This is a genomic window from Kitasatospora sp. NPDC053057, from assembly GCF_044546945.1.
In the GTDB taxonomy this organism is placed as follows: domain Bacteria; phylum Actinomycetota; class Actinomycetes; order Streptomycetales; family Streptomycetaceae; genus Kitasatospora.
Genome location: NZ_JBITZP010000015.1, coordinates 56,703 through 149,995 on the forward strand (window position 1 = coordinate 56,703; position 93,293 = coordinate 149,995).

The window sequence follows — 93,293 nt, forward strand, 5'->3', positions numbered from 1 at the left end:
GGAGAGCAGGTCGCCCAGCGCGCGCAGGCGGTCGTTGGTCTCGGTGACCTGGGTGGCGGTGATGGCGCGCGGCAGGCGCATCAGGTGGATCTGCAGCTTCTTCAGCGGGATCTCGCCCTCGCCGTTGCCCACCACGATGTCGTGCACCGGCACGTCGCCGACCACACGGGCCATCTTCTTCTTCTCGGAGGCCAGCAGCTGGCGCACCCGGTTCGGGTTGCCCTCGCCGATCAGCGCGATGCCGGCCCGACCCACCGCGCGGTAGACCGCGTCCTGGTTACGGGTGACCGCGACCGGGGTGGAGCTGGAGCTCCAGCCGCGCCGGATGTTGTTCAGCACCGCGGCCACGGCACCCGGCTGCCCCTCCATCTGCCCGAACGCGGCGCGCTCGGCCCGGCGCCCGAAGACGATCGCCATGGCCAGGACGGCCACGATGAAGCCCAGGATGCCCAGGTAGATGGGGTGGTCGATCGCGAAGCCGATGGCGAGGAACACGCCGAAGGTCAGCAGGCCGACGCCGGCGATGATCAGGCCGATCTTGGTGTCGACCTTCTTGGTCATGGTGTACGCCAGGCGGATCTGCTTCAGTCGCCCGGGGTTCTCGGATGTTTCCCTCGCCATAACGCTCATGGTACGTGGCACGGGTACGGGATATCCAAGCCCGGGTACCCGTTCGCCCGAACCGTGACCCGCGCGGCCGTTCGCCGTCGCACACAGCGACGTCAGGGCCTCACTGTCGTACGGACCGTGCTCCCGCGGCTCCCGCCGCCTTCGACGCCCCCAGTGCGTCGTGCCGCCGGTCGGCCGCGTACTCGCGGTTCTCGCACACCGCCGCCCAGGCGTTGCGGCGCGCGTGCCGCTGGCCGGGCGCCAGCAGGACGCTCTCGGCGAACCGCAGCGCCGCCCCCACGGAGCGGATCCGCACCTGCATCTGCATCTGCATCCCGAACAGCTCCTCTTGCGACCGTCGTGGCTGAGCCGTGGCTGGGCCGTGGCTGAGAAGAATCGAACGCCTACCAAGCGTCCATCGTCCCCACCCCGTGTTACCAGCCCGTGACCAAGCAGTCAAAGCGTGGTGAAACCTGGAAGGGCGGAGCCGCAGCTCCGCCCTTCCAATGGCCGACATGGCGCAAAACCGACCCAGGGGGTCAGACCGCGGCCTGCTCGCGCCGCTCCAGCGCCTGCCGGTACAGCCGGCCGGCCCGGTACGACGAACGCACCAGCGGCCCCGACATGACACCCGCGAAGCCCAGCTCCTCGGCCTCCTCCTGGAGCTCGACGAACTCCTGCGGCTTCACCCAGCGCTCGACCGGGTGGTGGCGCAGCGAGGGCCGCAGGTACTGGGTGATGGTGATCAGCTCACAACCGGCCCCGACCAGGTCGGCCAGCGCCTGGCTGACCTCCTCGCGGGTCTCGCCCATGCCCAGGATCAGGTTGGACTTGGTGACCAGTCCGGCCGCGCGGGCCTGGGTGATGACGTCCAGCGAGCGCTCGTAGCGGAAGGCCGGGCGGATCCGCTTGAAGATGCGCGGGACCGTCTCGACGTTGTGCGCGAGCACCTCGGGGCGGGAGGAGAAGACCTCGGCCAGCTGCTCGGGCACCGCATTGAAGTCGGGGATGAGCAGCTCGACGCCGGTGCGGCCGGCGGCGCGCTCGGCGGTCATCGCGTGCACCTGGCGCACGGTCTCGGCGTACAACCAGGCGCCGCCGTCCTCCAGGTCGTCGCGGGCGACGCCGGTGATGGTGGCGTAGTTGAGGTCCATGGTGACGATGGACTCGGCGACCCGGCGCGGCTCGTCGCGGTCGAACTCGGCGGGCTTGCCGGTGTCGATCTGGCAGAAGTCGCAGCGGCGGGTGCACTGGTCACCGCCGATGAGGAAGGTCGCCTCGCGGTCCTCCCAGCACTCGAAGATGTTGGGACAGCCGGCCTCCTGGCAGACCGTGTGCAGTCCCTCCTTCTTCACCAGCGACTGGAGGGCGTTGTACTCCGGGCCCATCTTCGCGCGGGTCTTGATCCACTCGGGCTTCCGCTCGATGGGGGTCTCGCTGTTGCGGACCTCCAGGCGGAGCAGCTTCCTGCCGTCGGGCGCGACAGCGGACACGTGCGACTCCTAGAACTAGACGGGGTACCCCCAGGGTACGCCTGTGGTTGTACGGCCTTCGCCGGGCCCGTTGCCCTGCAATCGCAGGGCAACGCGGCTACCGGCCAGTAGATTCCCAGTGATTCCCGCGACCGGCGGAAGAGTTGCGCGGGATTCAGCGGCTGAGCGCCGGCTCCGGCAGCTCGGCGAACACGTCCTTCAGGTGCCGCTCGACCGACGGCAGCGCCTCGCTCACCGCGAAGTCGCGCCCCAGCTCACCGGCCAGCGAGGCGACGCCCGCGTCCCGGATGCCGCACGGCACGATCTTGTCGAAGTACGTCATGTCCGGGTCGCAGTTGAGCGCGAAGCCGTGCATGGTCACCCCGCGGGCGACCCGTACGCCGATCGCCGCGAGCTTGCGGTCGCCGCCGCGCTGCCCGGCGTTGGACGGCGCGTACTCGGGCCCGGCCAGGCGCGGGTCGATGCCCAGCGGCAGGCCCATCCGCAGGGTGAGCTTGCCGATGTCCACCACCTCGGACGGGTCCACCACGGCGTCCGGGATGTTCTCGCCGAGCACCCAGACCCCGCTGCGGCCCTCGACCCGGGTGGTCCCGATGCCGAAGTCGGCGGCGGCGCGGATCAGCGCCTCCTCCAGCCGGCGGACGTAGGCGATCACGTCGATCGGGTCGGGCAGCTTGATGATCGGGTAGCCGACCAGCTGGCCGGGGCCGTGCCAGGTGATCTCGCCGCCCCGGTTGACCTCGACCACCGGGGTGCCGTCCAGCGGCAGGTCGGCGGGGTTGGTGCGCCGGCCCATGGTGTAGACGGGCGGGTGCTCCAGCAGCAGCACGGTGTCGGGGATCTCGTCCGCGACCCGCAGCGCGTGCAGGCGCTGCTGCTCCTCCCACGCCTCCTCGTACGGGACGACGTGCTCGCCTATCCCCATCCGAACGAAACGCACGTTCTCGCTCATGCGCCCACCTCGCTTCGCTCGGCGGTCGCTTCGCGAGACGCGCCCCGGCCGATTGTTCGCTCGCTCCGCTCGCTCACCGATGCCGCTCCTTGCCAGGCGTTCGAGACCAACCTGGCCACTGTACGCCCACGGCCGCGGCACCCGTTCGGCCGTACCGTTCAGCCGTCCCCCGCACCCGTTCGGCCGTATCGTTCAGCCGTCCCCGCACCCGCTCAGCCGTCCCCGCCCCCGGCGAGCAGCTGCAGGCGCAGCGCCAACTGCAGCTCCAGCGACCGCTCTGGCTGGTTCCAGTCCCGCCCGAGCAGTGCCTCGACCCGGTCCAGCCGCTGCACCACCGTGTTCACGTGGACGTGCAGCTCGTCCTTGGCCCGGGTGAGGCTGCCGCCGCAGTCGAAGTAGGCGCGCAGGGTGCGCACCAGCTCGGTGCCGCGGCAGGCGTCGTAGGCCAGCAGCGGGCCGAGCGCGGCGCCGACGAAGCCGTCCACGTCGTGGCCGTCACCGAGCAGCACCCCGAGGAAGCCGAGCGCGCGGGCCGAGGCCCCTTCCCCGGCGCGGCCGAGCACCCGCAGGGCGCGCACGCAGCGCAGGCCCTCGCCGTACGAGGCGGCCAGCGCGGTCGGGCCGGCGGCGGGGCGGCCGGCGCCGACGGTGACCGGGAAGCCCGCCAGCCGGGCCAGTCGCTCGGCGGCCCGCCGGGCGGTCGACTCGGCGCTCTGCTCCGGGTCGTCGGCATCGCCCGGCGCCACGGGCACCAGCAGCACCACGGCCTCGCCGTGCTCGGCGCTGACGCCGCGGGAGCCGAACAGGTACCGCCGGGCCGCGCCCGCCAGCCGTCCGCGGTCGTCGCCGTCGTGGTCGGCGGGCTCCGCGACCAGCACCAGGTGGGGCCGGGCGAGGTCGACGCCGAGCCGGCGGCCGCGCGCGGTGAGCCCGGCCGGGTCGCGCTCGGGGGCGGTGAGCAGGTCGGTGAGCAGCTCGCCGCGGACCCGGTTCTCGGTCTCCGCGACCGAGCGGCGCAGCAGCAGGAGCAGCGCGGTCACCACGCCGGCCCGCTCGAACAGCCGCCGGTCCGCGTCGTCGAGGCCGGGCCGGCCGCGCAGCACCAGGGTGCCGAGCGTGTCGTGCCCGGCCAGCACCGCGCACACCCACAACTCGCCGTGCCGTACGGAGCGGCCCTCGGCCCGGGAGGCGGCCACCGCCCCGGCCAGTTCGGCGGCGGGCGCGGGGCGCCCGGCCAGCGGCTCGCCCTCGGCGTCCAGGACGGCTATCTCCCCGTCCAGCAGGTGGGCGACGGCCGCGGCCACGTCCGGCACCTCGGCGCCGCGCAGCACCAGGTCGGTGAGCCGGTCGTGCGCCTGCTCGGCGCGCTGGACGGCGGCGGAGTGGGCCCGCACCAGCTCGTTGGCGGCGTTCAGCTCGGCGAGCGCGGCCCGGGTGTCGGCCAGCGACTTGGCGGTGTCCAGGGCGATCGCGGCGTGCGCGGCCAGGGTGCAGAGCAGCGCGACCTCGTCGGGGGAGAAGGCGCGCGGGGAGCGGTCGGCGGCGAACAGGACGCCGATGACCTGCCCGCCGAGCAGCAGCGGCACCCCGATGATCGCCACCAGGCCCTCGTCCAGCACCCCCGCGTCGATCGTGCCGGTGTGGTGGAAGCGCTCGTCGGTGCGGTAGTCGGGGGTCGCGTACGGGCGGGCGGTCTGGGCGACCAGTCCGCCCAGGCCGTCGCCGAGGCTGAGCCGCAGGGTCTGGAACAGGATGGAGACCGAGCCGTCGGTGACCCGCATGTAGGTGTCGCCGGCGGCCTCGTCCGGCAGGGTCAGGTACGCGGTGTCGGTCCCGAGCAGCATCCGGGCCCGGCGGACGATCGCCTGCAGCACGGTGTCCAGGTCCCGGGAGGCGGCGAGGTCCCCGGCGGTGTCGAACAGCGCCGTCAACTCGGCCTCGCGGCGCCGGTGTTGGCGCAGGGTGCGGTGTACGCGCAGGGCCTGCCAGGTGGCGTCGTCGATCTCGGCGAGGACGCCGGCCGACGCCCCACGGCGGCGGGCGTCGGCCAGCACCTCGGCGAAGTCCTCGGTGGCGGCGCCGGAGGCGAGCAGGTCGAGCAGCCGTCGCAGTGCGGGCGCGGCGCTCTCGTCGGGGTGGTTCATGGCGCGTGGTTCATGGTGCGGGCCGCCTATCGGCGTCGGGTCCGTCGGTGCCGAGAAGTCGCTCCCGGGAGGCCGCCGTCGGATCGGAGAAGTCGCTCCCGGGAAATCGCGATGCTATCGGCTCAATCCTCAGGTGACAGCAGGCTTTCCGACCGCGCCGCCGTCCACCGGCTGACCCTCCGCCGAGCGCTCCTCGACCTCCGCGAGGTCCTGCCCCCTGGTCTCCCGCCCGCACAGCACCGCCAGCACGGTGAGCGCCGCCGCGATGGCCACGTACACCGAGATCGGCGTGGCACTGCCGTAGTCCTTGAGCAGTGCGGTCGCGATCAGCGGCGCGGGCGCGCCGGCCGCCACCGAGGCGAACTGGGCGCCGATCGAGGCCCCCGAGTACCGCATCCGGGTCGCGAACAGCTCGGAGAAGAAGGCCGCCTGCGGTGCGTACATCGCACTGTGGAACACCAACCCGACGCTCACCGCCAGCACCAGCGCCCCGAAGGACCCGGTGTCCACCATCCCGAAGAACACGAACGCCCACACCCCGACCCCGGCCGCGCCGACCAGGTACACCGGCTTGCGCCCGACCCGGTCCGAGAGCGCTCCGAACAGCGGGATCAGCGCGAACTGGATGGCGGAGGCGATGAGTACGGCGTTCAGCGCGCTCTGCTTGTCGAAGTGCGCGTGGGTGACGGCGTAGGTCAGCACGAACGTCGTCATCACGTAGTACGAGATGTTCTCCGCCATCCGCGCGCCCATGGCCACCAGCACCTCCCGCCAGTGGTGCCGCAACACCCCCACCAGCGGCGGCTTTTCCTCGGTCCTGCCCTGCCGGGCCGCCAACGCCCGCCGGAACAGCGGCGATTCGTCCACCGCCAGCCGGATCCACATTCCGACCCCGACCAGCACCGCCGACAGCAGGAACGGCACCCGCCACCCCCACGCCAGGAACGCGCTCTCCGACTGCACCGCCGTCATCAGCGACAACACCCCTGCCGCCAGCAGGTTCCCGGCCGGCGCCCCGCCCTGCGGCCACGAGGCCCAGAACCCCCGCCGCCGCTGGTCCCCGTGCTCCGACACCAGCAGCACCGCCCCGCCCCACTCACCCCCGAGCGCGAATCCCTGCACCAGCCGCAGCGCCGTCAGCAGCACCGGCGCCGCCACCCCGACCGAGTCGTACGTCGGCAGCAACCCGATCGCCGTGGTCGACCCGCCCATCAGCAGCAGGCTCACCACCAGCAGCTTCTTCCGCCCGACCCGGTCCCCGAAGTGCCCGAACACCAGCGCCCCGACCGGCCGCGCCGCGAACCCGATCGCATAGGTCAGGAACGACAGCAGCGTCCCGGTCAGCGGATCGGTGTTGGGGAAGAACAGCTTCCCGAACACCAGCGCCGCAGCCGTTCCGTACAAGAAGTAGTCGTACCACTCGATGGTCGTACCGATCAGGCTCGCAGCCACCACTCGTGGGAGTGAGCTGCTCACCGCCGAACCACGTGCAGAGCCCTTCATGGCCACCACTTCTCCCAGAACCGGACGGGGACGATGTCGCCACAAGGTAGGAACCCCACGCCCTCGGGACTATGTGGTTGGCCCACGTAGCCCACGAGGTGGATGTAGTCGCTCACCCCATAACCACCCCCATGCCCGGCCCGGATCGGTCTGGTCGTGGGCCTCATGACGGTGGCCCGCACCCCAGTGCGACTGGGGCGCGGGCCGGGGGTGCTCTTGTTCGCAGGAAGTCGGCAGAGCCGACTTCCTGCGAACAAGAAGGGGTAGCGCCCTTCACCGTGAGATGGGAGGAGAAGCCGCAGGGGGCGCGACGGGTTTCTTGCCGCCCGTTCGATTGCTGCGCGTCGCCCTTCGGCCCGGGCGCCAATTCGACGCCGCCGCCCGACTTTCCTCGGTGCCACCTCGAACGGTTCGCACATCCATCGCCCCGACGACGACCGGCGGATGCTCGTGAGAGGGCGGGTCAGTGCGCCGTCCAGCCGCCGTCGATGGGGAGGCTGGTGCCGGTGATGTAGGCGGCGGGCGGGGAGCAGAGCCAGAGGGCGAGTTGGGCGACCTCCTCGGGTTCGATGAGGCGCTTGACGGCGGTGCGGTCGAGCATGATCCGTTCGACGACCTCGTCCTCGGGGATGCCGTGGGCCAGTGCCTGGGCGGCGATCTGCTTCTCCACCAGGGGGGTTCGGACGTACCCCGGGTTGAGGCAGTTGCTGGTGACGCCGTAGGGGGCGCCCTCCAGGGCGACGGTCTTGCTGAGGCCTTCCAGGGCGTGCTTGGCGGTGACGTACGCGGACTTGAAGGCGCTGGCGCGCAGGCCGTGGACGGAGGAGATGTTGACGATCCGGCCCCACTCCCGTTCGTACATGCGGGGGAGGGTGCGGCGCAGGATGCGGAACGGGGCCTCGACCATGACGCGTTGGATGAGGAGGAAGCGGTCGACGGGGAACTCGTGCACGGGCGCGACGTGTTGGAGGCCGGCGTTGTTGACCACGATGTCGGCGTCGGCCGGCAGGGCGTCCACGGCCTCGGGATCGGCGAGGTCCGCGACGATCGCGTGCCCGCCGATCCGGTCCGCGAGCTCCCGGGCCGGGCCGGCCGCGAGGTCGACGACGTAGACCCGGGCGCCGGCCCCGGCGAAGGCTTCGGCGCAGGCCCGGCCGATGCCCGAGGCGGCCCCGGTGACCAGGGCCGTGCGGCCGTCGAGCGGGCGGGCAGTAGAGGTGTCCATGGCCGAGAACGGTAGGAATCCGGCGGCGCGGCTCCCATGTGGCGGACCGACACAGCATGCCCGTTGGCCATGGTGGCAACCACTATGAGCCTCGATCGACGGTTCGACCCCGGAAGGCCAAACCCATCCTGACCTCGCTTCCCCACAATGGGCGCGGTTGCTTCACCCGTTCGGAGGATTGCTCGGTCAGATCCACCCATAGCGCCCGAATGCTCGCTACATTCACGCCGATTCCCGACAGGGGGCGCCGCCCCAGGCGAGCCGAAGTGCTGGTGGAGCCCGGTGCGACGTCCGAGAGGTGTTGACTGACATGCCCCAACGGCCTGCAACCGACAGCCCGGCGTACGGACCGCTCGACCCGCTCGGCCAGCGCCGAGGCCCGGTCGGCCGGGCCCTTCCGGACGCCCCCGACGCCCTGACCGCCGACACGCTGACCGCCGACACGCTGACCGCCGACACGCTGACCGCCGACGCCCCGACCACCGACGAACCGCGGCTGCCCGCGCAGGCCACACCCGCCCGGCACGAAGCCACCGCCGCCCCCGCGACCACCAGCGGCCACGGCACCCACACCGGCCACTCCGGCCCGGCGCCACAGAACGGCCAGCTCGCCGCCCTGATCGAGGAGGCCGGCTTCTCGCACGCCGGCCTGGCCCGCCGGGTCGACCAGCTCGGCCTGGAACACGGCCTCGACCTGCGCTACGACAAGACCTCGGTCACCCGCTGGCTGCGCGGACAGCAGCCCCGCGGGGCCACCCCGGCGCTGATCGCCGAGGTCTTCACCCGCCGCCTCGGCCGCCGCCTCACCGCCCAGGACCTCGGCCTGGACGCCTGCGCCCCGGTCTACGCGGGCCTGGAGTTCGCCGAGACCCCGCAGGAGGCGGTGGACATCGTGGCGAGCATGTGGCGCAAGGACAACGGCCCGCAGTCCGAGCTGCGCCGGATCGCCTTCACCCCGGCCGGCCTGGTCGTCCCCAGCCGGGACTGGCTGATCGGCCGCACCGACGAGCGGGTCGCCCGGGACGGCTCCACCCTGGCCCGCCCGGACGCCGCCGCCGGTTCACCCGGCGCCACCCCCGTAGCGGCGGCGCCCACCATCCCGGGCGCGCCCGGCGCACCAGTCCTGAGCCCGGCGCGCACCCAGCCCGTCAGCGCCCCCGGAGCCCCAGGAACCCCCGGTGCTGCGGGCACCCCCGGTGCCCGCAGCACCGCCGGAACCACCGGCACCGCCGCCACCATCGGCCGGGTGCCCACCCAGAGCCGCCGCCCGCCCACCGTCGTCGAGCCGCCGTACACCGACCCGACCCGCGAGGCCCGCCCCGCCCTGCGGGTGGGCCGCGGCGACATCGCCGCCATCCGCGCCGTCGGCGACCTCTTCCGCGCGCTCGACCACGCCTACGGCGGCGGCCACGCCCGCCAGGCGCTGGTCCGCTACCTGGAGAGCGAGGCCGAGCCGATGCTGCGCGGCCGCTACGGCGAGCAGATCGGCCGGGCCCTGTTCGGGGCCGTCGCCGACCTGACCAGGCTGGCCGGCTGGACGTCCTTCGACATCGCCGCGCACGGCCTCGCCCAGCGCTACTTCGTCCAGGCGCTGCGCCTCTCCCAGGCCGCCGGGGACCGCGCGCTCGGCGGCTACGTCCTGGTGACGATGAGCCAGCAGGCCGTCCACCTGGGCCACGGCCGGGAGGCCGTCCAGCTCGCCCGGGTCGCCCAGCAGGGCGTCGGCACCGCCGTCCCGCCGGTGGTCCAGTCGTTGATGCACGCCGCCGAGGCGCGCGGGCACGGCCTGCTGGGCGACGTCCGCTCCTGCACCACGGCGCTGGTACGGGCCGAGCGCTCACTCGCGGCCTCCCGCACGGGCGACGAACTTCCCTCCTGGGCACGGTACTTCGACGAGGCCCAGCTCTCCGACGAGTTCGCCCACTGCTACCGCGACCTCCAGCAGTGGCGCACCTCCGCGCAGCACGCCGAGAAGTCGCTGCGGCTGCGCTCGCCCGCCTACGCACGCAGCCGGATCTTCTGCCGGCTGGTGCTGGCCACCGCCCGGCTCGGCATGGGGGACCTCGACGAGGCCTGCACCATGGCCACCGACGCGCTGCGGGCGGCGGGGGAGATGCGCTCGGCCCGGTCACTGGAGTACGTCCGGGACTTCCACCGCCGCCTCACCCCGTACCGGGGCAGCCAGGTGGCCCGCGCCTTCGAGGAGACGGCCCGCCAGGCGGGTGTGATCTGAACCCCACCCCGATGACCCAAAGACCGGGCCGAGAGCTCACCAGCTCTCGGCCCGGAGCCTCGGGCCCCGGCACGCGGTCGGTCTGTCACCCCGGCAGACCGCTCGCGTGCCCGCACCGGCCGGAGCACCGCAGGGAGTACCGCCGGGAACACCACCTGAAGTACCGCCCGGAGAAGCGCCCGGAGAAGCGCCCGGAGAACCCGCCCGATGAACACGGCGCTCAGGCCGCCGCCTCGGCCTCCCGTGAACCGGCCGGCAGCCCCAGGTCGCCCAGTACCGCCCGCGCCGCCCGCCGCCCGGAGACCAGCGCGCCCTGCACGGTGCTGGTGTCCCGGTGGTCCCCGGCGACGTACAGCCCGGCCAGCAGCCGCACCGGCCGGCGGGGGTTGTGCGGCGGCGGCATCGCGGGCAGCGCGTCCGGGACGTGCCGCACGCTGAGGAACTGCCAGTCCGTCGTCGAGGTGCCGTACAGGTCCGCGAGCCGGGCCCGGACGGCCGGTTCCAGCCCGGCCGGGCCGCCCGCGTCGAAGGAGCGGCGGCCGAGCACGGTGGTGGCGACCAGCGCCTGCCCCGCCGGGGCGTAGGACGGGTGCAACTCGCTGAGCACCAGCGAGTGCGAGACCAGCGGCGGGTGCCCGTTCGGCCGGTCGGCGTCGAGCAGCAGCACGGCCTCGTTCAGCGGGGCGCGGTCGGCGGCGTGGAAGAAGGTGGTGACGGGGTGGAAGTCCGGCAGCCGCAGCCCGGGCAGCAGTTCGGCGGCGGAGCGGGCGTCGGTGGCGACCACCACGGCCTGGGCGCCGATCCGCCCGTGAGCGAGGGTCTCCACGCCGTCGGCGCCTGCCGAGGTGACCTGCACCCCGGTCCGCACGGTGCCGGCGGGCAGCGCGGCGGCCAGCTGGGCCGGCACGGCCGCGATCCCGTCGGCGGGCAGACAGAGCCGGCCGCGCGCGTACGAGCGCAGCACCAGGTCGGCGATCCGGCTGCTGGTGCCGAGGGCCGGATCGCTGAGCAGGGCGCTGAGCAGCGGGCGCAGGAAGCCGTCGATGCTGCGCGGGGCGAGTCCGTGGCCGGTCAGCGCGCGGGCGGCGGTGGTCTCCGGCCGGGCCTGTAGCCGGCCGGCCGGGGTGGTGGCGATCCGGCCGAGCCAGCTGCCGAGGCGGGCCTTGTCCAGCGGGCTGCCGAGCGGGGCCCGTAGCGCGGCCTGCCGGGCGGCGGTGAGCTGCGGGTCCCCGGCGCGGTAGCGGCGGCCGGCGCTGTGCACGAGTACGCCGGGCGCGAGCGGGCGCAGGTCCAGGCGGTCGAGGTCGAGCGCCCGGCGCAGCTCGGGGAAGGCGGTGTTGAGCAGGTGGATGCCGTCGTCGAGGCGGAAGCCGTCCACTGCGCGGGTGGCCATTCGGCCGCCGATCCGGTCGGTGCTCTCCAGGACCTGAACGGTGAGGCCGTGGCCGGTGAGTGCGCGGGCGGCGGCCAGGCCCGCGAGTCCGGCGCCGACCACGACGACGTCCGGGTCGGACGGTCGGCGGGCGCGGCGGGTGAAGTCGTACGTGGGCACTGGTGTGCTCCCTCCCTGGTCCCGGGGCTCCGGCCGACGCAGGCAGCGGGGTGCCGGGACACGGTCCGAGGAAGGTGATGCCCAGTCAGTGTGAGCATCAGACAAATGCGATGGACCGGATGCGGGGGTCGGAAGGGGTTGTGCGGCACCGGGCGGGGGCGCGGTCACGGACAGTGCGCCGTGGCGGCCGGGTTACCGGGCAGACGGGCGCGCACGGTCACCGGGGGCGTGCGACGCGCCCGCCGTGTGCTCCCGTGCGCCCCCTCTCGGAGCCCCTCCTGGAGACCCCTCCGACCCCGCCCGGCATATGCCCCTGGCCAGGGCGAATGCCGTAGCGGGACTACGCAGAACGAGGCGTCACGGCACCGGCCGGAAGCCCGTCACAGCGCCGCCCGTACTGCCGAGTCCAGGTCCGGGTGCGCGAACCGGAAGCCCGCGTCCAGCAGCCGCCGCGGCACCACCCGGTGGCTGCCGACCACCTCGATCGCCAGCTCCCCGAGCACCACCTTGAGCACGGCCTCCGGCACCGGGAACGGCGTCGGCCGCCGCAGCGCCCGGCCGATCGCCGCGGTCAGCTCCGCGTTGGTGGCCGGCTCCGGCGCGGTGAGGTTGAAGGCGCCGGAGAGCTCCTCCCGGTCGATCAGGAACCGCAGCGCGGCGACCTCGTCGGCCAGCGAGATGTAGCTCCAGTACTGCCGCCCGCTGCCGAGCCGCCCGCCCAGACCCAGCTTGAACAGCGGGAACAGCCGTCCGCCCGCCCCGCCCGCGGCGGAGAGCACCATCCCGGTGCGCGGGTGGACGACCCGGATCCCGGCCCGTTCGGCCGGCCGCGCGGCGGCCTCCCACTCCAGGCAGACCTCGGCCAGGAAGTCGTCCCCGGCGGGGGAGTCCTCGTCGATCACCCGGTCGCCGGTCTGCCCGTACCAGCCGACCGCGGAGGCGCTGACCAGGACCCGCGGCGGCTCCTTGAGCGCCGCCAGTGCCACCGCCAGCGTCTCGGTGCCGTACACCCGGCTCTCCCGGATCTCCCGCTTGTAGGAGTCCGTCCAGCGGCGGTCGCCGACTCCGGCGCCGGCCAGGTGCGCCACCGCGTCGACCCCGGCGAGCCCGTCCCGGTCGACCTCGCCGAGGAGCGGGTTCCAGCCGATCGCGGTGCTGCCGTCGGGCTGCGGGCCCGTCCTGGAGCGGTGCCGGACCAGCCGGACCACCTCGTGGCCGTCCGCCAGCAGGGAGCGGACGAGCGCCGAACCGATCAATCCCGTGGAGCCTGTGACAGCGATGCGCATGGGCCCATCCTCGCAGTTCTTATCACCTGTCACCTTTCGCACGCGCCCCATTAGCATCACGCAGCATGACCCGCGATGACGATCTGACCATCCGCCTGGCCCGGCCCGAGGACGAGCGCGGACTCGCCGAGCTCAACCGGGCCTCCTGGTCCACCCTGTCCGACGTCTCCCCGCAGCCGGCCGCCGAGGACGGGGTCTTCGACGAGCGGCACACCCCCGACCAGTACCTGCTCGCCGTCCTGGACGGCCGGATCGTCGGCTACATCCGCCAGGTCCCGGCGACCGCGCTGGCCGCCAACCGGCACGTCCGGCAGATCCAGGGCCTGGCCGTCGACGACACGGTGCGCGGCCGGGGCATCGGCCGGCGGCTGGTCGAGGCGGCCTGCGCGGAGGCCCGGGCCGGGGGCGCCCGCAAGCTGAGCCTCCGGGTGCTCGGCTGGAACGCCCCGGCCCGCCGGCTGTACGAGAGCTGCGGCTTCGTCGTCGAGGGCGCGCTGGCCGAGGAGTTCCTGATCGACGGCCGCTACGTGGACGACGTCTGGATGGCCCGCCGACTCACCGACTGAGCCCGCACCCGAACTCGTATCGAAGCAGCACCGAACCCGTATCGAAAGCAGCACCGAAGCAGTAGCGGACCGCACCGAGGCAGCAGCGAACCCGCCCCGAACCCGCCCCGGAAAGGACTGACGCTCCGTCAGGCCAGGTGCTGCCGAGTCGTGACGTACCTGCCCTGTCTGGAGCAGCACGCCGCCGGGTACCGTACGCCCGTGAGCAACTCGACGCCTCCCGGGTGGTACCCGGTCCCCGGTGCGGACGGCGCGCCCGGTCACGAGCGCTGGTGGGACGGCAACGCCTGGACCAGCGAGGTCCGGCCGCTCCAGGGCGGTGCCGGGCAGGTCGCCGACGCGCCGACCCAGACCTGGCAGCCCTCCATCCCGCAGCACCAGCAGCAGCCCGGCTACGGCTACCCGGCGCAGAGCGGCTCACCCGCCCCCGGCTACGGCTACCCCGGCCAGGACGCGACCCAGGGCCCCGGCTACGGCTACCCCGGCCAGGCACCGTACTTGGGCCAGTCGCCGTACCCCGGCCAGGAGGCCTACCCGGGCGCGGCCTACGGCTACCCGCCGCCGACCGGCTCCGGGCGGAGCAGGCCCGGCGTGATCGTCGGCATCACGGTCGCCGTACTGGTGGTGGGCGGGATCATCGCCGGGCTGGTGCTCAGCAACGGCGGGGACCCGAAGGCGGGCCCCACGCCGAACCCCACGGTCACCGTCACCCAGAGCGACAGCCCGACGCCGAGCCCCACCCCGACCCCGACCACCCCGACCCCCAAGCCCGTCCCGTCCCTCAAGAGCACCGTGCCGGATCCGCAGCACGCGATCACCGTCCCGGTGTTCGACGGCTGGGACGCGGCGGCCAACTCCGCGCACTCCACGGTCTACCTCGGCAGCGGCCGCTACACCTGCCCCGACGGCAGCTCCTGCATCCGCGGCCAGTTCTCGATCGAGAAGGACACCGTCAAGGGCGACACCCCCAAGGGGGCCGCCGACGCCGCGATGCCGGCCTACGCCGGGACGATCTTCAGCGGGATCAACTCCCACACCGACTCCGGCTCCGGCTACGTCAGCGTCGCCGGCGTGCTCGGCTACGCCACCCGTTGGCACGTCCGCACCTCCGACGGCACCCAGGGCTACGTGCTGCTGGCCGCCGTCCCGGCCAAGGGCGGCGGCTACGTGGTCTTCGAGGGCGGCGTGGACGACGACCCGGCCGCGCCGGACGCCTCGGTGCTGGACCAGATCCTCAAGGGCATCAAGCAGGACAGCTCCTCCGGCAGCAGCACGTGAACCGCTACTGGTCCCCGTAGCGCTCCCAGAGCTTGGGGAAGCGTTTCGCCATGACGTCCGGGTCCTCGAAGTCCAGCGGGGTCCCGGACGGCCGCCCCGCCTGCCGCCCGCCCACGTCCGGCAGCGGCAGGCCGGTCAGCTGCTCGTACGCCTCGTCGGCGGCGAAGCCGAGATCCTCGGCCTCGCCGTCCTCCTCCTCGTCGAACTCCGGCAGCAGGTCCGCCAGGTCGTCCGGTTCGGCCAGCCCGCCCTCGAAGACCTCCCGGCCCTGGCCGATCAGCCAGCAGCGGAAGTAGTCGAAGGTCTCCTCGGAGGCGCCGTCCAGCAGCAGGTGGGCCGCGCCCCACAGGTCGTGGCGGTAGGCGCGCTGGAACCGGGCCTCGAACAGCCGGGCGAAGTCGATCACGTCGTCCGGGGTCAGCTGGACGAGGCGCTCCACCAGCCGCTCGGCCTGTTCGTCGGGATCGCCGCCGGCGGCCTCCCAGGTGTCGTCGATGATCTGCCAGAAGTCGGTCTCGTCCATCACCGCTCAAGCATCCCTGTTCCGCCGCCTCCACGCATGCCATGACCCGGCGGAAAGCGCACGCCGGGACGGCGGAACCCCGCGCCGTCCGAGGACGACGCGGGGTTCCGTACGGCTGTGGTCAGCCGTTCTGCCCCGTGCCTTACGGGCCGGGATGCCTTACAGGCCGAGCTCGACCTCGAACTCGCCGGCCTCCAGGATCTCCTTGACCGCGACCAGGTAGCGGGCGGCGTCGGCGCCGTCCACCAGGCGGTGGTCGTAGGAGAGCGACAGGTAGGTCATGTCACGGATGCCGATGGCGGTGCCGCCGTCGGCCTCGATGACCACCGGGCGCTTGACGGTGGCACCGATGCCCAGGATGGCGGCCTGGTTCGGCGGCACGATCACGGTGTCGAACAGCGCACCGCGCGAGCCGGTGTTGCTGATGGTGAAGGTGGCGCCGGACAGCTCGTCCGGGGTGATCTTGCTGTCGCGGACCTTGGCGGCCAGCTCGGCGGTCTTCTTCGAGATACCGGCGATGTTGAGGTCGCCCGCACCCTTGATGACCGGGGTCATCAGACCCTTCTCGGAGTCCACCGCGATGCCGATGTTCTCGGAGTCGAAGTAGGTGATGGTGCCCTCGGCCTCGTTGATCCGCGCGTTGACGACCGCGTGGACCTTCAGCGCCTGGGCGGCGGCCTTGACGAAGAACGGCATCGGGGAGAGCTTGACGCCCTCGCGGGCGAGGAAGCCGTCCTTGGCCTTGGCGCGCAGCGACATGATCTTGGTGACGTCCACCTCGACCACGCTGGTCAGCTGCGCCTGCTCGTGCAGGGCCTTCATCATGTTGTCGCCGATGACCTTGCGCATGCGGGTCATCTTGACCGTCTGGCCACGCAGGGCGGACGGCGCGGCGGCGGCCTTCGGCGCGGCGGCCGGAGCCGGAGCGGCCTTGGCGGCCTCCGCGGCGGCGATGACGTCCTGCTTGCGGATGCGACCGCCGACGCCGGTGCCGGCGACGGAGGACAGCTCGACACCGTGCTCGGCGGCGAGCTTGCGCACCAGCGGGGTGACGTAGGCGTCACCGCTGTCGGCCACCTGGGCAGCCGGGGCGGCCGGGGCGGCGACGGGGGCCGGAGCGGCAACCGGAGCGGGGGCGGCAACCGGGGCCGGAGCGGCCGGGGCGGCGGCCGGAGCCGGAGCAGCGGCAACCGGAGCCGGGGCCGGAGCAGCCGGGGCGGCCGGAGCCGGAGCGGCAACCGGAGCCGGGGCAGCGGCCGGGGCGGGAGCAGCAGCCGGAGCCGGAGCGGCAGCGGCGGCACCCGGGGCACCGATCAGCGCGAGCTGGGCGCCGACCTCGGCGGTCTCGTCCTCGCCGACCAGGATCTTGACGACGACGCCGGCGACCGGCGACGGGATCTCGGTGTCGACCTTGTCGGTGGAGACTTCGAGCAGCGGCTCGTCGACCTCGACCGTCTCACCCTCGGCCTTCAGCCAGCGGGTGACGGTGCCCTCGGTGACCGACTCGCCCAGGGCGGGCAGCAGCACCGGGGTGGCGTCGCCGGCCGGAGCGGCCGGGGCGGCAGCCGGGGCGGCCGGGGCGGCAGCCGGAGCAGCCGGGGCCTCGGCGGCCGGAGCCGGAGCGGCGGCCGGGGCGGCGGCCTCGGCAGCCGGGGCAGCGGCAGCGGCCGGGGCACCCGAGCCATCGTCGATGATCGCCAGCTCGGCGCCGACCTCGACGGTCTCGTCCTCGGCGACCTTGATCGAGGAGAGGATGCCGGAAGCCGGGGCCGGGATCTCGGTGTCGACCTTGTCGGTGGAGACCTCGAGCAGCGGCTCGTCGACCTCGACACGCTCACCCTCGGCCTTCAGCCAACGGGTGACGGTGCCCTCGGAAACGCTCTCGCCCAGCGCGGGCAGTGTTACTGAGACCGCCATGGTTTCAGCGACTCCTATCAAGTCTTGCGTACGGGAAGTACTGGAAACGGGGGGTGGTGGGCGCGATCAGTCGTGCGCGTGCAGCGGCTTGCCGGCCAGCGCCAGGTGCGCCTCGCCCAGGGCCTCGGACTGGGTCGGGTGGGCGTGGATGAGCTGCGCGACCTCGGCCGGCAGGGCCTCCCAGTTGTAGATCAGCTGGGCTTCGCCGACCTGCTCGCCCATGCGGGCGCCGACCATGTGGACGCCGACCACGGCGCCGTCCTTGACCTGGACGAGCTTGATCTCGCCGGCGGTCTTCAGGATCTTGCTCTTGCCGTTGCCGGCCAGGTTGTACTTCAGGGTGACGACCTTCTCCTTGCCGTACAGCTCGACGGCCTTGGCCTCGGAGATGCCGACGGAGGCGACCTCCGGGTTGGAGTAGGTCACGCGCGGGACGCCGTCGTAGTCGATCGGCATCGGCTTGAGGCCGGCCAGGCGCTCGGCGACCAGGATGCCCTCGGCGAAGCCGACGTGGGCGAGCTGCAGGGTCGGGGCGAGGTCGCCGACGGCGGAGATGGTGGGCACGTTGGTGCGCATGTACTCGTCGACCAGGACGTAGCCGCGGTCCATCGCGACGCCGTTCTCCTCGTAGCCGAGGCCGGCCGAGACCGGGCCGCGGCCGATGGCGACGAGCAGCAGGTCGGCGTCGATCTGCTTGCCGTTCTCGGTGGAGACGCGGACACCGGTCTCGGTGTACTCGACGCCCGAGAAGCGGGCCTTCAGCTCGAACTTGATGCCGCGCTTGCGGAAGGCGCGCTCCAGCAGCTTGGAGGAGTTCTCGTCCTCCAGCGGGACGAGGTGCGGCAGCGCCTCGACGATGGTGACCTCGACGCCGAAGGACTTCCAGACCGAGGCGAACTCGACGCCGATGACGCCGCCGCCCAGGATGACGGCCGACTTCGGGATCCGGTCGAGCTTCAGGGCGTGGTCCGAGGAGATCACGCGGTTGCCGTCGATCTCCAGGCCCGGGATCGAGCGCGGCACCGAACCGGTGGCCAGAACGATGTGGCGGCCTTCGATGCGCTGGCCGTTCACGTCCACCGAGGTCTGCGAGGAAAGCTTGCCCTCGCCCTGGATGAAGGTGACCTTGCGGGACGCCACCAGGCCCTGCAGGCCCTTGTACAGGCCGGCGATGACGTCGTCCTTGTACTTGTGGACGCCGTTGATGTCGATGCCCTGGAAGGTGGCCAGAACGCCGAACTCGGCGGCCTCCTTCGTCTCGTCCGCGATCTCGGCGGCGTGCAGCAGAGCCTTGGTCGGGATGCAGCCGCGGTGCAGGCAGGTGCCGCCCAGCTCACCCTTCTCGACCAGGGCGACGCTCAGACCCAGCTGAGCGGCGCGGAGCGCCGCGGCGTAACCGCCGCTTCCGCCTCCGAGAATGACTACGTCGAAAACGGTGCTGGCGTCGTTCGCCACGTCACGTCCTCCATGCAATGGGGTGGGTCGCCGGGCCGGTCGCGGTCCGGTGGGTCGGAAGCCTTTGTGAGGCGCCCAGTCGTGCCGGAAATACATCTTCGCACTTGTTCGCGGTGGCTGATGTCCGGGTCCACCCCAGGGGTGTCCCACGGAGTGGTCACCGGGGCGGGAACACCCCCGACGGAAGGGCATCATCGCAGCTCAAGGCCTTGTTGGCAGCCGCCGGACGGGCGTCTTCCGCACGGTTCGCGGCGGCCTCTTCCGCAGTGCGGAACAAAGTTTCGCCCGTGGCGAACAGAGGTGCGGTGGGCGGTCCCCGCCTACTCGCAGGTAACCCACGCGGGAACGCCGACGGGGGCCCGGCGCGTGTGCGCCGGGCCCCCGCGGAGGCTCAGGTCCGCAAGGACCGGGGCCTGGATCAGGCCTTGCCGTTGGCCGCGGTCTGCTCGGCGAAGCGGACCAGGGTGCGCACCGCGCTCGCGGTGCCGCCCTTCGGGGTGTAGCCGAACGGCGCGCTCTCGTGGAACGCCGGGCCGGCGATGTCCAGGTGCGCCCAGTCGATGCCCTCGGCCACGAACTCCTGCAGGAAGAGGCCGGCCACCAGGCCGCCGCCCATCCGCTCGCCCATGTTGGCCAGGTCGGCGATGGTCGAGTCGGTCATGCCCTTCTTGAGCTCGGCCGGCAGCGGCATCGGCCAGGACTGCTCGCCGACCTCGCCCGCGAGGGTGTGCAGGTTCTCGCGCAGCTCGTCGTTGTTGGCCATCACACCGAAGGTGCGGGTGCCCAGGGCCAGCACCATGGCACCGGTCAGGGTCGCCACGTCGACGATGACGTCCGGGTTGTCCTCGCCGGCCTTCACGATCGCGTCGGCCAGCACCAGGCGGCCCTCGGCGTCCGTGTTCAGCACCTCGACGGTCTTGCCGCCGTACATGCGCAGCACGTCACCCGGGCGGGTGGCGGAGCCGGACGGCATGTTCTCGGCCAGCGCCAGCCAGGCGGTCACGTTGACGGCCAGGCCCAGGCGCTTGGCGGCCACCACGGCGGCGAACACGGCGGCGGCGCCGGCCATGTCGCACTTCATGGTCTCGTTGTGGCCGGCCGGCTTCAGCGAGATGCCGCCCGAGTCGTAGGTGATGCCCTTGCCGACGAAGGCCAGCGAGGCCTTCGCCTTCGGGTGGGTGTAGGCGACCTTCACCAGCCGCGGCGGGTTGGCCGAGCCGTTGCCGACGCCCAGCAGGCCGCCGAAGCCGCCCTTGGTCAGCGCCTTCTCGTCCAGCACCTCGACCTTGAGGCCGTGCTCCTTGCCGGCCGCCTGGGCGATCGCGGCGAAGCTCTTCGGGTTCAGGTCGTTCGGGGCGGTGTTGACCAGGTCGCGGGCGCGGTTCATCTCCTCGCCGATCGCGGTGGCCCGCTCCACGGCGGCCTTGGCGTCCTTGCTGCCCTTGCGGACGGTCAGCACGACCAGCTCGCCGACCGGCTCCTTGCCGTTGCCGTTGCCCTTGTAGGCGCCGAAGGCGTACGAGCCGAGCAGCGCGCCCAGCGCGACCGCCTCGACCTCCTCCGCGGACTCGGCCGGCAGGGCCAGCGCGGCCTTCTTGACGCCGGCCAGGGTGCGGGCGGCGACACCGGCGGCGCGGCGCAGCGTCTCCAGCGCGTAACCGTCCTCGGCCGCCTCGCCGAGGCCGACCGCGAGCACGAGCGCGGCCTTCAGGCCGGCGGGGGAGGCCACCTTGACGGTCTCGCCCTCGGCGCCGGTCGCGCCCAGGGTGCCGAGGACCTCGGCCAGCTTGCCCTCGAACGCCTCGTTCACGGCCTCGGCGCCGGGGGCCAGCACAATGCCCTTGGGGCCCTTAGCGACACCGACCACCAGGGCGTCCGCGCGCAGCGATGCGGCGGAGGAGGTGCTCACAGACAATGCAGTCACGTAATGCGTCCTGTTCTTTCGCGGTCCACGGCCGGTCGCGGCGTGACTGCCGCACCGGCGCAGCCCGCCGTCGCAGGCCGTCCGCCGGCGGGCCCTGCGGTTCCGGGCCCCCTGGTGTGCGCGGCCGCCGACAGCGGCCGCGCACACCAGAGGCCCCGGCTCCTCGGTGCGCGCCGGGCGGGCAAGACCTGCCACGGTGCAGGGCTGCGGTGCTTCACGCATGGTAGTCCGCATGGTGGGATCGCGCGCCGCCCGGTGTCAGCCGAGCAACGCCAAGGCGAACAGCGTCCCGGTCGCGGCGGTCTCCGCCATCGCACCGAGCACGTCCCCGGTGATCCCGCCGAACCGGCGGACACACCGCCCGAGCAGCAGCCGAGCACAACCCGTGCCGAACACAACGGCCAGCGGGAGGCGCAGGGCTGACCATCCGTCGAACGATCCGCACCCGGCCAGGGCGAGCGCCGCGAGGGCCGTCCCGGCGGCGGCCCCGGCCGGCGGCACGGTGCCCGCGACCATCGCCCCGAGCCCGCCCGGGCGGGCGGCCGGCACCGACCGCAGACAGCCCCAGGCGAGCGCGCACCGGGCGGCCACCGCCGAGGCGAGCACCGCGAGCGCGCCGCGCGGCACCGAGTGCCCGAATTGCCCGGCCAGCGCGGCGACCTGCGCCAGCAGCACCAGGACCAGGGTCAGGACACCGAACGGTCCGATGTCGGACTGCTTCATGATCCGCAGCGCGTCCTCGGCGGGCTTGCCGCTGCCCAGCCCGTCGGCGACGTCCGCCAGGCCGTCCAGGTGCAGCCCCCTGGTCAGCGCGGCCAGCACCCCGACCACCGCCACCGCTCCGAGCAGCCCGCCCGCCCGCCAGGCCACCAGCGCCCCCGCCCCGGCCGCGATCCCGCCCAGGACGGCCCCGACCACCGGAGCCGCCGTCATCGCCCGGCCCCCCGCCGCCCGGTCCCACCGCTCCACCCGCACCCGCAGCACCGACAGCGTCCCGAACCCGAACCGCAGCCCCTCCGCCCACGTCACCCGCTCGCCGCCGTCGGCCATCACTCCCACTCCTTCACCACGACCGGACACCCCCGGACACCCGAACAAGCAGAATCCCCGCACCCCGAAAGGGGCACGGGGAACCGCGTGGGGCGGAAGGCCACGGGCCCGAAGTCCGACCACCAAAGCTCAGTCGCCGGACCGTCCGGCCTCCCGACCGCTACAGCCTCCGCAGCAGATCAGCCGCCGAGGGCAGCTTCGGCTGCTCCTTCGGCGCCGACGGCACGAACGGCCGCGGCGCCTCGTCGGCGAGCGCGTCGCCCGCCGCCTGGAGCAGCGGCAGCGCGAGCACCGCGCCGACGCCCTCGCCCATGGTGATGCCCTGGTCCTGCAGCGGCGTCAGGGTCAGCCGGTCGTACGCCTTCGCCTGGGCCGGCTCGCCGCTGGACTGCCCGGCCCGCCACCACTCCGGCGCCCGGAAGGCGATCCGCTGCGCGACCAGCGCGCAGGCCGAGGAGACGACGCCGTCCAGCACCACCGGCAGCCGTCGCACGGCGGCCTGCAGCAGGAACCCGGTGATGGCGGCGAAGTCCGCCCCGCCGGTGGCGCCGAGCAGCGCCAGCTGGTCGCCGAGCACCGGCCGGGCCCGCCGCAGCGAGTCCCGGATGGTGGCGCACTTGACCATCCACACCCGGTCGTCGATGCCCGAGCCACGTCCGCAGACCGCGGCCGCGTCCGTCCCGCACAGCGCGCCGACCAGGACGGCGGCCACCGTGGTGGAGCCGACCCCGAGGTCGCCGAGCAGGACCAGGTCGGTGCCGGAGTCGGCCTCCTCGTCGGCCACGGCCATGCCGGCCCGGAAGGCCCGTACGGTCTCCTCCGGGGTGAGCGCGTCCTCGATGTCGATCCGGCCGGAGCCGCGCCGGATCCGGTGGGCGACCACCTCGGCCGGGAAGTCCGCGGGGTCGGTGTCCACCGCGACGTCGACCACCCGCAGGTCCGCGCCGTAACGGGCGGCCAGCCGGGCCACCGGCGCGCTGCCGTCGAGCACCGCCCGCACCCGGGCCGCGGTGCCGCCCTGGGAGGCCGGCCGGGAGACCCCGAGCGCGGCCACGCCGTGGTCGGCGGCGAACAGCAGCACCTTGGGCGCGGAGACCGGCCGCACGGGGGAGCGCCCCTGTACGGACGACAGCCAGCTGCCCAGCTCCTCCAGCTTGCCGAGGCCGCCGCGCGGCCGCCCGGCCTCCTGCCAGCGCTCCTCGGCGGCGCGCCGGGCGCTGTCGTCGGGGCGCTCGACGAGCGAGGAGAACGCGTCGAGATCCACGGTCTTGTCCATATATCCGTTTCTCGCTCACAGCGCAGGATGCGCGAGGTACATTCGAGGTCTGCCCCAGGCAGCGGTCAGGGCTTGGCCGTCATGAGACTGCGCAAGCGGTCGAGTGAGAAGCCGCCTCACTTATCGAGGCGGAGGAGTCACCGTCGGGAAGGCTACACGCCAACCGATTTGATGGTCAGGACTTGTCCGGCCACGACCAGCAGCACCTGGTCCGAGGCGTCCGCCACTGCCATGTTCAGCCGTCCGAGAGTGTCTCGGAACCGGCGGCCGGCGGCGGTCGCCGGGACGACGCCCATGCCGACCTCGTTGCTCACCGCGACGACCGTCCGCGAGGTGGCGGCCCAGGCCGCGGCCAGTGCCTGGCAGCGGCGCTGCACCGCCGCCTCGGCCCCGTCCGCCCAGGCCTCGTCGTCCCAGGCGCCGCACTCGTCCATCACGGCGGTCAGCCACAGCGCCAGACAGTCGATCAGCACCGGCGCCGGGTCGCCGGTGTCGGCGAGGACGGACTCCAGCTCGCAGGTCTCGACGGTGCGCCAGCTCGCCGGCCGCCGGTCCCGGTGCAGCGCGATCCGCTGGGCCCACTCGGCATCGCCGTCCCGGGTGCCGCCGGTGGCCACGTAGAGGACGTCCGGGCGGTCGGCGAGCAGCTGCTCGGCGCGGGTGGACTTGCCGGAGCGCGCGCCGCCGAGCAGCAGCGTGCGGGGGAGCGGGGGGTGGGTCGCCATGGCGACCATCCTGCCGGACAGGCATACGGAAGATCGGGCCGGGCAAGCTATGGTGCGCAGCACACAAGGCAGCGTCAGTGTGGGAGGAGCCGGGCATGGTCTGGACGTGGCGGTACGAGAAGGCGGACGGCAGTGCGGTGACGTCGAGCCTCGGCCAGGAGGAGTTCGCCGGCCAGGGCGACGCCGAGACCTGGATCGGGGAGAGCTGGAAGCAGCTCGCCGAGGAGGGTGTGGACACCGCCGTCCTGCTGGAGGACGGCACCAAGGTCTACGGGATGAGCCTGCACGAGGGCTGAGCCCGCAGGTTCACTTCGCCCCGATCACGTGCAGCAGCGCCGCGACCTGCCGGTACGGGTCAGTGCGGCAGGCCCGGTCCTCGGCCTCCAGCAGCTGGGCCAGCTGCCGCCCGTCCACCGGCGGGGTGGCGTCGTCGGGCGCGTTGTCGGTGAAGACCCGGACGCCGTACCAGTGCCGCAGCGGCACCGACACCTCGGAGAGGGTGACGGACAGGTCGGCGAGCCGGTCGGCGCGGGCGGCCAGCCCGAGCCGGTTGTAGTACCGGTCGCTCTCGAAGGCGTGCAGGGCGGCCCGCCAGTCCCCGGCGGCGGCGGGCCGCAGCGCGAGCGCGTCGCGGTTGCGGACCAGCAGCGACAGCAGCCCGCCGGGTGCCAGCAGCCGGGCCAGCGAGGCGATCATCGGGTCCGGGTCGGGCAGGTACATCAGGACGCCGTGGCAGAGCACCACGTCGAAGCTGCGCGGGCCGAACCAGCGCCCGCACTGGTGGCCGTCGCCGCTGAGCAGCTGCATCCGGCCGCGCACCTCGGGCGGCTCCTCGGCGAGTGCCCCCTGGGCGACGCCGAGCGCGACCGGGTCGGAGTCGATCCCGGTGACGTAGTGGCCGGCCCGGGCCAGCCGCAGGGCCTGGGTGCCCTGCCCGCAGCCGATGTCGAGGACGCGCTGCGCGGTGCGGCCGGCCAGCTGTTCGGCGAGCTGCCGGGAGACGAGCTCCTGCCGGACGAAGTTGCGCAGTCCGCCGAGCCGGTCCAGCCAGGCGCCGGTGCCGCCGGCGAAGGAGCCGCTGCGGGAGGGCAGCCGGCGCTCCTGGCCGAGCCGGTCGTGGCCGCCGTCGCCCTGTCCGGGGAGCATGCCCCCCTGCCCGGGGAGTGCGTAGAGGCCGGGCCCCTCCCAGGACGGCGGGGCCCAGCCGGAGTCCACCGGTTCGGCGGTCAGGGCTTCTCTCCGCGCCGCACCTGCGGCTTGGGCAGGCGCAGCCGGCGCATCTGCAGGGTGCGCATGATGCCGTAGGCGACCACACCGCGGGTGTTCTGCCCGGCGAAGCGCTCGCCCAGCTGCTTGCGCAGGCCGAGGCCGAGGCGCACGAAGTCCAGGATCACCAGGACGAAGAACAGCAGGAACAGCAGCGTGGACAGCAGCTGCAGGGTGGGCACCTTGATGATGCTCAGCACCAGGATGACCACGGCGGACGGCAGGAAGAACTCGGCGAGCGACCAGCGGGAGTCCACGTAGTCGCGCGCGAACTTGCGCACCGGGCCCTTGTCGCGGGCCGGCAGGTGGCGCTCGTCGCCGTCGATCAGCGCCTGGCGCTGCTTCTCGCGCTCGGTCCGCATCCGGTCGCGGGCCTGTCGGGAGGCCTCCTTGCGGTCCTTGGGCACCGTGACCCGGGTACGCCGGCTGGCCTCGGCCTCGCTGCGCTTGGGGGTGGGGCGGCCCTTCTTGGCCTGCGGGTGGCGGGCCTGGGGCGTCTCGTCCTGCTTCTCCAGCACGGTGGCGGAGGCAGCGGCATCATCTGAACGGCGTCGGAACACACCCCCAGCGTACGGGGTGCGCCGCCGCGACCACGGGTCCCCTCGGACCCAAACGCATATCGATCCGTCCGGCCGCGTTCCGAACCGGGGTTCCCGGCCTCTTCCCGTAGGGGATCAGTCGGATGGACTATGGGGAGGATGAGAGGCGGATCCACCCGGGGGATGAGGAACTGCCGCTGGTCGCTGTAGCAGTCTTGTTGCAGGCAGGTGCACTGCGGCGACGGGCTCGCTGCACATACACTCGTCGTGTCTGGTAACGAGATTAAGACCGCAGGCCGGAGAAGGGGGCACCCGAGGCCCATGAGCGACGGAATCATGAAGCGTATGGGGCTGATCTTCCGCTCCAAGGCGAACAAGGCCTTGGATCGGGCGGAGGATCCCCGTGAGACGCTCGACTACTCCTACCAGAAGCAGCTCGAACTGCTGCAGAAGGTACGGCGTGGCGTCGCGGACGTCGCGACCTCGCGCAAGCGCCTGGAACTCCAGCTGACCCAGCTCCAGCAGCAGTCCGCGAAGTACGAGGACCAGGGCCGCAAGGCGCTGTCCCTCGGCCGCGAGGACCTCGCGCGCGAGGCGCTGACCCGCAAGGCCAACATGCAGTCCCAGATCAACGACCTGGAGACGCAGTACCAGGCCCTGCAGGCCGAGGAGGAGAAGCTCACCCTCGCCTCCCAGCGCCTCCAGGCCAAGGTGGACGCCTTCCGCACCAAGAAGGAGACCATCAAGGCCACCTACACCGCGGCGCAGGCCCAGACCCGCATCGCCGAGTCCTTCTCCGGCATCTCGGAGGAGATGGGCGACGTCGGCCTGGCCATCCAGCGTGCCGAGGACAAGACGGCGCAGATGCAGGCCCGGGCCGGCGCGATCGACGAGCTGCTGGCCTCCGGCGCGCTCGACGACGCCAGCGGTCTCGGCCGCAAGGACGACATCGAGGCCGAGCTGGAGCGGGTGGCCGGAGGTTCCGACGTCGAGCTGGAGCTCGCCCGGATGAAGGCCGAGCTGTCCGGTGGCCCCGCCGCCGGTCCGGCCGCGATCGAGCAGGGCAAGCCGGCCCAGCAGCCGCAGGACTCGCAGCCGCAGGACACCCCGCGCATCAACTACAACAAGTGATCCGAACTCGACCCCCACGAGGACCAGGGAGACGCACGGCATGATCATGAGGGTCATGGGTGAGGGGCAGTACGAGGTGGGCGAGGACCACCTGAACCTGCTCAACCAGCTCGACGACGAGCTGCTCACCGCGGTGGAGTCGGGCGACGAGGAGAACTTCCGCCAGGCCTACGGGAAGCTGCTGGACGCCGTGAAGCAGTACGGCACCCTGCTGCCGGACGACTCGCTGGAGCCGTCCGAGCTGATCCTGCCGAGTGCCGAGGCGACCCTCGACGAGGTCCGCGCCCTGCTGCTCTCCGAGGGCGAGGGCGTGATCCCGGGGTTCCCCGAGTACGACTAGCCTCGCGGCCGCTGCCAGACGAAAGGGCGGGTCCCCTCCGGTGGGAGGGGACCCGCCCTTCGTGTGCGCGGTTGTGCGCGGGGCGCGGGCGGCCGGACTACGGCAGGGCCAGCATCCGGTCCAGCGCGGCCTTGGCGTACTTCTCGGTCTCCGGGTCGACGGTGATCACGTTCGGCACCCGGCCCTCGACCAGCGACTCCAGCGCCCAGACCAGGTGCGGCAGGTCGATCCGGTTCATGGTCGAGCAGAAGCAGACCGTGCGGTCGAGGAAGACGATCTCCTTGTCCGGGTGCGCCTTGGCCAGCCGTCGGACCAGGTTCAGCTCGGTGCCGATGGCCCACTTGGAGCCGGGCTCGGCCGCGTCGAGGGCCTTGATGATGTACTCGGTCGAGCCCACCATGTCGGCGGCCGTGACGACCTCGTGCTTGCACTCGGGGTGCACCAGGACGGTCACGCCGGGGATCCGCTCGCGGACGTCGTTCACCGAGTCCAGGCTGAACCGGCCGTGCACCGAGCAGTGGCCGCGCCAGAGGATCATCTTGGCGTCCCGCAGCTGCTCGGCGGTCAGGCCGCCGTTCGGCTTGTGCGGGTTGTAGAGGACGCAGTCGTCCAGTGAGAGGCCCATGTCCCGCACCGCGGTGTTGCGGCCGAGGTGCTGGTCGGGCAGGAAGAGCACCTTCTGGCCCTGCTCGAAGGCCCACTCCAGGGCGCGCTGGGCGTTGGAGGAGGTGCAGATGGTGCCGCCGTGCTTGCCGGTGAAGGCCTTGATGTCGGCGGAGGAGTTCATGTACGAGACCGGGACGGTCACGTCGGCTATGCCGGCGTCGGCCAGCACGTCCCAGCACTCGGCGACCTGCTCGGCGGTGGCCATGTCGGCCATCGAACAGCCGGCCGCGAGGTCGGGCAGCACGACCTGCTGCCGCTCGCCGGTGAGGATGTCCGCGGACTCGGCCATGAAGTGCACACCGCAGAAGACGATGTACTCGGCCTCGGGGCGGGCCGCGGCGTCGCGGGCGAGCTTGAAGGAGTCGCCGGTGACGTCGGCGAACTCGATGACCTCGTCGCGCTGGTAGTGGTGGCCGAGGATGAAGACCCGGTCGCCGAGTGCGGCCTTGGCCGCCCGGGCGCGCTCGACCAGGTCGGGGTCGGAGGCCGGGGGGAGGTCACCCGGGCACTCGACGCCGCGCTCGCTGTTCGGGTCGGCCTCCCGGCCGAGCAGCAGCAGAGCGAGCGGCGTCGGACCGGGGTCGACGCCGTAGGTCTCGGTGATGGTGGTGGTCACGGGCGGGTGCCCTTCTGTGCGGCCGAGCTAGCGGTGGGGCCTTTTCGTCTATCTGACGCTATCTATTCTAACCGCTTAGCGTCACAGTGACGATGGCCATCCTGTCGATGTGACGAGAACCGCTCGCCGGATCGGACCCTCGGCGGAGCCGGATAGCCAATTCGGGGGGGTCGGCCGAGGCCGAATCGATATTTCGAAGCCCCCGGGTATGGCTGAGCCATGAAAGCAATCGCGATCAACCGCTACGGCGGCCCCGAGGCGGTCGAGTACACCGACCTGCCCGACCCCAAGGTCGGGCCCGACTCCGTGCTGGTACAGGTCCGGGCGGCCGGGGTGAACCCGGTGGACTGGAAGATCCGGGACGGCGCCCTGGACGGCCTGCTGGACGTGCACTTCCCCCTGGTCATGGGCTGGGACGTGGCGGGCGTGGTCCGCGCGGTCGGCGGCGGGGTGACGGAGTTCGCCCCCGGCGACGAGGTGTACGGCTACGTCCGCAAGGACGCCGTCGAGCACGGCACCTACGCCGAACTGGTCTCCGCCCCGGTCCGCACCCTGGCCCGCCGGCCCGCCGCGCTGGACTGGGCGCAGTCCGGCGGCCTGCCGCTGGCCGGGCTCACCGCGCTGCAGAGCCTGAACGCCCTGCGGCTGGAGGCGGGGGAGACGGTGCTGGTGCACGCCGCGGCCGGCGGGGTCGGCCACCTGGCCGTCCAGATCGCCCGGGCCCGCGGCGCCCGGGTGATCGGCACGGCGGGCGAGCGAAACCACGACTACCTGCGCGGCCTCGGCGCCGAGCCGGTGACGTACGGCGAGGGCCTGGCCGAGCGGGTGCGGGCGCTCGCCCCGGACGGCGTGGACGCGGCCCTGGACCTGGTCGGCCGCGGCGCCGTGCAGGTCTCCGCGGGCCTGGTGGCCGACCCTGGCCGGATCGCCTCGATCACCGACTTCGGGGTCAAGGCCCTCGGCGGCCACTACGTCTGGGTCCGCCCGGACGCGGCGGGCCTGGCGGAACTCGCCGCCCTCGCCGACGACGGCCGGCTCACCGTCACCGTCGCCTCCACCTTCCCGCTGGCCCAGGCGGCCTCCGCCCAGGCCCTCAGCGCCGAGGGCCGCACGAGGGGGAAGATCGTCCTCCTGGTGGACTGAGCGCCGTCTTCCCGTCATCCGTCGGCGATGAACTCGTTCAGCTCATCCGCCAGAATGGGTGGCGAATCGTTTCGGCAGCGGCAGTGGCACTGGCAGCACCGGCCGCCGCCGGGACGCCCCGCCCCCCGCACGACCCGTGGAGCCCCGCACCGATGACCAGCAGCCGAGCGCACGAGGTGATCGGGGCCGACCTGGACGAGACCGACCGGCAGCTCCTCGCCCGCCTCGGCAGCGACGGCCGCGCCTCCTACGCCGAGATCGGTCTCCAGGTGAACCTCTCCGCCACCGCCGTGCGCCGCCGGATCGACCGGCTCCGGGCGCGCGGCGTGGTGCGGGGCTTCACGGTGGTGCTCGACCCGGCCGTGCTCGGCTGGCAAACCGAGGCCTTCGTGGAGGTCTACTGCCGCGAGCGCACCGCCCCCGAGGAGATCCTCGCCAGCCTGCGCCAGTTCCCCGAGGTGGTCGCCGCCTGGACGGTCACCGGCGACCCGGACGCCCTGGTCCACCTGCGGGCCGCCGACATGCGCCATCTGGAGGCCGTCATCGAGCGCATCCGGCGCGAGCCCGGCGTCCAGCGCAGCCGCTCCTCGGTGGTCCTCTCCCAGCTGATCGGCTGACCCGCGGAGGGGTACGCAGGAATCCTGCGCGGACCCGTCCGAAGACGCTCGAAACCTGCCTGACCAGCCGCGTTCCGACGCGCGACGAAGCACCGCCGCTGCCTACGCTGATCACGTCCGGTCAGTGCGGTGAGGCGTCCCGCGGACCGGATCCCCCCGACACCCACAGCCGAGAGGGACAGCCGTGTCCGCAGCACCCGACCGCATGCACCGGCCCGACAACGAACTGGTCGACCTGGTTTTCGACTACATGCGGGAGCGGCTGCAGTACGACCCCGTTCCGCTCGACCACCCCGGTGACGGCGAGCACCTGCGCGCCCAGCTGGCCGGCCTGCTCAACCAGGACGGCAACAACCCGGCCGACGTGCTCAAGCTGTACGACCACGAGCTGTCCCGCGCGGTCATCTCCGCCGACAGCCCCCGCTACCTGTCCTTCATCCCGTGCGCCCCGACCAAGGCCGCGCTGCTGTTCGACATGGTCGTCTCCTGTGCCTCGCTCCAGGGCATCTCCTGGCTGGAGGCGGCCGGCGCCATCGCCGCCGAGAACCAGGTGCTGCGCCTGATCGCCGACCGGGCCGGGCTGCCCGCCTCGGCCGGCGGCTGCTTCGTCTCCGGCGGCTCGGCGGGCAACCTCTCCGCCCTGGTGGTCGCCCGCGACACCGCCCGCCGCAAGCTCGCCAATGACGGTCGTCACAGTGGGCCGGAGGCGCGGCTGCGGATAGCCGTCGCCGACCAGGTGCACTCCTCGGTCAAGAACACCTTCAACATCATCGGCGTCGAGGCCTTCAAGGTCCCGACCGTGAACCGCCGGTTCACCGGCGAGGCGCTGCGCGCCGCCCTGGCCGCCGACCCCCACCCGGAGACGGTGATCGCCGTCGTCGGCACCGCCGGCACCACCAACGAGGGCATCGTCGACGACCTGGCCGGCCTGGCCGAGGTCGCCCGCGAGCGCGACCTGTGGTTCCACGTGGACGGCGCCTACGGCGGCGCGGGCCTGTTCGCCCCGTCGGTGCGCGAGCGCTACAACGGCATCGAGCACGCCGACTCCTTCGTGGTCGACCCGCACAAGTGGCTGTTCGCCCCCTTCGACTGCGCCGCGCTGATCTACCGCAACCCGCAGCTCGCCCGCGCCGTGCACACCCAGGACGCCTCCTACCTGGACGTCCTGCACACCGAGGGCGACGAGTGGAACCCCACCGACTACGCCTACCACCTGACCCGGCGCGCCCGCGGCCTGCCGCTCTGGTTCTCGCTGGCCGTCCACGGCGTCCAGGCCTACACCGACGCCATCGAGACCGGCCTCCAGCTGGCCCGGGACACCGCCCAGCTGATCCGCGACACCGAGCACCTGGAGCTGCTGTTCGACCCGCAGCTCTCCGCCGTCTGCTTCAAGCGCACGGGCTGGACCAACGACGACTACTACCGCTGGTCGCAGCAGCTGCTCGCGGACCAGATCGGCTTCGTCACCCCGACCGGCTGGGACGGCGAGACGGTCGCCCGCTTCGCCTTCCTGCACCCGGGCACGACCATGGAGATGGTCAGGGAGATCCTGGACACCATGGCCTGATCGAGGCCCCGCCGTCCGTACGGCCCCCACCGGTCTTCCGGTCGGGGGTCGTACGCGTGCCTACAGGAACACCCCGCTCGGCAGGTAGGGAGTCGGCGGCCGCATCCCGCGGACCCCGACGAAGCCGCTGGTCTCCGGTGTCAGGCCGACCTCCAGGCCGACGTCCAGCGCCCACTCCTGCTCGGCGGTCAGGTACTCCACCCGCGCCTCGGCCCCGTCCGGCACCCGCGCCAGCGCCTCGCGCAGCAGCCGGGCCCCGATCCGCTTGCTGGTCGCCGCCAGCAGCCGCACCACGCCGCCGTCCCGGTAGCAGTAGCCGCTGCCGGCCAGGGCGTCGGCGACCAGCAGCTCCTCGAAGTGCCCGAGCATCAGCTCGTGGTCCGGCCCGTGCGCCGAGCCGCGCAGCCGGCGGTCCACCGAGTCCAGCAGGTGCAGGTGGCGGGTGTTGCCGGGGTGCACCGGTATGTCGCCCGGGTCGATCAGCCCCTCCCGGTCCACCCGCCCGGTCAGCCGCATCGCCGGATGCAGGGTGAACCCGGCCAGCCGGTAGCGGCGGGCCGCCGCCGGGGAGCCGGTGGCGCAGACCATCCCGCGCAGGCAGCCCCGGGCGTGGGCCAGCGCCCGCTCGAACAGCAGCCGTCCGACCCCCTGGCCCTGTGCGGACGGCCGGACCGCGAACAGCGAGGGCATCCACAGGCCCTCGCGGCGCATCGACAGCACCACCCCGACCGCCTGCCCGCCGCTCTCCGCCAGCCAGCAGCCGCCGGGATCGGTGCGCGCCAGGTGCCTGGTCCCGGCCAGTTGCAGCGGCGTCGGCGCCGGCGGCCGCGCGGGCTCCTCGGACGGTGCGGCGAACGCGGCGAGGGACAGCTCCGAGACGACCTCCGCGTCCGCTGCGGTGTCCCTGACCTGGCGAAGGATCATGCCGACCATCCTGGCGTCCGGGGCACGGCCGTGGGGCCCGTTCACCCGGATCCATGACGTGCGCGGTGACCCGTCCTCCACGGTTGTGCGAGCATGGGGAGCGTATGGGGACACGGGTGGCACACCCGGCCCACGGAAGATCCGCCGTCGAACAGGCCGCAGAAATCCATCGCCGTCCGGGAAATGAAACCGGGAGGCCGTTGGTTGGCACTGGCGGCAGATCGTCGTCAAAGACCGGGAGAAAGCAGATGACCGTCCAGGACGAGACCACCGTCGAGAGTGGCATCCTCCTCACCGATGCCGCCGCGGCCAAGGTCAAGGCCCTGCTGGAGCAGGAAGGCCGCGAGGACCTCGCGCTGCGCGTCGCCGTCCAGCCCGGTGGCTGCTCCGGCCTGCGTTACCAGCTGTTCTTCGACGAGCGCTCGCTCGACGGCGACGTGGTGAAGGACTTCGGCGGCGTCAAGGTCGTCACCGACCGCATGAGCGCCCCGTACCTGGGCGGCGCCACCGTCGACTTCGTCGACACCATCGAGAAGCAGGGCTTCACGATCGACAACCCGAACGCCACCGGCTCCTGCGCCTGCGGCGACTCCTTCAGCTAAGCCCGAAGGCTCACTGAGCGAGCAGCGGTGAGGCGGCCCCGGGGACTCCCCGGGGCCGCCTTTCGCGTTCCACCGGTGGTACTAGCGCGCCGCGCCGTCCGGGGTCACCGGGTCCAGGCCCGCGTGCGCGTCGCCCTCCAGCGGCACCTCCTGGCCGCTCGACCGGTCCACCACCGTCCGCCCGGTCAGCGGCGAGCGCAGATCGGCGGACACGGACTGCCGCTTGGCCATCGCCGTGCAGACCTGCCCCGGCTGGACGGCCGGCGGGCCCGGCACGACCAGCACGTCCACCTCGCCCGACTTCGACTCGTCCGCCTTCAGCGCGTACTTGGTGCAGACCCCGCCGAAGAAGTAGACGGTCAGCTTGTTGCTGCCGTCCACCCGGTAGCTGATCGACGGGCGCGCCTCCGGGAACGGCTTGCCGGTGCCGGCCGGGTTCGGCTCACCGGGGGCGATCCCGTTGGCCGGGGGAGTGGCCGCCGTGGAGGGCCGCCCGGGGGCGGGCTCGGCCGGGGTCGGCGGCTGACCGGACGGGCTCGCCGTCGCGGCCCCCGCGGACGGGGAACCGGAGGCCGTCGGGGCCTGCGGGGAGGCGCTCGCCGAGGCCGAGGCCGAGGCGCTCGCGGAGCCCGTCGCGGTGCTCGCCGCCGAGTCCCCGGAGTTCTTGCCGTCCCCGTTGCAGCCGGCCAGGGTCATCATCGCCGCCAGCGCGGCGACCGCCAGGGCAACCGCCCGCCGACCGCGGTGGGGCATCGTCTCCAGATCCATCTGCACATCCTCCCGAGGGCTCAGCGGCGCCGCCTCCTCGGCCGCTCCGCGCGGATGTGACGTGCCCCGGTCGGATCCGGTTCCCCCGCCCCTCACATGCCGTACTCGGCCATCCCGGCGACCAGTCGCTGCGCCCCGGACGGCACCCGGACGCCGACGGACGCGGGGGCGGCCGGCTCCGGTCCGGCCGCCACCTGGGGCCAGAACCGGCGCAGCCGTCGGGAGGAGCTGACCAGAGCGTCGAGGGTCTCGCCGTCCGCCTCGGCCCGGCGGGCGGTCAGCGGGGAGTGCTTGGAAATCATCGGGCATCGCTCCGATCCAGAGCCGTGGCCGCACCGCCACGGTCGCCGACGGGCCCGCCTGGTCCGGCGGGACTCCTGAGGCCGACCCTAGGCCCGGCTCCGGGGGCCCACCAGTGCTACCCGGAGGTAGTACACGGTCGAGGGTCCGCGGTGCCACCATGGCCGTGAGGACGGCGGCGGCAGCTTGCTGCGGGACTCTTGCTGGCGGGCCGTCCCGGACGGGTACCGTGGGTGGGTTCATCCGTGCCCGCTGGCCCCGTTGCCATCCTGAGGAGACCCCTGTGCGTATCGCCGTCGCCGGCTCGATCGCCACCGACCACCTGATGACGTTCCCCGGTCGGTTCGCCGACCAGCTCGTCGCCGAGCAGCTGCACACCGTGTCGCTGTCGTTCCTGGTCGACGCCCTGGACATCCGCCGCGGCGGGGTCGCGCCGAACATCTCCTTCGGCATGGGCGTGCTCGGGCTCCGGCCGATCCTGGTCGGTGCCGCCGGCGCGGACTTCGCCGAGTACCGCAGCTGGCTGGAGCGCAACAACGTGGACTGCGAGTCCGTCCACATCTCCGAGACCCGGCACACCGCCCGCTTCATGTGCACCACGGACGAGGACCACAACCAGATCGCCTCGTTCTACACCGGTGCCATGGCCGAGGCCCGCAGCATCGAGCTCAAGCCGATCGCCGACCGCGTCGGCGGCCTCGACCTCGTCCTGGTCGGCGCCGACGACCCGCAGGGCATGGTCCGCCACACCCAGGAGTGCCGCACCCGCGGCTTCGCCTTCGCCGCCGACCCCTCCCAGCAGCTGGCCCGCCTGGACGGCGACGACATCCGCGAGCTGGTGGACGGCGCCGCGTACCTGTTCACCAACGAGTACGAGGCCGCGCTGATCGAGACCAAGACCGGCTGGGACGCCGAGGAGCTGCTCACCCGCGTCGGCACCCGGATCACCACCCTGGGCAGCAAGGGCGTCCGGATCGAGCGCAAGGGCGAGGCCCCGATCCTGGTCGGCTGCCCGGTCGAGGACGCCAAGGTCGACCCGACCGGCGTCGGCGACGCCTTCCGGGCCGGCTTCCTGGCCGGTCTGTCCTGGGAGCTCGACCTGGAGCGCGCCGCCCAGCTCGGCTGCATGCTCGCCACCCTGGTGATCGAGACCGTCGGCACCCAGGAGTACGAGCTGCGCCCGACCGCCTTCCTGAAGCGCTTCGAGGCCGCCTACGGCGCCGAGGCCACCGCGGAGATCCGCGCGCACCTGGTCAAGTAGTCCTCCGCGCCGTCCGCTCCGGTCAGGTGCGGCGCAGCACGAGGTAGGCCGAGCCCCGGTCGCCGCCGTAGTCGGCGGCCGGGGCCTCGCCCGCGTACTCCTGCCCGCGCATTTCGCACCAGGCCGGCACGTCCAGCCGGGCCGCCTCGTCGTCCGACAGCACGGCGACCGTGCCGCCCACCGGCACCTCGCCGATCCGCTTCGCCAGCTCGATCACCGGCAGCGGGCACCGCTTGCCCAGCGCATCGATCACCGTGACCCGCCCGCTCGCCCCCGGGCGCTCGGACCCGGCGCCGACGCTCCCCGCTCCGGCACTGCCTCCTTCGTCGGTCGCTCGACGCTCCTCGCTTCCGGCACTGGCGTGCCCTTCGGCTCGGGGCGGGCTCTCCACGACCGGCGCGGGCGCGGGAAGGTCCAGCCCGAGCGGCGCTCGGACGCCGGCCACCAGCCCCGGGAGCACGGCGAGGAAGCGCTCCACGTCCGCCTCGGCCGTCCCGTACGGCAGCGAGACCCGGACGTTGCCCTCGGTGAGCACCCCCATGGCGGCCAGCACATGGCTGGGCGTCAGGGTGGAGGAGGTGCAGGAGGAGCCGGAGGAGACCGCGAAGCCCGCCCGGTCCAGCTCGGTCAGCAGCACCTCGCCGTCCACGTACAGACAGGAGAAGGTGACGATGTGCGGCAGCCGCCGCACCGGGTCGCCGACCACCTCCACCTCGGGCACCAACTGCGGGACCCGGCTGCGGATCCGCTCCACCAGCGCGTGCAGCCGGGCGTTCTCCCGCTCGGCCTCGGCCCGTACGGCGCGCAGCGAGGCGGCCGCGGCCACGATCGCCGGGACGTTGACGTAGCCGGGCACCCGCCCGCCCTCGCGCTCGTCGGCCGGCAGCGGGGAGGCGTACCGGACGCCCTTGCGCACGGCGAGGACGCCGACCCCGGGCGGCCCGCCCCACTTGTGCGCGCTCGCGGTCAGCAGCGACCAGCCCGCCGGGACGTCCACCCGCCCGACGCTCTGGGCGGCGTCCACCAGCAGCGGCACCCCGGCCTCGGCGCAGAGCGCGGCGACCTCGCCGACCGGCTGGACGGTCCCCACCTCGTGGTTGGCGCTCTGCAGGGCGGCCAGCGCGGTGTCGGTGCGCAGCAGGGCGCCGAAGGCCGCCGGGTCGACCCGTCCGGCGCGGTCGACCGGGGCGACCGAGACTTCGCCGCCACCCGCCTCGTGGCGTTCGGCGACGTGCAGCACGCTGGAGTGCTCCACCGCGGAGTGCACCAGGTGCCCGCCGCGCCGCCGGTTGCCGGTGAGGGCGCCCAGCAGGCCGAGTTGGACGGCCTGCGTCCCGCTGGCGGTGAAGGAGATCTCGTCGGGCCGCGCGCCCAGGACGGCGGCGACCGTCTCGCGGGCGGCGTCCAGCAGCATCCGGGCCTGCCGGCCGGAGCGGTACAGCCGGGCCGGATCGGCCCAGCCCTCGTCCAGGGCGGCGGTCAGGGCCTGCCGCGCGACGGGGTGCAGAGGGGCCGTCGAGGCCACGTCGAAATACACGGTCACATTTAACGGCACAATTTCGATGACACACCCAGGAGCGTGCCGGTCCGGCCGGATTGCTCACCGGCCGTCAGTCGATCACCCCGAATGTCCGCTTCGTCCGGTACCGACGGGCCGTCAGCCACGTTGTTCGAGGTCATCCCCCGATCGGGCGTATGGACCTCGAATGCCTACGATGACCTGCGACGCAGCCCCTGCCGGGCCTGATCGGGCGACCGGGCGGCGCGTTACCGGGGGCTGCCCGTCAGGAGCGCATAAGGCTGGAGTAGGGTTTGGCCCGCATAAGCATTCAAACCGTGCCCGTGGACGGGTCGCCGGAGGGGCTCACACTCCCCTCCCGGTGCGACGCGAAGGCGGGCGAGACTTCGGGAAGGCGCTACGTGAGTCCCAACGGCTCCGACCGCTCGCCGCGGCGCACGATGCGGCGGAAGCTGCCTCAGGCGCTGGCACTGGGCCTCGTCATCGCGACCGCCACCGGCTGCTCGGCCAACGACCTCCCCAGGCTTGGCCTCCCGAGCCCCGTCACCAAGGAAGGGCCCATGGTCCTCCAGATGTGGCAGGGCTCCTGGATCGCGGCGCTGGTGGTCGGCGTACTGATGTGGGGTCTGATCATCTGGAGCGTGATCTTCCACCGGCGCAAGCGCACCGGTGTGGAGATCCCCCCGCAGACCCGGTACAACGTGCCCATCGAGGCGCTCTACACCGCGGTCCCCATCATCATCGTCTCGGTCCTCTTCTACTTCGTCGCCCGCGACGAGGCGAAGCTGACGCATGTCTCCGCGAAGCCGCAGCACTACGTCAACGTGGTCGGCTTCCAGTGGAGCTGGGCGTTCAACTACGAGAACACCGAGACCCCCGACCCGGCCAACAAGGACGCCGCGTACGACGTCGGTACGCCCAAGGACGCTCCGACGCTCTGGCTGCCGGTCAACGAGACGGTGCAGTTCCGGCTCACCTCTCGTGACGTCATCCACGACTTCTGGCCCGTCAACTTCATGATGAAGATGGACGTCGTGCCGGGCGTGGTGAACAAGTTCGAGGTCACCCCGACCGTCAAGGGCGAGTACATGGGCAAGTGCGCCGAGCTCTGCGGCGTCGACCACTCGCGCATGCTGTTCAACGTCAAGGTCGTCGATCGCGCCGACTACGACAAGCACCTGGCCGAGCTTCGCGCCAAGGGCCAGAACGGCGCGGTGCCCTCCGGCGTCATCACCATGGGAAGTGAAGCGAAGTGACCATCCTCAACGAGCCCGCCGCGGCCGGCGGGGGCGCCGAGGCCGTCACGGTCGGGGCGCAGCGGACCCGGAAGCCGGGTTCGACCATCATCAAGTGGCTGACCACCACTGACCACAAGACGATCGGCACCCTGTACCTGGGCACGTCGTTCGCCTTCTTCCTGATCGGTGGCATCCTCGCCCTGGTCATGCGTGCCGAGCTGGCTCGTCCCGGGACCCAGATCCTGTCGAACGAGCAGTTCAACCAGGCGTTCACGATGCACGGCACGATCATGCTGCTGATGTTCGCGACGCCGCTGTTCGCGGGCTTCGCGAACTGGATCATGCCGCTGCAGATCGGCTCCCCGGACGTGGCCTTCCCGCGTCTGAACATGTTCGCGTACTGGCTCTACCTCTTCGGTTCGAGCATCGCGGTCTGCGGCTTCCTGACCCCGAACGGCGCCGCCGACTTCGGCTGGTTCGCCTACTCCCCGCTGTCGGACGCGGTGCACTCGCCCGGCGTCGGCGGCGACATGTGGATCATGGGTCTGGCCTTCTCCGGTTTCGGCACGATCCTCGGTGCGGTCAACTTCATCACCACGATCATCTGCATGCGCGCTCCGGGCATGACGATGTTCCGGATGTCGATCTTCGTCTGGAACGTCCTGCTGACCTCGGTGCTGGTCCTGCTGGCCTTCCCGGTGCTGGCCGCCGCGCTGTTCGCCCTGGAGGCGGACCGCAAGTTCGGGGCACACGTCTTCGATCCCGCCAACGGCGGGGCGATGCTGTGGCAACACCTGTTCTGGTTCTTCGGCCACCCCGAGGTGTACATCATCGCGCTGCCGTTCTTCGGCATCGTGTCGGAGATCATCCCGGTCTTCAGCCGCAAGCCGATGTTCGGTTACTCCGGTCTGATCGCGGCCACCATCGCGATCGCCGGTCTGTCCGTGACGGTGTGGGCGCACCACATGTACGTCACCGGACAGGTGCTGCTGCCGTTCTTCTCCTTCATGACCTTCCTGATCGCGGTCCCGACCGGTGTGAAGTTCTTCAACTGGGTCGGCACCATGTGGAAGGGCTCGCTGAGCTTCGAGACGCCGATGCTCTGGACGGTCGGCTTCCTGGTCACCTTCCTCTTCGGTGGTCTGACCGGTGTCCTGCTGGCCTCCCCGCCGATCGACTTCCACGTCTCGGACTCGTACTTCGTCGTCGCCCACTTCCACTACGTGGTCTTCGGCACCGTCGTGTTCGCGATGTTCGCCGGCTTCCACTTCTGGTGGCCGAAGATGACCGGCAAGATGCTGGACGAGCGCCTCGGCAAGATCACCTTCTGGACGCTGTTCTTCGGCTTCCACACCACCTTCCTGGTGCAGCACTGGCTCGGCGCGGAGGGCATGCCCCGCCGTTACGCCGACTACCTGGCCTCGGACGGCTTCACCACCCTGAACACCGTCTCGACCATCGGCTCCTTCGTGCTCGGCCTGTCGATCCTGCCGTTCCTCTACAACGTCTGGAAGACCGCCAAGTACGGCGAGAAGGTCACCGTGGACGACCCGTGGGGCTTCGGCCGCTCCCTGGAGTGGGCGACCTCCTGCCCGCCGCCGCGGCACAACTTCCTCACCCTGCCCCGGATCCGCTCCGAATCCCCGGCCTTCGACCTCCACCACCCGGAGATCGCCGCGCTGGACTACCTGGAGAACCACGGCGAGCCGGCCAAGCACCTCGCCGGTGTGACCCCGGCGAAGTACGACGCCCCGAAGCTGGGCAAGGGCAAGCAGGAGGGTGACGCCTGATGAAGGAACAGGGAAAGATCTTCCTGGGCCTGTCGGTCTTCGTGCTGGCGATGGCCATCACCTACGGCCTGTGGACCAACAACTCGGGCCCGGGCCTGGAGGCCGCCGGTACCACGGCGCTGTTCCTCGCCTTCGGTCTGTGCGCCTTCATCGGGTACTACCTCGCCTTCACCGCCCGTCGGGTGGACAGCGGCGCGGGTGACAACCCCGAGGCCGAGGTCGCGGACGACTCCGGCGAGCTGGGCTTCTTCGCCCCGCACAGCTGGCAGCCGCTGTCGCTGGCGCTCGGTGGCGCGCTCGCCTTCCTGGGCGTGATCTTCGGCTGGTGGCTGATGTTCTGGGCCGCCCCGATCATCCTGATCGGCATCTTCGGATGGGTCTTCGAGTTCTACCGGGGCGAGAACCAGAACCAGTAGGTTCCGCTTCCGATCACAGGGCCGGTCCTCCCGCACGGGGGGACCGGCCCTGCTGCGTCTCCGGGGTGACGGACTCACTCACCCGGGTGAACGCAGGGTCGCTCGGATGTCGCTCGATCCGGGTGGTTCCTACGATCTGAGCAATCGTGCGAATAGTGCGGACCCCTCGGAGGCGGTCATGGCCGACAGGCGCGGAATCGCAGGCATCGGCAGCATCTCGCTGGCCCTGGCAGTGCTGGCCCCGCTGGCCGCCTGCTCGTCCGGGGACGACGAGTCCTCCGGACCGCACCGGATCGACGCGGCCCCGCTCGTCCGCCTCTCGGCCGAGGGCAAGGTCGACCCCTCGAAGCCGGTCACCGTGACCGCCCTGGAGGGCAGCCGGCTCACCGACGTCACCGTGGTCGGCCCGGACGGCCGGGTGGTGGCCGGGAAGCTCGCCGACGACCAGCGCAGCTGGCAGACCACCGGGCGGCTGAAGGCCGACACCGCGTACGCCGTCCGGATCTCCGCCGACGACGGCAAGAACGGCCGCGGCGACATCACCGAGAAGTTCAGAACCCGGGCCGCCCAGCGCCTGCTCACCGCCAAGCTCGGCCCGGACTCCTCCGGCAGCGGCGTCTACGGGGTGGGCCAGCCGCTCACCGTCCAGCTCTCCGAGGCGGTGAAGGACCCGCAGGCCCGTCAGGAGGTCGAGAGCGCGCTGACCGTGACCTCCCAGCCGGCCGTCATCGGGGCCTGGTACTGGGTGGACGACAAGAACCTGCACTTCCGCCCGCAGGAGTACTGGCCGGCCGGCACGACCGTGGCGCTGGCCTTCGACGACACCGGCAGCCGGATCGCCGACGGCCTCTACGGCGGCGACCGCAGCTCGCTGCGGCTGCGGATCGGCGCCCGGGTCGAGTCGGTGATCGACGCGGCCGCCCACGAACTCACCCTCAAGCGCGACGGTGAGACGATCCGGAGCATCCCGGTCACCACCGGCAAGCCCGGCTTCGACACCCGCAACGGCATCAAGGTGGTGCTCGGCCAGGAGCGCTCCGTCCGGATGAGCGGCGAGACGATCGGTATAGCCGCGGGCAGCTCGGAGGCCTACGACCTGAACGTAGAGTGGGCCACCAGGGTGACCTGGAGCGGCGAGTACGTCCACGCGGCGCCCTGGTCGGTCGGCTCGCAGGGCGTGGACAACGTCAGCCACGGCTGCACCGGCATGAGCACCGACAACGCCAAGTGGTTCTACGACAACACCCGGGTGGGGGACCTGGTGACGGTGGTGAACAGCCACGGCGCCGGCATGGAGCCCTTCGGCAACGGCTTCGGGGACTGGAACGTCTCCTGGACGGACTGGGTCAAGCACAGCGCCCTCGGGAAGCCCCTCAGCACCACCGTCCCGGCCGCCCAGGCCCCCGCGGCCGGGATGATGCGCCCCGAGGTCTGAGGGAGCCGCTGTGACTCCCCGCTCGGCTCCGCTCAGGCCTCGGGGTAGGCCACGCCCAGGGCGGTGAGCACGGCGGCCAGGGCGTCCGGGTGGGACAGGCCCAGCCGGCTCGCGCGCTCGGCGTACTCGGTGGCGGCCTCGGCGGCCAGCCGGTGCGCGGCGTCCCCGGTGGCGGCGATCAGGGTGCCGCGCCGGCCGTGGGTCTCCACCACGCCGTCCGCCTCCAGCTCCTTGTAGGCCCGGGCGACCGTCCCGGCGGCCAGCCCCAGCTCCTCGGCCAGGGCCCGTACGGTGGGCAGCCGCAGCCCGGTCGGCAGCGCGCCGGAGCGGGCCTGCTCGGCGATCTGGGCGCGGATCTGCTCGTACGGGGGAGTGGCGGCGGCGGGGTCGACGGACAGCTGCACGGGTGGCTCCTGGAAGCGGTGCGGGTACGAGAAAGCCCGAGGGCCGCCGACCAGATGAACTCTGGTCAGCGGCCCTCGGGGTGACGCGGGGGGTGCGTACGGGATCAGTGGTGGCCGTGGCCGCTGGTGATCTCGTGGTGCTCTTCGGCGGTGGGCTTGGGGATCTGGCTGCCCTCGCCGTAGAAGCCGCGGGAGAGCTTGGCCCGGGTGCGGGTGAGGGCGCCGGCCTTGCGGGCCACGCCGTTCTCGTCCGTCTGGGCCGGCAGCTCGACCGGCTGGTTCTGCTCGTGCGCCGTGAGCGTGTGCAGGTCCTTCTGCGGCAGCTGGGCGTGCACCTCGACGAACTCACCGTGCGGCAGGCGCTTGATGACGCCGGTCTCGCGGCCGTGCAGCACCTTCTCCTTGTCACGGCGCTGCAGGCCGAGGCACCAGCGCTTGGTCACGATGAAGGTGATGACCGGCACCACGAAGAAGCCGGCGCGCACGAAGTAGGTGATCGAGTTGAGCGACATGTGGAAGTGCGTGGCGAACAGGTCGTTGCCACCACCCACCAGCAGGACCAGGTACAGGCTGATCCAGGCGGCACCCAGGCCGGTGCGGACCGGGGCGTTGCGCGGGCGGTCCAGGATGTGGTGCTCGCGCTTGTCGCCGGTGATCCAGCCCTCGATGAAGGGGTAGACCGCGATGGCGACCAGGACCAGCGGGAAGATCATCAGCGGGACGAAGACACCCAGGTTCAGGGTGTGGCCCCACAGGCTGATCTCCCAGCCCGGCATGACGCGGATCAGGCCCTCGGAGAAGCCCATGTACCAGTCGGGCTGGGCGTCGGTCGACACCTGGTCCGGACGGTACGGGCCGTACGCCCAGATCGGGTTGATCGTGGCGATCGCCGAGATGGCGGCGATGATGCCGAAGACCAGGAAGAAGAAGCCACCGGCCTTGGCCATGTAGACCGGCATCAGCGGCATGCCGACGACGTTCTTCTCGGTCTTGCCCGGGCCCGCCCACTGGGTGTGCTTGTGGTAGAAGACCAGGATCAGGTGCGCCACCAGCAGGCCGAGCATGATGCCCGGGATCAGCAGGACGTGGATGGTGAAGAACCGCGGCACGATGTCGTGGCCGGGGAACTCGCCCCCGAACAGGAACATCTGGACGTAGGTGCCGACCAGCGGGACCGCGAGGATCGCGCCTTCCATGAAGCGGATACCGGTACCCGACAGCAGGTCGTCGGGCAGCGAGTAGCCGAAGAAGCCGTCGAACATGCCCAGGACCAGCAGCAGGAAGCCGAAGACCCAGTTGATCTCACGCGGCTTGCGGAACGCGCCGGTGAAGAACACGCGCATCATGTGCACGAGCATCGCGGCCACGAAGACCAGGGCGGCCCAGTGGTGGATCTGGCGGATCAGCAGACCGCCGCGGATCTCGAAGCTGATGTCCACCGTCGAGGCGTACGCCTCGGACATCCCGATGCCCTTGAGCGGCACGTACGAGCCGTTGTAGACGACCTCGGCCATCGACGGCTTGAAGAACAGCGTCAGGTAGACACCGGTCAGGATGATGATGACGAAGGTGTAGAGGCAGATCTCGCCCAGCATGAAGGACCAATGGTCCGGGAAGATCTTCCGCAGGTTGGCCTTGGCGAGGGAGTAGATCCCCAGCCGGCCGTCCGTCCAGTCAGCCGCGGCCTCCCACTTGTTGGCGGGGTTGGCACGCGTGCTGGACGGCTTGGCGGCACCGGTCGTGGTGCTGCTCGCGCTACTCATCGAGCACGCTCCCAGAAGCTCGGGCCGACAGGCTTCGCGAAGTCGCCGGTGGCGACCAGGTTGCCCTTGTCGTCAGTGGTGATCTTCAGCTGCGGCAGCGGGTGGCCGGCCGGGCCGAAGATGACGCGCGCGCCGTCCGCCAGGTCGAAGGTCGACTGGTGGCAGGGGCAGAGCGCGTGGTGGGTCTGCTGCTCGTACAGGCTGATCGGGCAGCCGACGTGGGTGCAGATCTTCGAGTAGGCGAGGATGCCCTCGAAACCCAGGTCCCTGGACTTGTCGTCCTTGATGTCCTCCGGCGCGATGCGCACCAGCATCAGGGCGTCCTTGGCGATGCGCTGCTGGAAGTCCTCGTCGTGGGTGGTCAGACCCTCCGGCATGGCGAAGGTCAGCGAGCCGACCACGAGGTCCTCGGGCTTCATCGGCTGCATGGTGCTCATGTTGACGAGCGCCAGCGGCTTGGCCGGGGTGGCCTCCCGCCAGCCCGTCTCCTGGAGCTTCTTCTCCGGCAGCGGGCCCAGGTCGCGGAGCAGGACCACGCCGGAGAGCGGGACCAGCGCCATCGACCCGATGAGGGTGTTGCGGATCATCTTGCGGCGACCGAAGCCGGACTCGGCGGCACCGGTCTTGAACTGCTCGATGACGTCGTTGCGGACCTCGTCGGAAGCCTCGATCGGGTGACGCTCGGACGGCATCTCGACGTCCGACATCAGGGTGCGGGCCCAGTGGACCGCGCCCGCGCCGATCAGGAACAGCGCGACGCCCAGGGTCAGGCCGAGCGCGAAGTTCAGCGCGCTGACGTGACCCAGCGGGAAGATGTAGACGATCTTGTCCGGGTCGATGGCCACGTACGAGGCGATGAAGCCGACGGTGGCGAGCATCGAGACCACGAACATCAGCGAGACCTGGCGCTCGGCCCGCTTGGCGGCCCGCTCGTCGATGTCGGTGCGACGGGGCTCGTGGGCCGGCAGGCCCGGGTCGGCGAACGGGTTGCCGTGGTCGGCAACCTCGCCGGCGGAGCCGTGCGGCTCCGGGAGCTTCTCTTCTGACATGTCGTGGCTCATGACTTCTTGGCCTTGGTGGTGTGGGCGGCGACCCAGATCGCGACCGCGATGAGCGTGCCGAGGCCGAAGATCCAGCCGAACAGACCCTCGGTCACCGGACCGAGGCTGCCCAGGGTGAGACCGCCGGGGTTGGGCTCATCGTTGGTGGTGTGGCGGACGAAGGCCACGATCTGCTTCTTCTGCTCCTCGGGCATGGTGCTGTCCGGGAACGACGGCATGTTCTGCGGGCCGGTCTGCATGGCCTCGTAGATGTGCTTGGCGTCCACGCCCTCCAGCGACGGGGCGTACTTGCCCTTGGTCAGGGCACCGCCCTGGCCCGCGAAGTTGTGGCACTGGGCGCAGTTGGTGCGGAACAGCTCGCCACCCTTGGAGATGTCATCGGGGTCGGTCGAGGTGTACTGATCCGGCTTCGGCGCGATCGGGCCGGGGCCGAGCGAACCGATGTACGCGGCGAGCTGGTCGATCTCGCCCTGGGTGTAGATCTTCGGCTTGCGCGGCACCTGGGCGCCGGGCTGCTGGGCCGGCATGCGGCCGGTGCCGACCTGGAAGTCGACGGCGGCGGTGCCGACGCCGACCAGGCTCGGACCCTCGCTGCTGCCCTGGCCGTTGATGCCGTGGCAGGAGGAGCAGCCGACGGCGAAGAGCCTCTTGCCCTCATCGATCGCGAGCGACTGCGCGGCGACGTCGGCCTGCGCCTTGTCGGCGGGCGCGAACGCGGCGTACAGCCCCCCGGTTGCCGCCAGGGCGAGAAGTAGGACGACCAGCGCCGCCAATGGGTGGCGCCGTCGTGCGGAGAGCTTTTTCACGGAATAACCCCGGTGTCAGGATCTGGTCGACTGGTGGGTGCACCCGGCGGCCGGTCTGGCCGGCACGAGGCTGCCTGTCCAAGGCTGCGCGCGCGGTCGGTCGGTGGGAGCGTCGGCACCGGCAGAAGCGGCCCGTCGCCGGTGAGGGCGGGGGCCGCAGCCGGTGGCCAGCGACCTGATCAGCTGGTTACTTGATCAGGTAGATGGTCGCGAACAGGCCGATCCACACGACGTCGACGAAGTGCCAGTAGTAGGACACGACGATCGCGGCGGTGGCCTGCTCGTGCGTGAAGCGCTTGGCTGCGTACGTCCGTCCCAGGACCAGCAGGAAGGCGATCAGACCACCCGTCACGTGCAGACCGTGGAAGCCGGTGGTCAGGTAGAACACCGTGCCGTACGGGTCGGAGGACAGCGAGAGGCCGTCGTTCTTGACCAGCTCGGTGTACTCGTAGACCTGGCCGCCGATGAAGATCGCGCCCATGAAGAACGTGAGGATGAACCACCCGCGGAGCTTCTTCACGTCACCGCGCTCGGCGGCGAACACGCCGAGCTGGCAGGTGAGCGAGGAGAGCACCAGGACGGTGGTGTTGATCGAGGAGAACGTCACGTTGAGGGCGTGCGCCTTCTCGGCCCAGAACTCGGCTCCCTTGACGGAGCGGAGCGTGAAGTACATCGCGAAGAGGGCCGCGAAGAACATCAGCTCGGAACTGAGCCAGACGATCGTTCCGACGCTGACCATGTTCGGTCGATTGACCGATCCGTGCGCGTGCCCGGTTTCTGTTGCTGTTGCTGTCGCCACGACGGACATTATGTCGGTCCCTTATTCCGTCTTCACGTCGGGGGGTGTCCCTCGGAGTGTCCGGTGCGTGCGGTATGCCCGCTTGGAGGGCGACGGGGTGTCCGTGTGCGGGCTGAGCAGCGGCGTGTCCCATTTCTGACGGTTCCTCGGGCGGGCCCGCTACCCCCTTGCCCGGCGCGTCGTTGCACGGACGGCGCAGTGCCGCGATGTAGGGGAGAGGACGCCGCATCCGCCGTCCGGGTGGACCGAGGGGGACCGGGTGACGGGCCGTCCTCCGGGTGGGTGAGCCGCGGGCGGGGCGGCTTGGGGAGGAACGTGCGCGAGGGGGACCGGCGACGGGGGAAACGGGAGTAGCATCCGGATCAGGTGAACGTGGTCCGGATCACACTTGAGGGAGCAGGGTCCATGGCGTACACGACCGACGAGACGCTCACCGTCCTCGTCTACAGCGACGACCGCAACACCCGCGAGCAGGTGCTGACGGCACTCGGCCGCCGGCCCGCCGAGGATCTTCCGGAGCTGTCCTACCTCGAGTGCGCGACCACCCCCGCGGTGATCAAGGCATTGGAGAAGGGCGGCATCGACCTCTGCGTGCTGGACGGCGAGGCGGTCCCGGCCGGCGGGCTCGGCCTGGGGCGCCAGCTCAAGGACGAGATCTACGGCTGCCCGCCGGTGCTGGTGCTGATCGGCCGGCCGCAGGACTCCTGGCTCGCCGCCTGGAGCCGGGCCGATGCCGCGATCTCCCACCCGGTGGACCCGGTGGCGCTGGCCGGGGCGGTCGCCACCCTGCTGCGGGCACGGCTGGCCAAGCGGGCTCCGGCCGCGCGTTGAGCGGTGCCGTCTCAGTACTGGAGAAGACCGGGCCCTAGGCACCCCGCCGCTCGATAGGCTGGCTCCATCCGTACGGACGTCCCCCCGGCGCGGGGGAACCGACAACAGCTGGAGTCAGCCATGGTGAACGTGAACCCTGCGAACGGTGGTACCGACCCCGCGCAGGTGGTCCGCACCTGGCCGGACCTCCTGGCGGCGCTGTTGAAGGGGGAGGACCTCGACCGCTCGTCCACCGCGTGGGCGATGGACCGGATCATGAGCGGTGAGGCGTCCCCCGTCCAGGTGGCCGGGTTCATGGTGGCGCTACGGGCCAAGGGCGAGACGGTCGACGAGATCGCCGGTCTGGTCGATGCGATGTACGAGCACGCCGAGCCGCTGGACATCCCCGGTCCGGCGGTCGACATCGTCGGCACCGGCGGCGACCGGGCGAAGACCGTCAACATCTCCACCATGTCGGCGATCGTCGCGGCGGCCGCCGGGGCCAAGGTGGTCAAGCACGGCAACCGGGCCGCCTCCTCCTCCAGCGGCTCCTCGGATGTGCTGGAGAAGCTCGGGGTGGCGCTGGACCTGTCGGCCCGGCGGGTGGCCGAGGTGGCCGAGGAGGTCGGGCTCACCTTCTGCTTCGCGGCGAAGTTCCACCCGTCGATGCGGCACGCCGCCACCGCGCGGCGCGACCTCGGGGTGCCGACCGCCTTCAACATCCTCGGCCCGCTGACCAACCCGGCGAAGGTCACCTCGCACGCGATCGGCTGCTTCGACACCCGGCTCTCCGGGCTGATCGCCGGCGTGCTGGCCCGGCGCGGGGCGACGGCGCTGGTGTTCCGCGGTGACGACGGGCTGGACGAACTGACCATCACCACCACCTCGCGGGTGTGGCTGGTACGCGACGGGGCGGTCACCGAGACCACCTTCGACCCGCGGGACGTCGGCATCGAGCTGGTCGGCATCGAGGCGCTGCGCGGGGCCGACGCCGCGTACAACGCCGAGGTCGCGCGCCGGCTGCTGGCCGGGGAGCGCGGGCCGGTGCGGGACGCCGTCCTGCTGAACACGGCGGCGGCGCTGGTCGCGATGGACCTCGGCGACGCACCGCTGACGGAGCAGCTCGCGGCGGGCATGGCCCGGGCGGCCGAGGCGATCGACTCGGGCGCGGCGCAGGACCTGCTGCGGCGCTGGTCGGAGGCCACCAGCCGGATCTGAGGCGGCAGTTGAGGGCCCGTGTCGATTCGTCGGCACGGGCCCTTGTGGCACGCGCCCCGAGCGGGCGAAGACGCTGTCCGGATGGTGGATGCCTGTTTGACCGTCCGACGTACCCGACCTAGAGTCTGGGCCAGGTCATGAGTGACAGCGCGAAGCCCCAGCTGGCTGTCCGGCAACCCTCCGTCCGTGGCGGGGTGCCCTGGGTGAGGACCGGGTCGCCGGGCAAGCCGTCCGCGCGACAAGCGCGGACACCGGACGGTCAGCACTCCCGGGGTCCCTTACCCCGTGAAGGAGTGCATCCTCATGTCCCTCTCCGCCCACCCGTCGCCCGCCGCCACCCTTCTTTCGGCGCGCTCCGCGCGGCTTTTCCCGAGCGCCCCGCTCGCCGTCCTCGGCCACGACGTCCAGGTGCCGCTCGCCAGCGGTGAGAAGGTCGGCTACGCGGCGCTCGACTACGCGGCCAGCGCGCCGGCGCTCCAGCGGGTCTGGGATGACGTCGCCGCCTACGCCCCGTACTACGGCAGCGTGCACCGCGGCGCCGGGTACCTGTCGCAGCTGTCGACCGACCTGTTCGAGCAGAGCCGCCGGACCGTCGCCGAGTTCCTCGACCTGCGCGAGGGCGACCAGGTGGTCTTCACCCGCGCCACCACCGACTCGCTCAACCTGCTGGCCGCCGCCGTGCCGGCCGGCACCCGGGTGTTCGCCTTCGAGACCGAGCACCACGCCTCGCTGCTGCCCTGGGCGCACGCCGGGCTGGAGGTCAGCTACCTGCGGGCGCCGCGCTCGCGGGCCGAGGCGGTGGCCGCGCTGGAGGCGGCGCTCGCCGGGGCGCCCGAGGGGCCGAAGCTGCTGTGCGTCACCGGCGCCTCCAACGTGACCGGCGAGCTGTGGCCGGTCGCCGAGCTGACCGCGACCGCGCACCGGCACGGCGCCCGGGTGGTGCTGGACGCCGCCCAGCTGGCCCCGCACCACCGGGTCTCGGTGCGCGAGCTGGACGTCGACTGGATCGCCTTCTCCGGCCACAAGCTGTACGCGCCGTTCGGCGCCGGGGTGCTCGCCGGGCGGGCGGACTGGCTGGACGCGGCCGAGCCGTACCTGGCCGGCGGCGGGGCGACCCGGACGGTGGCCCGGGAGCTGGACGGCTCGGTGGCGGTGCAGTGGCACACCGGCCCGGCCCGGCACGAGGCCGGCTCGCCGAACGTCATCGGCGCCTACGCGATCGCCTCGGCCTGCCGGGCGCTGACCGAGGCCGGCTTCGACGCGCTGGAGGCCCGGGAGCGGCGGCTCGTCGAGCGGCTGACGGCGGGGCTGGCGGAGATCCCGCAGGTCAAGGTGCTGAACCTGTTCGGCGAGGGCTCAGCCCGGGTGGGCGTGCTGTCCTTCGTCGTCCGCGACTGGAACAGCTCGCACTTCTCGGCCGCGCTGTCCGCCGAGTACGGCATCGGGGTGCGCGACGGGCTGTTCTGCGCCCACCCGCTGGTGCGGACCCTGCTCGGGGAGGAGTCCGGCGTGGCGCCCGGTCCGGTCTCCGAGTGCGGGGCGCCGGAGCCCTCGCTCCCGGGGGAGCGCAGCCTGAACGCGATCCGGGTGAGCTTCGGGGCCGGCACGCCGGACGAGCACATCGAGCGCTTCCTGACCGCCGTCCGCGAGTTGGTCACCGACGGCGCGGCGTGGAACTACCGCAACGAGGGCGGCCGTTGCGTCGCCGACAGCCGCCGCTAGGTGCGTGCCCCGGCGTCGGCCCGCAGGCGGGAGTCCGAAGACCGGCCCTGGGCCTGACGGCTACTCGTCCAGGCCGAGGGCGAAGGCCGCTTCCAGGTCGTGCTGGGAGTAGGTGCGGAAGGCGATCTGGGTCTCGGTGTGGGCCACGCCCGGGACCTTGTTCAGCCGGCCCGGGATGACCTCGGCCAGGTCGTCGTGGCGGCGCACCCGGACCATCGCCACCAGGTCGTAGCCGCCGGTCACCGAGTACACCTCGCTGACGCCCTCGATGGCGGCGATGGCCTCGGCGATCTCCGGGATGCGGTCGACACTGGTCTTGATCAGGACGATGGCGGTGATCACTGTTTCGGGCTCCTTCGTGGGGTGCGGCCAGCGTATCGGGCCTCAGCCGGGGCGTCTTGGGGGGTGTCCGACCACGGTGCAGGCGTACAGGAAGCCGGCCGAGAAGCCGATCACGTGCACCAGGTAGGCCACCCCCGGGCCGGCCGAGTGCACCGACCACCACTGCAGCGCGAACCAGAGGCCGAGCACCAGCCAGGCCGGGAAGCGCAGCGGGAGGAAGAGGAGCAGCGGCACCAGGGTGGTCACCCGGGCCCGCGGGTGGAAGCGCAGGTACGCGCCGAGCACGGCGGAGATCGCGCCCGAGGCGCCGATCAGGACTCGGGTGGAGCCGGGCGAGTGCGCCTCGGCGAGCGCGAAGCCGTACGAGGCGAGGCTGCCGGCGGCCAGGTAGAAGAGGAGGTACCTGGCCCGGCCGAGCCGTCGTTCGACGGTGGGGCCGAAGACGTGGAGGAAGAGCAGGTTGCCCAGCAGGTGCAGCCAGCCGGCGTGCAGGAAGAGCCCGGTGAGGGCGGAGACCGCCGGGTGCTTGCCCGGAGTGGGGGCGGCGGGGCAGCCGGGGACGGGGTCGGGGCCCTCGGCCAGCTGTTCGGCGGTGAGCGGGTGGCCGGTCAGCAGCTCGGCGGGGACGGCGCCCCAGCGCTGCTCGTACCGCTGCTCGGCGCAGATCCGGGCCTGGCCGGTGCCGTACAGCGGGTTGAGACCGGCGGCCGGGCCGAGCAGGAAGACCAGGGTGTTGACCGCGATCAGGGCGTAGGTGACCGCCGGGGCGGGCACCGCCGGGCGGTCACCCCGCGCGTCCGTGTGGTCGGGGGCCGCGAGCGCCATGCGGCCAAGCATCCCTCCGCGCGCGGCAGGTGACACGGCGGTTTACGGCAGGTGGACTAGCCATCGTGTTCCGGCAACCGGTGGTCGGGGTGGTTGCCCCAGGCAATAGGCTTGGGGCGGGCAATCCCGTCTCCCGCCGCCGACGCCGGGGCTCCGGGGGGAGCGCCTAGCCCGCCCAGGGACCAGCCGAGAGGATCCCCCCGATGACCGTCCCCGCACTGACCGCCGAGACGCACTGGCGCTGCACGCTGTGCGGCAACCTCACCCGCTTCGACGTGACCCGCACCGCGCGGGTGACCGAGTTCCTGCACTTCGACCTGGCCGGCGAGTCCAAGGTCGAGGAGACCGAAGTGCTCAGCGAGACGATCGAGTCGGTGCGCTGCCGCTGGTGCAACGCGGTGGACCAGGTCGAGCTGGTGGCCCGCCCGGGCGCCGAGGGCGCGGAGGCCCCCGCCGAGCAGGGCTGACCCCGGCGGTGCGGTGGGCGGTGCGCGACGCGGCTGTCCACCGCACGGGACAATACAGACAAGACGCACGGAGCGTGACGACAGGGGCGGCCGCGGGCCGCACCCGCTGGACCAGGATCGGAGCCGAGGACGTGGTGGACGCAGCGAGGGAGCCCGGCGAAGCGCAGGGGCTTCAGCCCGCTGCGCAGGCACCGGAGCCGGCCGCCGGGACGGTCCCGTCCGAGACCGCTGTGCCGGAGGGCACCGCGGCAGGGGCCGCTGCCTCCGGTGCCGATCACTGCGGTGCCGCTGTTTCCGGTGCGGCGGAGCGCGCGGCCGAGAAGCTGGACCGGCCGCTGCCCGAGGGCGTGCGCCGGCGTGTGGTCGGGCTGGCCTCGGACGCGCTGGGCGGGCTGCCGCCCGCGGAGCTGCCGCAGAGCCTGCGCCAGTACGTCAAGTTCACCCCTGCGCGGCGGGCCAAGTACGCGGCCACCGCGCTGGCGGCGGCGCTGGAGTCCGAGCCGGCCTTCCGGGTGCGGATAGCGGAGCGGCTGCGGCTGGGCCAGCCGGACCTGGTGAAGGCGTTGGAGTCGGGCACCGTCCCCGGCGCCGCCGATCCGATGGACGTCGCGGCCGCCGCCTACCTGGTGCGCTCGGCGGGTTGGAGCCGGCTGGTCACCGAAGCCGGCGAGGAGGCCGAGCGGGCCGGCGCCGAGGACGCGGCGGCGGAGGCCACCCGGCTGGTGGAGAAGCTGCAGGCCGAGCTGGCCGAGGTGCGGGCCGCGGCGCGGGCGGACCTGGACCGCCAGCGCGCGGAGTCCGAGGGCATCCGGCGGGAGGCCGAGTCGCTGCGCAAGAAGGTGCGGTCGCTGGAGAGCGACACCCGCCGGGCGCAGGCCGAGACCCGACGGGTGACCGGGGAGCTGGAGGCCGCGAAGGCGCAGGCCGCGGGTGAGCGCAGTGCGGCCGAGAGCGAGGCGCGACGGCTGCGGCACCGGGTGTCCGAGCTGGAGAACGCCGCCGAGCAGGGCCGTCGGTCGGCCCGCGAGGGGCGCAGCGTCGAGGACATGCGGTTGCGGCTGCTGCTGGACACCGTGCTGCAGTCGGCGCAGGGCCTGCAGCGCGAGTTGGCGCTGCCGGTCTCCCAGATCCGCCCGGCGGACCTGGTGGAGGCGGTGGTGCCGGGGGCGGCCTCGCCGCACGACGTGGCCCGGCGCGGCCTGGCCGAGGACGATCCGGCGCTGCTGGACCAGCTGCTGGCGATCCCGCAGGTCCACCTGGTGGTGGACGGCTACAACGTGACCAAGACCGGGTATCCGGCGCTGCCGTTGGAGCAGCAGCGGATCCGGCTGCTGGGCGGGCTGGCGATGCTGGCCCAGCGCACCCAGGCGGAGGTCACCTGTGTGTTCGACGGGCAGGACCTGGACGTGCCGGTCATCATGGCGCCGCCGCGCGGGGTGCGGGTACGGTTCAGTCGGACCGGGGAGACCGCGGACGAGCTGATCCGCCGTCTGGTCCGGGCCGAGCCGCAGGGCCGTCCGGTGGTGGTGGTGTCCACCGACCGGGAGGTCGCGGAGGGCGTGCGGAAGGCGGGTGCGCGCCCGGTGGCCTCGGTGCTGCTGCTGAACCGGCTGGCCCGGCCCTGACCGGGCCGGGGGCCGTGACACCTGGTCAGTGCCCGTTTTCGGGCGCTTTCCGCGGGGGTGTGCGGATCCGGTGAAGTCAGCGTGGGAACCGGAGTTCACGCCTTCGGGGGAGTGGCAAAACGGATAGATCTTCACTAGGGTCTGGCGTCAAACCTATTTTCCGGAATCTCGCCCGAACGGGTGAGTCCGATGAAGAAGGAGCCGGTCCCTTGGCCTCCCACCGCCGTCCCAAGCAGCCGAGCCGCGCGCGGGTGTCGGTGCTCACCGCTGCCGCTGCGACCGCGGTCGCCCTCTCCGCTCAGGTGGCCGCACACGCCGCACCGCAGCCGAACACGTCCGACGTCAAGGCGCAGATCGACCAGCTCCAGCAGGACCAGGAGCAGGCGGCGGAGAAGTACAACGGTGCCAAGGAGCGCGCCGACCAGCTCCGCAAGCAGGCCGACCAGCTGCAGGACCAGGTGGCCCGCAGCCAGGACCAGATGAGCCAGCTGCAGACCGGTCTGGCCCAGGTCGCGGGCGAGCAGTACCGCACCGGCGGCATCGACCCGTCCGTCCAGCTGATGCTCTCCTCCGACCCGTCCGGCTACCTGGAGAAGGCGTCGAGCGTCCAGCAGGCCAGCCAGAGCCAGACCGAGGCGCTCAAGGGCCTGCTCGACCAGCAGCGCCGGCTGGACCAGGAGAAGGCCGAGGCGGCCGCCGTGCTGGCCTCGCTGGACTCCACCACCAAGGACCTCAACCAGGCCAAGGCGGACGTCAACCAGAAGCTGAAGGCCGCGCAGGACCTGCTGAACTCGCTCAGCGCCGCCGACCGGGCCGCGCTGAAGGCCCAGCAGCAGCAGGACGACCGCGCCTCTCGCGGCGCCGCCCGGGTCGACCTCAGCAGCCTGCCGCCGGCCAGCGGCTACGCGGCCGTGGCCGTCGCCAAGGCGATGAGCAAGCAGGGCTCGCCGTACGTGTGGGGCGCCACCGGGCCGAGCACCTTCGACTGCTCGGGCCTGATGGTCTGGTCGTACGGCCAGGCCGGCGTCTCGCTGCCGCGCACCTCGCAGGAGCAGGGCGACGTCGGCACCCGGGTGCCCTCGCTGGACCAGGCCCAGCCGGGCGACCTGGTGATCTACGGCAGCGACCGGCACCACGTCGGGATGTACATCGGCAACGGCATGGTGGTCCACGCGCCGCACACCGGTGATGTGGTGAAGGTGATGAAGGCCGACGCGATGCCGATCAACACGATCCGCCGGGTCTGACGGCCCGACACGCCCGGGGTTCGACTCCGGACCTGTGATCCGCGCCACCTCCCGATCCGGGGGTGGCGCTTCGGGTTCGCCCGTTCCTCGACCGATCGGTGAGCGTCGATCAGCTTTGCGTGCGGTGGCGATCACCATCAGTCATTTTCACAAAAGAACATGGGCAATCTTCCGTCTTTTTTCTGACAAGGATTTGAACGGATCACGGTTCAGTTACTAGGGTCGTGCCCCGAACCACCGCACTGTCGATCACCCAGCCTGGGTGGCGGCGGTGGTTTCCGTCGAGTTCGCGAAACAGCGGGGCAGGTCGAAGCGACTGCCCGACAGGGGAGCCCAGTGGTCGGGGGCGCTGCGGAGCGGAGCCGGGGAACCACGTTCCTCCGGGGTGAATCGGCGCCAGGTCGGCCGTTGGTGAGGCCGTGAGGCGTCGTAGGGCATGCTTCCGGCCCGAACCCGTCAGCTCACCCGGTAGGCGGACGTAGGAAGAAGGAGTCCGCCTTCGTGGCGTCCCATCGTCGTCCCAAGCCCGCCAGCCGCGCTCGTGTCTCGATCCTGACCGGCTTCGCCGCCGCGGCCGTCGCCCTCTCCGCGCAGACCGGCGCGCACGCCGACCCGCAGCCGACCAAGGAACAGGTCAAGGAGCAGGTCGACCAGCTCAACGAGCAGGCCGAGCAGGCGACCGAGAAGTACAACGCGGCGCAGGAGAAGCAGCAGGAGCTGGAGAAGCAGGTCTCCGGCATGCAGGACCAGGTGGCCCGCCAGCAGGCGCAGGTGACCGACCTGCAGGGCGGCCTCGCCGAGATCGCCGGGGAGCAGTACCGCAACGGCGGCATATCCCCGACCGTTCAGCTGATGCTCTCCTCCAGCCCGGACAACTTCCTCAACCAGGCCGGGGCGCTGAACCAGGCCGGTGACACCCAGAAGAACCAGCTGAAGCAGCTCCAGGAGCAGCAGCGCAAGCTGGACCAGGACCGCACCGAGGCGCAGGGCAAGCTCGCCGAGCTGGAGTCCACCACCACGCAGCTGAAGGCCTCCAAGGAGGACGTTCAGAACAAGCTGAAGGCCGCCCAGGACCTGCTCAACACGCTGACCGAGCAGGAGCGCCAGGCGATCAAGGCGGCCGAGGACAAGGCCGCCGCCGACGCCAAGGCCAAGGCGGACGCCGCCGCGAACGCCTCCCAGCCGAGCGCCTCCGATCGCGCCTCGCGGGACAGCGGCCGCTCCGACCTCGGCTCGGGCTCCTCGGCCGCGCCGGTCAAGGTCGCCCCCGGCAGCTCGCACGGTGCCGCCGCGCTGTCCGCCGCCGCCTCCAAGATCGGCAGCCCGTACGTCTGGGGCGCCACCGGCCCGGGCTCCTTCGACTGCTCCGGCCTGATGGTCTGGGCGTTCAACCAGGCCGGCGTGTCGCTGCCGCGCACCTCGCAGGAGCAGGCCGGCGCCGGCACCCGGATCGGCTCGGACCTCTCCCAGGCCCAGCCCGGCGACCTGCTGATCTTCTACAGCGACGCCCACCACGTCGGCATCTACGCGGGCAACGGCCAGGTGCTGCACGCGCCCAAGCCGGGCGCCTCGGTCCGCTACGAGGCCGTCTCCAACATGCCGCTGGCGTCCATCGTGCGGGTCTGATCCGCGTCAGGCGCCAACAGGCCCGGCCCTCCACCACGGAGGGCCGGGCCTGCGGCTTTTCCGGCGACTCGGCCTGGTGTCCGAATAGGGGTCAAATATTCGGGTCGGGAGGGGTTTGGACTCACTTGCCCGGACTCGCTAACGTCTGCCACCGGACTCCCGCTCGACGGCCGCCCACTGGGGCGCGGCCGCGGGGCCGCGCCGCAGGACTGGAGCCGCTGCCGCCATGCCCGTGCACCGCCGTTCCCAACTGCTCGTCCGTGCGCTGGTACTGACCGCGGCCGCCACCACGGCCCTGGGCGTGGCGACCGTCGGCAGCGCCCAGGCCGCCCCCGGGGCGCCGGACACGCCCGACCGCAAGGACGTCAAGGCGCAGGTCGAGCAGCTGTACGACGAGGCCGAGCAGGCGTCGGAGAAGTACAACGCCGCGCAGGAGGCGCAGAAGCGGCTCCTGAACGAGACCACGAACCTGCAGGGCGAGGTCGCCGCCGCCCAGGACCAGCTCAACCAGCTGCGCGGGGACCTGGCCACGGTGGCCGGGGCCGAGTACCGGGGCGGCGGGATGACCCAGACCGCCCAGCTGATGCTCTCCACCGACCCCGCGGCCTACCTCGCCCGCGCCCGCACCCTCGGCCAGGCCGCCGAGCGGCAGCAGGAGACGCTGCACGAGCTGGTCACCCGTCAGCGCCGGCTCGACCAGCGCCGCACCGAGACCGCGGCCAAACTCGCCGAACTGGACCAGGCCCGCCGCTCGCTGGCCGAGAACAAGCAGCAGATCCAGCAGCGGCTGGCCACGGCGCAGAAGCTGCTGAACGGCCTGGGGGTCGCCGAGCGGACCAGGATGGCCGCCCAGGACGCCCGGGAGGCCGAGCAGCGCGCCACCCGCGGCACCGACCGGCTGGACCTCGGCACCGCCCCGCCCGCCTCCGAGCGCGGGGCGGCCGCGCTGGCCGCCGCGGTGCGGATGATCGGCTCGCCCTACGTCTACGGATCCACCGGACCCCGTGCCTTCGACTGTTCCGGTCTGATGTACTACAGCTGGCGGCAGGCCGGAGTGACCCTGCCGCGGACCTCGCAGGCCCAGGCGTACGCCGGGCAGCGGATCAGCCTCTCCGAAGCACGGCCGGGAGACCTGGTGATCTTCTACCGGGACATGCACCACGTCGGGATGTACGCCGGCGGCGGGGTGATGGTGCACGCCCCGTACCCGGGCGCCAAGGTCCGGTACGAGAGCGTCAACTCGATGCCGGTCTCAGGGGTGGTCCGGCTCTGAGCGCGACGCCCTCCGGCCAGGCCGACATACGTGGTCGCATGCTGTCCCGGCGCGGTGCGCTGCTGCTGGCGGCCGGCGGGCTGGCCCAGCTGTCGCTGCCCCCGGCCGCCCCGGCGGCGCCGCCGGACGGGCGGGCGGCCGACCGGCGCGCCGAGGTGGCCGGGCTGCTGGCGGAGCGGGCGCGCTCGCTGCCCGTCCGGTCCGGGCTCACGGGGGCCGAGGCGACGTACCGCAACCTGGTGCTGTCGCCCGAGCAGGGAGCCCCGGCGGCCGACGGGCCCGAGCGGCTGACCGCGTCCGTCGAGCTGGCGGTGCGGATCACCGGGTACGACGAGTACCCGGTGGTGTACCCGCGCCGGATCGAGCTGGTCCGGGACCGGGGCGGCTGGCGGGTCGAGCACGAGGAGGGCACGGGCGGACCCCCGGCGCTGTGGGACCTCGGCCCCGCCCGGACCGCCCCCGGCGCCCGGTGCATGGTGCTCGGCCTGGCCGGGGGGCCCGACCCGGCCGGCCTGGTCGCGGTGGGGGACCGGGCGGTGCCGGCCGTCAGCGAGGTCTGGGGCGGCGGCTGGCCCGGCCGGCTGCTGCTCGAACTGCCCGCCACCGAGCCGCAGTTCGCCCGGCTGCTGGAGGCCGACCCGGCGGGCTGGACGGGCATGGCGGCGGTCACCGTGGCCGCCCCCGGCGCGCCCTGGCACACCCCGGCGGACCGGGTGGTGATCAACCCCGAGGCGTTCGGGCGGCTCAGCGACTTCGGCCGGCAGGTGGTGGTCACCCACGAGGCCACCCACGTCGCGACCCGGGCCGACACCCGGGCCTGGACCCCGCTGTGGCTCTCCGAGGGCGTGGCTGACTGGACCGCCTACCGCCAGTCCGGGCGCCGCCCGCAGCAGATCGCCCCCGAGCTCACCCGGGACGTGGCGGCCGGGAAGCTGCCCACCGCGCTGCCCGCCGACGGGGACTTCGCCGCGGGAGCCACCGGCATCGCCCAGGCCTACGAGCAGGCCTGGCTCGCCTGCGACCTGATCGCCCGCCGGTACGGGACCGAGCGGCTGGTCGCCTTCTACCGGGCGGTCGGCGCGGCCGACGGGCAGAGCGAGGACCGGGAACGCCGTACCGACCGGCTGCTGCGCGGCGAACTGGGCGTCGGCCTGGCCGAGTTCACCGGGCTCTGGCTGGCCGACGTGCAAGCGTTGAGGAAGTAGGGCGTGCCCCGGCGTCGCGCGCCCGGCGGGAATTGTCAGACACGCCCTAGCGGCCGGCCGGGTGGTCGATGCCGTCCAGCAGGTCCTGCTCGTAGGCGATGCCCGGGCGGACCGGGTAGGCGGAGGCGGGCGGCAGCGCGGCGGGCTCGGACAGCACCACGGTGGGCGGCAGGGGCGTCGCGGCGCGGGTGGAGCGCCAGAGCCGGATGCAGGAGAGCACGGTGGCGGTCAGCAGCAGCAGGTTGCGCAGGCCCAGCACGGTGATCGCCAGCGGCTCGCTGTTCAGGACCTGGGTGAACATGGTCGGGAACTCGAGCAGGGTGAGCGGGCAGGCGAGCAGGATCAGCAGCGCCACCGGCCGCTGGCTGGTGCCGCGCACGGTCAGGCAGACCGCCGCCACGCCGATCAGCCAGACCAGGTACTGCGGGCTGATCACCCGGCTGGTCACCACGAAGATCAGCAGCGCGCACAGCGCCGCGTCGTACATGGTGGCCGCGTTGCGGCGACGGGCGGTGAAGCGCCACAGCAGCAGCCAGAGGAAGCCCAGCACGGTGCCGGCCATCATCACCTTGCTGATCACGCTGACCCACGGCCCGAGCATCTCGGGGGAGCCGTAGTTCATGGTGACCCTGCCGTTCCAGCCACCGGCGATCCGGGCGAGGTGCAGCGGCAGGGCGCCGACCGACTCGACCTCGATGCCGCGGTCCTTCTGGAAGGCCAGGAAGCCGAAGGCGCCGTTCATCCCGGCCGCGAGCAGGAAGCCCACCGAGACGGCGGTGGCCGCGGCCAGAGTCCAGGAGCGGCGGGTGCGGCGGCCGGACGGGGTGCCGATCAGGCCGAGCAGCGGCCAGACCTTGACGATGCCGCCAAGGCCCAGCAGCAGCCCGCCGACCGCCGGGCGGCGGATCAGGGCGAGCAGGCCGGCCAGGGTGAGCGCGGTGACCAGGAGGTCGAAGCGGTTGTAGATCATCGGGCCGAGCAGCGGCACGCCGACCACCCACATCCAGGCGCCGGTCAGCGCCCGGCCCCGGCGCAGGCCGGTGCGGATCAGCAGCGCGGCCGCGGCGGCGTCGGCGATGCCGCAGATCACCCAGAACGAGGTCAGGTACGACCAGGGCAGCAGGCCCGGCAGCAGGATCACCAGGGCGGCGCCGGGCGGGTACTGCCAGGTCACGTCGTCGAACGGGAAGGTGCCGGTCTGCAGCACGCCGTACCAGGCGTGGTAGATCATCCAGACGTCGGCCGTGACGTCGCCGCCGGGCGACTTCAGCACTCCGGTCATCAGCAGCACCAGTACGGTGCGGGTGGCCACCCAGGTCGCCCCGAGGGCGGCGAGCGCCCCGAGCGGGCGGCCGAGGCGGCCGCGCGAAGTACCGGACTCGGTGGCCGGGGCCAACTCCACTGCGCTCCCTCGTTCGTCTCGACGTCCTCACCGGAGGCGTCGTACTGACGGACGCCCGGGCCGCCGCATCCGCGGCCTAGGTACTAGGACTGACCCGGGGGTCAAACGGTTGCCGTGTGCGGTTCCGTTCCCGGCGGGTCATGGTGTTGACCTATCGTACGGATCACCCAGCGGTACACCGAGCACCCCCCGACCGAGCGAGCCGTGGCCTGATGCACAGAACCTTGATCGTCACCAATGACTTCCCGCCCCGCCCGGGAGGCATCCAGGCCTTCGTGCACAACATGGCTGTCCGTCAGCCTGCCGGGAGCATCGTGGTGTACGCCTCGACCTGGCGGGACGGCACCGAGGTGCGGCGCTTCGACGCCGAGCAGCCGTTCCCGGTGATCCGGGACCGGACGAAGGTGATGGTTCCCACACCCCGGGTCACCCGGCGGGCCGCCGAGATCCTGCGTGCAGAGAAGTGCGACTCGGTCTGGTTCGGCGCCGCCGCCCCGCTCGGTCTGATGGCGCCCACGCTGCGCCGGGCCGGGGCCGGGCGGCTGCTCGGCATGACCCACGGGCACGAGGCCGCCTGGGCCCAGCTGCCGGGCTCCCGGCAGCTGCTGCGGCGGATCGGGGCGGGCACCGACGTGCTCACGTACCTGGGCGAGTACACCCGCTCGCGGATCGCCGCCGCGGTCGGGCCGCGGGCCGCGGCCCGGATGGTGCAGCTGCCGCCGGGCGTGGACGAGTCGACCTTCCACCCGGCCTCGGGGGGCGCCGAGGTGCGCCGGCGGCTGGGGCTGGCCGACCGGCCGGTGGTGGTCTGCGTCTCCCGGCTGGTGCCGCGCAAGGGCCAGGACACCCTGATCGAGGCGATGCCGCAGATCCTGGCGGACGTGCCGGACGCGGTGCTGCTGATCGTCGGCGGCGGGCCGTACCGGGCGGACCTGGAGAAGCTGGCGGACGCCAAGGGCGTACGGGCCTCGGTGCGGTTCACCGGCTCGGTGCCCTGGGAGGAGCTGCCCGCCCACTACGGGGCCGGGGACGTCTTCGCGATGCCCTGCCGGACCCGGCGCGGCGGCCTGGACGTGGAGGGCCTGGGGATCGTCTACCTGGAGGCCTCGGCGACCGGCCTGCCGGTGGTCGCGGGGGACTCCGGCGGGGCCCCGGACGCGGTGCTGGAGGGCGAGACCGGGTACGTGGTGCCGGGCGGCTCGGCCGCGGCGGCCGCGGAGCGGATCGTCCGGCTGCTGGGGGACGAGGAGCTGCGGCGGCGGATGGGCGAGGCCGGGCGGCGCTGGGTGGAGCGCTCCTGGCGCTGGGACCTGCTGGCCGGGCGGCTGACCTCGCTGCTGGCGGCCTGAGGCGGCCGACGGCCGGGGACATGGACGGGCCCGCCTCCCCGGGAGGGAGGCGGGCCCGTCCGCGTCCGTGACTACTTCCGGTACAGCGCCTCGATCTCGGCGGCATAGTCCTTGAGCACGACGTTGCGCTTGAGCTTGAGCGAGGGCGTCAGGTGGCCGCTCTCCTCGGAGAACTCGGTGTCCAGCAGGCGGAACTTCTTGACCGCCTCGGCGTGCGAGACGGCCGCGTTGCCGTCGTCCACCGCGGTCTGCAGGGCGGCCAGCAGGTCCGGGTCGTCGGCGAGCTCGGCGACGGTGGCGGTGGCGGGCTTGCCGTTGAGCTCCTTCCACTTCGGGAAGAAGTCCGGGTCGACGGTGATCAGGCAGGCGATGAAGGGCTTGCGGTCGCCGACCACCATGACCTCGCCGACCAGGGCGTGGGCGCGGATCCGGTCCTCGATCACGGCCGGGGCGACGTTCTTGCCGCCGGCGGTGACGATGATCTCCTTCTTGCGGCCGGTGATGGTCAGGTAGCCCTCGGAGTCCAGCGAGCCGAGGTCGCCGGTGGCCATCCAGCCGTCCTTGAGGGTGTCGGCGGTGGCCTGCGGGTTGTTCCAGTAGCCGGTGAAGACGTGCGGGCCCTTGAAGTAGACCTCGCCGTCCTCGGCGATCCGGACGGAGGCGCCGGGGACCGGCTGGCCGACCGTACCGATCTTCGGCTTGTCCCACGGGTTGAAGGCGGTGGCCGCGCAGGTCTCGGTCAGGCCGTAGCCCTCCAGGACGGTGAAGCCGATGCCCCGGTAGAAGTGGCCGAGCCGCTCGCCGAGCGGGGCGCCGCCGGAGATCGCGTGGGTGGCGCGGCCGCCGAGGGCGGCGCGCAGCTTGCTGTAGACCAGCTTGTCGAACACCGCGTGCTTGAGCCGCAGGACCAGGCCCGCGCCGCCGCTGTCCAGCGCCCGGCTGTAGGCGATCGCCGTCTCGGCGGCCTTGTCGAAGATCTTGCCCTTGCCGTCGGCCTGGGCCTTGGCGCGGGCGGTGTTGTAGACCTTCTCGAACACTCTGGGCACGCCCAGGATCAGGCTCGGTTTGAAGGCGGCCAGCTCGGCGGTGACGTCCTTGATGTCGGAGACGTGGCCCAGCTTGATCGGGGCCATCGCCGGCGCGATCTCGGCGATCCGGCCGAGCACGTGGGCCAGCGGCAGGAAGAGCAGGACGGAGCTGTCGCCGGTGCGGAACAGCGGGGCCAGGCGCTCGACCACGTTGCCGCACTCGGCGAGGAAGTTGCCGTGGGTCAGCTGACAGCCCTTCGGGCGGCCGGTGGTGCCCGAGGTGTAGACGATGGTGGCGATGTCGTCGGGGCCGGCGATCGAGCGGCGCTCCTGCACCGTCGCGTCCGGGACGTCCCGGCCGGCCTCGGCCAGCGCGGCGAGCGCGCCGCCCTCGATCTGCCAGGTGTGCTTCAGCTCAGGCAGGCGGTCGCGGACCTCGCCGACCACCTTGACGTGCTGGTCGGTCTCGGTCAGGACGGCGACCGCGCCCGAGTTCCCGAGGATCCACTCGACCTGCTCGGCGGAGGAGGTCTCGTACACCGGCACGGTGATCGCGCCGGCCGTCCAGATCGCGAAGTCCAGCAGCGTCCACTCGTACCGGGTGCGGGACATGATGCCCACCCGGTCGCCAGGTTCGATGCCCGCGGCGATCAGGCCCTTCGCCGCGGCGTGCACCTCGGCGAGGAACTGGACCGAGGTCAATTCCTGCCAGTGGCCGTCCACCTTCCGGCTGAGCACCGCGACGTCCGGGTGCTCCTCGGCGTTCCGGTGCACAGGGTCGGAGAGGTTACCGCCGCTCGGTACCTGGTAGAGGGCCGGAAGGCTGAAGTCGAGCAAGACTGCTCCTCGTTCGCGACGCTGCGGGACGGCAGGACGTTACTGCCCGGTAGGCAGCTTCGACCAGGGGGGTCGGCCCCGGTGTTCGAAGTGTCACACCCGGCCGGGTCGGACCAGGCCGTGACCGGGTCGTTCGACTGGCACCCTACGGCAGCCCATCGGTGACCGGTCGGTAGCGTGCCCCGCCGCCCGCCCCGCACCGCCCGCCGCCGGTGCCCGCGCGGCCGAGTCGATCGCCGGTCGCGATAGCCTGCTCCGGGCGGAGCGGGTCGAGCGCGCCCCGACCGGACCGGCAGGCAGAGGGACGACACGGAGGGCCATTCCATGGCGGAGCACACCAGGTCGAGCATCACCATCGACGCGACCCCGGCCGAGGTCATGGCCGTGATCGCCGACTTCGCCGCCTACCCGGCCTGGACCGGTGAGGTCAAGGAAATCGAGGTCCTGGAGACCGCCGAGGACGGCCGCGCCGCCGAGGTCCGGCTGCTGCTGGACGCCGGTGCCATCCGCGACGAGCACACCCTCTCCTACACCTGGGACGGCGACCGCGAGGTCCGCTGGACCCTCGTCCGCAGCCAGATGCTCCGCTCGCTGGACGGCTCCTACACCCTCGCCCCGCTGGCCGGCGGCCGCACCGAGGTCACCTACCAGCTCGCCGTGGACGTCAAGATCCCGATGCTCGGCATGATCAAGCGCAAGGCCGAGAAGGTCATCATCGACCGCGCGCTGGACGGCCTGAAGAAGCGCGTCGAGGGCTGACGGGGAGCGGCACGGCGGAACGGGGGCTGACGGCATGACGGCGACGCGCACCATCCTGGTCAGCGGTGACACGGGCGCGCCCACCGTGGCCGCCGCCACCGCCCTGCACGCCGCCCGGAGCGGCCACCGCACCTGGCTGCTGGCCGCCGACGACCCGCACCGCACCCTGGACGCCGTCCTCGGCACCCGGCTGGAACCCGAACCGCTCCGCTACGCGCCGGGCCTGACGGTCTCCCGGATCGACGAGCAGGCCGCCTTCCGCTACGCCGTCGGCGAGCTCACCGGCCGGCTCAAGCCCGCCCTCGACCTGCTCGGCGCCGAACAGCTCGACCCCGAGGAGCTGACCGCCCTCCCCGGCATCGCCCGGCTCGCCCTGCTGCGCGCCCTGCCCGCCGCCGACCAGGACGTCCTGGTGGTGCTCGCCCCGCCGCCCGCCGAGCTGATCGCCACCCTCGCCCTGCCCGAGCAACTGGCCCGCTACCTGGACCGGCTGGTCCCCGAGCAGCGGCAGGCCGCCCGCGCGCTGCGCCCGCTGCTGGCCGGGCTGGCCGGCGTCCCGATGCCCGCCGAGTGGCTGTACGAGGGGCGCACCAAGGCCGCCGCGGTGCTCGCCGAGTCCCGCGCCGCGATCAGCGACCCGGGCACCAGCGTGCGCCTGGTCGTGCCGGCCGACGGCCACCCGTACGACGAACTGCGGCGGATCCGGGCCGGGCTCGCGCTGTACGGGCACCGGCCGGACGCCGTCGTGGTGCACGGCGCGCTGCCGCCGGCCGCCCTCGCCTCGCCCGACCCCTGGCTGGCCGCGCTGGCCCGCCGCCGCCAGGAGGAGCTGGACCGGCTCACCGCCGAGACCGACGCCCCGGTACTGCTCACCGGCCTGGCCGAGGGCACCCTGGAGGCCGTCGCCGACCGCCTGTACGGGGACGGGCCCGGCCCCGGGCGGCTGGACCCGGAGCCCTGGCCGGTCGAGGACCGGCTCGCCGAGGACGGCCTGCTGGTCTGGCACCTCGACCTGCCCGGCGCCGACCGCGCCGGGCTGGACCTGGTCCGCCGGGGCGACGACCTGGTGGTCGGCCTCGGCGCCCACCGCCGGGTGCTCCCGCTGCCCGCCGCGCTGCGCCGCTGCACGGTCGCCGGGGCGGGGCTGCACGAGGGCGTGCTGTCGGTGCGGTTCGCGCCCGACCCTTCGCTCTGGCCGCAGGGCTGACGGGCTTTTCGACCCCGGCCGATCAGCGGGGCCGACCGGTGTCGCCGGTCGGGTAGCGTCGGGCCTCAGGGCCGCGGGGTGCGGCCACGGCTGAGGAGGCGCCCGCGATGACCAGCACCGACGACCGTACCGAGCCCGGCACGGAGCAGGGGAGCGGGCAGTCCCACCCGTTCGGGCCGGAGCTGGGCCCGCTGGTCGACGAGGTGCGCCGGTTCGCCACCACCGTCGGCGAGAAGGCGCAGGAGACCAGCGCCACCACCCTGATCGCCCTCTCCGGGCTGGCCGACCGCCTGCGCACCCAGCAGCCGGAGGTCTACTCCCACCTCGCCGCGGCCGGCTCCGGGCTGGCCGCCGCGGGTGCCGAGCTGCTGGCCGCGTACCGGGCCGCGGTGGCCGGGCACGAGCAGCGCTGGACCGCCGGGGACGGGGCGCCGGTGGAGAAGATCGACCTCGACGAGCCCGGCCGGGCCGGGGGTGCCGACGGGGCCGGCGGGACTGACGGGACATCCGCCAAGCAGTGAATCCGTAACCTTCGGAGGGTGATCGCGTTGCTCTCGTGCGTCACTAAGAAGGAGATTAGATAAGACTTTTGAAGCTTAGCGGCCCGGTTTTCCCAGAATTGTCTTCGGATAATGTATGCGAGGCTGTGTACGGGGGCTGGGTTGGGCGGTACCGTTCCGTCCAGCGGGAACGAGTGAATAGCTGAGGGACACATGGCTCTGACCATCGGCGTCGATGTCGGCGGGACCAAGATCGCGGCAGGCGTGGTCGACGATGCGGGTGCGATCCTGGCGCGGACCCGGGTCCCCACCCCGGCCGACCCCCAGTGGGCGGTCGACGCCATCGCGCAGGCCGTGCGCGAGCTCAAGGAGCAGCACCCCGACGTCACCGCGGTCGGCGTCGGTGCCCCCGGCTTCGTCGACAGCAACCGCTCCACGGTGATCTTCGCGCCCAACATCGACTGGGAGAACGAGCCGCTGCGCGGCCGGATCGAGGAGCTCACCGGCCTGTCCACGGTGGTCGAGAACGACGCCAACTGCGCCGCCTGGGCCGAGTTCCGCTTCGGCGCGGCCGCCGGCCACCAGGACATGGTGCTGATCACCGTCGGCACCGGCATCGGCGGCGGCATCGTCCTCGACGGGCGGCTGCACCGCGGCCGCTTCGGCGTGGCCGGCGAGATCGGCCACCTCAACATGGTCCCGGACGGCCTGCAGTGCGGCTGCGGCGGCAAGGGCTGCTGGGAGCAGTACGGCTCCGGGCGCGCGCTGCGCCGCTACGGCCGGGAGAAGGCCGCGGCCGACCCGGTGCGCGGCCGGCGGATGCTGGAGCTCAACGACGGCGTCGCCGAGACCATCCGCGGCATCCACATCACCGAGGCGGCCGAGGGCGGCGACCCGCTCGCCCTGGAGTGCTACGCCGAGCTGTCCGACTGGCTGGGCCGCGGCATGGCCGACCTCGCCGCGCTGTTCGACCCGGGCGTGTTCGTCCTCGGCGGCGGCGTCTCCGACTCCGGCCGACTGCTGCTCGACCCGGTCGCCAAGGCCTTCGAGCACTACCTGACCGGGGGGGTGCACCGCCCGCGCGCCGAGGTCGTACTCGCCTCGATGGGCTCCGCGGCCGGCATCGTCGGCGCGGCGGACCTCGCCCGCACCTGACCGTCACTCCCCCTCCTTCGCCAGACCCGCCGGCGGCGGTGCGACCGGGCCCCGACCAATCCCGGACGCACCGCCGCCGTCGTTGGGCGTGTCTGACCGTTCCCGCCGGGCGCGCGCTGATCCGACGCGAACGGTCGGACACGCCCTACCGTCCTTCCCAGTGACACCGCACAGGGGAGGACCGTGACATGACCGCCGCGCCCATCGCTCCGCCGCCGGGCGGCCCGCGCCGGCTGCGCCTGCTCAGCTACAACATCCGCTCGTTGCGCGACGACCGGCGGGCGCTGGTGCGGGTGATCCGGGCCTGCGCGCCCGACCTGGTCTGCGTCCAGGAGTCGCCGCGCTACTGGCGCCCCGAGGGCCAGGCGGCCTGGCTGGCCCGGAGCACCGGGACGGTGGTGCTGGCCGGGGGCGGCCGGACCGCCGCGGGGCCGCTGCTGCTCGGCCGCCCCGGCGCGGTGGAGGTGCTCGGCGTGTACGACCGGCTGCTGCCCAAGACCCGCGGCCTGCACGCGCGCGGCTTCGCCACCGCGCTGCTGCGGGTGCCCGGCGCCGCGCCGTTCACCGTCACCAGCTGCCACCTCAGCCTGGACGCCGAGGAGCGCCACGGGCAGTTCGAGTTGCTGCTCGACCAGCTGGCGATCGCCGAACAGGGCGTCGTGGCAGGGGACTTCAACGAGCACCCGGACGGGCCGGGCTGGCAGCTGCTGGCCTCGCGGATGTGGGACGGCTACCCGACGGCGCCCTGGGGCGGTGAGTTCACGTCCGTCCCCGAGAACCCCTACCAGCGGATCGACGCCGTCTTCGCCACGCCCGGGATCACCGTCCTCGGCTGCGGGGTGCCGCACGGGCTGCCCGGCGTCACCGAGGCCGATCTGCGGGCCGCGACCGACCACCTGCCGGTGCTGGCGGTCATCGAACTGCCCGAGGACTAGGGCGTGTTCAAGGCCTCAGACCACCGCGCCGTTGTCCGGGTCGTCCGGTTCGTCCTCGTCGCGGTCCTTCATCCGGGCGACCAGGGTGACGAAGCCGCCGAGGAAGGCGGTGACCCCGACCCAGGCGGGCCAGCCGGAGATCTCCCGCCACACCACCGCGTCGATCAGCAGCAGGGCCGGGCCGCCGAGCACCGCCAGCCAGGCGAACTTGGCGGTCACGTCGGCGGGCGGCAGCGGCGGGGGCTCCGGCGGGACGTAGTGGCCCTCGTCGGTCTCCTCGGCCAGCTCGAAGTCGCGCGGGCCCGAGCCGGCGGCCGGGAGCACGGGGCGGCCGGAGCGGGAGCGGGGCTGCGGGGCGAGGTCGGAGAGGTCGTCCGGGTCGCCCTGGCCGGCCTTGGGGCCGAGGCCGTCCTTGAAGCCGCCCTTGAGCTCGTTCTGAGCGCGGAGGTTCTCGACCTCCGGCCAGTTGGGGTTGGTGAGGTCGACCGGGTCGTCGAACTGGGCGACCAGCGCGGCGAAGATCGCGTCCTGCTCGGCCTGGCTGCGCTCGGGGGCGCTGCGGCGCGGGCGGGGCTCCACGGGCGCGGGGGCGTCCGTTTCGGGGGCCTCCCCGGTGGGCGCGGCCGCCGCGGCGCCGTCGGCTCCCCGGCCGCTCGCCGCGGTGCCGCCCTGGGCGGTGCCCTGGACACCGCCGCCCTGGACGGTGCCGCCCTGAACGGTGCCGCCCTGAACGGTGCCGTCCCCGTGGACGGTGGCGTTGCCCGGGACGGTCGGGTTCCCCTCGACGGCGGCATCCCCCTGGGCGGTGGCGTCCGTCGGCGCTCCGTCCGTCCGCGCGCCGTCCTCGCGGGGCTTCTCGTCCCCGCTGCCCGCCGTGCTGCTCTCGTGCACTTCCGGCCCTTCAGCCATGGTGATCGTCGGATTCGGCCCTGTCCGCCCCCGCGGCGTGCGCGGGAGCCAGCCGTCGGATGAAGTCCTGGCTCGCCGCGAATATTTCCGCCGCGTCGTGGTCCAGCGTCGCGACGTGGAAGCTGCGTTGGCACAGCCGCTCCGTCACGTCGGTCGAGGATATCCGGGCCAGCACCAGTTCCGAGTTGGCCGGCGAGACGACGTGGTCCTGCGGGCTGTGGAAGAGCAGCACGGGCTGGGTCACCTCGGGCAGCCGCCGCCGGACCTCCTGCCACAGCCGGCCGAGCGACCAGGCGGCGTGCAGCGGCGTCCGGTCGTAACCGAGCTCCTGGGCGCCCGGCTTGTGGATGTCGTTCGCGATCCCCGGGATGCTCGGGACGAGGTGCCGGAGCACCGGGAGCAGCACTCCCGCGGGGTTGTCCGAGCGCACCGACGGGTTGACCAGCACCAGCCCGGACACCGTCGGGCCGTGCAGCGCGGCCAGCCGCAGCGCGAGGGCGCCGCCCATCGACAGCGCGCAGACGAAGACCTGCTCGCACTCCTCGGTGAGGGTCAGCAGCTCGCGCTCGACCTCCGCGTACCAGTCCTCCCACCGGGTGACCTGCATGTCCTGCCAACGGGTGCCGTGCCCCGGCAGCAACGGGAGGGAGACGGTGAACCCGGCCGCCGCCAGCTCCTCGGCCCACGGCCGCAGCGACTGCGGCGACCCGGTGAAGCCGTGGCAGAGCAGCACCCCGACCGGTCCGCCGCGGTGGCGGTACGGTTCGGCACCGGGCAGCAGCGGCATGGCGGACTCCTTCGCGGGCGGGTGGCGCTGGGGGAGGGACGCTGGGAGGGGAGCTGCGGGAATCCGCATCGTCCCACGCTCCGAGCCGGGACGTACACCCCCTACGGCGGGCCCGGGCACAGCCGACGGCCGCGGGGCATTAGGATCGACCGGTCCGCATAACAGGAGGCCCGGGTTGTTCTACCGACTGATGAAGATGATCGTCGCGCCACTGCTTCGGATCTTCTTCCGGCCGTGGATCGAGGGTGAGGAGAACATCCCCACCGAGGGTGCGGCGATCATCGCGAGCAACCACCTGTCCTTCTCGGACTCGTTCTTCTTCCCCGCGCTGATCAAGCGCCGGGTGACCTTCATCGCGAAGGCTGAGTACTTCAACACCCCGGGCCTCAAGGGCCGGCTGACCGCCGCCTTCTTCAAGGGCGTCGGCCAGCTGCCGGTGGACCGCTCGGGCGTGCGCGGCGCCGGTGAGGCCGCGATCCGCAGCGCCATCGCGGTGCTGGACCGCGGCGAGCTGTTCGGCGTCTACCCGGAGGGCACCCGCTCGCCCGACGGCAAGCTGTACCGCGGCAAGGTCGGCGGCCTGGCCCGCGTCGCGCTGGCCACCGGCGCCCCGGTCATCCCGGTCGCCATGATCGACACCGAGAAGGTGCAGCCGCCCGGCCAGGTGGTCCCGAACTTCGGCATCCGCCCGGGCATCCGGATCGGCCGCCCGCTGGACTTCTCCCGCTACCACGGCATGGAGAACGACCGCTTCATCCTCCGTTCGGTGACGGACGAGGTGATGTACGAGATCATGCGGCTCTCCGGCCAGGAGTACGTGGACATCTACGCGACCGCGGCCAAGCGGCAGATCTCCGACGAGAAGAAGAAGGCCGACGCCGAGCGCCGGGCCGCCGCCAAGGCGGAGAAGGCCGAGGCCGCCGAAGCGGAGAAGGCCGCCGAAGCCGAGAAGGCCGAACAGCAGGACCAGCAGGAACAGAAGGGCACCGGGTCGGCCTGACGACCCGGACGGGTCCAGGGGAGGGGCCGGGACATGGCGGAGGGCGCGAGAACGGGCGGCGCGGTCGGCGGAACGCTGGCGGCCGGCGGCATGTCCGTCGAACTCCCGCTGTGGAAGGCCATCTCCTACTTCCGGGTGCTGGCCCTGTGCTACGCGCTGCTGCGGTACTTCAACTCCTACCTGCACTTCCTGCACCCGGTCGCCGGCTGGATCTACTTCGGCGCGCTGATCCTCTGGACGCTGGCCAGCACCCGGGCCTTCTCCAACCCGCAGCGCTGCACCTGGTACGTCCTCGGCTTCGACCTCTCGCTGGCCGTGACCGGCATCGTGCTGAGCGGGATGACCGACGCGCCGGCCCGGATCAGCCACGGCGCGCCCACCCTGCCGACCATCTGGGCCGCCGGTACGGTGCTCGGCTTCGCCGCCAAGGGCGGCTGGCGCCCGGCGGCGGCGTCCGGCGCGGTGATCGGGGTGGCCAACATCCTCGGCCACGGCGGGCCCACCGGCGACAACGTCCACAACATCGTGCTGCTGCTGGTGGCCGGCTGCGCGATCGGCTACGTGATCGAGCTGGCCCGCGCCAGCGAGGCCACCCTCACCCGGGCACTGCAGGTCGAGGCCGCCACCCGGGAGCGCGAGCGGCTCTCCCGGGACATCCACGACGGCGTGCTCCAGGTGCTCGCCCTGGTCCAGCGCCGGGGCGCGGAGCTGGGCGGCAGCGCCAACGGCAGCGGCAGCGGTGGCGCCGACGGTACGGACTTCGCCGAGCTGGGCCGCCTCGCCGGTGAACAGGAGCGCGCGCTGCGGGCCCTGATGACGGGCGGTCCGCTCCCGGCGCAGCGGCTGCCGGAGGCCGGGGCCGCCGAAGCGCCCGACCCCGCCGGGCCGCGCGACCTCACCGCGCTGCTGCGCCCGTACACCGACGAGCGGATCACGCTCTCCGCCCCGGGCACCCCGGTGCTGCTGCCCGGTCCGGCGGCGGGCGAGCTGGCCGCGGCGGTCGGTGCGGCCGTCGACAACGTCCGCCGGCACGCCGGGGAGGGGGCCCGGGCCTGGATCCTGGTCGAGGACGAGCCGGAGGCCGTCACGGTCAGCATCCGCGACGACGGCCCGGGCTTCGCGCCGGGGCGGCTCGGCGAGGCGGAGCGGGCCGGGCGGCTGGGCGTCTCCCAGTCCATCCGCGGCCGGGTGTTGGATCTCGGCGGCACGGCCGAGCTGTACTCGGCGCCCGGGGAGGGCGTCGAGGTCGAACTGCGCGTCCCGAGGAAGGCCTCCCGATGACCAACCAGCCGATGACCGATCAGCCGGCGACCGAGCAGCCGACCACCGACCGGCCGGTGCGGGTGATGGTGGTGGACGACCACCCGATGTGGCGGGACGCCGTCTCCCGCGACCTCGCCGAGGCCGGCCTGGACGTGGTGGCCACGGCGGGCGACGGCGAGGAGGCGGTGCGCCGCGCCCGGGCCTGCTCGCCGCAGGTCGTCGTGCTGGACCTCAATCTGCCCGGGCTGCCCGGCGCCGAGGTGTGCCGCCAGGTGGTCGCGCAGGATCCGGCGGTGCGGGTGCTGGTGCTGTCGGCCAGCGGCGAGCACCAGGACGTGCTGGAGGCGGTGAAGTCCGGCGCGACCGGGTACCTGGTGAAGTCGGCCGGGCGGGAGGAGCTGTTGGACGCGGTGCGCCGTACCGCCGTCGGCGACGCGGTGTTCACCCCGGGCCTGGCCGGCCTGGTGCTCGGCGAGTTCCGCCGGCTGGCCGCCGAGCCGGCCCCGGCCTCGGCGCCGGCAGTCCCGCAGCTGACCGCCCGGGAGACCGAGGTGCTGCGGCTGGTGGCCAAGGGCCTGTCGTACCGGCAGATCGCCGACCGGCTGGTGCTGTCGCACCGGACGGTGCAGAACCACGTGCAGAACACGCTGGGCAAGCTGCAGTTGCACAACCGGGTGGAGCTGGTCCGGTACGCGATCGAGCGGGGGCTGGACGAGGAACTCTGAGCGGGGCCCGGGCGGTTGCCGCCCGGGCCCGCACAACTCCTCATCCCCGTACGGCCGTTGCCTCCCGCAACAGGGCCGCGACGATGTCCACGCCGTCCCGGGTGAGCACCGACTCCGGGTGGAACTGCAGGCCCGCGAAGCCGGGGCCGCGCAGCGCGTGGACGTCGCCGGTGGCGGTGTCCCGGGAGACCTCGACGCCCGCTGCGGCGAGCCGGACCGCGTCGGCGTCCGAGCAGCGCGCGGTGAAGGTGTTGTAGAAGCCGACCGTCCGCTTGGTGCCGAACAGGTCGATGCGCTCCTGCGCGCCCTGGTACGGGACGGCCTTGCGGCCCAGCGCGAGCCCGAGTTCGGCGGAGAGCAGCTGGTGGCTGAGGCAGACCGCGAGCAGCGGGGCCGTGCGGGCGCCGGAGCGGACGGCGGCCAGGGCGTCCGCGACGACCGGTCGCAGCACCGCCATCTTGGGGTCGTCGGCGAGCGCCGGGTCGCCCGGGCCGGGGCCGAGCACCAGCGGGCCGCGGTGCGCCGCGACCAGCTCGCGCAGGCCGGGCCGGTCGAAGCGGACCACGGTGACCCGGTGGCCGAGCGAGGTCAGCAGGTGGTTGAGCATCGAGGTGAAGGTGTCCTCGCCGTCCACGACGAGGGTCGGCTCGGCCTCGGTGACCCGGGACGGCGTCTGCATCCGCAGCCAGAACGGCGCGAGGTCGGCCCGGCGGGCGTCCAGTGCGGCCTGCACCCGGTGGTCGTCGGCGAGCCGGGGCCCGCCGGAGTGGGGCAGCCGGGCGGGCGCGGGCCGGGCACCGATCGCGGTGAGCACCCCGGCGGCCTTGGCGTGGGTCTCGGCGACCTCGGACTCCGGGACGGAGTGGCGCACCAGCGTGGCGCCGACCCGGACGACCAGCCGGCCGGTGGCCGGGTCGATGTCGGCGGTGCGGATGCAGATCGGCGAGTCCAGCAGCTGCCCGCCGCTCGCGGAGCGCCCGATCAGGGCGAGCGCTCCGGAGTAGTAGCCGCGCCCGCCGGGCTCGTAGCGCCGGATCACGCGGGTGGCGTTCTGCACCGGGCTGCCGGTGACGGTGGCGGCGAACATCGTCTCGCGCAGCACCTCGCGGACGTCCAGCGAGGTGCGCCCGCGCAGCTCGTACTCGGTGTGGGCGAGGTGGGACATCTCCTTGAGCCGGGGGCCGAGCACCTGGCCGCCGAGGTCGCCGACGGTGCACATCATCTTCAGCTCCTCGTCGACCACCATGGTCAGCTCCTCCAGCTCCTTGGGGTCGTGGAGGAACCGGAGCAGCGAGTCGAGGTCGGAGCCGCCGGCCGGGTAGCGGTAGGTGCCGGAGATCGGGTTCATCACGACGGTGCCGCCGCTCTGCCGGACGTGCACCTCGGGGGAGGCGCCGACCAGCACCCTGTCGCCGGTGTGCACCAGGAAGGTCCAGTACGCGCCGCGCTCCTGGTCCAGCAGCCGGCGGAACAGCGTGAGTGCGAGCTCGGGACCGCAGTGTCCATCTCCGGCTCCGCCGGGGGCCTCCAGGGTGCCGTGGAAGTCGCGTCGGATCACGAAGTTGGCGCCCTCGCCGTTGCCGATCTCGTCCTCGATCACCCGGCGGACGATCGCCGCGTACGCCTCGTCGTCCACGTCGAACGCGCCGCCGGACAGCGTGACCGGCAGCTGCGGCAGGGCGGCGGTGAATTCGGCCAACGGCAGGGCGTACTGCTCGGCCACCGTGAGGGCCTGCAGCGGGGTGCCGTCGTCGTGCGCCTCGAAACCGCGCTCGCGGATCTGCCGGTACGGGACCAGCGCGAGCAGGTCGTGGACCGGGCCGGCGGCCGGGATGCCGGCCCGGACCGGCAGGTCGGCGAGGTGCTCGTAGCTGTCGACGGTGCCCAGCAGCACCTCGACGGTGTCCGGGGCGTGCCGGGGGGTGCGGCGGTGCAGCAGGGCGAAGGCGGGCGCGCCGGGGGCGGTGAGGCGGGCGAGCAGCTCGGCGGGGGTGGTCACGAGTACGGCTTCCTTCCGGGGTGGATGGCGAGGCGGTGCTGTTCCGCTCCCGGAGGGCCGTCTGCTCGAACGCACGACGGCCGCCCCGAGGGGCGGCCGTCGTGTTCGTCTAGGAACGCGCGATCTGTGGGCCACCCTTGGGGGAGGCCCACCACCAGGAGTGGGTGTGGGGCGCGTGCATGGGGCGAGCCTAGCCGATTGGGCCGGGCGGGTGAGGCCGATGACGGGCAATGTCCGAGACGTGTCTCATCCCTCGGGCAATGGTCACGGATCGCTCTCGCGACCCCGTAGCCTTGCGGTGTGACCGTGACGACTGAGACAACGAGGACTGGCCACTCCTGGCAGTCCCTGCCCGCGGCGCAGCAGCCTGAATGGCCGGACCACGAGGCTCTGCGCAAGACCCTTGCCGAGCTCGCCTCCTATCCGCCGCTCGTCTTCGCCGGCGAGTGCGACCAGCTGCGCGCCCGGCTCGGAGCCGTGGCGCGTGGGGAGGCGTTCCTCCTGCAGGGCGGCGACTGCGCCGAGGCCTTCGACGGTGTCTCGGCGGAGCACATCCGCAACAAGCTGAAGACCCTGCTGCAGATGGCGGCCGTGCTGACGTACGCCGCCTCGGTGCCGGTCGTGAAGGTCGGCCGGATCGCCGGCCAGTACTCCAAGCCGCGCTCGAAGTCGACCGAGACCCGTGACGGCGTGACCCTGCCGGTCTACCGCGGCGACTCGGTGAACGGCTTCGAGTTCACCCCCGAGTCCCGCATCCCGGACCCGGAGCGCCTGAAGCGGATGTACAACGCGTCCGCCGCGACGCTGAACCTGGTGCGCGCCTTCACCACCGGTGGTTACGCCGACCTGCGCCAGGTGCACGCCTGGAACCAGGACTTCGTGCGCAACTCGCCGGCCGGCCAGCGCTACGAGCAGCTCGCCCGGGAGATCGACAACGCCCTGGCGTTCATGAACGCCTGCGGCGTGGCGCCGGAGGAGTTCAAGACCGTCGAGTTCTTCTCCTCGCACGAGGCGCTGATCCTCGACTACGAGACCGCGCTGACCCGCGTGGACTCGCGCACCGGCGACCTGTACGACGTCTCCGGCCACATGGTGTGGATCGGTGAGCGCACCCGGCAGCTGGACCACGCGCACATCGAGTTCGCCTCCAAGATCCGCAACCCGATCGGGGTCAAGCTGGGCCCGACCACCTCGGTGGACGAGGCGCTCACCCTGATCGAGAAGCTGGACCCGGAGCGCGAGCCCGGCCGCCTGACCTTCATCACCCGGATGGGCGCGGGCAAGGTCCGCGACCACCTGCCCACCCTGGTGGAGAAGGTCACCGCCTCCGGCGCCAAGCCGGTGTGGATCTGCGACCCGATGCACGGCAACACCTTCGAGGCCTCCAGCGGTCACAAGACCCGCCGCTTCGACGACGTGCTGGACGAGGTCAAGGGCTTCTTCGAGGTGCACCGCGCGCTCGGCACCCACCCGGGCGGCATCCACGTGGAGCTGACCGGCGACGACGTCACCGAGTGCGTCGGCGGCGGCGACGAGGTGCTGGTCGACGACCTGCACCAGCGCTACGAGACGGCCTGCGACCCGCGGCTCAACCGCAGCCAGTCGCTGGACCTGGCGTTCCTGGTGGCGGAGATGTACCGCGGCCAGTGATCGGTCGGCCGGTGATCCGCCGGCCCTGATGTGACGAAGGCCCCTCCGGATTCGGGGTTCCCGAGCCCGGAGGGGCTTTTTCGCACCCGGATCGCCGGGTAAGGTGAGGCTTAGTGAACTAAGGCAAGCCTTAGTCAAGATCCATTCTGCGCTTCACCTGCGCTTCACCCCCGGGAGAGACCGCGATGTACGTGTGCATGTGCCATGCGGTCACCGAGGACCAGGTGAAGAAGGCGATCGACGGGGGTGCCAACACCCCGCGCCAGATAGCCAAGGGCTGCAAGGCCGGCACGGACTGCGGATCCTGCGTCCGCCGGATCCAGGCGCTGCTCGGCGAGCACGGCGCCCGGCCCTGCCCGACCGCCCGGCTGGCCGCGAAGCTCGGCCTCGCCGACTCGGAGGCCCAGGACGTTCCGGCGCCGGCCGCCCCGAAGCCGGGCCCGACGGCCCCGATCGCCCCCGTGGTGCCGTTGCGGGTGGCCTGAGCCGGGAGCCGGCGCTAGGACTCCGGCTGCTCGATCAGCTGGGCGAGGTAGAGCGCCTCGCCGAGCTTGTCCAGGAGCTCCAGCTGGGTGTCGAGGTAGTCGATGTGGTGCTCCTCGTCGGCCAGGATGTCCTCGAAGATGTTCGCCGAGGTGACGTCGTTCTTGGCCCGCATCACCACGACCCCGCGCTTGAGCCGGTCGATCGCCTCGACCTCGATCTGGCGGTCCGCCTCGAACATCTCCTTGACCGTCTGGCCGATCCGGACGTGGAACAGCCGCTGGTAGTTCGGCAGCCCTTCCAGGAACAGGATCCGGTCGGTGAGCGTCTCGGCGTGCTTCATCTCGTCGAACGACTCGTGCCGGGTGTACTTGGCGAGCTTCGTCCAGCCGAAGTTCTCCTGCATCTTGGCGTGCAGGAAGTACTGGTTGATCGCGGTGAGTTCGGCCGTGAGCTGCTCGTTGAGGAACTCGATGACCTCCGGGTCGCCCTGCATGGTGCTGCCTCCCTGCGCTACGTCCTGCGGTGACTCTTGCGCTGGGCATCCTGGCACCGTATTGGGAGGAAATTCCAGTAAGTTCACACTCACTAGGACATGTGTCGGAATATCCGGTTTGGGCGGTTGTCGGGTGGTGTGCGATCGACCATTGGCCCGTACGGGCAGGGCGTGAAACCAGGGCCAAGGGGCGCGCGCCGGGGCTCGTCCGCCGTCTGTCACCATGGAGCCATGGGTCAGTCCGAACAAGAACCGCTTCCGCCGTCTGACCCGAGGCTCCCCCCGGGCCAGCGCGTGCAGCGCGGCTGGCCCGCCCTGCACTACGGGCCGGTGCCCCGCTTCAAGCCGCTGACCTGGGACCTCCAGGTGTTCGGCGCCACCGCCTCGGCGGAGAAGCACAGCTGGGACTTCGCGGCCTTCAACGCCCTGCCGCGCACCAGCGTGGTCGCGGACCTGCACTGCGTCACCAAGTTCTCCGTGCTCGGCAACGAGTGGACGGGCGTGCCCGCGGCCCTCCTGCTCGATCTGGTGCCCCCGGCGCCCGGCGTCACCCACGTCATGGTCTGGGCCGAGTACGGCTACAGCGCCAACCTGCGGCTGGCCGACTTCGCCGACCGGCACACCCTGCTCGCCACCCACCGCAACGGCGAGGCGCTGACCGCCGAGCACGGCTTCCCGGTGCGGCTGGTGGTGCCGAAGCTGTACGCCTGGAAGGGCCCCAAGTGGGTGCGCGCGGTGGAGTACATGCGGGCCGACCGGCGCGGCTTCTGGGAGGAGCGCGGCTACCACAACCTGGCCGACCCGTGGCGCGAGCAGCGCTACTCCTATCAGGAAGAGCCGGGCGACGGGCCGCTCCGCTGAGCCCCCGACCCCGTCAGAACAGCGAGAAGTTGACCGTCACCACGGTCTTCTGCGGGCGCCGCTCGCCGGCCGCCGGGGACTGGCTGCTCACCTTGCCCATGCCGAGCGTCCAGTCGGTGGCCGCCTTCATGGTGAAGCCCGCCGCCTGCAGCGCCTTCTGCGCGTCGTCCCGGCCCATCCCGCTGACGTTCGGGACCGGCACCATGCCCTTGCTGACCACCAGCGAGACCGCGGCGTTCTCCTGCAGCATCTGCCCGGCGGCCGGCGAGCTGCTGATCACCGAGCCCTCCGGCACCGTGTCGTTGTAGGTCTGGGTCACTGCGCCCCTGGTCAGCTGGGCGGCGGCCAGCGCGGCGGCCGCGTCGTCCGAACTCTTGCCGGTCACGTCCGGCACCGCGATCCGCTTGGGGCCCTTGGAGACGGTGACCGTCACCGAGTCGCTCTTGCGGGTGCGCGCGCCCACCCCGGGGTCGGTGGAGATCACCTGCCCGGCCGGGACGGACTCGCTGAACGCGTCGACGAACTTGCCGTGCAGGCCCGACTGGTCCAGGATCCGCTGCGCCTCGCCCCGGTCCTTGCCGAGCACGCCCGGCACCGAGCCGTACAGCCCCTCGGAGATCCCGTAGGTGACGCCGCCGACCGCCAGCACCAGGGCGGTCAGCGCGGCCACCCAGATCAGCGGCTTGCGCGGGACCCGGCGCAGCCGGCTCGGCCGGCGCACCCGGACCGGGGTCGGCTCGTCGTACGGGCGGGGCTCGGCGAGCAGCTGGTCCATCACCTCCGCCGGCACGTCCAGCACGCTGGTGCGCTCCGGCGCCGGGGCGTCGGCGGGCCGGGGCAGCGGCTGGATCACCGAGGTGGGCTCGCTGGTCGGGTAGCGCGGGCTGGGCAGGGTGGAGGCCGGCGGCTCGGCGTCCAGTTCGGCCGGGGTGAGCGTGCGGCGGACCCGCTGGAGGGCGGCGAGCAGCTCCACCGCGTCGTACGGGCGGGCGTCGGCCGCCCGGGCGCAGGCGCCGGCCACTATGGCGTCCAGCGCCGGGGCGACGGTGGGGGCGGTCAGCGAGGGGGCGGGGACGTCCTCGTGCAGGTGCTTGTACATGACCTGGACGGGGTTGTCGCCGGTGTGCGGGCGGCGGCCGGTGAGCATCTCGTACAGCAGGATGCCGGCCGCGTAGACGTCGACCCGCTGGTCGGTGGGGGCGTCCGGGAGGATCTGCTCGGGGGCCAGGTAGGAGACCGTCCCCATGACGGTGCCGCCGGTGGCGGTGCTGGTCGAGGTGGGTGCGCCGTCGGCGCTGCCGAGCACCCGGACCAGGCCGAAGTCGGCGACCTTGACCAGGCCGCTCTCGGTGATCAGCACGTTCTCCGGCTTGACGTCCCGGTGCACCAGCCCGGCCCGGTGGGCGGCGCCGAGGGCAGCGAGCACCGGCTCCAGCACGTCCAGCGCGGCCCGGACGGACAGCGCGCCGCGGTCGCGCAGCAGGTCGCGCAGGGTGCGGCCGGGAACGTACTCCATGGCGAGGAAAACGTTTCCGCCGTCCGCGCCCTGGTCGAAGACGTTGACCACGTTGGGGTGGGTGAGCTTGGCGACCGACTTGGCCTCGCGGATGAAGCGGGCGGTGAAGCCCTCGTCCCCGGCCAGCTGAGGGTGCATCACCTTGAGGGCGACCACCCGGTCCAGCCGGGTGTCGGTGCCCTTGTAGACGGTGGACATCCCGCCGGTCGCGATGCGCTGCTCGACCCGGTACCGGTTGTCGAGCACGGTACCGATCAGGGGGTCGTGCAATGCCATGTCCACCCGGGGGAGTCTAGTGGGGCGCGCGGACGCCGGTCCCGGAGGACACCGCTCCGGGACCGGCTTGTGACATGCCCTACACGGACTGGAAGGCGGGCCGCTCCCGGGTGTCCAGGTCGGCGAGGCCGGCCATCGCGGAGGAGGCCTCGGCGTGGAAGCGGCGCGGGATGCGGCCGGCCCGGTGGGCGAGCCGGCCCGCCTCGGCGGCGTGCCGCATCGCCTCGGCCATCAGCACCGGGTCCTGAGCCCGGGTCACCGCGGAGGCGAGCATCACCGCGGAGCAGCCCAGCTCCATCGCCAGCGCGACGTCGGAGGCGGTGCCGGCGCCCGCGTCCAGGATCACCGGGACCCCGGCGCCCTCCACGATCAGCTGGAAGTTGTGCGGGTTGCGGATGCCCAGGCCGGAGCCGATCGGCGAGCCCAGCGGCATGATCGCCGCGCAGCCGACGTCCTCCAGCTTGCGGGCCAGCACCGGGTCGTCGTTGGTGTACGGGAGCACCGTGAAGCCGTCGTCGACCAGCGTCTCGGCGGCGTCCAGCAGCTCGATCGGGTCCGGCAGCAGGGTGCGCTCGTCGGCGATCACCTCCAGCTTCACCCAGTCGGTGCCGAGCGCCTCGCGGGCCAGCCGGGCGGTCAGCACGGCCTCGCCGGCGGTGAAGCAGCCGGCCGTGTTGGGCAGGACGCGGATGCCGTTGCGGGTCAGCACGTCCAGGACGGAGCCCTGGGTGGTGGCGTCGACCCGGCGCATGGCCACGGTGGTCAGCTCGGTGCCGGAGGCGAGCAGGGCGCGCTCCAGGACCTCCAGGCTCGGCGCGCCGCCGGTGCCCATGATCAGCCGGGAGGAGAAGGTCGTCCCGGCGATGGTCAGAAGGTCGTCGGCCATGGTTCAGCCTCCCTGTACGGCGGTGAGGATCTCGATCCGGTCGCCGCTGCCCAGCGCCGTCGCGGGCCACGAACTGCGCGGCACCACGGCCTCGTTGAGGGCGGCGGCGACGCCGGTGTTGGCGGCGCTGACGGTGGCTACCAGCTCGGCGAGGGTGGTGGCGGCGGGCACCCGGCGGGGCTCGCCGTTGACGGTCAGGGCGATGTCGGTCGGGCTGGTCTCGGTCATGCGGAGGCCTTCGTGGTGGGGGCGTCGGGGGAGAACCGGGTGGGCGTGAACGGCCGTGCGAGCTCGGGGACTTCACCGGTCGCCAGGTAGTCGGCGAGCAGGTCGGCGGTCACCGGCGTGAGCAGCACGCCGTTGCGGTAGTGGCCGGTGGCGGCGACCAGCCCGGGCAGTGAGGTCGGGCCCAGCAGCGGGGCGTTGTCCGGGGAACCGGGCCGCAGTCCGGCCGCGGTCTCCCGCAGCGGGAGTTCGGTGATGCCCGGGACCAACTCATGGGCGTCACGCAGGAGTTCGTACACCCCTCCGGCGGTGACGGTGGTGTCGTAGCCCTGCTCCTCGGTGGTCGCGCCGATGACCAGCTCGCCGTTCTCCCGGGGCACCAGGTACAGGTGCTGGCCGCGCACCACCGCGCGGACGTTGCGGGAGAGGAACGGCCGGTAGGCGTCGGGGACATGGAGGCGCAGCACCTGCCCCTTCACCGGCCGGACGGCGGGCAGCACGCCCTCGGGCAGGCCCGGCAGCCGGTGGCTGTGCGGCCCGGCGGCCAGCACGATCTGGTCGGCGCCCAGACTCTCCCCGCTGCTCAGCCGGGCGCCGGTCGCGCGCCCGCCGTTGACCAGCAGCTCGACGGCCTCGGCCCGGTGCAGCCGGACGCCCGCCCGCTCGCAGGCGGCGACCAGGGCGGTGAGCAGCCGGCGGGGGTCCACCTGGTGGTCGTCCGCGACGTGCAGGCCGCCGCGCACGCCGGGGGCGAGCATCGGTTCGAGCTTGCGGGCCTCCCGGCCGGTCAGCCAGCTGGAGTCCAGGCCCAGCCGCTGGTGGAAGGCGTGCAGTTCGCGCAGTTCCTCGCGGTCGTCGGAGTCCAGCGCGACGGCGATGGTGCCGCAGCGGCGGTAGCCGGTGTCCAGGCCGCCGGCGGCCTCGGTGAGTTCGGCGGCGAAGGTCTCGTACCGCTGGTTGGAGGCCATCCCGAGGTGCAGCAGCGGCTCCTCGCCGTACTGCAGCTCGGTGACCGGAGCGAGCATCCCGGCCGCGACCCCGGCCGCGCCCCCGCCGTGGTCGGGGTCGACCACGATCACGTCCCGCAGCCCGCGCTGTGCGGCGCGCCAGGCGACGGCGAGGCCGATGACGCCCCCGCCGATCACCAGCACGTCGGCGCGGCTGCCCGATGGCAAGCGTGACAAAGCTGCTCTTCTCCCTTCGCCGGTATGACCCGGATCAGGTTCGGACGGTCGCGGGCCGTGCCAGCCCGCCTCTCAGCCCGGTTCGCCGGGCTCCCGTGTGGTGCCCCCACCTTAACGCCGGGGGTCGGCGCGGCCGAAGGGCCGTACGAGGGGTGGACGGCCGCCGGGGCCCGGCCGGTCGCTGAGTACAGTGACGGGCGTGGCAGAGCTGAGCGGAACGGATCGGGTGGTCGTCGTCGGAGCCGGGCTGGCCGGGGCGCAGTGCGCCCTGAAGCTGCGGCAGGGCGGCTGGCGGGGGCGGATCGTCCTGGTCGGCGAGGAACCGCACGCGCCGTACGACCGGCCGCCGCTCTCCAAGGACGTGCTGCTCGGCAAGGCCGACGCCACCACCCTGGACATCGACTACGAGGGGCTCGGCATCGAGCTGCTCACCGGCCGCCGGGCCACCGGCCTCGCCCCCGGCGTGCTGCACACCGACGGCGGCGACCTCCCGTACGACTCCCTGGTGATCGCCACCGGCGCCACCCCGCGCGCCCTGCCCGGGGCCGAGCGCGCCCACCTGCTGCACACCCTGGACGACGCCCTGGCGCTGCGCGCGCTGCTGCGCCCCGGCCTGCGGCTGGTGCTGGTCGGCGCGGGCTGGATCGGCGCGGAGGTGGCCACCGCCGCGCGCCAGGCCGGCTGCGAGGTCACCGTGGTCGAGGCCGGTCCGGCGCCGGTGCCGGGCGCGCTGCCGACCGAGGTCGGCTCGGCGATGGCCGCCTGGTACGCCGAGGCCGGGGTCGAGCTGCGCTGCGGCGTCGGCGTGGCCGCCGTCGAGCCCGGGGCGGTACTGCTGGCGGACGGCTCCCACCTGCCCGCCGACGAGGTGGTGGTCGGCGTCGGCGCCCGGCCCGCGACCGGCTGGCTGGCCGGCTCGGGCGTCGAGCTGGACGCCTCCGGCGCGGTCGTGGTGGACGGGCGGCTGCGCACCGGCCTGCCCGGGGTGTTCGCGGCCGGGGACTGCGTCAGCTACCCGTCGGCCCGCTCCGGCGCCCGGCTGACCGTCCAGCACTGGGACCACGCGCTGCAGTCGGGCGGGGCCGCGGCCGCCGCCGTGCTCGGGGCGGACGCGCCGTACGACCCGGTGCCGTACTTCTGGTCCGAGCAGTTCGGGCGGATGGTCCAGTACGCGGGCCGGCACGCCGAGGGCGACGAAGTCCTGTGGCGCGGCAGCCCGCAGGACGCCGCCTGGTCGGTGCTGTGGCTGCGCGACGGCGTGCCCAGCGCGCTGCTCGCGGTGGACCGGCCGCGCGACCTCACCCAGGGCCGGAAGCTGATCGAGCGCGGGGCGGCGCTGGACCGGACCCTCGCGGCGGACCCGTCGGTCGCGCTCAAGGGGGCCGCCGCTTAGCGCCGGGCGGTGCCGAGGTGGCAGTCTGGTGGCGTGAGCGAGATCGAAAGCAAGATTGAAGCCCTGGTCCCCGAGTGGATGTACCTCCCCGACATCTCGGAGCAGTGGGGAGTGCGTGTCACCGAGGTGCGCGACCTGGTGCGCAGCGGCGCGCTGATCGCCGTCCGGCGGGGCCCGAACAAGTCGCTGCAGGTCCCTGCGGCGTTCATCGACGGCCCGGGGCTGGTCAAGCACCTGTCCGGCACCCTGACCGTGCTGCGCGACTGCGGGTACAACGATGTGGAGATCCTGGAGTGGCTCTTCACCGAGGACCCGTCGCTGCCCGGCAGCCCGATCCAGGCGCTGCGGGAGAACCGCGGCACCGAGGTCAAGCGCCGCGCCCAGGCGATGCTGATCTGATGGCGGCGGACACGCCGCGTGCCCGGCTGGCCGACGCCCGGCTCTACCTGTGCACCGACGCCCGGCGCGAGCAGAGCGACCTGGCCGAGTTCCTGGACGCGGCGCTGGCCGGCGGGGTGGACATCGTCCAGCTCCGCGACAAGGGCCTGGAGGCCAAGCAGGAGCTGGCGGCCCTGGAGGTCTTCGCCGACGCCTGCCGCCGCCACGGCAAGCTGCTGTCCGTCAACGACCGCGCCGACGTCGCCCACGCGGCCCGGCCGGACGTGCTGCACCTCGGCCAGGACGACCTGCCGGTGCCGGCCGCCCGGGCGATCCTCGGCGAGGACGTGCTGATCGGACGCTCCTGCCACGCCGAGTCCGAGGTGGACGCGGCGGTCGCCGAGCCGGGCGTGGACTACTTCTGCACCGGCCCGGTGTGGCCGACCCCGACCAAGCCGGGCCGCCCGGCGCCGGGCCTCGGCCTGGTCTCGTACGCGGCGCGGCAGGCCACCGACCGGCCGTGGTTCGCCATCGGCGGGATCGACCTCGGCAACGTGGACGAGGTGCTGGCCGCCGGCGCCCGCCGGATCGTCGTGGTCCGGGCCATCACCGCGGCGGAGGACCCGCGGGCCGCCGCCGCCGAGCTCGCCCGCCGGGTGCGCGCGGTCTGAGCCCGGTTCGGGCCGTCGCCGTCAGTACTTGCGGACGGTGGCGGCCTCGGCCAGCGCCAGCAGCACCGTGCGGGCCCGCTCGTCGGCGAGCGGCGCCGCCGCCAGCGCGGCCAGCGACTGGCCCATCAGCTCCTCGATCCGGTGCTCCACCAGCTCGGGCGCACCGCTGCGGGCGACCAGCTCGCGCAGCTCGGCGACCTCCTCGGCGGCCAGGTCCGGCGCGCCGAGCCGGGCGTCCAGGTGCCGGGCGTCGGCCCGCGGCAGGGCGCGCATCGCGTGGGCGACCAGCAGGGTGCGCTTGCCCTCGCGCAGGTCGTCCCCGGCGGGCTTGCCGGTGACGGCCGGGTCCCCGAAGACGCCGAGCAGGTCGTCCCGCAGCTGGAAGGCCTCGCCCAACGGCAGCCCGAACGCGCCGAGGGCCTCGACCAGCTCCGGCCCGGCCCCGGCGAGCAGGGCGCCGACCTGCAGCGGCCGCTCGATCGTGTACTTCGCCGACTTGTAGTGCAGGACGGTCCGGGCCCGCTCCAGCGCGCCCTCGTCGGCCGAGTCGCCGGCCACCGGCTCCAGCACGTCCAGGTACTGGCCGAGCATGACCTCGGTGCGCATCAGGTCGAACACCGGCTTGGCGGCCAGCACGGCGGCCGGGTCCAGGCCCGAGCGCAGGAACAGCTCGTCGCACCAGATCAGCAGCAGGTCGCCGAGCAGCACCGCGGCCGAGGCGCCGTACTGCTCGCGGTCGCCGCGCCAGCCGCTGTCCCGGTGCAGCGCCTCGAAGCGGCGGTGGATCGAGGGCAGGCCGCGGCGGGTGTCGCTGCGGTCCATCAGGTCGTCGTGCACCAGCGCGCTGGCCTGCAGCAGCTCCAGCGCGGCCGCCGCGTTGGCGATCCCCTCGCCCCCGGCCGGGCCGCCGGCGGCGCGCCAGCCCCAGTAGCAGAAGGCCGGGCGCAGCCGCTTGCCGCCGTCCAGCAGGAAGTCGCGCAGGGCGTCCGCGGCGGGCACCAGCTGCGGTGAGATCTTGCCGAGCAGCGCGGACTGGCCGTCCATGAACGCGGCGAGGGCGGCGTTGACGCGCGTGCGGACGTCCTCCACGTCAATGGGGTTGGCCGGCCGGTTGCTGGACGAGGTCACGATGAGGCTCCGCTGGTTCGCTGGGGGTGCAGCAAGCGTAGCGGGGTAGCCGGGAACGGACGTGCGAGCGGGCCGGTGGGAGGCAGGGAGCGGGAGGGAGGGAAGCGGAAGGGTGTCCACTACTTGTCCCGAATCGTGGAATCGAGTTGTCCGGCCCCTTCGGGGGCCCGATAACCTGCCAGCATGGCACTCGGCATCGCTTCCACGAGATCGGACCGCGCAATGACGGTCCGCGAGCTCCTGGCGGCCGGAAAGCGCTCCTTCTCCTTCGAGTTCATGCCGCCACGCACCGAGGCCGGCGAGCAGAAGCTCTGGGACGCCATCCGTCGACTCGAACCGCTGGACCCGAACTTCGTCTGCATGACGTACGGCGCCGGCGGCTCCTCGCGCGAGCGCACCGTCAACATGGTCGGCCGGATCGCGACCGAGACCACGCTCACCCCCGTCGCCCACCTGACCGCGGTGGACCACTCGGTCGCCGAACTGCGCAACATCATCGGCCAGTACGCCGACCAGGGAGTGCGGAACATCCTCGCGGTCCGGGGCGACCCGCCCGGCGACCCGATGGGCGAGTGGGTCCGTCACCCGGACGGCGTCACCTACGCGTACGAGCTGGTGGAGCTGATCAAGGGCATCGGCGACTTCTGCGTCGGCGTCGCGGCCTCCCCGAACATGCACCCGCGCTCGGCCGACTGGGACGAGGACATCCGGCACTTCGTCACCAAGGTCCGCTCCGGCGCCGACTACGCGATCACCCAGATGTTCTTCGAGGTGGACGACTACCTCCGGTTCCGCGACCGGGTCACCGCCGCGGGATGCGAGACGCCGATCATCCCGGAGATCATGCCGGTGACCAACGCCAAGCAGCTGGAGCGCTTCCCCCAGCTCAGCGGCTCGGCCTTCCCGGCCGACCTGGAGGAGCGGCTGCGGGCCGTCGTCGACGACCCGGCGGCGCTGCGGGCGATCGGCATCGAGCACGCCACCGCGATGGCCGAACGGCTGCTCGCCGAGGGTGCGCCCGGCCTGCACTTCATCACGCTCAACCACTCGACGGCGACGCTGGAGATCTACCAGAACCTGGGGCTGCACCAGCGCTCCTAGCGTTGTGTCCACGGGCCCGTCACCGTTCCGCGGTGGCGGGCTCGGTCGTGTGCGGCCGGAGCGGCCTACGCCGGGAACGCGATGCGGTACCCCGGCCGTTGAACCGGTACAGTCGCCGCACACGCGCGGCGCGCGCGGGCACGCGACTGGAGGTAGCGCGCGGATGGGCATCGGATACCTGCTGCTGTACGTCGCGTTGGCGGTGGTCGCGCTCTGGCTGGTGGCCGAGGTGCTGCTGCAGAACCGGGCCCCGCTGCACTGGCGGGCGCTCGCCCTGGCCGGCTTCCTCGGCGTGGCCGTCGGGATGGGCCTCGGCTCGGTCGTGGTGATCGGCGCCGGAGCGGGCCTGTTCGCGGTCGGCCAGGCCTTCGTCACCCTGTCGGTCAAGAAGGGCCACCAGGCCGGCTGGTCCCTGCGGAAGTCCGACGGCAGCCTGCCCGGCCCCCTCGCCAAGGTGCCCCTGCTCGCCGCCCTGACCGGCGGCGCGGCGGTCGCGGCCGCGGCGGCGGCGGAGCAGAAGCGGGTCGGCGAGGTCAGCGCGGTCGAGGAGGCCCCGGCCCCGGTCGAGGCGCCCGTCGAGGCGTCGGCGCCGGTCGCCGAGGAGACCCCGGAGGTCGAGCAGACCGCCGCCTTCGAGATGCAGGAGCTCGCCCAGGACGGCGTCTACGCCCCCGCCTACTACGAGCAGCAGCAGGCCCAGCAGCCGCAGGACCCGTACGCCCCGGCCTACCAGTCCGGTTACGACCAGCAGCAGTGGCAGACCCAGCAGCAGCCGGCCTACGCCTACGACCAGCAGCAGTCCTACGGTGGCTACCCCCAGCAGCAGGACCCGTACGGCGGCTACCAGCAGCAGCCCCAGGACCCGTACCCGGGCTACCCGCAGCAGGCCTGGGACCCGAACGCCCAGCAGCAGCAGCACCAGCAGCAGTGGCAGCCCCAGCCCGACCAGCAGGGCCAGGGCATCCCGCAGCAGCCGGTGTACGACCAGAGCGGCTACGGCTACCAGCAGCAGAACACCTGGCAGCAGGGCTGAGGACGCGGCGGCCCCCGGCCCGGCCTCTAGGCCGGGCCGATGAGGTTGGCGGCGATGCAGGCCGACATGCCGACGCGGGAGAGGCCGCCGCCGGGGTGGGCGTTGGCACCGATCAGGTGGAGGCCGGGGACGGGGGACTCGTTGGCGGCCTTGAGCCAGCGGCCTGAGGCGCCGGCCAGGACGGGCCGGGCGACGGCGCCGGCGAGGGCACCGGTTTCGCGGCGGGTGTCCTCGGGGGTGCGGACGACCCGCCACAGGATCCGTTCGCGAAGGCCCGGGCCGGCCGCGTCGACGTGGGCGAGCAACTGGTCGGCGTAGCGGTCGCCGGCGCCCGGTGCGGTCCAGTCGAACGCGCCCTGGGCCGGGACGGTCGCGGTCAGCACCACGCTCTCGTGGGCGCCGTCGGGCCGCAGCGCCGGGTCGTCCGGGCGGAGCACCTGCACGGTGGGGCGCTCGCAGAGCGGGCCGGAGCCGGTCAGCGCCGCCTCCTCGGCGGCCGGGTCGGCCGCGTGCACGACCGTCCGGTGCGCGGTGCCCTCCGGGCGCGGCCCGCGCAGGGCCAGCAGCAGGCTGAACCGGCCGGGCACCCCGTGCGGCTCCCACTGCTCGGGCCGGAGGCCGGGCCACTCGGCGAGGCCGTGGCGGTGCAGGGCGGCGGCGTCCATCGCGGAGACCACCAGGTCGGCGTCGATCCGGCCGTCCGCCGTCTCCACCCCGCGCGCCCGGCCGTCCTCGACGACCACCCGGGTGACCGGGGTGTCGAAGCGGAACTCGACCTTGCGCAGCTCGCAGCGCCGGTACACGGCCTCCGCCAGGGCCCGCAGGCCGCCCCGGACGTACCAGACGCCGAAGGACTGCTCCATGTACGGCAGCACGGTGGCCCCGGCCGGGGCCTGGCCGGGGACGAAGCCGTACCGGACCGCGGCCTCGGACAGCAGGGCGGTCAGGCCGGGGTGGCCGCCGAGCTCGCGCGCGGCGACGTCCCGGAGGGTCCACGGCCGGGAGCGGCGCAGCCGCGCGAGGCCGGTGGCCGGCGGCACGGGGTACGGGTCGGTGCCCAGGAAGGCCCGGTCGGCCGGGAGCGGCTCCTCCAGCAGCGGGCGGCGGGTGGCCTCCCAGACCGTCCGGCCGTGGTTCATCACCTCGCTCCAGCGGGCGCCGGAGCCCGTGCCGAAGGCGGCGTCCAGGGCCTGGCTGACGCCGCCGCGCGAGGCGTTGGGCAGGGTGACGGCGGTGCCGTCGGGGAACAGGTGCCGGCTCTCCGGGTCCACCGGCGCCAGCTCGACCAGCTGCTCCAGCGGTTCCCGGCCGGTCTTCAGCGCGAGGTCGCGGTAGACGGCGGGCAGCGGGAGCAGGCCGGGGCCGGTGTCGAAGGCGAAGCCGTCGCGCTCGTACCGGCCGACCATGCCGCCGTACGTGCCGCCCGCCTCGCAGACCGTCACCCGGTGACCGAGGGTCGCCAGCCGGGAGGCCGCCGCGAGCCCGCTCATTCCTGCGCCGATGATGACGATCCGTGCCATGGCACCCGATCCTAGGCCCGGCCTGCGAAAGTCCCCTCGGCGGCTGCCCGGGCGGCCCTGCGCTCGCGGCGGCGGGCCCGGAACGCCCGGATCCTGCTGATCGCCAGCCAGACCAGCAGCAGGCCGGCCACCAGCAGCACCGCGGAGATCGAGGCGGCCGCCCAGGGGTGGAAGATCGCCAGGGTGACCAGGCCGGCCACCGAGAGGTCCTCCAGCAGGCTGACCACGATGTTGCTGGCTGGTTCGGGCGAGGTGTTGACGGCCATCCGCAGCGAGGCCTTGACCAGGTGGGTGACCAGCGCGGTGGTGCCGCCCATCGCCCCGGCCGCGACGGAGCTGAGCGAGCCCGGGTCGTTGCTCGCGATCAGCACGCCGACGACGGCGCCGGCGATCGGCCGGATCACGGTGTGCACGGCGTCCCAGACGGTGTCCACGTACGGGATCTTGTCGGCCACCGCCTCCAGCAGGAACAGCACGGCCGCCGCGAGCAGCACATCGGTGCGCTCCAGCGCGTGCGGCACCGACTCCGCCCCGGCGAACCGGCCCAGCAGGCCGAGCAGCAGCACCACCGCGTACGCGTTGATGCCGCTGGCCAGACCGCTGGTGAAGATCAGCGGCAGGACCGTCATCGCGTCCCCCTCCTCGCTCTCCCGGGTCTTCCGACCCCGGCCGGGACCGCCCGGCCCCGCCGTACCGTACCGGGAGCCGGGACGTCGCGGGCCACCGCCGTGGTTCCCCGCCCGGAGGACCGGGGCCGACTGAGTACGGGTACTCAGATCCGCGGTTGAGTACGTCAGCGGATGGCCTCCGACCTGCTGGGACGGGAGAGTGGTGGCACCCGGGAGGACGGCGCGTCGGGCGCCGGCCGCCTGGGTGGCGGATCCGTCCGTTCCCCCGGCCGGGAGGGCCAGGGGGGCGGCGGCCGAGATCCGCGAACGGGCGCCGGTCTCGGGCCCCGCACCGCCGGCACGGGGCGGCGGAGCGGGCCGGGGGGAGACCGGTCACCGGACGGGGGAGAACGGGGGGAGTTCGCCACCGCCACCCGGTGGGGGGTGGGCGGGGCGACGGCAGACGGCGGCGGCGCGGACCGGGGGGACCGCGACCGCCGCCGGTACGCCCGTACCCGGGGCCGGATTGTCAGTGGTGCGGTTCACGATGGGAGCGCACGGACCACCCGGTCCGCGCGCTGCCTCGGAACGGGGGAGACCATGACCATCAGCCATCCTGAGCCCGTCACCGCCCGCCTCCACTCCGCCGCCCTGCCACACGTTCCCGGCCCCGCCGGTGGCCGCCCCGCCGGGCGGGACGTCCACCCCGTGCTGCGCCGGACCGCCGCGCCGCCCGCCGCCCTCGACCTGCTCGCCGACGCCCACCGCACGCTGGCCCGCGCCCGCGCGCTGGAGGACCCGCTGGAGCGCTACGCCACCGCCCACCTGGCCGCCCTGCGCACGGTGGCGGCCGTGCTGGCCGTCCGCGGGCGGCCGGAGAAGGATCCGCGGCGGCGCAAGGCCATCCGCAGCGCCTGGGAGGTGCTGCCCGAGGTGGCCCCCGAACTGGCCGAGTGGGCGCTCTACTACGGCGCCGGCGCCCGCCGCCGGGCCGCCGCCGAGGCCGGGATCCGGGGCGCCGCCTCGGCCCGCGACGCCGACGACCTGATCCGCAACTCGGCCCTGTTCCTGCGCCTGGTCGAGCGTCTGCTCGGCCTGCACCCGACCCCGCCCGCACCCCGCCTGCCGCTGGGCGGCGACGAGCCAGGCGGCGTGAGCGGAGCCGCCACCCGTCAGGCATAAGGTGGAGGCATCCCGATCGATCTGCACGTGCCAAGGAGCCCCACCTTGTACCCGACGCGTCCCCGCAGCGCCCTGCGTACCGCCGTGGTGTGGGAGGTGGTGCGGGCAGCCCTGGAGAAGCGGGCGGCCGAGCTGGACCAGCCGGTGCTGGACGTGGTCGACACCGGCGGCGGCACCGGCAACTTCGCCGTGCCGGTGGCCAAGCTGGGCCACCGGGTCACCGTGGTCGACCCCAGCCCGGACGCGCTGTTCGCGCTGGAGCGCCGGGCCGCCGAGGCCGGGGTGACGGACCTGGTCCGGGCCGTCCAGGGCGACACCCAGACGCTGCCCGAGCTGGTCGCCCCCGGCACCGTGGACGCGGTGCTCTGCCACGGCGTGCTGGAGGTCGTGGACGACCCGGCCGAGTCGCTCGGCAGCCTGGCCGCCACCCTGCGAAAGGGCGGCCTGGTCAGCCTGCTGGCCGCCAACCGCAACGGCGCGGTGCTGGCCCGCGCGCTGGCCGGCCACTTCAACGAGGCCCGTACGGTGCTCTCCGCCGTCGACGGCCGCTGGGGCGAGCAGGACCCGATGCCGCGCCGCTTCACCGGCGAGGAGCTGGGCCGGCTGGCCGAGGGCGCGGGCCTGCGGGTCGAGTCGGTGCACGGCGTCCGGGTCTTCGCCGACCTGGTGCCCGGGGTGCTGGTGGACACCGAGCCGGGCGCCATGGAGGCGCTGCTGAAGTTGGAGGAGGCGGCCGCCGAGCAGCCCGCCTTCCATGCCGTGGCCACCCAGCTGCACCTGCTGGCCACCCTGGCCTGAGCGCCCTTCCGGAGCACCGGATCTCCCGCCCGCCGCCGTACGGTTCGCACACCGTGCGGCGGCGGTTCGCTTCCCGGACGGCCGCCGGACTCCTGCCCCTCGCCCCGGTGCGCTCGCGCGGCTCCCCAGGTCCGGGCCGATTCCATCGGATCGGGCACTTGTCCGAGTCGTCCGGCGTTGACCCGGGTGCGGCCCCGCCCGGTCGAAGTGGCCCGGCCCACGCGGCGCAGACCACCCCGTAACGGGCCCACGGACCGTATGATCTGGGTAAAGCCGGAAAGCATGACAGCCGGACGCGTGGGGCATATGGACGACACGGGCCGGGTCCCCCGCACGGGCGTCCGACCGCATGCCCAAGGCTGATTGGACTGGCCTCCCCGACCGGGGTGGCGGACCGGTCGCACCCGCGACCGACGAGTAGGAGGACTCCGTGCCGCTCTCGGAGCACGAGCAGCGACTGCTCGACCAGATGGAGCGAGCGCTGTATGCCGAAGATCCCAAATTCGCGTCGGCGCTTGAGGGAACCGGGCTGCGCACCTACACCCGCCGGCGGGTCTACCTGGCCGTCGCCGGTTTCGTGGTGGGGATCGGCCTGCTGATGGGCGGCATGGTCGTTCCGGACCAGATCTGGGTCAGCGTCGTGGGGTTCCTGGTGATGCTCGGGTGCGCGGTGTTCGCCGTGACGGGCTGGCGCCGCGGGCCCGCGAGCCAGGGCTCCGGCCCCCGGCAGGCCGCCGCCCCGCGCCGCAAGGCCGGGATGATGGACCGGGTGGAGCAGCGCTGGCAGCGCCGCCGGGACGAGCAGACCGGCGGCTTCTGAGCCGTACCGTCCGGACCGCGTCGGGACCACGTCAGGACCGCTGAGGACCGTTGCGAACGAGAAGAGCCGGGGGGGGGGGGGGGGGGGCGGGGCCCCCCCCCGCGCGCGGGGGGGGGGGGGGGCCCGCGGGGGGGGCCCTGGGCCGCGGGGTAAAACGCCGCGCCGCGGCCCGGGGCGCCCCGGACGC

87 protein-coding genes and 3 riboswitches (1 of these 90 only partly in view) are annotated in these 93,293 nt (G+C 73.0%); of the genes, 44 read left to right on the forward strand and 43 right to left on the reverse strand.

Annotated features, from left to right (window positions below; all coding sequences use genetic code 11):
- From ACIG5E_RS17795 to ACIG5E_RS17825, 7 genes are all read right to left on the reverse strand, one after another.
- Nucleotides 1–630, reverse strand: partial view of a DUF4191 domain-containing protein gene (locus ACIG5E_RS17795; protein WP_396534361.1) — the 5' portion only. 69 nt of this gene lie to the left of the window's left edge; the window shows 630 of its 699 coding nt (coding positions 1–630); its start codon is at nt 628–630; its stop codon lies off the left edge, out of view.
- 100 nt (nt 631–730) lie between these two features.
- Entirely contained in the window at nt 731–943 is a 213-nt protein-coding gene (locus tag ACIG5E_RS17800) for a hypothetical protein (RefSeq protein ID WP_396534362.1), read from the reverse strand.
- Between the two features lie 205 nt (nt 944–1,148).
- Nucleotides 1,149–2,102 (reverse strand): lipoyl synthase, encoded by a 954-nt coding sequence (lipA, locus tag ACIG5E_RS17805; protein ID WP_363436186.1) that lies wholly within the window; start codon nt 2,100–2,102, stop codon nt 1,149–1,151.
- Between the two features lie 154 nt (nt 2,103–2,256).
- Nucleotides 2,257–3,054: a lipoyl(octanoyl) transferase LipB gene (lipB, locus tag ACIG5E_RS17810; protein WP_396534363.1), complete on the reverse strand. Its 798-nt coding sequence runs from the start codon at nt 3,052–3,054 to the stop codon at nt 2,257–2,259.
- A 212-nt stretch (nt 3,055–3,266) separates the two neighbouring features.
- On the reverse strand, nt 3,267–5,198 hold the full coding sequence (locus tag ACIG5E_RS17815) for a helix-turn-helix domain-containing protein (RefSeq protein WP_396534364.1): 1,932 nt from the start codon (nt 5,196–5,198) through the stop codon (nt 3,267–3,269).
- Nucleotides 5,199–5,327: 129 nt separating this feature from the next.
- On the reverse strand, nt 5,328–6,701 hold the full coding sequence (locus tag ACIG5E_RS17820) for an MFS transporter (RefSeq protein WP_396534365.1): 1,374 nt from the start codon (nt 6,699–6,701) through the stop codon (nt 5,328–5,330).
- A gap of 463 nt (nt 6,702–7,164) precedes the next feature.
- Entirely contained in the window at nt 7,165–7,926 is a 762-nt protein-coding gene (locus ACIG5E_RS17825) for a 3-hydroxybutyrate dehydrogenase (RefSeq protein WP_396534366.1), read from the reverse strand.
- 310 nt (nt 7,927–8,236) lie between these two features.
- Here ACIG5E_RS17825 and ACIG5E_RS17830 point away from each other — a divergent pair, with 310 nt between their 5' ends.
- Nucleotides 8,237–10,159, forward strand: coding sequence for a regulator (locus ACIG5E_RS17830; protein ID WP_396534367.1), 1,923 nt, complete (start codon nt 8,237–8,239; stop codon nt 10,157–10,159).
- Between the two features lie 220 nt (nt 10,160–10,379).
- On the opposite strand, the gene ACIG5E_RS17835 is transcribed toward ACIG5E_RS17830, so the two are convergent.
- Nucleotides 10,380–11,711, reverse strand: coding sequence for an FAD-dependent oxidoreductase (locus ACIG5E_RS17835; protein ID WP_396534368.1), 1,332 nt, complete (start codon nt 11,709–11,711; stop codon nt 10,380–10,382).
- A 380-nt stretch (nt 11,712–12,091) separates the two neighbouring features.
- Nucleotides 12,092–12,997 (reverse strand): TIGR01777 family oxidoreductase, encoded by a 906-nt coding sequence (locus tag ACIG5E_RS17840; protein WP_396534369.1) that lies wholly within the window; start codon nt 12,995–12,997, stop codon nt 12,092–12,094.
- A 65-nt stretch (nt 12,998–13,062) separates the two neighbouring features.
- Between ACIG5E_RS17840 and ACIG5E_RS17845 the strand changes: the two genes are divergently transcribed.
- Complete coding sequence (locus tag ACIG5E_RS17845; RefSeq protein ID WP_396534370.1) at nt 13,063–13,563, forward strand: GNAT family N-acetyltransferase; 501 nt, start codon at nt 13,063–13,065, stop codon at nt 13,561–13,563.
- Between the two features lie 201 nt (nt 13,564–13,764).
- Nucleotides 13,765–14,841 (forward strand): DUF2510 domain-containing protein, encoded by a 1,077-nt coding sequence (locus ACIG5E_RS17850; RefSeq protein ID WP_396534371.1) that lies wholly within the window; start codon nt 13,765–13,767, stop codon nt 14,839–14,841.
- 4 nt (nt 14,842–14,845) lie between these two features.
- Here the strand turns inward: ACIG5E_RS17850 and ACIG5E_RS17855 are convergent, their stop codons facing one another.
- The 7 genes from ACIG5E_RS17855 to cobU all read right to left on the reverse strand — a co-directional run bounded on the left by ACIG5E_RS17855 (nt 14,846) and on the right by cobU (nt 23,711).
- Complete coding sequence (locus ACIG5E_RS17855) at nt 14,846–15,364, reverse strand: DUF4240 domain-containing protein (RefSeq protein ID WP_396534372.1); 519 nt, start codon at nt 15,362–15,364, stop codon at nt 14,846–14,848.
- 159 nt (nt 15,365–15,523) lie between these two features.
- Entirely contained in the window at nt 15,524–17,281 is a 1,758-nt protein-coding gene (sucB, locus tag ACIG5E_RS17860; RefSeq protein ID WP_396534373.1) for a 2-oxoglutarate dehydrogenase, E2 component, dihydrolipoamide succinyltransferase, read from the reverse strand.
- Between the two features lie 66 nt (nt 17,282–17,347).
- On the reverse strand, nt 17,348–18,736 hold the full coding sequence (gene lpdA / locus ACIG5E_RS17865) for a dihydrolipoyl dehydrogenase (protein WP_224284763.1): 1,389 nt from the start codon (nt 18,734–18,736) through the stop codon (nt 17,348–17,350).
- A 418-nt stretch (nt 18,737–19,154) separates the two neighbouring features.
- Nucleotides 19,155–20,660, reverse strand: a complete 1,506-nt coding sequence (locus tag ACIG5E_RS17870) for a leucyl aminopeptidase (protein ID WP_396534374.1) — start codon at nt 20,658–20,660, stop codon at nt 19,155–19,157.
- A gap of 258 nt (nt 20,661–20,918) precedes the next feature.
- On the reverse strand, nt 20,919–21,710 hold the full coding sequence (locus tag ACIG5E_RS17875) for an adenosylcobinamide-GDP ribazoletransferase (protein WP_396534375.1): 792 nt from the start codon (nt 21,708–21,710) through the stop codon (nt 20,919–20,921).
- Between the two features lie 160 nt (nt 21,711–21,870).
- Nucleotides 21,871–22,986, reverse strand: a complete 1,116-nt coding sequence (locus ACIG5E_RS17880) for a nicotinate-nucleotide--dimethylbenzimidazole phosphoribosyltransferase (RefSeq protein ID WP_396534376.1) — start codon at nt 22,984–22,986, stop codon at nt 21,871–21,873.
- A gap of 152 nt (nt 22,987–23,138) precedes the next feature.
- On the reverse strand, nt 23,139–23,711 hold the full coding sequence (gene cobU / locus ACIG5E_RS17885; protein WP_396534377.1) for a bifunctional adenosylcobinamide kinase/adenosylcobinamide-phosphate guanylyltransferase: 573 nt from the start codon (nt 23,709–23,711) through the stop codon (nt 23,139–23,141).
- A 95-nt stretch (nt 23,712–23,806) separates the two neighbouring features.
- Here cobU and ACIG5E_RS17890 point away from each other — a divergent pair, with 95 nt between their 5' ends.
- Nucleotides 23,807–24,007 (forward strand): hypothetical protein, encoded by a 201-nt coding sequence (locus tag ACIG5E_RS17890; protein WP_188304015.1) that lies wholly within the window; start codon nt 23,807–23,809, stop codon nt 24,005–24,007.
- Between the two features lie 10 nt (nt 24,008–24,017).
- On the opposite strand, the gene ACIG5E_RS17895 is transcribed toward ACIG5E_RS17890, so the two are convergent.
- Nucleotides 24,018–24,758, reverse strand: a complete 741-nt coding sequence (locus tag ACIG5E_RS17895) for a class I SAM-dependent methyltransferase (RefSeq protein WP_396534455.1) — start codon at nt 24,756–24,758, stop codon at nt 24,018–24,020.
- 179 nt (nt 24,759–24,937) lie between these two features.
- Entirely contained in the window at nt 24,938–25,537 is a 600-nt protein-coding gene (locus ACIG5E_RS17900; RefSeq protein WP_396534378.1) for a DUF3043 domain-containing protein, read from the reverse strand.
- A gap of 300 nt (nt 25,538–25,837) precedes the next feature.
- Here ACIG5E_RS17900 and ACIG5E_RS17905 point away from each other — a divergent pair, with 300 nt between their 5' ends.
- Together ACIG5E_RS17905 and ACIG5E_RS17910 are read left to right on the forward strand one after the other, a co-directional pair.
- Nucleotides 25,838–26,647, forward strand: a complete 810-nt coding sequence (locus tag ACIG5E_RS17905) for a PspA/IM30 family protein (protein ID WP_396534379.1) — start codon at nt 25,838–25,840, stop codon at nt 26,645–26,647.
- Between the two features lie 40 nt (nt 26,648–26,687).
- On the forward strand, nt 26,688–26,987 hold the full coding sequence (locus ACIG5E_RS17910) for a hypothetical protein (protein ID WP_396534380.1): 300 nt from the start codon (nt 26,688–26,690) through the stop codon (nt 26,985–26,987).
- A gap of 97 nt (nt 26,988–27,084) precedes the next feature.
- On the opposite strand, the gene nadA is transcribed toward ACIG5E_RS17910, so the two are convergent.
- Entirely contained in the window at nt 27,085–28,269 is a 1,185-nt protein-coding gene (gene nadA / locus ACIG5E_RS17915) for a quinolinate synthase NadA (protein WP_396534381.1), read from the reverse strand.
- Between the two features lie 219 nt (nt 28,270–28,488).
- Here nadA and ACIG5E_RS17920 point away from each other — a divergent pair, with 219 nt between their 5' ends.
- From ACIG5E_RS17920 to ACIG5E_RS17930, 3 genes are all read left to right on the forward strand, one after another.
- Nucleotides 28,489–29,412 carry an NADP-dependent oxidoreductase gene (locus ACIG5E_RS17920; protein ID WP_396534382.1) on the forward strand — a complete coding sequence of 308 codons (924 nt, stop codon included), beginning with the start codon at nt 28,489–28,491 and terminating at the stop codon, nt 29,410–29,412.
- Nucleotides 29,413–29,564: 152 nt separating this feature from the next.
- The gene (locus ACIG5E_RS17925; RefSeq protein ID WP_270147404.1) at nt 29,565–30,029 is read left to right on the forward strand and encodes an Lrp/AsnC family transcriptional regulator; all 465 of its coding nucleotides are present in this window, start codon (nt 29,565–29,567) and stop codon (nt 30,027–30,029) included.
- Between the two features lie 184 nt (nt 30,030–30,213).
- Nucleotides 30,214–31,596 (forward strand): pyridoxal phosphate-dependent decarboxylase family protein, encoded by a 1,383-nt coding sequence (locus tag ACIG5E_RS17930; protein ID WP_396534383.1) that lies wholly within the window; start codon nt 30,214–30,216, stop codon nt 31,594–31,596.
- 60 nt (nt 31,597–31,656) lie between these two features.
- On the opposite strand, the gene ACIG5E_RS17935 is transcribed toward ACIG5E_RS17930, so the two are convergent.
- Nucleotides 31,657–32,520 (reverse strand): GNAT family N-acetyltransferase, encoded by an 864-nt coding sequence (locus ACIG5E_RS17935; RefSeq protein WP_396534384.1) that lies wholly within the window; start codon nt 32,518–32,520, stop codon nt 31,657–31,659.
- A 248-nt stretch (nt 32,521–32,768) separates the two neighbouring features.
- On the opposite strand from ACIG5E_RS17935, the gene erpA reads away from it, so the two are divergent.
- Nucleotides 32,769–33,122 carry an iron-sulfur cluster insertion protein ErpA gene (gene erpA / locus ACIG5E_RS17940; protein WP_030282750.1) on the forward strand — a complete coding sequence of 118 codons (354 nt, stop codon included), beginning with the start codon at nt 32,769–32,771 and terminating at the stop codon, nt 33,120–33,122.
- An 81-nt stretch (nt 33,123–33,203) separates the two neighbouring features.
- Here the strand turns inward: erpA and ACIG5E_RS17945 are convergent, their stop codons facing one another.
- Both ACIG5E_RS17945 and ACIG5E_RS17950 read right to left on the reverse strand, forming a co-directional pair.
- A complete protein-coding gene (locus ACIG5E_RS17945) occupies nt 33,204–33,890 on the reverse strand; it encodes a hypothetical protein (RefSeq protein WP_396534385.1) in 687 nt (228 codons plus the stop codon).
- Nucleotides 33,891–33,982: 92 nt separating this feature from the next.
- Entirely contained in the window at nt 33,983–34,192 is a 210-nt protein-coding gene (locus ACIG5E_RS17950; protein WP_396534386.1) for a hypothetical protein, read from the reverse strand.
- A 281-nt stretch (nt 34,193–34,473) separates the two neighbouring features.
- On the opposite strand from ACIG5E_RS17950, the gene ACIG5E_RS17955 reads away from it, so the two are divergent.
- Nucleotides 34,474–35,451: a carbohydrate kinase family protein gene (locus tag ACIG5E_RS17955; protein ID WP_396534387.1), complete on the forward strand. Its 978-nt coding sequence runs from the start codon at nt 34,474–34,476 to the stop codon at nt 35,449–35,451.
- A gap of 22 nt (nt 35,452–35,473) precedes the next feature.
- Here the strand turns inward: ACIG5E_RS17955 and ACIG5E_RS17960 are convergent, their stop codons facing one another.
- A complete protein-coding gene (locus ACIG5E_RS17960) occupies nt 35,474–36,988 on the reverse strand; it encodes a cysteine desulfurase/sulfurtransferase TusA family protein (protein ID WP_396534388.1) in 1,515 nt (504 codons plus the stop codon).
- Nucleotides 36,989–37,371: 383 nt separating this feature from the next.
- Here ACIG5E_RS17960 and coxB point away from each other — a divergent pair, with 383 nt between their 5' ends.
- The 4 genes from coxB (at nt 37,372) to ACIG5E_RS17980 (ending at nt 41,849) form a co-directional block, all read left to right on the forward strand.
- Nucleotides 37,372–38,226: a cytochrome c oxidase subunit II gene (gene coxB / locus ACIG5E_RS17965; protein ID WP_396534389.1), complete on the forward strand. Its 855-nt coding sequence runs from the start codon at nt 37,372–37,374 to the stop codon at nt 38,224–38,226.
- Complete coding sequence (gene ctaD / locus ACIG5E_RS17970) at nt 38,223–39,998, forward strand: cytochrome c oxidase subunit I (RefSeq protein WP_396236281.1); 1,776 nt, start codon at nt 38,223–38,225, stop codon at nt 39,996–39,998. The genes coxB and ctaD overlap by 4 nt, the downstream gene beginning before the upstream one ends.
- A complete protein-coding gene (locus ACIG5E_RS17975; protein WP_396534390.1) occupies nt 39,998–40,414 on the forward strand; it encodes a cytochrome c oxidase subunit 4 in 417 nt (138 codons plus the stop codon). Before ctaD ends, ACIG5E_RS17975 begins: the two co-directional genes overlap by 1 nt.
- A gap of 178 nt (nt 40,415–40,592) precedes the next feature.
- Nucleotides 40,593–41,849 (forward strand): Ig-like domain-containing protein, encoded by a 1,257-nt coding sequence (locus ACIG5E_RS17980; RefSeq protein WP_396534391.1) that lies wholly within the window; start codon nt 40,593–40,595, stop codon nt 41,847–41,849.
- Between the two features lie 32 nt (nt 41,850–41,881).
- Here ACIG5E_RS17980 and ACIG5E_RS17985 read toward each other — a convergent pair whose 3' ends face one another.
- The 5 genes from ACIG5E_RS17985 to ACIG5E_RS18005 form a co-directional block, all read right to left on the reverse strand.
- The gene (locus tag ACIG5E_RS17985; RefSeq protein ID WP_396534392.1) at nt 41,882–42,253 is read right to left on the reverse strand and encodes a GntR family transcriptional regulator; all 372 of its coding nucleotides are present in this window, start codon (nt 42,251–42,253) and stop codon (nt 41,882–41,884) included.
- A gap of 104 nt (nt 42,254–42,357) precedes the next feature.
- Nucleotides 42,358–44,016, reverse strand: coding sequence for a cytochrome bc complex cytochrome b subunit (locus tag ACIG5E_RS17990; RefSeq protein WP_396534393.1), 1,659 nt, complete (start codon nt 44,014–44,016; stop codon nt 42,358–42,360).
- The gene (locus ACIG5E_RS17995; protein WP_396534394.1) at nt 44,013–45,065 is read right to left on the reverse strand and encodes a Rieske 2Fe-2S domain-containing protein; all 1,053 of its coding nucleotides are present in this window, start codon (nt 45,063–45,065) and stop codon (nt 44,013–44,015) included. Before ACIG5E_RS17995 ends, ACIG5E_RS17990 begins: the two co-directional genes overlap by 4 nt.
- A gap of 8 nt (nt 45,066–45,073) precedes the next feature.
- Nucleotides 45,074–45,883 (reverse strand): c-type cytochrome, encoded by an 810-nt coding sequence (locus ACIG5E_RS18000; protein ID WP_396534395.1) that lies wholly within the window; start codon nt 45,881–45,883, stop codon nt 45,074–45,076.
- A gap of 187 nt (nt 45,884–46,070) precedes the next feature.
- Complete coding sequence (locus ACIG5E_RS18005) at nt 46,071–46,691, reverse strand: heme-copper oxidase subunit III (RefSeq protein ID WP_188303997.1); 621 nt, start codon at nt 46,689–46,691, stop codon at nt 46,071–46,073.
- 396 nt (nt 46,692–47,087) lie between these two features.
- On the opposite strand from ACIG5E_RS18005, the gene ACIG5E_RS18010 reads away from it, so the two are divergent.
- The 3 genes from ACIG5E_RS18010 (at nt 47,088) to ACIG5E_RS18020 (ending at nt 50,432) form a co-directional block, all read left to right on the forward strand.
- Nucleotides 47,088–47,513, forward strand: a complete 426-nt coding sequence (locus ACIG5E_RS18010; protein WP_396534396.1) for a hypothetical protein — start codon at nt 47,088–47,090, stop codon at nt 47,511–47,513.
- Between the two features lie 120 nt (nt 47,514–47,633).
- Entirely contained in the window at nt 47,634–48,710 is a 1,077-nt protein-coding gene (gene trpD, locus ACIG5E_RS18015) for an anthranilate phosphoribosyltransferase (protein ID WP_396534397.1), read from the forward strand.
- Between the two features lie 133 nt (nt 48,711–48,843).
- Nucleotides 48,844–48,961, forward strand: a riboswitch (SAM riboswitch).
- 52 nt (nt 48,962–49,013) lie between these two features.
- The gene (locus tag ACIG5E_RS18020; protein ID WP_396534398.1) at nt 49,014–50,432 is read left to right on the forward strand and encodes an aminotransferase class V-fold PLP-dependent enzyme; all 1,419 of its coding nucleotides are present in this window, start codon (nt 49,014–49,016) and stop codon (nt 50,430–50,432) included.
- 60 nt (nt 50,433–50,492) lie between these two features.
- On the opposite strand, the gene ACIG5E_RS18025 is transcribed toward ACIG5E_RS18020, so the two are convergent.
- Both ACIG5E_RS18025 and ACIG5E_RS18030 read right to left on the reverse strand, forming a co-directional pair.
- Nucleotides 50,493–50,774 (reverse strand): Lrp/AsnC ligand binding domain-containing protein, encoded by a 282-nt coding sequence (locus ACIG5E_RS18025; RefSeq protein ID WP_030240061.1) that lies wholly within the window; start codon nt 50,772–50,774, stop codon nt 50,493–50,495.
- Nucleotides 50,775–50,816: 42 nt separating this feature from the next.
- Nucleotides 50,817–51,599, reverse strand: coding sequence for a rhomboid family intramembrane serine protease (locus tag ACIG5E_RS18030; RefSeq protein ID WP_396534399.1), 783 nt, complete (start codon nt 51,597–51,599; stop codon nt 50,817–50,819).
- 203 nt (nt 51,600–51,802) lie between these two features.
- Between ACIG5E_RS18030 and ACIG5E_RS18035 the strand changes: the two genes are divergently transcribed.
- The 6 genes from ACIG5E_RS18035 (at nt 51,803) to ACIG5E_RS18060 (ending at nt 59,042) form a co-directional block, all read left to right on the forward strand.
- Nucleotides 51,803–52,066 carry a hypothetical protein gene (locus ACIG5E_RS18035; protein WP_396534400.1) on the forward strand — a complete coding sequence of 88 codons (264 nt, stop codon included), beginning with the start codon at nt 51,803–51,805 and terminating at the stop codon, nt 52,064–52,066.
- A 230-nt stretch (nt 52,067–52,296) separates the two neighbouring features.
- Nucleotides 52,297–53,691 (forward strand): NYN domain-containing protein, encoded by a 1,395-nt coding sequence (locus tag ACIG5E_RS18040; RefSeq protein ID WP_396534456.1) that lies wholly within the window; start codon nt 52,297–52,299, stop codon nt 53,689–53,691.
- Between the two features lie 209 nt (nt 53,692–53,900).
- On the forward strand, nt 53,901–54,938 hold the full coding sequence (locus tag ACIG5E_RS18045; protein WP_396534401.1) for an NlpC/P60 family protein: 1,038 nt from the start codon (nt 53,901–53,903) through the stop codon (nt 54,936–54,938).
- Nucleotides 54,939–55,275: 337 nt separating this feature from the next.
- Nucleotides 55,276–55,429: riboswitch (cyclic di-AMP (ydaO/yuaA leader) on the forward strand.
- A 10-nt stretch (nt 55,430–55,439) separates the two neighbouring features.
- Complete coding sequence (locus ACIG5E_RS18050) at nt 55,440–56,564, forward strand: NlpC/P60 family protein (protein ID WP_396534402.1); 1,125 nt, start codon at nt 55,440–55,442, stop codon at nt 56,562–56,564.
- 226 nt (nt 56,565–56,790) lie between these two features.
- Nucleotides 56,791–57,837: an NlpC/P60 family protein gene (locus ACIG5E_RS18055; protein WP_396534403.1), complete on the forward strand. Its 1,047-nt coding sequence runs from the start codon at nt 56,791–56,793 to the stop codon at nt 57,835–57,837.
- Between the two features lie 38 nt (nt 57,838–57,875).
- Nucleotides 57,876–59,042: a hypothetical protein gene (locus ACIG5E_RS18060; protein WP_396534404.1), complete on the forward strand. Its 1,167-nt coding sequence runs from the start codon at nt 57,876–57,878 to the stop codon at nt 59,040–59,042.
- A 46-nt stretch (nt 59,043–59,088) separates the two neighbouring features.
- Here ACIG5E_RS18060 and ACIG5E_RS18065 read toward each other — a convergent pair whose 3' ends face one another.
- Entirely contained in the window at nt 59,089–60,444 is a 1,356-nt protein-coding gene (locus ACIG5E_RS18065; protein ID WP_396534405.1) for a glycosyltransferase 87 family protein, read from the reverse strand.
- Between the two features lie 212 nt (nt 60,445–60,656).
- On the opposite strand from ACIG5E_RS18065, the gene ACIG5E_RS18070 reads away from it, so the two are divergent.
- Nucleotides 60,657–61,793, forward strand: coding sequence for a glycosyltransferase family 4 protein (locus ACIG5E_RS18070; protein ID WP_396534406.1), 1,137 nt, complete (start codon nt 60,657–60,659; stop codon nt 61,791–61,793).
- 71 nt (nt 61,794–61,864) lie between these two features.
- Here ACIG5E_RS18070 and ACIG5E_RS18075 read toward each other — a convergent pair whose 3' ends face one another.
- Nucleotides 61,865–63,658, reverse strand: a complete 1,794-nt coding sequence (locus ACIG5E_RS18075) for an AMP-dependent synthetase/ligase (RefSeq protein WP_396534407.1) — start codon at nt 63,656–63,658, stop codon at nt 61,865–61,867.
- A 324-nt stretch (nt 63,659–63,982) separates the two neighbouring features.
- On the opposite strand from ACIG5E_RS18075, the gene ACIG5E_RS18080 reads away from it, so the two are divergent.
- The 5 genes from ACIG5E_RS18080 to ACIG5E_RS18100 all read left to right on the forward strand — a co-directional run bounded on the left by ACIG5E_RS18080 (nt 63,983) and on the right by ACIG5E_RS18100 (nt 68,214).
- Complete coding sequence (locus ACIG5E_RS18080; RefSeq protein WP_396534408.1) at nt 63,983–64,417, forward strand: SRPBCC family protein; 435 nt, start codon at nt 63,983–63,985, stop codon at nt 64,415–64,417.
- 34 nt (nt 64,418–64,451) lie between these two features.
- A complete protein-coding gene (locus tag ACIG5E_RS18085) occupies nt 64,452–65,624 on the forward strand; it encodes an ArsA family ATPase (RefSeq protein ID WP_396534409.1) in 1,173 nt (390 codons plus the stop codon).
- A gap of 107 nt (nt 65,625–65,731) precedes the next feature.
- A complete protein-coding gene (locus ACIG5E_RS18090; RefSeq protein ID WP_396534410.1) occupies nt 65,732–66,145 on the forward strand; it encodes a DUF5304 family protein in 414 nt (137 codons plus the stop codon).
- 192 nt (nt 66,146–66,337) lie between these two features.
- Entirely contained in the window at nt 66,338–67,279 is a 942-nt protein-coding gene (locus ACIG5E_RS18095) for an ROK family glucokinase (protein ID WP_396534411.1), read from the forward strand.
- A 188-nt stretch (nt 67,280–67,467) separates the two neighbouring features.
- Entirely contained in the window at nt 67,468–68,214 is a 747-nt protein-coding gene (locus ACIG5E_RS18100; RefSeq protein ID WP_396534412.1) for an endonuclease/exonuclease/phosphatase family protein, read from the forward strand.
- A gap of 15 nt (nt 68,215–68,229) precedes the next feature.
- Here ACIG5E_RS18100 and ACIG5E_RS18105 read toward each other — a convergent pair whose 3' ends face one another.
- Both ACIG5E_RS18105 and ACIG5E_RS18110 read right to left on the reverse strand, forming a co-directional pair.
- The gene (locus ACIG5E_RS18105) at nt 68,230–69,123 is read right to left on the reverse strand and encodes a hypothetical protein (protein ID WP_396534413.1); all 894 of its coding nucleotides are present in this window, start codon (nt 69,121–69,123) and stop codon (nt 68,230–68,232) included.
- The gene (locus ACIG5E_RS18110; RefSeq protein WP_396534414.1) at nt 69,116–69,910 is read right to left on the reverse strand and encodes an alpha/beta hydrolase; all 795 of its coding nucleotides are present in this window, start codon (nt 69,908–69,910) and stop codon (nt 69,116–69,118) included. The genes ACIG5E_RS18105 and ACIG5E_RS18110 overlap by 8 nt, the downstream gene beginning before the upstream one ends.
- 175 nt (nt 69,911–70,085) lie before the next feature.
- On the opposite strand from ACIG5E_RS18110, the gene ACIG5E_RS18115 reads away from it, so the two are divergent.
- Genes ACIG5E_RS18115 through ACIG5E_RS18125 form a run of 3 tightly spaced genes read left to right on the forward strand, consistent with a single transcriptional unit; the run spans nt 70,086 to nt 72,898 of the window.
- The gene (locus ACIG5E_RS18115; protein ID WP_396534415.1) at nt 70,086–70,910 is read left to right on the forward strand and encodes a lysophospholipid acyltransferase family protein; all 825 of its coding nucleotides are present in this window, start codon (nt 70,086–70,088) and stop codon (nt 70,908–70,910) included.
- A gap of 33 nt (nt 70,911–70,943) precedes the next feature.
- Complete coding sequence (gene macS, locus ACIG5E_RS18120; protein WP_396534416.1) at nt 70,944–72,191, forward strand: MacS family sensor histidine kinase; 1,248 nt, start codon at nt 70,944–70,946, stop codon at nt 72,189–72,191.
- A complete protein-coding gene (locus ACIG5E_RS18125; RefSeq protein ID WP_396534417.1) occupies nt 72,188–72,898 on the forward strand; it encodes a response regulator in 711 nt (236 codons plus the stop codon). Before macS ends, ACIG5E_RS18125 begins: the two co-directional genes overlap by 4 nt.
- A gap of 40 nt (nt 72,899–72,938) precedes the next feature.
- Here the strand turns inward: ACIG5E_RS18125 and ACIG5E_RS18130 are convergent, their stop codons facing one another.
- Nucleotides 72,939–74,897: an anthranilate synthase family protein gene (locus ACIG5E_RS18130; protein WP_396534418.1), complete on the reverse strand. Its 1,959-nt coding sequence runs from the start codon at nt 74,895–74,897 to the stop codon at nt 72,939–72,941.
- Between the two features lie 300 nt (nt 74,898–75,197).
- Between ACIG5E_RS18130 and ACIG5E_RS18135 the strand changes: the two genes are divergently transcribed.
- On the forward strand, nt 75,198–76,547 hold the full coding sequence (locus ACIG5E_RS18135) for a class II 3-deoxy-7-phosphoheptulonate synthase (RefSeq protein ID WP_396534419.1): 1,350 nt from the start codon (nt 75,198–75,200) through the stop codon (nt 76,545–76,547).
- Nucleotides 76,548–76,732: 185 nt separating this feature from the next.
- The gene (locus ACIG5E_RS18140; RefSeq protein WP_396534420.1) at nt 76,733–77,032 is read left to right on the forward strand and encodes a bacterioferritin-associated ferredoxin; all 300 of its coding nucleotides are present in this window, start codon (nt 76,733–76,735) and stop codon (nt 77,030–77,032) included.
- Nucleotides 77,033–77,046: 14 nt separating this feature from the next.
- Here the strand turns inward: ACIG5E_RS18140 and bfr are convergent, their stop codons facing one another.
- Nucleotides 77,047–77,526 (reverse strand): bacterioferritin, encoded by a 480-nt coding sequence (gene bfr, locus ACIG5E_RS18145; protein ID WP_396534421.1) that lies wholly within the window; start codon nt 77,524–77,526, stop codon nt 77,047–77,049.
- A 231-nt stretch (nt 77,527–77,757) separates the two neighbouring features.
- Between bfr and ACIG5E_RS18150 the strand changes: the two genes are divergently transcribed.
- Entirely contained in the window at nt 77,758–78,387 is a 630-nt protein-coding gene (locus ACIG5E_RS18150; RefSeq protein WP_396534422.1) for a molybdopterin-dependent oxidoreductase, read from the forward strand.
- A 13-nt stretch (nt 78,388–78,400) separates the two neighbouring features.
- Here the strand turns inward: ACIG5E_RS18150 and pknB are convergent, their stop codons facing one another.
- From pknB to thiO, 4 genes are all read right to left on the reverse strand, one after another.
- The gene (gene pknB, locus ACIG5E_RS18155) at nt 78,401–80,179 is read right to left on the reverse strand and encodes a Stk1 family PASTA domain-containing Ser/Thr kinase (RefSeq protein WP_396534457.1); all 1,779 of its coding nucleotides are present in this window, start codon (nt 80,177–80,179) and stop codon (nt 78,401–78,403) included.
- A gap of 79 nt (nt 80,180–80,258) precedes the next feature.
- Entirely contained in the window at nt 80,259–81,065 is an 807-nt protein-coding gene (locus ACIG5E_RS18160) for a thiazole synthase (RefSeq protein ID WP_396534423.1), read from the reverse strand.
- Nucleotides 81,066–81,068: 3 nt separating this feature from the next.
- Nucleotides 81,069–81,293 carry a sulfur carrier protein ThiS gene (gene thiS / locus ACIG5E_RS18165; protein ID WP_396534424.1) on the reverse strand — a complete coding sequence of 75 codons (225 nt, stop codon included), beginning with the start codon at nt 81,291–81,293 and terminating at the stop codon, nt 81,069–81,071.
- The gene (thiO, locus tag ACIG5E_RS18170; protein ID WP_396534425.1) at nt 81,290–82,474 is read right to left on the reverse strand and encodes a glycine oxidase ThiO; all 1,185 of its coding nucleotides are present in this window, start codon (nt 82,472–82,474) and stop codon (nt 81,290–81,292) included. Before thiO ends, thiS begins: the two co-directional genes overlap by 4 nt.
- Nucleotides 82,469–82,581: riboswitch (TPP riboswitch) on the reverse strand. It overlaps the preceding gene by 6 nt.
- 83 nt (nt 82,582–82,664) lie before the next feature.
- On the opposite strand from thiO, the gene ACIG5E_RS18175 reads away from it, so the two are divergent.
- From ACIG5E_RS18175 to thiE, 3 genes are read left to right on the forward strand one after another with little or no spacing between them, the layout of a single operon-like run.
- Nucleotides 82,665–83,867, forward strand: coding sequence for an NAD(P)/FAD-dependent oxidoreductase (locus tag ACIG5E_RS18175; RefSeq protein WP_396534426.1), 1,203 nt, complete (start codon nt 82,665–82,667; stop codon nt 83,865–83,867).
- A gap of 33 nt (nt 83,868–83,900) precedes the next feature.
- Complete coding sequence (locus ACIG5E_RS18180; RefSeq protein WP_396534427.1) at nt 83,901–84,266, forward strand: Rv2175c family DNA-binding protein; 366 nt, start codon at nt 83,901–83,903, stop codon at nt 84,264–84,266.
- Nucleotides 84,266–84,916 carry a thiamine phosphate synthase gene (gene thiE, locus ACIG5E_RS18185; RefSeq protein WP_396534428.1) on the forward strand — a complete coding sequence of 217 codons (651 nt, stop codon included), beginning with the start codon at nt 84,266–84,268 and terminating at the stop codon, nt 84,914–84,916. The genes ACIG5E_RS18180 and thiE overlap by 1 nt, the downstream gene beginning before the upstream one ends.
- 21 nt (nt 84,917–84,937) lie before the next feature.
- Here thiE and ACIG5E_RS18190 read toward each other — a convergent pair whose 3' ends face one another.
- On the reverse strand, nt 84,938–86,044 hold the full coding sequence (locus ACIG5E_RS18190; RefSeq protein WP_396534429.1) for a polyprenyl synthetase family protein: 1,107 nt from the start codon (nt 86,042–86,044) through the stop codon (nt 84,938–84,940).
- Between the two features lie 183 nt (nt 86,045–86,227).
- Here ACIG5E_RS18190 and metF point away from each other — a divergent pair, with 183 nt between their 5' ends.
- Together metF and ACIG5E_RS18200 are read left to right on the forward strand one after the other, a co-directional pair.
- A complete protein-coding gene (metF, locus tag ACIG5E_RS18195; protein WP_396534430.1) occupies nt 86,228–87,145 on the forward strand; it encodes a methylenetetrahydrofolate reductase [NAD(P)H] in 918 nt (305 codons plus the stop codon).
- A 163-nt stretch (nt 87,146–87,308) separates the two neighbouring features.
- The gene (locus ACIG5E_RS18200; RefSeq protein WP_396534431.1) at nt 87,309–88,178 is read left to right on the forward strand and encodes a hypothetical protein; all 870 of its coding nucleotides are present in this window, start codon (nt 87,309–87,311) and stop codon (nt 88,176–88,178) included.
- 26 nt (nt 88,179–88,204) lie between these two features.
- Here the strand turns inward: ACIG5E_RS18200 and ACIG5E_RS18205 are convergent, their stop codons facing one another.
- Entirely contained in the window at nt 88,205–89,698 is a 1,494-nt protein-coding gene (locus tag ACIG5E_RS18205; RefSeq protein WP_396534432.1) for a phytoene desaturase family protein, read from the reverse strand.
- An 11-nt stretch (nt 89,699–89,709) separates the two neighbouring features.
- Entirely contained in the window at nt 89,710–90,327 is a 618-nt protein-coding gene (locus tag ACIG5E_RS18210; protein ID WP_396534433.1) for a DUF4126 domain-containing protein, read from the reverse strand.
- 579 nt (nt 90,328–90,906) lie between these two features.
- On the opposite strand from ACIG5E_RS18210, the gene ACIG5E_RS18215 reads away from it, so the two are divergent.
- The 3 genes from ACIG5E_RS18215 to ACIG5E_RS18225 all read left to right on the forward strand — a co-directional run bounded on the left by ACIG5E_RS18215 (nt 90,907) and on the right by ACIG5E_RS18225 (nt 93,106).
- Nucleotides 90,907–91,488 (forward strand): SAV_6107 family HEPN domain-containing protein, encoded by a 582-nt coding sequence (locus ACIG5E_RS18215; protein WP_396534434.1) that lies wholly within the window; start codon nt 90,907–90,909, stop codon nt 91,486–91,488.
- Between the two features lie 45 nt (nt 91,489–91,533).
- Nucleotides 91,534–92,286, forward strand: a complete 753-nt coding sequence (locus tag ACIG5E_RS18220) for a methyltransferase domain-containing protein (RefSeq protein WP_396534435.1) — start codon at nt 91,534–91,536, stop codon at nt 92,284–92,286.
- 430 nt (nt 92,287–92,716) lie between these two features.
- The gene (locus tag ACIG5E_RS18225; RefSeq protein ID WP_396534436.1) at nt 92,717–93,106 is read left to right on the forward strand and encodes a DUF3040 domain-containing protein; all 390 of its coding nucleotides are present in this window, start codon (nt 92,717–92,719) and stop codon (nt 93,104–93,106) included.
- Nucleotides 93,107–93,293 lie beyond the last annotated feature (187 nt).

Coding starts and splice junctions, on each gene's coding strand:
- ACIG5E_RS17820 (WP_396534365.1), bottom strand. CDS start 6,701: ATGAAGGGCTCTGCACGTGGTTCGGCGGTGAGCAGCTCACTCCCACGA.
- ACIG5E_RS18215 (WP_396534434.1), top strand. CDS start 90,907: ATGACCATCAGCCATCCTGAGCCCGTCACCGCCCGCCTCCACTCCGCC.
- ACIG5E_RS18070 (WP_396534406.1), top strand. CDS start 60,657: ATGCACAGAACCTTGATCGTCACCAATGACTTCCCGCCCCGCCCGGGA.
- ACIG5E_RS17830 (WP_396534367.1), top strand. CDS start 8,237: ATGCCCCAACGGCCTGCAACCGACAGCCCGGCGTACGGACCGCTCGAC.
- trpD (WP_396534397.1), top strand. CDS start 47,634: ATGGTGAACGTGAACCCTGCGAACGGTGGTACCGACCCCGCGCAGGTG.
- ACIG5E_RS18140 (WP_396534420.1), top strand. CDS start 76,733: ATGTACGTGTGCATGTGCCATGCGGTCACCGAGGACCAGGTGAAGAAG.
- ACIG5E_RS17980 (WP_396534391.1), top strand. CDS start 40,593: ATGGCCGACAGGCGCGGAATCGCAGGCATCGGCAGCATCTCGCTGGCC.
- ACIG5E_RS18200 (WP_396534431.1), top strand. CDS start 87,309: ATGGGCATCGGATACCTGCTGCTGTACGTCGCGTTGGCGGTGGTCGCG.
- ACIG5E_RS18205 (WP_396534432.1), bottom strand. CDS start 89,698: ATGGCACGGATCGTCATCATCGGCGCAGGAATGAGCGGGCTCGCGGCG.
- ACIG5E_RS18095 (WP_396534411.1), top strand. CDS start 66,338: ATGGCTCTGACCATCGGCGTCGATGTCGGCGGGACCAAGATCGCGGCA.
- ACIG5E_RS17840 (WP_396534369.1), bottom strand. CDS start 12,997: ATGCGCATCGCTGTCACAGGCTCCACGGGATTGATCGGTTCGGCGCTC.
- cobU (WP_396534377.1), bottom strand. CDS start 23,711: ATGGCGACCCACCCCCCGCTCCCCCGCACGCTGCTGCTCGGCGGCGCG.
- ACIG5E_RS18105 (WP_396534413.1), bottom strand. CDS start 69,123: ATGGCTGAAGGGCCGGAAGTGCACGAGAGCAGCACGGCGGGCAGCGGG.
- ACIG5E_RS17825 (WP_396534366.1), bottom strand. CDS start 7,926: ATGGACACCTCTACTGCCCGCCCGCTCGACGGCCGCACGGCCCTGGTC.
- bfr (WP_396534421.1), bottom strand. CDS start 77,526: ATGCAGGGCGACCCGGAGGTCATCGAGTTCCTCAACGAGCAGCTCACG.
- ACIG5E_RS17925 (WP_270147404.1), top strand. CDS start 29,565: ATGACCAGCAGCCGAGCGCACGAGGTGATCGGGGCCGACCTGGACGAG.
- ACIG5E_RS17950 (WP_396534386.1), bottom strand. CDS start 34,192: ATGATTTCCAAGCACTCCCCGCTGACCGCCCGCCGGGCCGAGGCGGAC.
- ACIG5E_RS18210 (WP_396534433.1), bottom strand. CDS start 90,327: ATGACGGTCCTGCCGCTGATCTTCACCAGCGGTCTGGCCAGCGGCATC.
- ACIG5E_RS17920 (WP_396534382.1), top strand. CDS start 28,489: ATGAAAGCAATCGCGATCAACCGCTACGGCGGCCCCGAGGCGGTCGAG.
- erpA (WP_030282750.1), top strand. CDS start 32,769: ATGACCGTCCAGGACGAGACCACCGTCGAGAGTGGCATCCTCCTCACC.
- sucB (WP_396534373.1), bottom strand. CDS start 17,281: ATGGCGGTCTCAGTAACACTGCCCGCGCTGGGCGAGAGCGTTTCCGAG.
- ACIG5E_RS17890 (WP_188304015.1), top strand. CDS start 23,807: ATGGTCTGGACGTGGCGGTACGAGAAGGCGGACGGCAGTGCGGTGACG.
- ACIG5E_RS17845 (WP_396534370.1), top strand. CDS start 13,063: ATGACCCGCGATGACGATCTGACCATCCGCCTGGCCCGGCCCGAGGAC.
- macS (WP_396534416.1), top strand. CDS start 70,944: ATGGCGGAGGGCGCGAGAACGGGCGGCGCGGTCGGCGGAACGCTGGCG.
- ACIG5E_RS18125 (WP_396534417.1), top strand. CDS start 72,188: ATGACCAACCAGCCGATGACCGATCAGCCGGCGACCGAGCAGCCGACC.
- ACIG5E_RS18035 (WP_396534400.1), top strand. CDS start 51,803: ATGACCGTCCCCGCACTGACCGCCGAGACGCACTGGCGCTGCACGCTG.
- ACIG5E_RS17875 (WP_396534375.1), bottom strand. CDS start 21,710: ATGGCCGACGGCGGCGAGCGGGTGACGTGGGCGGAGGGGCTGCGGTTC.
- ACIG5E_RS18005 (WP_188303997.1), bottom strand. CDS start 46,691: ATGTCCGTCGTGGCGACAGCAACAGCAACAGAAACCGGGCACGCGCAC.
- ACIG5E_RS17815 (WP_396534364.1), bottom strand. CDS start 5,198: ATGAACCACCCCGACGAGAGCGCCGCGCCCGCACTGCGACGGCTGCTC.
- ACIG5E_RS17800 (WP_396534362.1), bottom strand. CDS start 943: ATGCAGATGCAGATGCAGGTGCGGATCCGCTCCGTGGGGGCGGCGCTG.
- ACIG5E_RS18100 (WP_396534412.1), top strand. CDS start 67,468: ATGACCGCCGCGCCCATCGCTCCGCCGCCGGGCGGCCCGCGCCGGCTG.
- ACIG5E_RS17880 (WP_396534376.1), bottom strand. CDS start 22,986: ATGGACAAGACCGTGGATCTCGACGCGTTCTCCTCGCTCGTCGAGCGC.
- ACIG5E_RS18090 (WP_396534410.1), top strand. CDS start 65,732: ATGACCAGCACCGACGACCGTACCGAGCCCGGCACGGAGCAGGGGAGC.
- ACIG5E_RS18085 (WP_396534409.1), top strand. CDS start 64,452: ATGACGGCGACGCGCACCATCCTGGTCAGCGGTGACACGGGCGCGCCC.
- ACIG5E_RS17975 (WP_396534390.1), top strand. CDS start 39,998: ATGAAGGAACAGGGAAAGATCTTCCTGGGCCTGTCGGTCTTCGTGCTG.
- ACIG5E_RS18080 (WP_396534408.1), top strand. CDS start 63,983: ATGGCGGAGCACACCAGGTCGAGCATCACCATCGACGCGACCCCGGCC.
- ACIG5E_RS18030 (WP_396534399.1), bottom strand. CDS start 51,599: ATGGCGCTCGCGGCCCCCGACCACACGGACGCGCGGGGTGACCGCCCG.
- ACIG5E_RS17935 (WP_396534384.1), bottom strand. CDS start 32,520: ATGATCCTTCGCCAGGTCAGGGACACCGCAGCGGACGCGGAGGTCGTC.
- ACIG5E_RS18055 (WP_396534403.1), top strand. CDS start 56,791: ATGCCCGTGCACCGCCGTTCCCAACTGCTCGTCCGTGCGCTGGTACTG.
- metF (WP_396534430.1), top strand. CDS start 86,228: ATGGCACTCGGCATCGCTTCCACGAGATCGGACCGCGCAATGACGGTC.
- ACIG5E_RS18060 (WP_396534404.1), top strand. CDS start 57,876: ATGCTGTCCCGGCGCGGTGCGCTGCTGCTGGCGGCCGGCGGGCTGGCC.
- thiE (WP_396534428.1), top strand. CDS start 84,266: ATGGCGGCGGACACGCCGCGTGCCCGGCTGGCCGACGCCCGGCTCTAC.
- ACIG5E_RS18150 (WP_396534422.1), top strand. CDS start 77,758: ATGGGTCAGTCCGAACAAGAACCGCTTCCGCCGTCTGACCCGAGGCTC.
- ACIG5E_RS18020 (WP_396534398.1), top strand. CDS start 49,014: ATGTCCCTCTCCGCCCACCCGTCGCCCGCCGCCACCCTTCTTTCGGCG.
- ACIG5E_RS17910 (WP_396534380.1), top strand. CDS start 26,688: ATGATCATGAGGGTCATGGGTGAGGGGCAGTACGAGGTGGGCGAGGAC.
- lipB (WP_396534363.1), bottom strand. CDS start 3,054: ATGAGCGAGAACGTGCGTTTCGTTCGGATGGGGATAGGCGAGCACGTC.
- ACIG5E_RS17855 (WP_396534372.1), bottom strand. CDS start 15,364: ATGGACGAGACCGACTTCTGGCAGATCATCGACGACACCTGGGAGGCC.
- ACIG5E_RS17990 (WP_396534393.1), bottom strand. CDS start 44,016: ATGAGTAGCGCGAGCAGCACCACGACCGGTGCCGCCAAGCCGTCCAGC.
- ACIG5E_RS17995 (WP_396534394.1), bottom strand. CDS start 45,065: ATGTCAGAAGAGAAGCTCCCGGAGCCGCACGGCTCCGCCGGCGAGGTT.
- ACIG5E_RS18160 (WP_396534423.1), bottom strand. CDS start 81,065: ATGGCCGACGACCTTCTGACCATCGCCGGGACGACCTTCTCCTCCCGG.
- ACIG5E_RS17945 (WP_396534385.1), bottom strand. CDS start 33,890: ATGGATCTGGAGACGATGCCCCACCGCGGTCGGCGGGCGGTTGCCCTG.
- ACIG5E_RS18010 (WP_396534396.1), top strand. CDS start 47,088: ATGGCGTACACGACCGACGAGACGCTCACCGTCCTCGTCTACAGCGAC.
- ACIG5E_RS17905 (WP_396534379.1), top strand. CDS start 25,838: ATGAGCGACGGAATCATGAAGCGTATGGGGCTGATCTTCCGCTCCAAG.
- ACIG5E_RS18110 (WP_396534414.1), bottom strand. CDS start 69,910: ATGCCGCTGCTGCCCGGTGCCGAACCGTACCGCCACCGCGGCGGACCG.
- pknB (WP_396534457.1), bottom strand. CDS start 80,179: ATGGCATTGCACGACCCCCTGATCGGTACCGTGCTCGACAACCGGTAC.
- thiS (WP_396534424.1), bottom strand. CDS start 81,293: ATGACCGAGACCAGCCCGACCGACATCGCCCTGACCGTCAACGGCGAG.